This is a genomic window from Streptomyces sp. NPDC031365, from assembly GCF_055569765.1.
Genome location: NZ_JBVIIM010000003.1, coordinates 436,085 through 539,930, shown reverse-complemented (window position 1 = coordinate 539,930; position 103,846 = coordinate 436,085). Strand labels below are relative to the sequence as shown.

The window sequence follows — 103,846 nt, the reverse complement described above, 5'->3', positions numbered from 1 at the left end:
CCACCCCCCAGGTCATCCGTTCGACAGGGGGACACAGTCATGCCGGACCCGGAGGCCAGCGGCCCTCTTGCAGGACCGCGAAAAACATAACGGGGGCTACCGGATGGTGGCGCGCAACCGTCCGTTCCTGGGCCTCACCCTGCTGAACATCCCGACGGCCTTCGGATACATGGTGCTGCCCGTGGCCCTCCCGGTGTATCTCACCCGTGAACTGGACGCCCCCGTATCGCTGGTGGGCGTCCTGTACGCGGTCAACACGGTCGGTATCGCGGTGCTGCAGATCCCGGTCACCCGGGTCCTGGTCACGTACCGCAGGACGCGTGCGGTGGCGCTCGGAGCGGGCGTCTTCGCGCTGTCCTTCGTCAGCTTCGCGGTGCTCGGCAGCCTGTCGACCGGGGCCGTACTGATCGCCGGCGTGTTCGCCGCGACCGCGGCGTTCACCGCGGGTGAGCTGCTGCACGGAGCCACGGCCTCCGCGCTGGTGGCCCAGGCCGCCCCGGAGGAGACCCGTGGCCGTCACCTCGCGGTCTACCAGCTGTCCTGGGCGGTGCCCATCGCGCTCGCGCCGACCGTGTTCACGGCCCTGCTGTCGGTCTCGGCCACCGGAATGTGGCTGCTCCTCGCGGCGGCCACGGCGGGCTCCGCGCTGGGTGTGCTGCGCCTTGAACGCGGGCTGCCGCCGGAATCGGTGCATCCGGTGCTGCCGGAAGCCGATGCCGCCGCTTCCCGAACCGGCTCGACCAGAAAGGCTGCGTGACCCCATGGGGATGTCCAGTTGGCGCGTACTCGGTGAGGAGGAACCGGAGTTCGCCCTGGAGGGGGCTGCGGGACAGAGCGGTCTCGTCAGCCAGTTGCGGCCGCTGATAGCGGAGTTGAGCAAGCCCGGCGACCTGGTGTTCGATCCCTTCGCCGGCTGGGGTACCACCCTGGTGGCCTGCGCGGCCGAGCGGCGGCTCGGGATCGGCATCGAGATCAACCCGTCCCGCGCGCAGGAGGCACGGCAGCGGGTCGCGCGCTACCCGGAGCAGCGCATGCTCTGCGGTGACGCCCGCACGCCTCCGCTCGACCCGGACACCGTGGACCTGGTCCTGTGCGACCTGCCGTACTTCGGTACCGACCTGGACCTCGAAGCGCCCGATCCGGGCCAGCTGTACGCGCTGCGCGACTACGACGCCTACCTGGCGGCGCTCGACGAGGTCTTCGAGGCTGTCGCACGGGTGATGCGGCCGGGCGCGTACGCGGTTGTCGCCGTCCAGAACCGTCGTATCGCGGACCGGTTCGTCCCGCTGGCCTGGGACGCCGCGCGGGTGCTCGGCCGCCGTCTGACCCTGGGGGACGAGCGCGTCCACCTCTACGACTGGCCGGTCAAGGACGAGGGCGACCCGATGCGCACGAACCGGTCGCACGAGTACCTGCTGATGGCCCGGAAGTGAGGCCGGCCGCACCTGACGAGCACCGGCCGGCCTCGCCACCAGGTACCCGGGTGCGGCTCAGACCGTTCGCCAGGCCCGGAGTTTGTTGGGGTTGAGCACCGACCAGATCTGCTTGATCCGGTCCTCCGCGACGTCGAATGCCAGCACCGACACGGGGACATCGTCCGCCCGGGCGACCAGGCCGGGCTGACCGTTGACCGTGCTCTCCACGAGAGTCAGGCCGGTCACCGCTTCCATCCGGCCGGCGAAGAAGCGCGCGATCTGCTCGGCGCCCTCGATCGGCCGGATCACGGCCCGCACGAGTCCGCCACCGTCGCCGGTCGCCGTGGCGTCGGCGGCCAGCAGGCCGATGAGGGCCTCGATGTCCTTGGCCTCCCACGCCTCCTTGAAAGCCCTGACGAGGTCGGCGCTCCCGGCCGCCGGGGCCGCGGCGGACTGTGACCCGCGGATGCGGCGCCGGGCCGACGAGGCCAGCTGACGGCATGCCGCCGGTGTCCGGCCGACGATGTCGGCCACCTCGGCGAAGGAGTAGCGGAAGACGTCGTGCAGGATGAACGCGACCCGCTCGGCCGGTGTCATCGATTCGAGCACGACGAGGAAGGCCATGTTGATCGACTCGTCGAGGGTGACCCGGTCGGCCGGATCAGTGGTGGCGCCGCCGCTCCACCGCCCGCTGATCCACTCCGTGGCCGCGGGCAGCGGCTCAGGGACCCACTCACCCACGTAGCGCTCCCGCCTGGCCCGTGCCGAGCGGAGCAGGTCGAGACAGATGCGGCTCGCGACCGTCGTCAGCCAGCCACCGGGGGATTCGACGGCCTCCCGCTGCTCGGGCGCCATGGCGTACCAACGGGTGTAGGTCTCCTGCACGACGTCCTCGGCCTCGGTCAGCGAGCCGAGGAGCCTGTACGTGAGATTGATCAGCTGGTGCCGCTCGGTGATGATCGCGTTCAGGCCCTTGTCGAGCGGGCCGTGCCCGGACTCGGACGGGTCGGTCATGGTGTCGCCCACTCCCTCGGTCGTTGTCCCCCGTTCAGTCCGACGAGACACCGCGGCGGATTGTGAGGTGGCGGGGCGCCTCACATTGCGCAGGGCTGCGTCGTCGTAACCAACGGAACCGTATCCCGATGAAGAAGGAAGGCACCCGATGTCGGAATCCGTGAACGTCTCGATCATCTACTACAGCTCCACGGGCAACGTGCACGCCTTGGCACAGGCAGCCGTCGAGGGGGCGGAGAAGGCCGGCGCGCAGGTGCGACTGCGCAAGGTCGCGGAAACGGCCCCGCAGGAGGCGGTCGACTCCAGGGCGGAGTGGGCCCAGCACCTTCAGGACACCGCCGATGTGGCCCTGGCGAGCCACGACGACCTGGACTGGGCCGACGCGGTGCTGCTCGGCACCCCGACCCGCTTCGGCAACCCGGCCAGCCAGCTGCGGGCGTTCATCGAAACCACCGGTCCGCTGTGGGGCCAGGGCAAGCTCGCGGGCAAGGTGTACTCGGCCTTCACCGCCTCCGGTACCGCGCACGGGGGCCAGGAATCCACCCTCCTGGCGCTGGCGAACACGTTCTACCACTGGGGCGGCGTCATCGTGCCCCCCGGCTACACCGACCCGGTGATGAACCAGTTGGGCAACCCCTACGGCACCTCCCACGTGGCCGGCGAGGGTGCTCCCGGGGAGGTGCCGCTGCAGGCGGCCCGCTACCAGGCCCGCCGTGCCGTCGAGATCGCGGCCGCGCTCAAGGCCGGCCGCGCCGCCTGACCCGGCGCGCGCGACGCACGGGCCGGCCATGGGCCGGCCGCTGACGGTGGGGTGTCCGCCGCCGGCGGCGGACACCGTCACCCCGTTCGGGGGTGCGGACCGCGAGTACGTGTGCCCGGGGCGATCGAGGATGTGCGGGAACCCCGCGCCCCGTGCACGCGACTAGCTGGCCATGGATACAGAACAGCGACCGCGTTTTCCCTTCGCCTACGGCAGAGTGATCGGATTCGTCCTGGCCCTGGGGGCGCTGTGCGCCGTGTTCTACACGGTCGGGCGCACGGTGGGGCCGGTTTCACCGGAGGTGCGTCCCGGATGGCACTACCCCCGGGATGAGGCCTCGCACGTCGCGGAGCACACCCGATGAGCCCCGGATCCGGTACGGTCCCCGCGGCGTCGGCGAACACCGGGCCGGGCGAGGTGACCCACCGGGACGAGGACTCGCAGCTCACCACGGATCTCGCCGTCGGCGGGATGACGTGTGCCGCCTGTGTGGCCCGCGTGGAGAAACGGCTCAACCGCATCGAGGGCGTCACCTGCGGTGTCAACCTCGCCACCGGCCGGGCCCGAGTCGTCCACCCGGCCGCCGTACCCGTGGAGGATCTCCTCGAGGCCGTGCGGCGCGGCGGATACACGGCCGACCGGATCACGGACGAAGGCGCACCCGAGCCCCCCGTGTCCGGCTGTCATGACGAGGACTGCGTCAAGGTGGCGCTGATCGCGGTCCTGGCCCTGCCCGTCCTGCTCGTGTCCATGATCCCCGCGCTGCAGTTCCGCAACTGGCAGTGGGTCTGCTTCCTGCTGGCCACCCCAGTGGCCCTGTGGGGCGCCGAGACCTTCCACCGCCGGGCGCTGAGCACCCTGCGGCGCACTCGACCGCGACCATGGACACGTTGGTCAGTCTGGGCATCGCCGCCTCGTACCTGTGGTCGTGCTACGCACTGTTCCTGGGCACCGCCGGCACCCCGGGACTGGTCATGCCGTTCTCCCTGAGCACGGACGGCGGACACGATCACGTCTATCTGGAAGCGACCGTCGGCATACCCCTGTTCGTCCTGTGCGGCAGGCTGATGGAGGACCGGGTACGGCGCCGGACGGGCTCCGCGTTGCACGCGCTCGCCGAACTGGTGGTGAAGGACGTCTCCGTCCTCGACGACGGGCCGCCCGGCGAACCGCCGGCCGAACGACGTGTTCCCGTCGCCCGGTTGGTGCCGGGACAGCGGTTTCTCGTCAGGCCGGGGGAGCGGGTGGCCACCGACGGTGTGGTCGTCAGCGGCAGCGCCGCCCTCGACCTGTCCCTGCTGACCGGCGAGAGCGTGCCCCGCGAGGTCGGGCCGGGCGACCGGGTCACCGGAGGGACACTGAACGCCGGTGGCTCTCTCGTGGTACGGGTGACCGAGGTGGGTGCCGACACCCGGCTCGCCCGGATCACCCGGCTCGTGTGGGAGGCCCAGGCGGGCAAGGCCCGTATACAGCGGCTCGCGGACCGTGTCGCGGGGGTGTTCGTGCCCGCGGTGCTCGCCCTCGCGGCATCCGTCCTGGGCTTCTGGCTGGGCGTCGGCGCCAGTCCGCAGGGCGCCGTCACCACCGCCGTCGCCGTGCTGGTGGTGGCCTGCCCCTGCGCCCTCGGGCTCGCCACCCCCACCGCGCTGCTCGCGGCCACAGGGCGCGGCGCGCAGGTCGGCGTGTTGTTCAAGGGCCCCGAGGTGCTGGAGAGACTGAGGGCCGTCGACACCGTGGTGCTCGACAAGACCGGAACGCTCACCTCGGGCACGATGCGCCTCCTGGAGACGGTGACCACCGGCGGTTGGTCGGCCGCCGCCGTTCTGCGGCTGGCGGCGGCCGTGGAGCAGCTGTCCGAGCATCCCATCGGCCGCGCCGTCGTCGCCGCCGCACCCCCGGCGGGTCACGTTCCCGGAGCCGTCTCGGGGTTCATCTCCATGGCGGGTACCGGGGTGCGCGCGACCGTGGAGGGTCACGCCCTGTGCGTGCGGCGGATCCCTCCCGGTGCCCGGCTGCCGGATGTACTGCGGGAGGCCAGGGACCGCGCCGACGCCGCGGGCCGCACCGCGGTCCTGGTGGAGATCGACGGCGTGTGCGCGGCCGTGCTGACCCTCGGGGACGTACTGCGGCAGGGCAGCGTCGAGCTGGTGGCGCGGCTGCGGACGCTCGGCGTCGAGGTTGTGATGCTGACCGGGGACGGCCCGGGGCCCGCCCACGCGATCGCCGGCGAGCTGGGCATCGAGAAGGTGCGGCACTCCGCGTCGCCGGAGGACAAGGCCGAGTTCGTGACGCGTCTGCAGGCCGCAGGACGCGTTGCCGCGGTCGTGGGTGACGGTGTCAACGACGCGGCCGCGCTTGCGAGGTGCGAACTCGGCATGGCTGTGGGCACCGGTACGGACGTGGCCGTCGGGGCGGCGTCGGTGACGTTGATGCGGACGGACGCGCTGGCGGTCGTGGACGCCCTGGAACTGGCCAAGCGGACGTTGGGGATCGTCGGCTCCAACCTCACCTGGGCGTTCACGTACAACATTCTTCTCATCCCGATCGCCGCCGCCGGCATGCTCAACCCGATGATCGCCGCCCCGTCCGCCGCCTCCAGGCTCCAGCGCCCGCGTACGTCGTCGTAGCGCGCCGCGGTGATCTCGATGCCGTACCGCACGTGCCGCTCCACCCCGTGGTCCCGGGCGCAGGCGCGCAGGTACTCCAGTACCTCCGGCTGCCCGGGATAGCGGACCCGGCTGTCGCGGTAAGGAGCGAACGCGTACGAGTACAGGTGCGAGGGGATGTCACAGCCCGCGCCGGGATAGGTGTTGTCCCGCCAGGTGCCGCCGAGGCCGCCGGCCTTCTCGTACACCGTGAACGATTCGAAGCCCTGCCGCTTGAGCTGCACCGCGACGGCCAGGCTGGCGAAACCCGCGCCGATCACCGCTACTCGTACGGGAGGTTTCCGGCGTCCCGTCACGGCTGGACGGGACCCGTCTTGCGGTACACCGACACATGGGCCTGGCTCTCGGCGGTGAAGGCGCCGCCCTCCCAGTCCGCGTACCGGTGCTCCAGAGTGAGCCCGGCCAGCCGGGCCATCAGGTCCAGTTCGCTCGGCCACACGTAGCGGAACCGCACGGTGTGTTCCCGCTCGGTGTCCGAGTCCTTGAGGCTGTAGTGCGGGTACATGTGCTGACGGACCGGGTCGTGGCGGGCGATGCCCAGGTTGAGGCTGGTGGCGCCGGTGCGCGCCACCTCCATCTGCTGTCCGCTCTGCCGTGCCGCCTCGAAGCGCGCGGTGTCGGGCACGAAGCCCTGGAAGACGAAGGCGCCGCCGTCCAAGAGCAGGGCCGCAGCACCGGAGAGGCACCGTATCTGGTCCTCCTGGGCGGCCAGGCTGTAGAGGGTGTTGAAGACGACGTAGACCACGCCGAAGGGGCCCTGTACGTCGGGTGTCACGAAGTCGCCGTGCACCAGCGACACGGTGTTGCTGCCGGGTTTGTCGCGCAGTCCGGCCAGCATCTCCTGCGAGGCGTCGATTCCGGTGACGTCCACGCCACGGGCGGCCAGCGGCAGGGCGACGCGTCCGGTACCGACGCCGAGTTCGAGCACGCGCCGCTCCCCGGTGTCCTTCGCGACGTGTTCCGCGAGGTCGGCGAGGAAACGCACGGTGGGTTCGGTGTCCTCCTGGAGGCGGACGATCCAGTTGTCGTAGATGTCGGCGAGTTCCTCGCCGTAGCTGGTGGGGCCGTAGTTCTCCTGAGTGGTCATGCCAGGAGTCAACCTCCGAGGAGAGAAGGGGGACCAGGCTCCATCGGCCTGGCCATCAAGGGAGGGTGGAGCGGTCAGTCCGCGGGCAGGCGGACGGCGAGCCGGGCGAACGGCCGGAAGGGGAGCCGGGCGAAGGCCCGGACCGGCTCGTGTTCCACCGCGGCGCCGGCGAACTGGGGGGCCGTGGCCACGGCTCCGGTCGGCAGGGTGGCCGTCACCGAGCGGAAGTCGTAGACCACGAACCGGCCCCCGGGCCGCAGTACCCGGGCCACCTCGCCGATGGCGCCCGGGACGTCGTTCCAGTGGTGCAGGCTGAGGGTTGTGACGACCAGGTCCATCGTGCGGTCTTCCAACGGCAGGTGTGCCGCGTCGCCGAGATGCACGGTGACGCGGTCCTCCAGCCCCTGGGCGGCGGCCTTGTGCCGGGCCCGGCGCACCATCGAGGGAGCGATGTCGAGGCCGTGCAGTGCCAGGTCCGGACGTCTGCGGGCGGCGGCGAGCAGCAGGTGTCCCGGGCCGGTGCCGATGTCGAGGACGGCGCCGCCGGCGGGCACGGCCGCGGTTTCCGAGGCCGCCCGGCCGTACAGTCCGCCGAGCAGCCGTCCGGAGAGCCGGTCGTACCAGTCGCTGCTCATGCCCATCCCACCGGGTTCCCGGTGGGCGTGGCGGTGAACGGGGGCGAGGCGCATGAGGCGGTGGAGTGCCGCGTTCAGCGGACGGCGCATGTCGTGTGTCTCCGGTACGTGATGGCGGTGGGGAGAGGCCGTCGTGCGGCCCCTCCTCACCTGTGGGCAACGGTCGCTGTTCGGACAGGGGGATCAGGCGGTGGAGGGCTCGGCCCCGGTGTCCGCCTTCTCCTCGGCGGGGCCCGGTCCTATGGGCACCAGGACCAGCAGCAGGAGCAGCAGCACGGCCAGCGGCACACCCCAGACGAACACGTCCGGGATCGCTTCGGCGGTGGCGGCGGGGGATACCGGGCCGTCGCCGACCTTGCGGGCCAGCAGGTTGCCGAAGAGCGCCACGCCCACGGCCATGCCGAGTCCCCGGATGGACAGGTTGGCCGCCGTGGTCGCCGCCAGGTCGGGCGGTGCCGCCGCGTTCTGCGACACCACCACGAGGTTCTGCATCAGCAGCCCGAATCCGGCGCCGAGGACCACCATGGCCCCCGCCGCGTAGAGGTAATTCCGGTCCGGGTCGATCGTGGCCAGCAGTACGAACGCTCCGATCAGCACCGCCGCGCCGGCCAGCAGATAGGGCTTGAACCGTCCGCTCTTGCCGGCCTTGCCGCCCGCGATCGCCGACACGACGATGAACGGGATGAAGTACGGGATGAGGGCGAGCCCGGCGCGGGTGGCGCTCCAGTCGTACGCGGTCTGCAGGTAGGTCGGCATGAACACCACCGACCCGTACAGCAGCATGCCGAGGACGGCCGTTGCGGGCAGGATCAGGCGCAGCGCGGGATTGGCGAACAGCCGCATCGGCAGCAGCGGGTTGGCGGCACGCTTCTCCCACTGGACGAACGCCGTGAACAACGCGACGCACACCACGGCGAGAGCGACGATCTGGACGGAGCCCCAGTCGTACTCGCGGCCGCCCCATTCGGTGACCAGCAGCAGACTGACCACGGCGGCGACTGCCAGGACCGCTCCGGGATAGTCGACGCGGTCCGTGGCGCCGGCCCGCGGCAGCCGCAGCGCGACGGCGCACAGCACGACGGACAGCACGCCGATGGGCACGTTGATGTAGAAGATCCAGCGCCAGCCGGACCCGTCGGTGATGGCGCCGCCGACCAGCGGACCGCCGACGCTGGCGAGCGCGAAGACCGCGCCCGTGAACCCCTGGACCTTGCCGCGCAGGTGCTGCGGGTACAGCTCCGACAGGGAGATGGTGGGGATCACGAACAGCGCGCCGGCGCCGATTCCCTGCACCACACGGGCGGCGATCAGCTGTGGCATCGACTGTGCCATGCCGCACAGCAGCGAGGAGACGGTGAACAGTACGACGGCGGCGATGAACACCTCGCGCCGTCCGTACCGGTCGCTGAGCCGGCCGTAGAAGGTGCCGGTGGCCGTGGACGCCAGCACGTACGCGGTGACCACCCAGCTGAAGCTCCCGGCACCGCCGATGTCGGCGGTGATCTCCGGCAGCGCGATGGCCACGACGGTCTGGTCGAGCACGGACAGCAGCATGCCGAGGACCAGGGCGATCGAGGCGAGCGGTACGTTGCTGCGGTTGGTCCGTTCCCGGTCGGAGGTGTCACGGGTGGACTCCTCCGGTCCGGCGGGGATGCTCTCGGTCATGTGCTCTCACGCCCTCCCGAACGCGAACGGGTTGGGCAGCTTGAACTCGGCGCTGAGCAGGTCCTGGTCGATGATCGCCCCGGCCACCGTGCCGCTGGCGGCCGCCGCGATCACCGCGGCCATGGGCGCCGGCACCGTGGCGCGGCGCGCCATGTCGCCAGCGGCGTAGACGCCGGACACGCTCGTCTGCGCGAACTCGTTCACCTCGACGCTGGCGTCGGGGAACACGGCGCAGCCCAGGAGCTCGGCGAACGGGGCGCGCTGGTGCAGCACGGTCTTGATGAAGACGGCGTCCCGGTCCAGCGTCGCGCCGCCCTCGAAGGCGATGTGGCGCAGCCGGCCCGTCTCACCGACCAGCGCGGTCACCGGCTCCGTCCGTACCGTGACGTCATTGGTCTCCAGCACGTTCTGGAATATGGGCTCCAGCGGCTCGCCGCCGGTGCACAGCACCGTGTCGGCGGTGAAACGGCTCAGCTGGAGTGCCAGCCTGACCCGCTCGGGGCCGGCGCCGAGCACCGCGACGTCCTTGCCCGTGACCTCGTAGCCGTGGCAGTACGGGCAGTGAAAGGCGGACTTGCCCCACAGTTCGGCGGCGCCCGGCACGGGGGGCATCCCGTCCCGCAGCCCGGTAGCCAGAAGCAGTCGGCGGGACTCCGCCACGGTGCCGTCGGCCAGGGTCACCTCGAAGTGCTCGTCGGTCAGCCGGCGCACGGAGTCCACGGCCACGGAGCACACTTCCACGTGCGGGTAGGCGGCCAGGTTCTCCCGGCCCCGTTCACGCAGGGCGGCGGGCGAAGTGCCCTCGAGAGCAAGGAAGTTGTGCATGGCCTCGGCCGGCGCGTTGCGTCCGTCGTCGTTGTCGGCCAGCAGCACTGTGTGATGGGTCCGGCCCAGGGTCAACGCCGCCGACATCCCGGCAGGGCCTCCGCCGATAATGATGACGTCCTTCATGCTCGTGTCCATGTCCTGTGTCCGCTCCCGTCGTGTGACGTGTCTGATCGGCTTGACCTGGACCCAACTCTGCAAGTTAATGTCAACATGAAGTCAAGCGACGCGGACCTGACGATGACCATCGGCGAACTCGCCGAACGGTTCGCCCTGCGCCCCCACGTGCTGAGGCACTGGGAGGCCAGCGGGCTGCTGTCCCCCGCGGAGCGGGTCAACGGCAGGCGCCGCTACACCGAGCGCCACATCGCCCGGGTCGCGATGATCGTCCGGGGCAAGGCCGCGGGCTTCAGCCTCGAACAACTCCGTGACGTCCTCGACGCGGGGAACGCCGACGCCCGCCAGGTCCTGCTGCGCGCCCACTACGAGGAGCTGGAACGACGCATCCGGGAGATCGAGGCGTCGCGCACGCTGATCGAGCACGCGATGAGCTGCCGCGCGCACGACTTCACCGAGTGTCCCGGCTTCAGCCGGCTGGTGGAGTCGCTGAACGAGGGGACCGCGGACGCGGTGGCGTACTCGGTGGAACTGCGCGGGCACGTCCACTGACGTCGGTCGTCCGGGCGGCCGACGCGAGGGCCTCCCGCTCGTGGGCTCCCACCGGGCGCCTTCCGGTCCCCGCGGTCCGGGCCGCTGCTTCCGCGGAGACCGGGACGCCGGGCCTTACCGGACGCCCGAGAACGACACCCGCATCCGCTCCGGACCCCGGAGAATCAGGGAGACCGCGGAGGCGGCCGGCAAGACCGGGGCCCGCGTGCTGCCCGTCCAGGCCGACGTCACCGACCCTGACGCCGTCCGCGCCTTCATCGCCGCCACGGAGAAGGAACTCGGCCCGATCACCACCGTCGTGGGCTGTGCCGGCATCATCCGCGACAAGCCCCTGCTGACGATGGGTGACGACGACTGGCGAGAGGTCGTCGACACCAACCTCAACGGAACCTACAACGTCTGCCGCGCCGTCGCCTTCCCGCTGATGAAGCGCCGGGCGGGCAGCATCGTCACCCTGTCGTCCGTCAGCGGCCTGCACGGCAATGTGGGGCAGGCCAACTACGCCGCCACCAAGGCGGGGATCATCGGCTTCACCAAGTCCCTCGCCAAGGAACTCGGGCGTCACGGCATCCGCGCCAACACGGTGGCTCCCGGCTTCATCTCCACCGACATGACCGCCGCGTTGTCCGAGAGCACCGCCGAGAGCATGCGCGCCCGCATCGCGCTCGGCCGCTTCGGCGGCCCCGAGGAGGTCGCCGACCTGGTGGCCTTCCTGGTGTCCGAGCGGGCCGCGTACATCACCGGTCAGGTGTTCGCCGTCGACGGCGGCATCTCCCTGTGAGCCGGGCGGCCCCTGTTCCGGCGCCGTGTCCCGTCCCCGGCACCCGACCCCCGATCCCGCACAGCCCCGGAAGGCGAGGGCGATGACCACGAGAAAGATCTTCTACTTCTCCCTGCGCAGCCCCTACTCCTGGCTGGCCCACCGCGAGCTGACACAACGTCACCCCGAGGTCGCGGCCGCTCTGGAGTGGGTGCCCTACTGGGAGCCCGACGCGCGCAGCGAACGGCTCCTGGCCGAGACCGAGGACACCTTTGTGTACACGGCCATGTCACGCCCCAAGCACTTCTACATCCTCGCCGACGTGCGCAGGCTCGCCGCCGCCCGTGGTCTGAGGATCACCTGGCCGGTGGACCGCGACCCGGTGTGGGAGGTCCCCCACCTCGCCTACCTCGCCGCCCGGGCGCACGGTCGCGGCGCCGAGTTCGCCGACCGCGTCTACCGCGCCCGCTGGCTGGAGGGCAGGGACATCTGCGACCCCGCCACCATGGCCGCCGTCGGCAAGGAGATGGGCCTCGACCCCGGCGGACTCGCGGGCGCCGCCGACGACCCCGCACTGCGCGAGGAGGGCGCCGGGGCCCTGCGCCGCGCCGTCCGCGACGGCGTGTTCGGGGTGCCGTACTTCATCAACGGCCACGACAAGTACTGGGGACTGGACCGCCTCGACGCCTTCCTCGGCACCCTCGGCGGCCACGGAACGGACGGCGGTACGCCGGCCGGCGGGGAGCCGTTTCCCGAACCGGCGTCCGACGCGCGCGGAGGGGGTGACCTCGGCCATGGCGGGGGGTGCGGCTGACACGACGGAGCACACGCGCCCCGCCGGTTCCACGGCCGGGGCCGGGGGATGGAGCTTCGGCTGGCACCGGCGCGGTACCGGCGACGGCGACCCGGTCGTCCTGCTGCACGGGCTGCTCACCGACAGCCGGGTGTGGGAGCCCGTCACGGCGGGGCTGGCCGCCACCCGGACGACCCTCGCCGTCGATGCGCCCGGCCACGGCCTGGCGCCGCCACGCACGTCTCCGTACACCCTGGAGGAGGAGGTCGACAGGCTGGCGGACGCCTACCGCGGCGCCGTGGGGGAGCGCCCTGCCGTGTGGGTGGGCCACTCCATGGGCGGGATGAAGTGCTGGCGCATGGCCCTGCGGCACCCCGCGCTCGTTTCCGCCCTCGTCCTGGTGGACACCCGCCCCGACGAGGAACCGGAGAACACCAGGCGCCCCTTCGAGGCGATGGTGGAGGCCGTGCTGGCGGACGGCATGAGCCCCGACCTCGCGTCCATGGTCGCCCGCCTCAACTTCCGCCGCGACTTCCTCACCAGTGACACCGCGCGGTTGTGGACCGAACACTTCACCACCCTCACCGGCGACCGCATAGAGCACGCCTGCCACTCCGTCTACCGGCGCGGCGACATCACCGGCCGGCTGTCCGAGGTGGACGTCCCGGTGCTCGTGGTCCACGGCGCCGACGACGTTCCCATCCGGCTGCCCGTCGTGCGCGAGTACACCGCGCGCATGCCCGACGCGAGGCTGGTGGTGCTGCCCGCCACCGGTCACACCCCGCCGCTCGAACGTCCCGCCGAACTCCTCAACGCCATACGCGAGTTCCTCGGCGATCCGATCGTTTCCCCCCGTCCCCCGGCCGCCCAGGAGACCCCGTGACCACCCAGCGACCCGAGGTCCGTGAGACCGTCACCACCCCCCGGCCGCGCGACGTCCGGCTGCCGGACGGCGCGGGCACCCTCCTCCTGATCACCCTCGAGAACGGACTTCCGCCGATCGGCCCCGCCATGCGGCCCACCACCTTCGGCCCCGAAGGCCTCGACCGGCTGGACGCCGTGCTCGACGAGGCGGCGGCCCGGGCCCGGACCGGGGACATCGCCGCGGTAGCGGTCACCGGCACTGCGTTCATGTTCAGCACCGGCGCCGACCTCGCCCTCGCGGCCGGCGTCACCGACCGCGAGGAGGCGGTGCGTACCCTGCGCCGCGGCCACCAGGTGTTCCGCCGGCTCGGCGACCTGCCGGTGCCGAGCTTCGCGTTCCTCAACGGTGTCACGATCGGAGGCGGCCTCGAACTCGCCCTGCACTGCGGCTACCGCACGCTCTCGCGCGGCGCCCCCGCCGTCGCCCTGCCCGAGTGCTCGCTCGGACTTGTCCCGGCCTGGGGCGGTGCCTGGCTGGCCCCGCGGCTGCTCGGCCCCGACAGGACCGTCACCCTGATGCTCGAACATCCCCTGTCCGCCCGCCGCATGCTCTCTGCCGCCGAGGCCCACGACCTCGGCCTGGCCGACGTCCTGCTGGAACCCTCCAGGTTCCTCGACCGCTCGCTCGCCTGGGCCGCCGGCGTCCTGCGGGGGCAGCACACGGTGACCAGACCCGTGCCCGAAGCCTTCGCCGACCAGTGGGACGACGCGCTTGCCCGCGCCGCCGACCTGGTCGAGACGCACACGCACGGCGTCGTCCCCGCGCCCCGCCGTGCTCTGGAGCTGCTGGGACTCAGCAGGACCGCCACCCGCGACGAGGTGCTCACCGCGGCCGAGCAGACCGCCGCCGACCTGTTCGGCACCGCCGAGTTCCGCTCCAGCCTCTACGCCTTCCAGCTCACCCAGAAGCACGCCGAGACGCACCCCGCACGCCCCGACCCCCGCCGGGCCCGGCCGGTGCGGAGCGTGGGAGTGATCGGCGACGGCGAGCACGGCCTGCGGCTCGCGGGCCTGCTGCTGGAGAAGCTGCGCATACCGGTCGCCGTGTGCGTCCCGGACCCGACCGCCCTGGAGGCCGCGACCGGTGAACTACGCCGCCTCCTCGGCGAGGCCGCGGCCCTCGGCCGCATCCCGGCGGCGGACGCCGAACGGTGCGCCGGGCTCATCCGCGGCGGCACCTCGGTGGACGCCGTCGCGGACACCGACGCCGTCGTCGCGGCCCTGCCCGGGGGACGGCCCGGTGAGGACGACGCCGTGCTGCGGCAGGCCGAGGGCGTCGTCCCCGAGGCATGCGTCCTCATCGTCGCCGGCAGCCGCACGGTCGCCGATGTGGCGGCCGGGCTCAAGAACCCCGGTCGGGTGGTGGGGCTCGGCCTGCCCACCGCCGTATCCGCCGCCGGCGCCGTGGAACTGACCCGTGCCGGGGCCACCGACACCGCGTACGCCACGGCGGGTGCGCTCGCCGCCCGGCTGGGCCTGCCCTGCCTGCCCGTCGGCGACCATCCGGGATCCGTGGCGGACCGGCTGCGGACCACGTTCGCGGGCGCGCTGCTCGAGCGCGCCCGGGAGGAGGACCTCGACACGGTCTGCGCGCCGCTCGCCCTGCCGACACCGCCGAGCGTGCTGTGCCGGCGGCTGCGCCGGGCCGGCAGCCTGACCGGCCCGGCACCGTCTCCTGCGGCCACCGCCCACGACGCGCTCGACCACGCGCTGGTCGCCCTCGCCCGCGACATCGGCGCATTCGTCGCCGACGGCACGCTGGCCGGCCCCGCCGACGCCGACCTGATGCTCCTGGCGAGCGGCGAGTGGCCCCTTCACCTGGGGGGCGTCACTCCCTATCTCGACCGGTCCGGCATCGCCGCACGCGGCACAGGAAGCGTCCTTGGGGGAGGGAGGTGAGCGGTCGTCCGGAGCCGGGGCGCGCCCCCCCGCGGATGAGGGGCGTCCTGCTGTGGCGCCACCGGGCTCTCATCCTGCTCAACGGTTTCTGGCGGGCGCTGATCGCGTACGGCAGCTTCTGGATCGCCCCGGGCCACCCCGAGTACACCGCGCTCGTCCTGCGGTCCGGCGATCCCCCGCCGGGTCACCCGGAGCGCCGGGGCGCGGGGATCCCGCTGACCGCTGAGGAGCGTGTGCTCGAACGCCGCCTGTACGCCCCCTCGAGCCGCCGGACCGGCTCCGGTACGGCCCGTGAGGGCACCGGCAACAAGCGGAAACGGCTTCCGCCCGGCGATGAGCACCGACCGAGAGGAACTCCGTGACCTTCACTGACCGGCTGACCCGCGACACGCACGCGACCCGGCTGGCACTCGCGGCCCGCGACGGCGACGCGGACGCGGCGGAGCACTTCGTCCGTTCACTCCATCGCGACGTCTGGCGTTTCGTGGCCCACCTCAGCCGTGACCCGCAGGCCGCCGACGACCTGACCCAGGAGACGTTCCTGCGCGCCCTCGGCGCGCTCCGCCGCTTCCAGGGCCGCTCGTCCGCGCGGACCTGGCTGCTGACCATCGCACGGCGTGCCGTCGTCGACAGCAGCAGGTACGCGGCGGCCCGGCCGCGCCTGTACACCGTTCCCGACTGGGAGTCGGTGGCCGAGCGCTCCCAGCCGTGCGGCCTGCCCGGCTTCGACGACGGCGTCGCCCTGGGGCAACTGCTCGACAGCCTGCCCGAGGAACGCCGCGAGGCCTTCGTCCTCACCCAGTTGCTGGGTCTGCGCTATGCGGAAGCCGCGCAGGTCAGCGGGTGCCCCGTGGGAACCGTGCGGTCCCGGGTGGCGCGGGCCCGGGCAGCCCTCATCGAGAACCTGGGGGGATGACCGCATGCATCATGCGGCACTGTCCGGTGTCCCCGGCTGGCTGCTCGGGGCACTGTGCGCGGCCGTCGTCGCCTACTGTCTGTTCCGCGCCCGCACCGGGCCCCGCGCCGAGCGGGCCGAGATGACGGCCGAGGCCCTGATGGGCCTCGGCATGGCCGCGATGGCGCCGCCGTCGCTGATGGCCGTCCTGCCCAGCTGGAGTGGCACCGTGTTCGGAGCGCACTTCGCCGCCGTCGGCCTGACCGCGCTGGCGTTCCCGGGTCCGTTGCACCGGCGTCTGCACCACATCGTCGGAGCGCTCGCGATGGTCTACATGTCGCTCGCCATGTCCGCGGGCGGACACCACGCGGCCGGCGCGGGAGTGCCCGTGCTCACGGGAGTCCTGCTCGCCTACTTCACGGTCTACGTGCTGCGCACCGGAGCCACTCTCGTGGCCGCGGGCCCCGCGGACACGTCCGGGCCGCCCCCGCACCTCGACCTGCTCCTGGGCCGCGCCTGCCGTGTCGCGATGGCGGTGGCCATGCTCACGATGCTCGCGGCACTCTGACCGTTCGGCCGGCCGGGGCCGGGTGAGGCGGCGCCGGCGGGGCCGTTCCGATGCCGGGGCGTGGCCGCCCCACGTCCCGCACGGGCCCGGGACGGGGGGGCGGATCCGCGGCGCCGCTGAACACCGTCGTCCGGACGTGCGTATGACTCGTCAACCGCCCGCGGCGCGGAGAAGGGGCCGCCGGGCCGACGTGAGGACAACAGGCGATGAACGACCGAGTGACTCCCGCGATTCACGCGCTGCCCGACGGCGAGGCCGAGCTCACGCTGGTGGTGCGCCTCCCTTGGGAGGACATCGCCCGGCTCGGCCAGGAGGCGGGGCGGCTGGCGTCCCAGACGCAGCGGCCGGTGACGCTGGACGAGGCGGTGAGCCACCGGCTGCGTTCCGTCAAGGCCGCGGCGCACGCGAGGCCCGCGGGGGAGCAGCCGGCGCCCGTGCCGGCTGCCAGCGCGTCGGTGTCCTCACTGCCGTCCCGGCCGCCGGCCGAGCAGGCACGGCAGGCGATCGAGAGGATCAACGGGACGGGATGAGAGGGCTGGGCGCCGTAGGGGTGCTGGGTGCGTCGCGAGGTGCCGGTCCGTCATGGCTGGTCGCGCAGTTCCCCGCGCCCCTTTCGGGGCGCCGCACCGTACTGCCTTACAGGGTCGCCCTGATCTTTGTCGCCGCCTTGCGGGCCGCTACCTGGACCGGGTCCCAGACCGGGGAGAAGGGCGGCGCGTAGCCGAGGTCCAGGGCGGTCATCTGGTCCACGGTCATGCCGGCCGTGAGGGCGACCGCCGCGATGTCGACCCGCTTGCCCGCCCCCTCGTGGCCGACGATCTGCACGCCGAGCAGACGGCCCGTGCGCAGTTCGGCGAGCATTTTTACGGTCATGGGCGAGGCGTTCGGGTAGTAGCCCGCGCGGCTGGTCGACTCGATGGTGACCGACTCGAACCGCAGCCCCACGCGGAGGGCGTCCTTCTCCCTCAGCCCCGTGCGCGCGATCTCCAGGTCGCACACCTTGCTGACCGCCGTGCCGACCACGCCCGGGAAGGTGGCGTAGCCGCCGCCGGCGTTCGCACCGATGATCTGGCCGTGCTTGTTGGCGTGGGTGCCGAGCGGGATGTGGCGCTGCTGCCCCGAGACCAGGTCGAGCACCTCCACGCAGTCGCCGCCGGCCCAGATGTTCTCGTGCCCGCGCACCCGCATCGACCGGTCGGTGAGCAGCCCGCCGGAGGCCCCCAGGGGAAGGCCGGCCGCCCGTGCGAGGGCCGTCTCGGGCCGCACGCCGATCCCGAGGACGACGACATCGGCCGGATACTCGGCCCGCTCCGTGGCGACCGCGCGCACGTGGCCGTCGTCCCCCGTCAGCAGCCTGGTGACCTCGGCCTCGTTGACCATGGTGATGCCCATGCCCTCCATGGCCCGGTGCACCAGGCGTCCCATGTCGGGGTCGAGGGTCGCCATGGGTTCCCTGCCGCGGTTGACGACCGTCACCTCGTAGCCGCGTTTGATCATCGCCTCGGCCATCTCCACGCCGATGTACCCCGCGCCGACCACCACCGCGCGGCGGCCACGCGTACGGGCCAGTGTGTCCAACAGGGCCTGTCCGTCGTCCAGGGTCTGCACACCGTGCACCCCGGGGGCGTCCATGCCGGGCAGCTCCGGGCGGATGGGCCGCGCACCGGTCGCGATCACCAGTTTGTCGTACGACGTCCAGGACTCGGTGCCGGAATCGACGTCCCGCGCGCGTACCCGGCCCCGCTCCGGGTCGATCTCCGTGACCTCGGTGCGCAGCCGCAGATCGATGCCCCGCGCGCGGTGCTCCTCGGCGGTGCGCGCGATCAGCCGGTCCCGGCCGGGGACGTCGCCGCTCACCCAGTAGGGGATGCCGCAGGCCGAGTAGGAGGTGAAGTGGCCGCGTTCGAAGGCGACGATCTCCAGTTCGGCCGGACCTCTCAGTCGGCGGGCCTGTGACGCCGCGGACATCCCCGCGGCGTCGCCGCCGATCACGACCAGACGTTCCCTCGCACCGTGCGCGTCGCTCATATCCATGTGGCCACGCTACGGGCCAGGAGCTTCTTGGGGCCCGGGGCCGGGGCCCGGAACCGACCGCTCAGTCCTGCTGGGTCTTCTGCCCGCCGCTCGGCTGTGCAGGTGCAGGAGCAGGAGCCGCGGCCGGGGACGGCGCCGCAGTCGGATACGGAACCGGCGCCGTGGTGCCCCGGTGCCGCGACAGCAGGGGGCGTACGGCCTTCAGCCACAGCAGGACCAGCAGCACCGCCACCACCGCGAACGGCAGGACGGCGCCGACCGCGACCGCCAGCCAGCGCAGCAGCGTCAGGAACGCGCCCCAGCCGCCCGCGAGCGCGTCCACGAAGCCGGGATCCTCGTCGTCCTTCCCCTTCTTCTCCACCGGCACCTCGGACAGGGACAGGGTGATGGTCGCCAGGGTCGTACGGTCCTTCAGCGACGCCTGCTGGGCCAGCAAGGACTCCAGGTTCGCCTGGCGGGCGCTCAGTTCACCCTCCAGGGTGACCACGTCACTGAGCTTGGTCGCCCGGTCCATCAGCTCGCGGATACGGGCCACGCTTGCCCGCTGCGACGTGATCCGGCTGTCCACGTCGACCACCTGGTCGGTGACGTCCTCCGCCTTCGCGCGGCGTTCGACGAGCTTGCCCGCACCCTCGAGGTCGGCGAGGACCTCCGCGTACGTGGCGACGGGCACGCGCAGCACCACGCGCGTGTGCTCGCGTCCCTCCGCGTCGCGGCGGGTGGTCTCGTCGCCGACGTAGCCGCCCGCGTTCCCGGTTGTCGCGCGGACCTCGTCCAGTGCCTTGGGCACGTCCTTGACCCGCACGGTCAGGGAGGCGGTGCGGATGATGTGGTCCGCGGTCGCCTTCGGCGTGGCCGTCCCGGCAGCGTCGGCCGTGCCGCCCGGGGCTCCCTGCCCGGCACCCTCGTCCCGCGCGGCCTCGTCCCGCGCGGCCTCCGGCCCCTGTGCCGGCGTGGCGGCGGCCTTGTCGTCGGCTCCGGAGGCGCCCGAGTCGCTGCTCGCACCGCTGCACCCGGTGACCGCGAGCGCCGCCGCGAGCAGGACCACGGCCAGAGCGTGCGCCGGTCGAACGGATCGTCGTACGGATCGCCGTATGTACATATGGGGCTCCCCCGGGTCGTGAATCACTGACGTGCCTGACGTTCCTTCGACGCGGCGGGGGTACTGATCGTTTGCGCCGGACGGTTCCGATGTGGTCACGGTAGGGACTCGTCAGGGCCACATGGCCCTGGCGGGAGTGCCGGTGGCGTTTGAGAGGGTGGAGCCATGAGCGGATCACATGCGGGCGACGGACCGAGGGCCGTCGTGGTCGGAGCCGGGATCGCGGGGCTGGCCGCCGCGCACCGGCTGCTGGAGCGCGGGGCGCGGGTCACCGTCCTGGAGGCCTCGGACCGGGTCGGCGGCAAGCTGCTGTCCGGTGAGATCGCCGGCGCGCGCGTCGACCTCGGCGCCGAGTCGCTGCTGGCCCGCCGCCCCGAAGCGGTCGGTCTCGCCCGTGACGTGGGCCTCGCCGACCGGCTCCAGCCGCCGGCCACCGCTTCCGCCGCGCTGTGGACCCGCGGCGCCCTGCGCCCCATGCCCAGGGGCCACGTCATGGGTGTGCCCGGCACCGCCGCCGCCCTCGCCGGCGTGCTGTCCGACGAAGGGGTCGCCCGGATCGAGCGCGACGCGGACCTGCCCCGTACCGAGGTCGGCGACGACGTGGCGATCGGCGAGTACGTGGCGGCGCGCCTCGGCCGCGAGGTCGTCGACCGCCTGGTGGAGCCCCTGCTCGGCGGGGTGTACGCGGGCGACGCGTACCGCATCTCGATGCGCGCGGCGGTCCCGCAGCTCTTCGAGGCCGCCCGTACCCACACCTCGCTGACCGAGGGGGTCCGCGCGATCCAGGAGAAGGCCGCCGCGGCCCGGCAGACCGGCCCGGTGTTCATGGGCATCGCGGGCGGAGTGGGCACGCTCCCTCTTGCCGTCGCCGAGTCGGTGCGGGCGCGCGGCGCCGAGATCCTGACCGGCACGCCGGTCACGGAACTGCGCCGCGGGGTGGAGGACGGCTGGCGGGTCATCGTCGGCGACCGGGTGCTGCACGCCGACGCGGTCGTCGTCGCCGTACCCGCCCCCGCCGCCGCCGGCCTGTTGCGCGCCGAGGCCCCCGGCGCCGCCGCCGAACTCGCCGGCGTGGAGTACGCCTCCATGGCGCTGATCTCCCTCGCCTACCGCCGCGCGGAGATCGATCTGCCCGAGGGCAGTGGATTCCTCGTGCCGCCCGTCGACGGACACACCATCAAGGCGTCCACGTTCGCCTCCCGCAAGTGGGGCTGGATCGCCGAGGAGAACCCGGACCTGGTCGTCCTGCGCACCTCGGTGGGCCGCCACGGCGAGACGGAGATCCTCCGCCGCGACGACGCGGACCTCGTGGAGGTCTCCCGGCACGACCTCAAGGCGGCCATCGGCCTGGCCGCCGCTCCGGTCGCCGGCCGCGTCACCCGCTGGGACGACGGCCTGCCCCAGTACCCCGTCGGCCACCACGCGCGGGTCACCCGGGTCCGCGCGCACCTCGCGGGCCTCGCCGGGCTCGCCGTGTGCGGCGCGGCCTACGACGGCGTCGGCATCCCCGCCTGCATCGCGAGCGCGTACGCCGCCGCCGACCAGATCCACGGTGACCTGCACGGTGTGCAGGAGCTCACCGCCCACCCGGTGCAAAGCCTCCACGGAGGAGCAGGAGAATAAGGGACATGAGTGACGACGCCACCACCCCCGCCCCCGACCGGATCCCCAACAAGGGCAAGCTGGCCAAGGACCTCAACGAGGTCATCCGCTACACCCTCTGGTCGGTCTTCAAGCTGAAGGACGTCCTGCCCGAGGACCGCGCCGGGTACGCCGAAGAGGTCCAGGAGCTGTTCGACCAGCTCGCCGCCAAGGACGTCACGATCCGCGGCACCTACGACGTGTCGGGCCTGCGCGCGGACGCCGACGTCATGATCTGGTGGCACGCCGAGACCGCCGACCAGCTTCAGGAGGCGTACAACCTCTTCCGCCGCACCAGGCTGGGCCGCGCGCTGGAGCCGGTCTGGTCGAACATGGCGCTGCACCGCCCCGCCGAGTTCAACCGGTCGCACATCCCGGCGTTCCTCGCCGACGAGACGCCCCGCAACTATGTGTCCGTCTACCCCTTCGTGCGCTCCTACGAGTGGTACCTGCTGGCCGACGAGGACCGTCGCCGCATGCTCGCCGACCACGGCAAGATGGCCCGCGGCTACCCCGACGTGCGGGCCAACACGGTCGCCTCGTTCTCGCTCGGCGACTACGAGTGGCTGCTCGCCTTCGAGGCCGACGAGCTGCACCGCATCGTCGACCTCATGCGCCACCTGCGCGGCGCGGAGGCCCGGATGCACGTCCGCGAGGAGATCCCGTTCTTCACGGGCCGCCGCAAGGACGTCGCGGACCTGGTCGCAGGCCTGGCCTGACCACCGGGTTCCCTCGCGGGCCGGTCGGCGCCTACCCGACCGCCCGCCGCTCCACCGGCCGCGTCCGGGGCTCTGGCCTCGGCTCCGGGTGCGGTGCGCAGGAAGCGCGCCGCCCCGGGACGCGGCCCTCGAGCAGATACGCCTCCAGGTGCCCGTTCACACAGGCGTTGGGCCCGCCCGCGATGCCATGGCTGCCGGCGTCCCGCTCGGTGACCAGCGTCGAACCCGCCAGTCGCCGGTGCAGCTCCAGCGCACCGTCGTACGGGGCGGCCGCGTCCCGCTCGGCCGCCAGGAGCAGCGTCGGCGGCAGCTCTCCGAGCCCGACGCGCACATCCAGCGGCCGCTGCCGGGGCGACTTCCAGTAGGCACACGGCAGATTCGTCCACACATTGGCCCAGGTCTCGAAGGGCGCCCGGCGCGCGAGCCGGGTGTTGTCCCGGTCCCACACCGCCCAGTCCGTCGGCCAGGGCGCGTCGTTGCACTCCACGGCGAGATACACCGCCCGTGAGTTCTCGGCTTCCGCCGCCGCCTCCGGATAGGCCTGCACCAGTTCCACCAGCGGCGCGGGATCACCCCTCAGATACGCCGACAGCGCCCGTGCCCGGTGCGGCCAGTGGTCGTCGTAGTACGCGGCCTGCAACAGCGCCGCCTGCAACTGCTCCGGCCCGACCTTCCCGTCCGCCGGTTCCTTCGCCAGCCGCGTCCTCGCCTTCTCGTAACTCGTCTGCACCTTCCCCGCGGTGCCGCCCAGTCCGTACACGTCGTCGTACCGGGCGACCCACGCCCGGAAGTCCGCCCAGCGGTCCTCGAACGCCGCCGACTGGTCGAGGTTGTTGCGGTACCAGACCTGCTCCGGGTCCGGGTTCACCGCCGCGTCGAACACCATCCGCCGTACGTGCGAGGGGAACATCGTCGCGTACAGTGCCCCGACGTACGTGCCGTAGGACGATCCCAGGAACGTCAGCCGGTTCTCGCCGAGCGCGGCGCGCAGGACGTCCAGGTCGCGGGCGTTGTTGAGCGAGTTGTAGTGCCGCAGGGAGTCCCCTGCCCGCTCGGCGCAGCCCCCCGCGTACGCCCTGGCCTGCGCGACCCGCTTCCGCTTGTACGCCTGCGAGGGGTGGACCGGCGCTTTCGTGGGGGCCTTGTGGAACGTCCCCGGGTCCGTGCAGGACAGCGGTGCCGAACGGCCCACACCGCGCGGGGCGTAGCCGACGAGGTCGTAGGCCGCCGCGATGCGCTTCCACTCGGGAAGGGCGCCCGTCATCGGGAAGTACATGCCGGTGGCGCCCGGCCCGCCCGGGTTGTGGACCAGGGAACCCTGTCGTCGTACCTTGCGCTCGGCGTTGCCCGGGTCCTTCCCGGTGGCGCGGGAACGGCTGACGGTGAGGTCGATCTGCTTGCCGTCCGGGCGGGCGTAGTCGAGCGGGACGCGAACCGTGCCGCACCGGACGGTGCCCGGGAGCTGCTGCTCGGCGGGGCACGTCCCGAAGTCGATGCCGCGGTCGGCGGCCCGCCGCGCGGCCACGGCCGTACCGCGCACCTCGGCCGCGTAGGGGGCGGCGGGGGTTCCGGCGCCGGCCGGGGCGGCGGCCAGGGTGGTGAGGAGCATGGACCCGGCGGCCACATGGACGGCGGCGGTGGTTCTCATCGACGATCCCTTCGGTACGCAAGAGCGACAAAAGGGATGTTTCGTTCGATGCCGGTGCGAGGCAAGCACCTTCCACCGGGTGTGTCGTCAGCGCCCCTCGCGCGGATCCCGGTGCGCGAGGGCGGCGCGCAGCTCCGGTTCGCCCACCGCGCGGATGCCGCGTACCGCGACGGAGGTGAGATACGCACGGTCGTCCTCGGCGTCACCGGCGCTGCGCGGCAGGGCGCCCAACAGCCGCTGACCCGCGGGGGAGGCCCAGCGCGCGTACGGGTGGACCTCGAACCGCGCGATGGCCAGGCAGCTCAGCGTGAAGATCAACGGCAGGGCGAACCACAGGGCGACCAGATGGCGCGGCAGGTCCGAGGGGACGGGCATGAGCAGCGCCGTCGCCCCCAGTCCGGTGACGGCCACCACGGCGAGCCGCACCTGCCGCACCGCGTCCGCGACACCCCGTCCGGCGGCGTCCGGCACCGCCAGACCGGCACTGATCAGCCGCTCCGCGATCCCGCCCACGGCGTCCGCGGCCGCGGCGGCGGCCCGCACCCGTGCGATGGGCGACTGCCCCTCGGGCCCCATGGCCCCTATGACCGACCGCTCCATGTCGTCCCGTCCGCACGGATCGACCACCGTCGCCCAGCCGGTGTGGGCCAGCAGCAGCCGCCGCTGACGGGCCATCGCGACGAGCGTGACGTCGGCGACCCGGGCGGGGCCACCGGAGAGGAACGCGGCCTCGTACAGCGTCAGTCCGCGCCCCTCTCCGGTGCCGGAACCGGTGGGCGCGGCGGCGCCGTGCACGGCGGCCAGACACAGCCGCAGGCACGTCACACCGGCGACGGCCCAGGCCAGGAGCAGGAGCGGGACCCAGAACATGACCTACTTGTAGGCGACGCGGTAGCGGGAGCACCATGCCCTGTTCACTATCCGGACACAGTGTGGTGGGTATGTGACGTTCCGCTTCAACTTCTTCCGCAGCCGCGCGGCCCGGGCGGGTCAGCGCCGCAGCAACACCCGCCGCGTGGCCCGCGCCAGCCGCACCGCCGGCCTGCTCGACCGGGGCCTCGGCCCCGACCGCTCCAGCCACCACACCCGCAGTTCCCGCCGCGCCCGCGCGTCCTCCCCCCGCCGGGCGAGGAGCAGTTCCTCGACGAAGTCCATCGCATCCTGCCGGTAGCCGCCGGTCATCGGCTGCGTCTGCGCGTACGCGAGGAATGCGGGCCGGTACCCGTCCCCGAGGATCACCGGCAACTCCGGGGCGACCTTCGCGACGACATCGGCCCGCTTGGCGGCGAGTGCCCTCGCCTGCACGCCCATCCGCACCCGGTCGAATCCCTCCGGCACCGGGGTTCCGGCGACCAGCGCGGACAGTACGGCGGCCTGCGCGAGCGCGAGCCGCTGCCGCGCGGCGTCGGCGGACCCCTGCCGCGACGAGGGCCGGGCACCAGCCGGTGCGGCCGCCGGGCTCGCCTCCCGCCGCTCCGCCCCTTTCTCGACCGCACGCCGGATCGCGGCCAACTCCCGCTCCATCTCCTCGGCTTCCGGGAAGTTCTCGTCCCGCTCCAGCAGCACACCGGGCGGGGAGACCCGGGACGCGAGATCGGTGAGGACGTCCAGCACGGGCTCCGGAACGGGGTGGGCGTGACTGTCGTGCCACACGCCGTCCCGCTCGAACCCGCCCGCGACATGGACGTACGCGATGGCCTCCAGGGGCAGTCCGGCCAGCGCCTTGGCCGGCTCCTCACCCCGGTTGACGTGGTTGGTGTGCAGATTGGCGACGTCGATGAGCAGCCGTACGCCGGTGCGATCGGCCAGCTCGTACAGGAACTGCCCCTCGGTCATCTCCTCACCGGGCCACGAGATCAGCGCGGCGATGTTCTCCACGGCGAGCGGCACGGGCAGCGCGTCCTGCGCGATCCGGACGTTCTCGCACAGTACGTCCAGGGCGTCGCGGGTGCGCGGTACGGGCAGCAGGTGCCCGGCCTCGATCCGGGGGGAGGCGGTCAGCGCCCCGCCGGCCCGCACGAACGCGATGTGCTCGGTGACCAGGGGCGACCCGAGCGCCGTGACCCGTTCGGCGAGCGCGGTCAGCCGCCGCTCGTCGGGCCGCTCGGCCCCGCCGAGACCGAGGGAGACCCCGTGCGGCACGACGGTCACCCCGCGCTCCCGCAACCGCAGCAGCGACTCGGGCAGATGCCCCGGGCAGACGTTCTCGGCGACGACCTCCACCCAGTCGATCCCCGGCATGCGCTCCACCGCGTCCGCGATCTCCGGCCGCCACCCGATCCCGCTCCCCAGCCTCACACCCATCCCCGCCCCCCTGCTCCACCCGGCACTCCCGCCCGGCCCCCGAACGCCGCCCGCTTCGGACGTGCCAGGGATATGACCCCACCGCCCGCCCTCGAACCCCGGCCGGCCCACCTTCAGAGCAACATTTGAGGTTATGGGCGCCCTCCGACGGGCGCACTCGCCGTGACGTGGCAGCCGCCCTCCCGGAGCGCAGGCAGTACCTGGCACTCTCACCGGGACAGGTACCACGGCGGCCCGTACAGTACGGACGAGGCACGACGAGGGGGCACAGTGGCAAAGGTCAGTATCGGTCTCGACGCCGAACTTGTCGTGGAAGTGATGGTCCTCGCGGGGATCGGCTCGCCGCAGGACGCGATCGAGGCGGTCGTGCGGGACTACGTGGCCCGTGGCCACCGCACGGAAGCGCGCACCGGACGCACGGATCAGAACCTGCGGGAGCTCGACGTCAAGCCGCAGGAACCGCAGGGCTGAGTCCTCGGTGGTGTCCGGTACCACGGGACCCCCGCCGACCGGCGGGCCCGTTGTCAGTGACGGCTGACACGATGGTCGTCATGAGCCGGATCATTTCGTACAGCACGGCCGACCGGGCCGATGTCGTGAAGTTGCTCGGAACCGCCGGGAACCTGACGCCCGATCAGCGGCGCGTTGTCGACGCGGCGCGGGAGATGGCGCGGAGGAGCCAGCGGAGCCTCGACGACCAGAACCTCGACTGGGGTCTGACGGTCCCCGAGGCGCTCGACCACCTCCTGGCCGGTCATGCGAGTTCGACCGCGGAGTACGCGGCCGGCGCCTACTACCAGGCCCTTCAGCACATCATCGACCGCAACGCGTCCGACCCCTACGAGCTGGGCGTGTACTCGAAGCCCTCCACCTTCTTCTCCGCGGTCGACGACGAACTGCGCCGCCTCGGCGTGAGCGGGGAACTGCTGCTGCACGACCACCTGTTCTCGGGGCCACCGGAGGAGATACCCTTCCCCATCCCCTACCCCGTGGACGGTCCGCACATCGGCATGTTCCCGCTGGCCAAGGCCAAGCCGGCTGCCGACGCCTACCGCGCCGTGGTCGACCGCATGGACGAGAACCTCGCGTACGACCTCCGGGAGATCATGGAGAAGCTCGCGTACGAACACGAGGAATGGGAGTACGCGACGAAGAACATCGACTGGTACACCCAGGACACGATCTTCTTCTCCATCACCGGCTGAGCCGCGCCGGCAGGTGGGCCCCGTCGGTCAGCGCACCAGGAATGCCGGCGATGTGCCCGTGAACGGGGTGATGGTGCCGGTGAGGCTTCGGGCGTCGCCGTGGTAGACGATGCGGTAGGGGCCCGGGGGAGTGCCCGGAGGGATGTCCCAGGTGATGGTGACCCGGGAGGCGGCAATGCCGTCACGCTTCCAGTGGAAGCGGGTCGGCCAGTCGCCGTCGTCGGCGATGGTGCGCCAGGTGCCGCCGGCGTCCTGATGCTGGATCTCCAGGTAGGTGTCGCCGCGGTGCAGGTCGTTGCCCGGATGGGCGCCCGCGAAGACGGTCTCGACCCGTTCACCGGCCCGGTGGTTCTCCCGCGGCGGCACCAGCACGTCCCCGAACTTCCGGAGCAGGGGCGGCGCGTCCAGCACCACCCCCGGTTGCAGGGAGAGCGCCTTGCCGGACAGGTCCGGCGGCTTCGGGCCGAGGGGCAGGTCCGTTCCGTCGCGCAGCGCGGTGGCCAGGTCCGCCGCCGTCTGCTGGAGCGCCGGAAGCTGCCAGCGGCCGAAGAGAGTGCTGCCGCCCTCGTACTGTTGCGCGTCGTACTCCTCGGGGGTGGTCAGATAGTGGAAGTACGCGTTCGCGTACCCGGCGACCAGGACGTCGTCGAGGTCCGCGCCCACGATCCCGGCGACCGTGCGCCGCAGCCGCAGACCCGCGCAGACGGTGACCTCACCCGGGATGCCGATGAGGTAGAGGCCACCGATGCGCACCAGCATCACGGGCACCCGCTCCTGCACCCACGGGTAGACACTGTTCATCTCCCCGATGGGCACGAAGACGTCCTTGGGCGCCTGTGCCTGCTTCAACTCCGGTGACACCGTGTAGATCACGGAGTCGGAGATCGCGTCCCAGAAGGGGTTCTCCCCCTCCTCGAAGCCGGGGAAGGCCGGCCCGTCCTCCATGCTGCCCGCCGCCATGGAGGCGCCGACGCATGGCTTCGAGGTGCGGTGGGTCCGTCCGTCACCGGTGAACTCGGGGCGGACGGTGACATCGGAGAGGTCGACGTACACCAGGCGGGAGTCGACCGGGCCGGACAGTCTGGTGCCGGGCTGCCGCACCTGGGCCGCGGCGGCCTCGTACTGCTGGAGTCCGTTGGCGCGGGTCGCCGCGAAGTCCTCCGGTGTCGTGGGCGGCTGGAGGTCCAGGTTGGGGGACATGTCGCCGCTGTTGGTCTGGGCGAATGCCGAGACGAACGCCGGTGAGCCGTCGGACAGGTAGTCGACGTCGTTGACCTCGTGCTCCCAGTGGTAGGCCGCGTAGCCCTTGTTGTCCGCGCTGATGAGCCGGTTGTCCCCGGACATGCTGGTGCTGTGCACGGGGAACCAGTTGACGGCGCCGACCGTCCGGCCGGCCCGTTCCACCCGGAGCAGGGTGGTGTGCGCGTCGACGGCGTCCGGGAAGTGGTCGCGGTCGGCCTTCGGGTTACGGTCGAAGGCCGATCGGGAGCGGTTGACGCTGGCCCCGTTCAACGTGCCGTGGCTGAGCACGAGTTCGGAGGGCGCCAGATCGTCGTGGGCCCGCTGCGCAGCCTCGAACAGGCCGTCCGCCACCGCCTCGAAGGTCGTGCGGTGGAAGCCGAACGTGGTCGTGTTGTACAGCAGATGGTGCGAGTAGCCGCCGGGTCCGGCGTGGGTGTGGGTGGCGGTGATGAGCACGTTCTGCTCGGTGTAGAGACCGCCGTACGCCTCGGCGAGCCGGCGCAGCACCGCCCGGTGCACACTCTCGAAGATCATCGGTGAGTCGGCGACGATCAGCATGACCCGCCGCCCGCTCACCTCGTCGGCCACGACGAACGCCCGCGCCCGCAATCGGGTGTGCAGCCCGGCGGCCTGCTGATCGAAGCGGCCGTAGCCCATCATGCCGACCTCGGCCACCTCACCGGTGGCGTCGGCGATCCCTCGGCCGACGAGGAAACCGGTGTCACGGGCGGCAGGGGCGGCGGCGGTGGCCCGGCTCGGGGCCACCATCTGCGCACCCGTCAGTCCCAGACCGGTGAGGGCTCCCGCCCGTAGGACGGTACGACGGCTGCGTACGGGACGACGTTCCGCGGACATCTGCTGCTCCTCCGGCTCGCACGGCCCCCCGCGGGCAAAACATGAACAACAGTCAAGTTCTGCGCCACCATTGGTACACCGCGCGCCGCACACGCCGCAAGAGGTGTGCCGCACTCTCGGCCCGGCGCCCCGGGGACGCCCGGCAACTCCCGTGCCTTCATGAGTCGTTGACGCTTCACCCACCTGGTACTACCGTGCGGAGAGCGCTCTCGCCCCCCACCGGGAGCAGCCCATGACTCCTGTACGGAGATCCCTTCGGCGGCACCCTGCCGCGGTGCTCGCCCTCGCCCTGTGCGCGCTGCTGCCGCACACCGCGTCGGCCGACGGCACCGAGAACCCAGCCGCCGCGGCGAGCGTCTGCAACAAGTACTGCGACGGCAGGGACCCCGCTCTCTCCCCCGGCGACCGCACGCCCGTCACGGCATCCGTCCACTCACGGTCGGTTGCCCTGCACTTCGACGACGCCGACGCGATGGGCTGGGCCTCCCTCGCCAACGGCAGCCCCGGCGACGAGGTCTGGCTCGACCGCTCCTTCGACGGCGGCCGGACATGGAACGCGGGGAGCGGACTCGGCAACACCAGCGTGCCCGCCGGGCAGCGCGGTTGGCGCACCACGATGTTCAACGTGGACGACTGGGGCGCACACGGCGTCGGCGCGCTGCGCGCCTGCGGCAGGGCCGGTGACCGCCCGGAGATCGCCTGCACTCCCTGGGCGCGCACCACCTGGAACGCCGGCGACCGGCGCACCGCCGCGGCCACCGCGCTGATGACGTTCTACGACTACTCGACGGGCCTGTTCGACACCACCGGCTGGTGGAACTCCGCGAACGCGCTCACGGCCGTGATCGACAGCATCCGCGTCTCCGGCACGGGCAGTTACACGTACGCCATCGCCCGCACCCACGACCTGAACCTGACCGCGCAGGGCGGGCGGTTCCGCAACGACTACCTCGACGACACCGGATGGTGGGGCCTGGCCTGGGTGGCCGCCTACGACCTGACCGGCGACAGCCGCTACCTCGCCACCGCCCGCACGGACGCCGACCACATGGCCGCGTACTGGGACGCCACGTGCGGTGGCGGGGTGTGGTGGAGCACCGCGCGCACCTACAAGAACGCGATCAGCAACTCCCTGTACATCCAGCTCAACGCCGCGCTGCACAACCGGACACCGGGTGACAGGACCTACCTGGACCGGGCACGGGCCGGCTGGTCCTGGTTCCGTGGCACCGGCATGGTGAACGGCTCGCATCTGGTCAACGACGGCATCGATCTCAGCACGTGCCGCAACAACGGCGACACGGTGTGGTCGTACAACCAGGGCGTACTCCTCGGTGCCCTGACCGAGCTGTACCGGGCAACGGGTGACGGTGCCCTGCTCACCGACGCACGACGGATCGCCCACGCCGCCACCGCATCCTCCGCCCTCAACACGGCGGACGGCATCCTGCGCGAGCCGTGCGAGAGCGGCACCTGCGAGCCGGACGGACCGTCGTTCAAGGGAGCGCACGTGCGGGGCCTGGGCGAACTCGACGCGGCGCTCCCGGACCACCCGTACACCGCCTACCTCCGGCGCCAGGCCGACCGTGCCCACGCGAGCAACCGCAACGCCCTCGACCAGTACGGGCTGCGCTGGTACGGGCCGCTCGACAAGGTGGACGCGGCGCGCCAGCAGAGCGCCGTCGATCTGTTCAACGCCGTGCCCTGACACCGGCGACGAAGGGAGCGCGGGAGGCCCTCCCGTGGCCGACCGGAACTTCGGCGAACGGATCCTGCGGCCACACCCCCCGGCCAGACGGACCGGCGCACCCGGGCCAGTGCCCTCGCGGAGCCCACCGCGCGGCCGGGCCCGGGTGTCCGGTCCAACTGATCACCGGTGCGGCAGAGTTACCGCTTCCCCTCCAGCGGCTCGTGCTCGCACACGCTTCCGTGAGCGGGAACCGTGCCGTCAAGGAGATAGGCGTTGACCGTCTCCTGGACACAGCGGTTGCCGGAGTCGTACGCGCCGTGCCCCTCGCCCTTGTAGGTGAGTTCGACGCCGACGCCCTTGCCGAGCTGCTCGGCCATCCGGGCGGCACCCTCGTACGGGGTGGCGGGGTCACCGGTGTTGCCCACGAGCAGGATGGGCGGCGCGCCGGGGGCCCGGACGTCGGGGTGGTCGGCCTTGCCGGGCACCGGCCAGTCGGTGCATTCCAGCGCCCCCCACAGCATGGTGTCACCGAAGACCGGTGAGGCCTCCTCGAACGCGGGCGCCATCTCCAGGACGTCGTCCACGGTGTACCGGTCGGCGCGGTCGGCGCAGGTGATGGCGGTCTGGGCGTCCTGCTGGTCGCTGTAGCCCCCGGCGTGGCGGTCGCCCAGGGCGTCGGCGAGGTTCAGCATGGTCTCGCCCGCGTCCCGGGCGAGCAGCTCCAGGCCCACCTCGAGAGCGGGCCAGGCCGACTCCAGGTAGAGCGCCCGGATCACCGCATCGAGGAGGAGGGAACCGGTCAGCACCCTGTCCCCGTCGAGGGTCAGCGGATCGTCGTCCAGCGCCGCCTCCAGCTCGATGACCGCCGCCGCCACCTCGTCGGCGCTGTCGCCCAGCGAGCAGCCGTTGCTGACGCACCACTCGGCGAAGTGGTCGAAGGCGAGCTGGAAGCCTCCGGCCTGCGCCAGCGCCTCCTCCATCTGGTCGAGCGTGGGGTCCACGACCCCGTCCAGGACGGCACGTCCGACGTGGCGGGGGAACAGGTGGGCGTAGACACCGCCGAGTTCGGTGCCGTAGGAGATCCCGAAGTAGTGCAGCTTGCGGTCACCGAGCAGGTGCCGCATCAGGTCCATGTCGCGGGCGGCGTCCTCGGTGCCGACGTGCGGGAGCATGCGGCCGGATTCCCGCTCGCAGGCCGCCGTGTACGTCTCCTTGGCCCGCAGGACGGCCCGCACCTCGTCGTCACCGTCGTCCGGGGTGTCGTCCTGCTCGGCCATCTCCTCCATGGCCTCGGCGTCGAGGCAGGTGACCCCGTTGCTCTCGCCGACTCCCCGCGGGTCGAAGCCGACCAGGTCGTAGCGGGCGCGGAGCTTTTCGTAGTCGGCGGCGAGGGCGGGCAGGGTGGCGACTCCGGACTCCCCGGGGCCGCCGAAGTTGAACAGCAGCGAACCGATCCGGTCGGCGGCGTCGTCCGCGCTGGACCGGGCCCGGATCAGGGCGACGTCGATCGTCTCGCCGTCGGGCTTGTCCCAGTCCAGCGGGGACTTCAGGGTGGTGCACTGCCACCGCGTGCCGTCCGGCAGCGGCTCGGGGGCCTCTCCTCCACCTTGCAGGGGGGACGGGGCGGGGCAGTCCTTCCAGCTCAGGGACTGCGCCCATATGCGTCCACGGTTCTCCTCACCGGGCCCGCCTCCACCACCCGCACCGCTCTCGCCGGCCCGGCCGCAGGCGGCCAGGGAGGAGAGCAGTACGGCACCGGAGAGCAGGGCAGCAGCGGCTGTCGCAGGTCTTCTAGGCATGCGCCCAGCCTCCGGCCGCCCCACCCCCTCCGCACGGTCGCACGTCCATCCGGGCGAACGGGCGGGCCGCACCGGAGGCGACCGCGCCCGTCAACCGCGCTGTAGGGCTCACTGTTGTCGGCGGGCCGTCTCCGGTCCCCCGTGGGTGAGGCCGCGGACCTGCGGCGCCAGCAGGGTGAGGGCAGTGACGACGACGATCAGTACGGCACAGCCCGCGAGGGTCTCCCGGATGCCGGCGACGTCGGCGACGGGCCCGGCCGCGAGCAGCCCCAGCGGAGCGAAGGCCAGCGAGCCGAACCACTCGTAGGAGGCGACGCGGGACAGCGACTCCTCGGGAATCTCGCGTTGGATGGTGGTGGACCACAACACGGCGAAGACGTCGGCGGCGATGCCCGAGCCGAACATGGCCGCGGCGACGGCCCAGACGGGCGCCGAGGCGGCCAGCAGGGCGATCGGGGCGGCCGCCGGGAAAGTGGCCAGTACCGCCACCAGGACGGGTCTGCCGACCCGGACGCGGGCGGCGAGACCGGCTCCTGCGATGGTGCCCAGGGCCTGGGCGGCGACGATCACGGACCAGGCGCGGGCTCCGCCCAGCTCCTGTTCCGCGACCAGGGGGCCGAGAACCCCGGCGTTGGCGTTCAGGCATGCCACCACGACGGTGTACTGGGCGACGACGGCCCACAGCCACTGACGGGAGGCGAACTCCCGCCAGCCCTCCTTCAGATCGTCCCAACCGGACGACGTCTTCCCCGGCCGGCCGGGGACCCGCAGCCGCGCGGTGAGGAGCGCGCTGACGACGAAGGACACGGCGTTGAGCGCGAGCGCCCAGCCCGCGCCGATCCACGCGACGGTGACTCCCGACAGGGCGAGCCCGAGAAGCAGGGACGTGTTGGTGCCCACGCGCAGCAGACCGTTGGCCTGCTGCAGTCGGCCCGCCGGCACCACGAGCGGCACCAGTCCGTCCATGGCGGGGGAGAACAACGCGGTCGCGGTGCCGGCCACCACCGCCAGCGCGCACATGAGGACGAGCGGCGCATGCCCCGAAAGCACCAGAACGGCCAGACCGGCGTAGGCCACCGCGCCCACGACATCGGCGACCACGATCAGGCGAGCCCGCGACATCCGGTCGGCGATCACCCCGCCGGCCAGGATGAACGCCAACTGCGGCAGCGCCTGGCAGGCCAGTACCAGCGACAGCCGCCCCGGCGTCGCACCGGGCAGCGCCAGCACGGCGAAGGCGAGCGCCACCCGGGCGAACCCATTGCCCAGAACCGAGATGGTCCGCGCCGAAGCGAGCAGCAGAAACTGCCGGTCGCGCCAGAGCGCCGGGTGATCCGAAGCGACAGCCACGCCGCCGCACCCTACGCGGCCCCTTCGGAAGGACCGACGGAATCGGACACCGGCCGGTGAGATCGGGCCGCGGTGCGGGCGGCGAGCGGGAAGCCGTCGGCCGAGATGCGTGGCGCGACGCCGACGTTCAGGCGCCGGTGCAGCGGGCGTCATGGTTGCCCCGACGCCTTGTCAGCCGCGGCTTGAGCCACGAGTTGCCGTAGCGCTCGGGGGTTTCGCAACAGGTGAAAGCGTGCCAGGACGGTGTCGGCCGATCGGGGCCGGACGTCCAGGACGTCATAGGGTCCGAGGTCCGGGTCCAGAAATCACCGTTCGCTCCATGGCCGCCACGGTGACGCGGCGGAAGCCGGACATCAGTCCGGCACGGTGACGGCCGGGCTCACCGCAACGCCGGATGGTCCGCCACCACCGTGTACGAGCCCGGGGCGATCTCCGTGAAGCCCGCGTCGCGGACCTTGGGGAGGGTGCTGGTGATCAGGGCGGGCCAGTGGGACGGGGTGGCGGGGCGGACGGTGAGGGGGAAGTCCGTGGCATGCCAGGTCTCCCGGGCCTCGGGGGAGAGTGCCAGCCAGGCCAGTTGTGCGCCGTGGCCCGCCTGGGCCATCGCCTTGCCGGCCGACATGGTGAGGCCGGGGTTGAGCCAGAGGGTGGGGACGCCGGGGTCCGGCGGGGGGACCGGGTCGGGATCGTCGAGGTCGGTGCCGGAGACCTGGAGGCGGGCCAGGTCCTTGGGCCAGCCGTCCAGGGGGACCGGCGGGAAGACGCGGACCTCGGCGGACTTGCCGGTGACGGTGAGGCCGGGGAGCGCTTCCGCGCGGCGCCACTCCGCGCCGCGGGCCCGGCGCACCACCTTGCGGATGCGGCCGTCCTGCCAGTCGCGCATCGCCTGCGCCCACTCGCCCTCGCCCACCGAGCGCTCGTCGGCCAGCATCGTCAGCACCGCGCGGGCCGCCGTCTCCAGGGCGTCCGTGCGGGCCGGGGGTGCCATCCGTTCGATGCGGACCACGAGGGGCAGGACGAACTGGGGTGCCTGGTCACGTGCGGCCGGGTCGGGGCGGAAGGGGCTGTCGGCGGCAGAAGATCGGTCGGTGCTCACGGAGCCCAGTGTGCCAAGCCGCGCGGCCTATGCGTCAGCCCGCACAGGAGGTGCGTTCGGCCTCCCGCCATTCGCAGACCGGGCACATGGTGATGCCCCTGTACGACTCCGGGTACTCCGTCGGCTCCTGGCACAGCACGCAGTCCGCGTACGGAGGGCCGTCGGCCCTGGGGGGCCTGGAGACGTCGATCAGGCAGTAGTCGTTGTCGGTGTCGCTCATGCCCCCAGCGTAGGCCGGGCGCGTCACCGGCGGTCCGGGCACGGCGGGTTCAGCGGGCGGACCCGCCGCTCGGCCCGCCGCCGTGTGGTCCACCGCCTCGGGGCGGGCGGCGCGCGGGCTCGGCCAACGCGAGGCGGAGCGACGGGGTGTAGGTCCGGATTAATTCATCGGACGGCATGGAGGCGAAGGGTTCCAGCCGCAGGATGTAGCGGGTGACGACCAGGCCGGCGATGTGGGCGCAGAACACACCGGCGCGTCTGCGGGCGTCCGCCCCGCCGATCCGGCCGGCGATCTTGTCGATGATCTCCCGCTCCATCATCTCCCGTACCAGCCCGGTGATCGCCGGGTCCTGGGTGGCACCGGCCACCAGGACGCGCAGCGGTGCCCCGGACCGCGGGTCCTCCCACAGGGCGAGCAGATCGCGCAGGGCGCGCTGGGGGAAGGTCACCGGGTCGCCCTCCGCGGTGCGGGCCAGGGTCTCGGCGGGGTTGACGGCCAGTGCCATGGCCGCCCCGAACAGGCCCTTCTTCGAGCCGAAGTAGTAGCTGACCAGAGCCACGTCCACGCCCGCCTCGGCGGCGACGGCGCGCAGGGTGACGGCCTGGTACCCGTCCTCGAGGAAGCGGCGTCGCGCGACCTCGAGGATCTCCGCGCGTGTCTCGGGCTTCCCCGTCCTCCGGCCGCGCGACCGGGAATTCATCATGGTTGAGATCCTACGGCCGGGCGGGCGACCCTGCCGGTGTTCCCACCCCTCGGCGGGGCCGTCCCGGACCCCGCTCCTCGCGATGGAGGACCGGCGTGCTCTCTGCCCTGGCTCGTTTCTCGGTGCGGCACCGATGGTGGGTGATCGCGCTCTGGCTGCTGGCCGTGGCCGGGGCCGCCCTCGGCGCGCGGGTGGCCGGCGGCTCGTTCACCAACGACCTCACCCTCGCGGACACCGACTCCCAGGCCGCCTACGACACCCTGCGTGAGCGGTACCCGGACCTGTCCGGGGACGGTATGCAGGTGGTGATCCACAGCGACGCGGGCGTGGCCACGGCGACGATGAGGACCGCGGTCACGGACGCCGTCACCGCGGCGCGCGACGCGCGGGACGTGGCGGTGGTCCAGTCGCCGTACGGGCCCGGCCCGACGATGGTCTCCGACGACGGGCGTACCGCCCTCGCGACCGTCCAGTTCACCGAGCGGGCCAAGGACGTGCCCGAGGAGTCGGTGGAGGCCGCCCAGGAAGCGTTCGGCCCGGTACGCGACGCCGGCGCCCAGGTCGAGTACGGCGGCGCCGTGCTCCAGGGTGAGCACGGACCGTCGGGGAGCGAGGTGATCGGCCTGGCGGCCGCGGTGCTGGTCCTGCTGGTGGCCTTCGGGTCGGTGCTCGCCATGGTCGTACCGCTGTTGACCGCCCTGTTCGCCCTCGCGCTGGGAATGTCGCTCATCACCGTGGTCGCGGGCGTGACCACCATCGGCACCTCCGGTCCCGTGGTGGCGGCCATGATCGGCCTCGGTGTGGGCATCGACTACGCGCTGCTCGTGGTCACCCGGCACCGGGAGGGCATGCACGCGGGGCACACCCCCGAGGAGTCCATCCCGCTCGCCCTGGCCACCGCGGGCAGATCGGTGCTCGTGGCCGGGGCGACCGTGATCGTCGCGATCCTGAGCCTCTACCTCATCGGCATCCCCTTCGTCTCGGCCCTCGGACTGGCCAGTTCCCTCACGGTGGGGGCCACCCTGATCGCGGCGGTCACCCTGCTGCCGGCCGTCCTGGCCGTCTTCGGAACCCACCTCGACCGGTTCCGCGTACGCACGCCGCGCTTCGACCACGGCACCGGACGGGCCGGTGGCTGGCACCGCTGGACCGGCCACGTCCAGCGGCACCCCTGGCCCTACCTCCTCGTCTCCACCGTCGTCCTGATCGCCATGGCGCTCCCGCTGTTCTCCCTGCGCCTGGGCACGGCCGACGCCGGTTCGGCGCCGGAGGACACCACCGAGCGTCAGGCGTACGAACTGGTCGCACGGGACTTCGGCCAGGGGTGGACGGGACCTCTCGTGGTGACGGCACGGTTCGCCGAGGGGGAGTCGGCGGCGGAGGTGAAGCAGCAGGCCACCGAGGTGCGCACCGGGCTGGAGAACGCGGAGGGGGTACAGGAGGTGCGGCCCCCGCGGCTGGACGACACCGGCACCACCGCCCTCTACACCGTCGTGCCCGAGGGCTCGCCGGACGACGAGTCGACCGAGCGGCTGGTGCACCACCTGCGTGACGACGTGCTTCCCGGGGCCGCGCCCGGGGCCGAGGCGCACGTCGGCGGTTCCACCGCCACCGCCGTCGACCTCGCCGACCGGCTCGGCAGCCAGATGGCCTGGTTCATGTCCTTCGTCGTGGGACTCAGTTTCCTGCTGCTCATGATCGAGTTCCGGTCGCTCGTGCTTCCGCTCAAGGCGGCGGCGATGAACCTGCTGTCCGTGGGGGCCGCGTACGGCGTCGTGGTCGCGGTCTTCCAGTGGGGCTGGGGCGCCGGGCTGCTGGGCGCCGAGGCCGGGCCGGTGGAGTCGTTCGCGCCGGTCATGCTGTTCGCCGTCCTGTTCGGACTGTCCATGGACTACGAGGTGTTCCTGCTCAGCCGGGTGCAGGAGGAGTACCGGCGGTCCGCGGACGCCGGTGCCTCCGTGCGCGACGGCATTGCCGCCACCGCTCGCATCATCACGGCCGCCGCGTCGGTCATGGTCGTGGTCTTCGGCAGTTTCCAGCTGAACGACGAGCGGACCGTCAACCTCTTCGGTTTCGGTCTGGCCGTCGCCATCGCGATCGACGCCACGCTCGTACGGCTCGTCCTGGTGCCCGCCGTCATGGCGCTGCTCGGCGAGCACGCCTGGTGGATGCCGCGCACGATGAGACGGTTCCTGCCGCGTCTGCCGGGACACGCGGTGGCCCCGGCACCGCTTCCGTCCCCGGGGGCCGGGGAGGCCGGTGCCGGGTCGCCGGCGGCCGTGGACCGGGAGCGGGGCGAGCCGGCCCCACAACCACGGCGCTGAGTCCGGCAGTCGGCAGTCCTCCTGTGGTACCGGGTCACTTCCCGGTGGCGCGGGCGCCGCCCGGTTCCGCCGCGATCAGTTCGGAGACCTTCACGAAGCGGTACCCCTGGCGGCGCAGTTCGGGGACGATCGTCCGTACGGCCCGTTCCGTCGCCGGGGCCGCGCTGCGGGTGCAGTGCAGGACGACCACCGAGCCCGGTCGTACGCCGTCCAGGACCTGTCGCGCCACCGCGTCAGCGTCCGTGGCGAACGCGTCGCCGCCGACCACGTCCCACTGCACTGCCGTGACGCCGGCCGGGACCAGGGCCTTGAGCGCCTGACGGTCGTAGCAGCCGCCGGGGAAACGGAAGTACGGCATCGGATCGCGCACCCCCACCTTGCGGAACACCGCGTACGCCCGCTCCACGTCCGCCCGCATCCGGTCGGCGGCGATGGTCGGCAGGCCGTAACAGTCCCCCCTGAAGGCGTAGTGGCTGTAGGAGTGGTTGGCGACCTCGAAGAGCGGGTCCCGGCCGATGGAGCGGGCCTGGTCCGGGTACTCCTCGGCCCAGCGGCCGGTCATGAACACCGTGGACGGCACCTTCAGCGCGCGCAGGGCGGCGATGAGCTGCGGGTGGTCGAAGTGCTCGCCCGCCGCGGCTCTCGGGCCCTGGTCGGCGGTCATGTCGGCGTCGAAGGTGAGCGCGACCGTCCTGTCGCCGGTGCGCGGTCCGTGGCTGAACACCGGGGTCAGGCCGGCGGGGCCGGGGGCGAGGGTGGGCACTGACGGGACGGCGGGGGAGGCCGAGGGTGCTGGGCGGGGCGTCTCGGGAGAGGGCCGGACAGTGGCGCAGGCGGTGAGTGAGGTGGCCAGGAGGCAGACGGCGGCCATCCGATGAGTAGGTGTGATCACCGCATGACGGTATGAGGTGTTTTACAGGGATTGCTGGCGCTCGTCGGCGGGCGGGAGTGAGTGTCACCCGGTCGGCGGGGCCCGCCCCGGGTGTCAGATCTCCCGCCGCTCCAGCGGCCGCGTCGCCGGGCCCTGGATCACCTTGCCGTCCGTGTCGAAGCGGGAGCCGTGGCAGGGGCACTCCCAGGCGCGTTCGGCGGCGTTGAAGTCGACCAGGCAGCCCAGATGGGTGCAGCGGGCCGAGAGGGCGTGCAGGCTGCCGTCGTCGTCGCGGTACACCGCGAGCCGGCTGCCGTCGACGCGCACCACCGCACCCTCACCCGGGGGCAGCGCCTCCACCGGCGGTGACGGACGCAGCCGGTCGCCGACGAAATGCCTGGCGACCTGTGCCTGGTGCTTGAGGAACGACGGCGCCTCGCGCACGGCGGAGGCCAGGCGGCGCGGGTCGTACAGGCCGCTCCACTCGCGCTCCTCACCGGTGATCTGCGCGCTGAGCAGCAGGCCCGCCATCATGCCGCCGCTCAGGCCCCACCCGCCGAAACCGGTGGCCACGTAGGTGTGCCGGGCCCCCGGGTGCAGCGGACCGACCAGCGGGACGGTGTCGGTGGGGTCGTTGTCCTGGGTGGCCCAGGAGTGGGTGAGCTCCACCTCGGGGAAGTGTTCGCGGGCCCAGGCGGAGAGGCGGTCGAAGCGGGCCCGGGTGTCGCCCGTGCCCGGGGTGAAGTGCTCACCGGTGACCACGAGCAGGCGCCGGGTGCCGTCCGCGCCGTAGGGGGCCGTCCGGACCGAGCGGGTGTTCTCCTCGGTGGTGATGTACATGCCGTCGGGGTCCTGGCCGGCCGGAATCGGTCCGGCGACGACCAGCTCGCGGCGCGGAGAGAGACGGGTGAACAGCAGCGCCCGGTCGAACACCGGGTAGTGGGTCGCGACCACGACGTCGCGGGCCGTCACCAGGGCCCCGGTCGACGTGGACAGCCGGCACGGGGTGCCTTCCTCCAGGCCGAGCACGGTGGTGTCCTCGTGGAGGCGCCCGCCGCGCGCGACGATGTCCCGGGCGAGGGCCAGCAGGTACTTGCGCGGATGGAACTGGGCCTGCCCCGTCACCTCGACCGCCCCCGCCACGGGGAACGGCAGGCCGGTGTCCGTCACGAACGAGGCCGGCAGACCGGCCTCGCGTGCCGCCCGCGCCTCCGCGCGCAGCTCCTCCACCCCGCTCTCGTCACGGGCGAACGTGTACGCGCTGCGGCGCTCCCACTCGCAGTCGATGCCCAGCTCGGCCACGACATCCGCCGTGTGCTCGATCGCCTCGGACTGGGAACGCGCGTACAGCCGTGCGCCCTCGCTGCCGCGGGTGCGGCGGAGCTTGTCGTAGATCAGTGTGTGCAGGGCGGTGACCTTGGCCGAGGTGTGTCCGGTGACGCCGGCCGCGATCCGCCCGGCCTCCAGCACCGCGACGCTCTTGCCGGCCCTGGTCAGCTCCCACGCCGTGCACAGCCCCGCGATGCCCGCGCCGATCACGGCCACGTCGACCTCGAGGTCGTCGGTCAGCGCGAGATGCCGCCCGTCCTGCGCGGTCTCGAGCCAGTACGAGTCGCCGGTCCGCTGCTTCTCCGTCATGCGGGGCCGAGTACCCCGATGGGTGCGGTTCAGCGTCCGGAGTCCTCCCACTTGCGGGATGGGGGCAGCGGGACTAACGTACAACCAAATGGTTGTAGATGGGATCGCAGACGAGACCGGTGAGACGGACGAAACCGTGGACCGGCTGTTCCATGCCCTGGCCGACGCGACGCGGCGCGACATACTCCGTCGCTGTGTCCGGGGTGAGCTGTCCGTGTCACGTCTGGCCGCGGCATACCCGATGAGCTTCGCCGCGGTGCAGAAACACGTCACGGTGCTGGAACGGGCCGGTCTGGTCACCAAGGAACGACGCGGACGGGAACAGCTCGTGCGCACCGATCCCGATGCGGTGGGCCGGGCGCGGCAGGTACTCGACGCGCTGGAGTCGGCCTGGCGGGCCCGGGTGGACCGGATGTCCGGTCTGCTGGCGGAGGACGCCGACGGGACCACCGGTCCCGTGGCCCCGGCCGCCCACGACGAGAACACGACGGAAGGACCGGACAGATGACTGTCACCACCGTGGACAAGGACCTCGACCAGCTCACCCTCACCCTCGTCGCCGACTTCACCGCCCCGGTCGAGCGGGTGTGGCAGCTGTGGGCCGACCCGCGGCAGCTGGAGCGCTGGTGGGGCCCGCCGAGCTACCCGGCGACCGTCGAGGAGCACGATCTGACGCCCGGCGGCGGCGTGACGTACTACATGACCGGCCCGGAGGGCGAGAAGTTCGGCGGCTGGTGGCGGATCTCCTCGGTCACACCGCCGACCGCGATCGAGTTCACCGACGGCTTCTCCGGCGAGGACGGCAAACCGAACCCCGAGATGCCGACCACCTCGGTGCGGATGACCCTCACCGAACACGACGGCGGTACGCGGATGGAACTGCGTTCCCTGTTCGACACCCGGGAGCAGATGGAGCAGCTGGCCGAGATGGGCATGGTGGAAGGGCTGAGCCAGGCCGTCGGCCAGATGGACGCGCTGCTGGCGGGCTGAATCATCGTTCACCCCGAGCCGGGACGGAGGGCGGTGCGCCACCCTCCGTCCCGCCCCGCCTACCTGCGCCAGGGGCCCGTCACGGCGAACGTCGTTCCGGGGTCGTAGCAGTTGACGTACATGGTGCGGCCGTCCGGGGAGAAGGCGACCCCGGCGAACTCGCCCCAGTCCGGGTCCTCCTCGGTGCCCCGGTTCTGGCGGTTGCGGGCCACCTCGTAGACCTTGCCGCGCCGGGTGACGCCGTAGACGTGCTGGGCGCCTCCGCCGTCCTCGCAGACCATCAGACCTCCGCTGGGCGCGAGGCAGATGTTGTCCGGTGACTCGCCGGGCAGCTGGATGTCGGTGTCCGGGCCGAAGACGATCACCAGGGTGAGGTGGCGCCGGTCCGGGTCGTACCGCCAGATCTGACCGTGGTGGTCACCGGCCGACCCCTCGGAGCTGCGGGCGAAGGACGAGACGAAGTAGACCGACCGGCCGCCCCAGTAGCAGCCCTCGAGCTTCTGCGCGTGCGTGATGCCCTTCGGGCCGAAGTCCTGGTGGCGGATGGGGGTTTCGGCGGCCCCCGGGTCCGGTACGTCCACCCACTCGACACGGTCGAAGTGGGCACCCGTCTCCTGGATCGAGGAGAGGTCGGGCACCCCGGGCACCCGCATCGCCTGAAGCCTGCCGCCCGCACGCAGCGAACCCGTGCCGCCCAGGGGTTTCTCCGGAAGGAAGCGGTAGAAGAGGCCGAAGGGCCGTTCGAAGGCGTCCTCGGTCTCGTAGACCACGCCCCGCCTCGGGTCCACGGCGACGGCCTCGTGCTGGAAACGGCCCATCGCGGTCAGCGGTTCGGCACCGGTGCGGCGCGGGTCGGCGCCGTCGACCTCGAAGATGTAGCCGTGGTCCTTGGTGTAGCCGTTGGTGCCGGCCCTGTCCTCGGTCTCCTCACAGGTCAGCCACGTGTCCCAAGGAGTGGGGCCGCCCGCGCAGTTGACGGCGGTACCGGCGATCGCGACCTGTTCCGAGCGTACCCGGCCGCGGTGGTCCAGGGTCAGCGACGTACAGCCGCCCTTGCCCGCCGGGTCGTAGGTCAGGCCGTCGATCACCGGGACGGGGACTCTGGCGGTGGCGCGGTTCTCGTGATTGCGGACCAGGTGGACACGGCCGTGGCGGCCCGCGAACGCCGCCATGCCGTCGTGGTTGGAGGGGACGGGGCCCTCGCCGGAGCGCAGCTGGTCGCCCTCGCGGGAGAGGACCCGATAGCGGAAGCCCTTCGGCAGGTCGAGCAGTCCGTCGGGGTCGGGGACGAGGGGGCCGTAGTCGCCGTGGCCGAGGTCCTGGGCGGCGGCGGTGCCGGTGAAGAGTTCGGAGAGGGCGCCGGAGAAGGCGATGCCGATGCCTGCCGCGCCGGTGCGGGCGAGGATTTGACGGCGTGTGGTGGGGGAGTCGGTGGTATGCCCGGCTTCGGTCATGGGGGAGGGAAACCTTCCTGCTGGCGGACAGGAACTGTGACCCCGCTGTGTCTATCACCTGGTGCGGGTCCCGGGAACCACGCGTGGAGCCCGTGTCCCTGGGGCCGGGGCGCGACGGAGGGCTGTTCGGTGATTCCGCCGTGTGCGGGGGCGGCCGGGGTGGGCCGTGGGGCGTGTTCGCCCCCGCCGCCCCTTTCCGTCCCGTCCCCGGGGCTCCGTCCGGGACCCGTTCGCATGGTTCCCAGCGCGCCCCCTACCGGCCCATGCTCACAGGAGCGTCCGGTGTGCTGTGGCGTTCCGCCCAGTGCTGGAGGGCCGAGTGGCAGGCGTGGTCGACGTGGTGGAGGCCGGTGAGGTCCAGTTCCACGGGACGGTCCTGGGGGAGGGACTCCAGGGTGTCCAGGATCTTCGGCAGGCGCAGGAACGTCGCGTTGCCCGACAGGTACACCTGAATGGGTCCCGCTCCCTTGTCCATGACCTCCAGCTTCGCCTGCGAGGTCTCCCAGGCGGTCTTGGCCACGGACAGGGCCAGACCGATCAGCACACCCTCGAACATGTTCACCACCACGATCGACACCGCGGTCACCACCAGGACCAGTGCCTCACCCCGGTGCCCACGCCACAGCACGGCCAGTCCGCGCAGCGGGATCAGCTTCCAGCCCGCGTGGACCAGGATGCCCGCCAGCGCGGGCAGCGGGATCAGGGCCAGCGCGGACGGCAGCAGTGCGGCGAACAGCAGGAGCCAGACGCCGTGCAGCACCCTGGACGCCTTGGTCCTGGCGCCCGCCCGGACATTGGCCGAACTGCGCACGATGACCGCGGTCATGGGCAGGGCACCGAGGAGCCCGCAGACCGTGTTGCCCGCGCCCTGCGCCATCAGTTCCTTGTTGTACCGGGTGCGCGGGCCGGTGTGCAGCCGGTCCACCGCCGCCGCGCTGAACAGGCTCTCGGCGGAGGCGATCAGAGCGAACGCGATGATCGTGCCGAGGACGCCGACCCCCGTCAGTGCGCCGAAGGCACCCGCGTCGGGCGGCTGGACGGCGTCGAACAGACCCCGCACCTCGACCGTCGCGACGGTCATGCCGAACGCGAGGGTGACGGCCGTCGCCAGCAGGACCGCCGCGAGTGCTCCCGGCACGGCCCCGGCCGGCCCGGGCACACGGCGCCACAGCACCATCACCGCCACGGTGCCCGCGCCGACCGCGAGCGAGGTGAGCGCCTCGGCGTCGCCGAGCGCGTCCACGGCTGCCCCGGGCATCCCGAGGATCTTGCCGACGCCGGTGCCGGGCGCCTCCAGCCCGGCCGCCGCGTACACCTGGCCCGCGATGAGAACCAGGCCGATGCCGGCCAGCATGCCCTCGACGACCGAGAGCGATATCGCGCGGAACCAGTGTCCGAGCCGCAGTGCGCCCATGGCGAGCTGGAGCACTCCGGCGGTGAGCACGATCACGCCGAGGGCGGGCAGTCCGTAGGTGTCCACGGCCTCGTAGACCAGCACGGTCAGTCCGGCGGCAGGCCCGGACACCTGGAGGCTGCTGCCCGGCAGGAGTCCGGTGACCAGACCGCCCACGATGCCGGTGACCAGGCCGAGTTCGGCCGGGACACCGGAGGCGACGGCGACGCCCACACACAGCGGAAGGGCGACGAGGAACACGACGAGCGAGGCGGCGAAGTCCTGCCGGAGATGAAGGAACCTGGCCACGGTCCTGCTCACAGCGCTTCGAACGTGTCACCGGCGGGACGGTGTTCGCGTACCGCCCCGGTGTGCACCTCGTAGTACCAGCCGCGCAGCCGGAGCCGGCCGGAGGCGAGCCGCTGCTGGACGCACGGGTAGGAGCGCAGGCGCAGCAACTGCGCCAGGACATGGTGCTGCACCGCCGCCGCGCAGGCGGGGTCCGCCGTGTCGGCCGGTGCGGGAGCGCCCGCGGCCTGCGCCAGCCAGTCGCGTACGGCCGGTACGGCGTCCAGGTCGTCGCCGCGCACCAGCGCGCCGATGGCCCCGCAGTGCGAGTGGCCGCACACCACGATGTCGGTGACGCCCAGCACCTCCACGGCGTACTCGACGGTGGCCGCCTCGGCGGTGGGGCGCCCGGGGGCGTACGGCGGGACGATGTTGCCCGCGGTGCGCAGCTCGAAGAGCTCGCCGGGCCGGGCGCCCGTGATCAGGGCCGGTACGACCCTGGAGTCGGAGCAGGTGATGAACAGGACGTCGGGGGACTGCCCCTCGGCGAGGCGGGCGAACTCCTCAGGGCGCTGTCCGAACGTACGGGCGTTGTCGATGAGGGGCTGCATCGGGCGTTTCCTCCTGGCGCGCGTGGGGACGCGTCTCAAGGCCGAAGGGCTGGTATTCAGCCCTTCCGGCGCTTGAGGAGCGGGTTCTGGGGCGGAGCCCCAGGATCGGGAAGGGAAAAGGGCGGCGGGGGCGGGACACGGGCCTGTCGCGCCCGGCGGGATGATGCTGACCCGTGGCCCTTGTTTCACGGGCCGTCTATACGGATGCGAAGACCGCGAAAAGATGCCGAAAAGTGAGACGAAGGTAAAGCGACGAGGAGGGCCTGGGGTGCGGCCGCGGTCGCCCGACCTTGGAACATGCGTCCGCCTCGAGGTGGTTCACACCTATCCGGCACGCCAACGCCTGGTCAACGGTTGGTCAAGAAACACGTTAACCCCGCAACGTCCGATGCGGGGTCAACTCCATGTTCGTGGCGGAGAGCGCCTGAAAAAAAGGGGGTGTGATGGCGCGAACGCACCGTTGATCAACGCCGATTCGATCGGATGTCGCACACCCGTATTACGGGACGTCGGCGAGCCGTTTCGCGTCGCGGGCCAGCGCGGTGAGCCGCGAGATCGCCCGGAAGTACTTCTTGCGGTAGCCGCCCTTCAGCATCTCCTCGCTGAACAGCCGGTCGAACGGCAGCCCCGAGGCGAGTACGGGCACCTCGCGGTCGTAGAGCCGGTCCGCGAGGACGACGAGGCGCAGCGCCGTCGACTGGTCCGGCACCGGCCGCACACCGGTCAGGCAGACCGCGCGGAGCCCGTCGGTCAGGGCGCCGTACCGGCTGGGGTGCACCTTCGCCACATGGTCCAGCAGGTCGGTGAAGACGTCGAGCGAGGCACCCTCGGTGGTGTGCGCGGTGCGGACCACCACCTCGTCGGAGTACGGCGGCGGCGCCTCGGGCAGGCCGCGGTGGCGGTAGTCCTCACCGTCGATGCGCAGGGCGCGGAAGTGCGCCGACAGGCCCTGGATCTCGCGCAGGAAGTCCGCGGCCGCGAACCGGCCCTCGCCGAGCTTGCCCGGCAGTGTGTTCGAGGTGGCGGCGAGCGCCACACCGGCCTCGACCAGCTTGCCGAGCAGGGTGGAGACGAGCACGGTGTCGCCCGGGTCGTCCAGCTCGAACTCGTCGATGCACAGCAGCCGGTGCCCCGAGAGGGTCTTCACCGTCTGCTGGAAGCCGAGGGCGCCCACCAGGTTGGTCAGCTCCACGAAGGTGCCGAACGCCTTGAGCGAGGGCTCCGCCGGTGTGGCGTGCCACAGGGAAGCCAGCAGGTGGGTCTTGCCGACGCCGTATCCGCCGTCGAGGTAGACGCCGCGCGGCCCGGCCGGGGCCTTCTTCGGCGCCTTGCCGAAGCCGAACAGCCGACGCAGGCCCGAGTCTCCGGCCGTCGCCTCGCCGAGACCCGCCGCGAAGCCCTCGAGGACGTGTACGGCCTCGGTCTGGCTCGGCTGGTCCGGGTCCGGTATGTAGGTGCCGAAGCGGACCGAGTCGAAGCGCGGCGGCGGCACCATCTCGGCGACGAGCCGGTCCGCGGGGACGTGGGGCTCGCGGGCGCACAGGGACAGCGGAGCCACGGCGGCTGTCGGACCGGGGCGGGAGGCGGGGGAGGAGGGCGACACGGTCCCCCATGCTACGGGGCGTGGAAGACTGCGTGACATGCGACGCCTGTTCCCCGTGACCGACGTGACCGACGAAACAGCAGCTCCCGGCGGGGTGGACGGCCGTGAGTGGAGCCTGGCCGAGCTGGCCGCCGCGTACGCCTACCCCGGGCCGGGGCCCGGCGGCCGGGAGCCGTGGCTGCGTGGCAACATGGTGTCGACACTCGACGGCGCCGCCCAGCACGACGGCCGCTCCCAGCCCATCTCCTGCCCGGCGGACATGCGGATCTTCGGCGTGCTGAGGGCCCTCGCGGACGTGGTGGTCGTCGGCGCGGAGACGGTACGGCAGGAGGGCTATCGCCCGGCACGCGCGCGGGCCGACTTCGCGGCCGCCCGGGAGGCGGCCGGACAGGGACCGGCGGCCACGATCGCGGTGGTGACGGCGAGCATGGACCTGGACTTCTCGCTCCCGCTGTTCACCACCCCCCTGCTGCCCACGCTGATCCTGACCGGCGCCGGGGCCGCCCCGGACCGGGTCGCCGCCGCCGAGAAGGCCGGCGCCCGGGTGGTCGTGTCCGGGGAGGGAACCGCGGTGGACCCGGCGCGGGCGGTGCGGGCGCTCGCGGACCTCGGGCACATCCGGCTGCTGACCGAGGGCGGGCCGCGGCTGCTGGGCCAGATGGTGGCGGCGGGGGTGCTGGACGAGCTCTGTCTGACCGTCTCGCCGATGCTCACGGCGGGTGACGCTCAGCGCATCGCCGGCGGACCCTCAGTGACACTTCCGCGGCGTTTCACGCTGAAGGCGATGTTGGAAGAAGACGGATTCCTGTTCACGCGGTACCAGCGGGCCTGACCGGCCCCGCCCGGGACCGACCGGCCCTCAGAGGACGGGAGGTGCTCGACGGTGACCGTCGGTCCGACGATCGGCGGAACCGACTCGTCCGCCGCGTGCGGCGACAGGCGGGACTGATGTCCGGCCATACCCGTGCCGGTGCGGGGCAGGATGGTTTCCGCGGGCCTGGCTCGGCCCACGGATCGGAGAGGGCCCGCGGGCCCTCCGAGGAGAAGGGGCGCCTGGTGTTCACAAGCGTACTGATGATCGAGAAGGCCCTGACGTCCGCAGACGTGGAGTTCGTCACCACTCTGCACGGTGACGAGCCGGTCTCCTTCCACGTGCTGCTCCAGCCGCGCGGCGAACAGGCCGACCGGTTGCTGAGAGCCATCGACGACGTCGCGCTCGGCGAGCTCGACGAGGCCGTCCGCGAGCACGAGACCCCCGAGGGCGAGGAGGCCACGAGCATGGGGGAGCGGGCCCTCGAGGTGTCCTTGCAGGCCTTGCGGGGCACCGGCGACACGGCGGAGGGCCGGCTCATCGGAGACCACCCGCTCGACGCGCTGAAGGCCATGGTGGAGGAGGTCGGCGCGGACGAGGTGATCGTGCTGACCGACCCGCACTACGTGGAGGAGTTCTTCCACCGGGACTGGGCCTCCCGGGCCCGGCACAAGGTCGGCGTACCGGTGCTGAAACTCTTCTCCCACAGCAAGGCATAGGCTGGGGCGGCGCTCTTTCGCGAAGGGCCCCGAGGCCTTCGCGAGGGCGCGAAGACCGTCGTCCCGCTCGTCGCACCACTGGGAGTACACGCATGGCACCCGGCCTTCCCACCGCCATGGACCGACCGCACTTCATCGGCATCGGCGGCGCCGGAATGTCGGGCATCGCCAAGATCCTCGCGCAGCGCGGAGCGAAGGTGGCCGGCAGCGACGCCAAGGACTCCCCGACCGCCGACGCCCTGCGCGGGTTCGGCGTCACCGTGCACATCGGCCACGCCGCCGGGCACCTCGCCGACGACGCCAGCTGCGTGGTCGTCTCCTCCGCGATCCGCGAGGACAACCCCGAACTGGTCCGCGCGGCCGGGCTGGGCATTCCGGTGGTGCACCGCTCCGACGCCCTCGCCGCCCTGATGGACGGCCTGCGCCCGATCGCGGTGGCCGGCACCCACGGCAAGACCACCACCACCTCCATGCTGGCCGTCTCCCTCACCGAGCTGGGCCGGGAGCCGTCGTACGCGATCGGCGGCGACCTGGACGCCCCCGGCTCCAACGCGCTGCACGGCGAGGGCGAGATCTTCGTCGCCGAGGCGGACGAGTCGGACCGCAGCTTCCACACGTACGCGCCCGAGGTCGCGATCATCCTCAACGTGGAACTGGACCACCACGCCAACTACGCCTCCATGGAGGAGATCCACGAGTCCTTCGAGACGTTCGTCGGCCGGATCGTGCCCGGCGGCACCCTGGTGATCTCCGCGGACCACGAGGGCGCCCGCGAGCTGACCCGCCGGCTGGACGGCTCGGTGCGGACCGTGACGTACGGCGAGGCGGAGGACGCCGACGTACGGGTGCTGTCGGTCATCCCGCAGGGACTGAAGAGCGAGGTGACCGTCGAGTTCGACGGTGCCCCGCTCACCTTCACCGTGTCGGTCCCCGGGCGGCACTACGCGCACAACGCGGTGGCCGCGCTCGCCGCCGGGGCCGCGCTCGGCATCCCGGCCGCCGAGCTGGCCCCCGCGCTGGCCGCCTACACCGGCGTGAAGCGGCGTCTCCAGCTCAAGGGCGAGGCCGCCGGCGTCCAGGTCATCGACTCCTACGCCCATCACCCGACCGAGATGACCGCCGACCTGGAGGCCATGCGCGCCGCCGCCGGTGACGCCCGCATCCTCGTCGTCTTCCAGCCGCACCTGTTCTCCCGCACGCGGGAGCTGGGCAAGGAGATGGGCCAGTCCCTGGCCCTGGCCGGCGCGTCGGTGGTGCTGGACATCTACCCGGCCCGCGAGGACCCGATCCCGGGGGTCACCAGCGACCTGATCATCGAGGCGGCCCGGGCGGCCGGCGCGGACGTGACGGCCGTCCACGACAAGGCGGAGGTCCCCGAGGTGATCGCGGGAATGGCGAAGCCCGGTGATCTGGTTATCACCATGGGAGCGGGCGATGTCACCGACCTCGGCCCGCGCATCCTGGACCGTTTGCCGAAGTAAGGGGCTGAAAGCTCATGCCGTACGACGTCGAGAAGCCGGACGAGCAGTGGCGCGCGGAGCTGTCGCCGTCCGAGTACGCCGTTCTGCGCGAGGCAGCCACGGAACCGGCCTTCACCGGTGAGTACACCGACACCAGGACCGAGGGCGTCTACTCCTGTCGCGCCTGCGGCGCCGACCTGTTCACCTCGGACACCAAGTTCGAGTCGCACTGCGGCTGGCCGTCCTTCTACGACCCGAGGGACACCGACGCCGTGGAACTGGTCGAGGACCGCACGCACGGCATGGTGCGCACCGAGGTCCGCTGCGCCCGCTGCGGCTCGCACCTCGGGCACGTCTTCAAGGGCGAGGGCTATCCGACGCCCACGGACCAGCGGTACTGCATCAACAGCATCTCGCTGCGGATGCAGCCCGCCGCCGAGCGCTGATCCGTACCCTGCTCCTCACCACCCCGTCAGCAGCAGGTGGTTGAGGAGCAGGGCGAGGACGGCCTGCCCGGCGAGCCACGCGCGCGGGCCCGGGAGGAAGGCGCACACGGGGAACAGCCAGAACGCGAACGGCAGCCAGATGCGTTCCGTCTCCGCCTTGCTCATCCCGGACAGATCGGCGATCAGCAGCGCGAGGAGCGCGGAGAGGACGAGCAGGGCCGGACGAACGGCCGCGTCGTTCGGGACCAGGGCCGGACGTGGAGCGGCGGCACCGCGGGTGAGCAGGAAGCGGAACCCGGCCACCACGCCGCCGGCCCTGCGCAGCCCCGCCACCGTCGCCGGGCCGACGACCAGCACCGTGCACGCGAGGTTCGCCCAGATCCAGTACCCGTACGGGCGCACCCCGCCCGCCCCCTGGTAGTAGCGGGTGACCAGCAGCCGGTACGCCTCCCACCAGTCGAAGCCCAGTGCGGTGAACACGACCGGCACGACCACGAACCCGGCGGCCACGTACGGCAGGGCACGCAGCCGCCGCGTGCCCAGCAGCAGTACCGTCGCGCCGGTCACCGCGAACAGCGTGAGCCCGTACGACAGGTACATCGTCAGACCGAACAGCAGTCCGGAGCCGAAGCCGGTCCAGACCGGCCGGCGATCCGTGACGGCGAAGGCGAGCAGGGCGACGGCCCAGGCGGTGACGGCCGTGAAGAAGCCGTCGGCGGAGGCACCCACCCACACCGCGCCCGGGGCCAGCACCAGGAAGGGCACCGCGCGGCGGGCGAACGGCTCGTCGGCGAGCCGGCGCACCGTGATCAGGATCGCGGCCACGGCGGTGGTGCCGACGGTGATGACGAAGGCGCCGGCCCATCCGCCGCCGCCCAGGCCGATCCGGTCCAGCAGGACGAAGGTGAGGGTGGCGCCCGGCGGGTGCCCGGCGACGTGCGCGGGCCAGTTGTCGGGGGCATCGATCAGAATGTGCCCGTTGAAGCCGCGCAGCGCGGCGGGGATGTCACCGAAACGGTCGATGACCCGCAGGTACTCGTGCTTCTCGGTCAGCCGTCCGGCGACGCCCCGCGACCAGCCGTCCACGAGGGCGAGCGACCAGGTCCACGCCAGCGACGCCACCCACGCCGTGAGCAGCAGCGGCCGCCAGGACAGCCGGGCCGCCAGGGAGGGGCCGTACGCCACCACCCCGGCCGCGACGGCCACCGCGGCCAAGGTGCCCGGTCCGGTGTGCGGCATCCAGTCGCCCACCAGGGGCGGCCAGTTCACGTACAGCGTGCCGTGCCGGTCCTGGATACGCGTCCCGACCAGTACGGCGGCCAGCACGAGCAGCGCCGCCGCGGCGACGGCGGACAGATCACGGACGACGCCGCGGTGGGCGGTGCGGGGGAGATCGCGGTTCACGTCCACACGCTAGGCAGGTGAAGCGGCGCCGAGCGGCTGACAAGGGCGGATGTCAGCGTTTCGTCATCGTTCCCGGGCCCGTTCACGGGGTGCCGCGGACCTACGGTCGGCACATGGCTCGGTCTCTCCTCCCCACCCGCCCCGCGCGGAGCCCCTTCTCACCGGACTTCTGGCGCAGCCCGCTGCGCGGCACCTGGTTCACCTCGGTCCTCGGAGTGGTCCTTCTCGCCGGCGTCACCCTGCTGTTCGTGACGGGACTGCTGTCGTACGCGGCGTACAACCCGGACCTGTCACCGGTGAACGACAAGACGCCCGGCAAGGGGATCCTCGGCTTCTATCTGTTCTCCTGGCCCACCGATCCGCCGTGGCTGTACCGGCTGACCCAGGGCGTCCACGTCACGCTCGGCCTCGCACTCGTCCCGGTGCTGCTGGCCAAGCTGTGGTCAGTGGTGCCCAGGCTGTTCACCCTGCCGCCGGCCCGGTCGCTCACCCACGCATTGGAGCGGACCTCACTGCTGCTCCTCGTCGGCGGGGCGCTGTTCGAGTTCGTGACGGGCATTCTCAACGTCCAGCTCGACTACGTCTTCCCCGGCTCCTTCTACCCCCTGCACTTCTACGGTGCCTGGGTGTTCTTCGGCGCGTTCCTCGCCCACACGGTGCTGAAGGCGCCGCTGGCGCTGCGCAATCTGCGGCGGATGCGGGAGGGGAGCGAGGAGGCGGCGGACGAAGGGGCCGAGGAGTGGGCCGACGACCTGGTCGCCCCTCACCCCGACCGGCCGACCGTCTCGCGGCGCGGAGCGCTGGGGCTGGTCGGCGGCGGCTCGCTGCTCCTGTTCGCCACCTCCGCCGGGCGCAGCTTCGACGGACCGCTGCGCGAGACCGCCGTCCTGACCCCGCACGGCGGGCCGGAACCAGGCAGTGGACCGGCAGGCTTCCAGATCAACAAGACGGCCGCGTACGCCGGGATCCGCGCCGGGGAGACGACCGGGGAGGCGTGGCGGCTGGTCGTCACCGGGCGCTCCGGCACCGTACGGCTCAGCAGGGCCGATCTGCTCGGTCTGCCGCTGCACAGTGCCGACCTGCCCATCGCCTGTGTGGAGGGCTGGTCCACCTCCGGCCAGTCGTGGCGGGGCGTACGGCTGCGGGACCTCGCGGCGCTCGTCGGCCATGACGACCCGGTCGACGTGTTCGTGGAGTCACTGCAACGCCGCGGCGCCTTCCGGCGGGCCGCGCTGCGGGACAACCAGGTGGGCGACCCGCGTTCCCTGCTCGCCCTGTCCGTCAACGGCGCGGACCTGACCCCCGATCACGGCCACCCGGCCCGGATCATCGTCCCCGCGGCTCCCGGCGTGCTCCTCACCAAGTGGGTCGCGCGGCTGACGTTCGGTGAGCTGTGAGGAGGCTCGTTCCCGTGCGCACGCGACACCGGTTCCCCCGCCCCGTGCTCGGCAGCCCGTTCCGTCTGCTGGTACTGCTCGCCTCGTTCGCCCTCTGCGGGTACGCGGGGGCGCGGCTGCTCGACGGCGACTGGTTCCTGGTCGCGCTGTGGTTCGTGGGCGCGGCGGTGATCCATGACCTGGTGCTGCTGCCGCTGTACGCGGCGGCCGACCGTGCGCTGGTGAGGGGCGCGGGCCGGCGCAGGGCGTGGATCAACCACGTACGGGTGCCGGCCGCCCTGTCCGGGCTGCTGCTGCTCGTGTGGTTCCCGCTGATCACCGGCCGGGTGTCGGAACGCTACGCGGGCGTGGCGGGCCAGTCCGCGGACGGCTACGCGACCCGATGGCTGATCGTCACGGCCGCCCTGTTCGGCGTCTCGGCGGTGGTGTTCGCGGTGCGGCGGCGCGGACGGAGGAACCCGCCCGCTGACGGCTGACGGCTGACGGCTGACGGCTGACGGCTGTTTCGACGGTGCTCCGGGCCCGTGGTGCCGGGCCGGTGCGTTGTCGCCTTCGTTCGACCTGCTTGCCCATGGCCAGTGACCACGAGGCGTGTGGTCTCCCGGAGAGCTCACTTCCTCAGGCACTACGGGCGCGCAGTGCCACGAAGGTGCGTCCGCTCGTCGACCACTGGTCGTCCGCCCGCCAGCCCGCCGCCTTCGCGTGGCGCAGCAGCGCCGGGGTGCCGACGCGGGCCCACGGGAAGGCACCGCCGGGGGTGCCGTGCAGGCTGGTGACCTGGACGAGGGCGCGTTCGTCGACGTCCGGCTGGGGAGCCGTCTCGGCGATCAGCAGGCCTCCCGGCACCAGGAGCCGAGCCAGCCGGTGGATCAGGACGACCGGATCGCCGCCGATGCCGACGTTGCCGTCCATGAGCAGGACGGTGCCCCAGCGGCCGGTGCCGGGCAGCGGGTCGAAGACGGAGCGGAGCAGTGCCTGCCCGCCGCGCCGGACGGTGTGTGCCACCGCCGCCTCGCTGACGTCGATGCCGAGGGCACGACGCCCCTGGGTGCCGAGGGCCGCGACCAGCCGTCCCGGGCCGCAGCCCACGTCCAGCACCGTGCCCTCGCAGCGCCGCAGCACCTCCAGGTCGGCATCGTCCGCCTCGGCGCACCAGCGCTCCACGTCCAGCGGCAGCAGCCATCCGTCGGCGCGGCGCAGGAACAGCGGTCCCCGGCCGGCGCGCAGGGCGTCGGCGTAGGGGTCGGCGGACCAGGCGTGTTCAGCGGCGTCGTAGGCCCGTTGGTGTCCGAGGCGCGCCGCCGCCCGCACCCCGCTCACCGATGAGCCGCCGTCAACCGCGCCAGACGTGCGGCGAAGCGTCCGCCGGGCGCCGCACCGGCGACCACGGCGGCGTCGTACGCCGTGTCCACATCCCGCAGCCGCGGCAGTTCCCGCACCCGCAGATGCGCGAGCCGCCGCCGTTGAGCGGCCCCCGTGTCCGGGATCGACATGGGCACCCCGCGCAGCAGATCCGGGTCGGGCTCGGCCAGGCCCAGCGCCCAGAAGCCGCCGTCCTCGGCGGGGCCGAAGTACGCGTCGCAGTCGGCGAAGTCCACGGTGAGCAACTCCGGTGTCACCTGGGGCGTGTCCATGCCGATGAGCAGCGCGGGTCCGTCGCACCCGGCGAACGCCCCGGCCAGCCGCTCGTCGAGACCACCCGCGCACTGCGGTACGACCTCGACACCGGCCGGCAGCCAGGGCCCCGGCACCCCGTCCAGCACCAGCACCCGGCGCCGCGCGGGGGTGCGTGCCACCGCCTCCAGCGTGTCCGCGAGCGCGGCCTCGGCGAGTCCGGCGGCCTCCTCGGGCGTGAACGGCGGGGTCAGCCGGGTCTTCACCCGGCCCGGGCGGGGCTCCTTGGCGATGACGAGCAGGGTCACGGCGGTCGTCGGTGTCATGAGGCCACCTCCTGCCGTACCGGTGGCTCCTGGAGCACCCGGCTCATGTCCCGTACCGCCTGGAAGGTGCCGCGCCAGGTGCCGGTGACCTTGGAGGCGCCGGTGCGCGGTGCGTACGGGACGTCGTGCTCGGTGATCCGCCAGCCGGCGTCGGCGGCGCGCACCACCATCTGGAGCGGATAGCCGCTGCGCCGGTCGGTCAGGTCCAGGGCGAGCAACTCCGCGCGCCGGGCCGCCCGCAGGGGGCCGAGATCGCGCAGCCGCAGTCCGGTACGGCGCCGCAGCAGCCGGGACAGGGCGAGGTTGCCCGCGCGGGCATGGGCCGGCCAGGCGCCGCGTGCCTGCGGGCGGCGCCGGCCCAGCACCAGGTCGGCCGCGCCGGTCCGGATCTCCCGGACGAACGGCACCAGGTCCGCCGGGTCCAGCGAGGCGTCGCAGTCGCAGAAGCAGACGATGTCGGCCGTGGCGGCGGTCAGTCCGGCATGGCAGGCGGCGCCGAAGCCGCGCCGCTCCTCGCGCACGACGGTCGCGCCGAGTGCGCGGGCGAGGAGGTCGGAGCCGTCCGTGGAGCCGTTGTCCACGACAAGGGCGCGCCAGCCGGGCGGGACGCGTTCCAGCACCCACGGCAGCGCCGCGGCTTCGTCGAGACAGGGCAGGACGACGTCCACGGACGCCGGGCCCGGTTGGTCCGGGGTGGAGGGGGAGGTGGTCACGGCTCTCACCCTACGAGCACGAAACAGACATAACGGTCATCGGCTCCTTACGGAACGCGGACGTCGGTGACCGGCCCGCACCTTCGCGCGCGCGTGGTGCGAGGCTGACCGTATGGAGCAACGACCACCGCACGCCGAGGCCGGGGCCCGGGTCCTCGTCGTGGACGACGACCCCACCGTCGCCGAGATCGTCACGGGCTACCTCCACCGCGCCGGATACGTCGTCGACCGGGCCGGCGACGGCCCCGACGCGCTCGCCCGCGCGGCGGCCCACTGGCCCGACCTCGTCGTCCTCGACCTCATGCTGCCCGGCATGGACGGCCTGGAGGTGTGCCGCCGGATGCGTGGTCACGGGCCGGTGCCCGTCATCATGCTCACCGCTCGGGGCGACGAGGACGACCGCATCCTCGGCCTGGAGGTCGGCGCCGACGACTACGTCACCAAGCCGTTCAGCCCGCGCGAACTCGTCCTGCGCGTCGAGTCCGTGCTGCGCCGCACCCGCCCCGCGTCGGGCGCCGCGTCCGGCCTGCTGCGGGCCGCCTCGCTCGCCGTCGACCCCGCCGCCCGCCGGGCCACCAAGCGCGGCGTCGAACTCGCCCTCACCATCCGTGAGTTCGATCTCCTCGCCTTCCTCCTGCGTCATCCCGGGCGGGCGTACGCGCGCGAGGAGCTGATGCGGGAGGTGTGGGGCTGGGACTTCGGTGACCTGTCCACCGTGACCGTCCACGTACGGCGGCTGCGCGGCAAGGTCGAGGACGATCCGGCACGGCCCCGGCTCATCCAGACCGTGTGGGGCGTCGGCTACCGCTGCGACCCCGCCGCCGGTTCCGGGGAGACGTGAGCGATGCGGGACACACTGCTCATCGCCCTGTTCGCCTTCCTCGGCGCCGCCACGGCCGGTCTGCTCGGCGCGTGTGTGCTGCTGCTGATCCGTCGGCGGTCGCTCACCGCGCATCTCGCGGTGGTCGCCGGGGTCGGGGTGACGGCCATGCTCGCCGGCACACTGGCCGTCGCCCAGGCGATGTTCCTCTCGGCGCACGACCTGAGTGTGGTGACCACGGTCGTCGCCATGGCCGCCGTGGTCTCCACGGTCACCGCGCTGCTGCTGGGCCGCTGGGTCGTCGCCCGCAGCCGGGAACTGGCGCTCGCCGCCCGCTCCTTCGGCGACGGCGGTGACTTCGCCGCGCCCGACGGCCCGGCCACCGCCGAACTCGCCGCGCTCAGCCGCGAACTGGCGGCGACGAGCGTCAAACTCGCCGAGTCACGGGACCGCGAGCGGGCTCTGGAATCCTCACGGAGGGAACTCGTCGCCTGGATCTCCCACGATCTGCGCACCCCGCTCGCCGGACTGCGCGCGATGGCCGAGGCGCTGGAGGACGGGGTCGCCGCCGAACCCGACCGCTATCTCCGGCAGATCCGCACCGAGGTGGAACGCCTCAACGACATGGTCGGCGACCTCTTCGAGCTCTCCCGCATCCACGCGGGCGCGCTGACCCTCTCGCCCTCCCGCATCTCCCTGTACGACCTCATCGGTGACGCCCTCGCCGGAGTGGACCCGCTCGCCCGCGAGCACGGGGTACGGCTCGTCGGCGACGGGGTCGAACCGGTGCCGGTGGAGGTGGACGGGCGGGAGATGAGCCGCGTGCTGGGCAACCTGCTGGTCAACGCGATCCGCCGGACGCCGGCCGACGGCACGGTCGCCGTCGCCGCGCAGCGCTCGTCCGAGGGCGTGGTGCTGTCCGTGACCGACGGCTGCGGCGGCATCCCCGAGGAGGACCTGCCCCGCGTCTTCGACACCGGCTGGCGCGGCACCCACGCCCGCACCCCGCCGGCCGGCGCGGGCCTCGGTCTCGCCATCGTCCGCGGCATCGTCGAGGCCCACCGCGGCAGCACCACGGTCCGCAACGTCACCGGCGGCTGCCGCTTCGAGGTGACCCTCCCGGCGACACAGGGCTGAGCCGGCCCCGGCGGCTCAGTCGCCCCGCAGACCCGCGGCCGCGAACTCCCGCATGCCCTCCTCGAAGCCGGTCGCCGGCTTCCAGCCCAGCTCGGTGCGCAGGCGGGCGGAGTCGGCCGTGATGTGGCGGACGTCCCCCAGGCGGTACTCGCCGGTGACGACCGGGTCCGGGCCGCCGTACGCCACGGCCAGGGCGCGGGCCATCTCGCCGACCGTGTGGGGCGTACCGCTGCCCGTGTTGTACGCGGTGAACACCCCGGCGGCCGGCTCCGCCTCCAGCGCGGCGACGTTCGCCTCCGCCACGTCCCGCACATGGACGAAGTCCCGGCGCTGGCCGCCGTCCTCGAAGACGCGCGGGGCCTCGCCGCGGGCCAGCGCGGAGCGGAAGAAGGAGGCGACGCCCGCGTACGGGGTGTCGCGAGGCATGCCGGGGCCGTAGACGTTGTGGTAGCGCAGCGACACCGTCGAGCCGCCCGTCGACCGGGCCCAGGCGGCGGCCAGGTGTTCCTGGGCCAGCTTGGTCGCGGCGTACACATTGCGCGGATCGGCCGGGGCGTCCTCGCCGACCAGGCCGGGTTCGAGGTCCGAGCCGCACACCGTGCACGTGGGCTCGAACCGCCCTGCCGCCAGGTCGGTGACCGTCCGCGGCCCCGGCCGCACCACGCCGTGCCGGGCACAGACGTAACGGCCCTCGCCGTACACGACCATCGAACCGGCCAGCACCAGCCGCGCCACCCCTGCGTCGGCCATCGCCGCGAGCAGCACCGCCGTACCCAGGTCGTTGCGGGAGACGTATTCCGGCGCGTCGGCGAAGGAGGTGCCGAGGCCGACCATCGCCGCCTGGTGGCAGACCGCGTCCATGCCGGACAGGGCCTCGCGCACCGCTCCGGGGGCGCGCACGTCCGCCGTCGGATCGGTGCGGACGTCGAAGACGACGGGCTCGTGCCCACGGGCCCGCAGCGCCTCGACGACATGGGACCCGATGAACCCGGCACCGCCGGTGACCAGTACACGCATGCGCCCACGCTAGGCCCGCGCCCCACCCGGAAGCGGGGCCGCGCCCGGCATGTCACCGGTCCGTAAGACCGGCTCCGTCCAGCGGCAGCCGTACCGTGAACACGGTGGCCCCGGGCTCGCCGTTCAGCTCGATGTCGCCGCCGTGTGCCCGGATCAGCGAGCGGGCGACCGCGAGGCCCAGCCCGCTGCCGCCACGGTCGCGGCTGCGGGCCTTGTCGACCCGGTAGAACCGGTCGAACACCCGCTCCCGGTCCTCCGCCGGGACACCGGGGCCCGCGTCGGCCACCCGCACCAGCGCGGACTCCGGATCACCGGCCACGGACACCGCCACCGACACCGGGGTGCCGGCCGGGGTGTGCACGGCGGCGTTGGTGAGCAGATTGTCCAGGACCTGCCGGATGCGCTGCGGGTCCAGGCGAAGGATCAGCGGGCCGGCACCGGCCGCCACCGTCAGCGGATGTCCCGGATGACCCGCCCGGAACGCGTCGGCGGCCTGCTGCACCAGCTCCACCAGATCCGTGTCCGCGGTCCGCAGCGGTGCCTCCACCTCCGCGGCGTCCAGCCGGGCGAGCAGCAGCAGATCGTCGAGCAGCACCCCCATCCGTGCGGCCTCCGCCCGCAACCGGGCCAGATGCCGTCCGCGTTCGGCCGGCTCGTTGGCGGCGGCGTACTGGAACAGGTCCGCGTAGCCGCGTACCGACATCAGCGGGGTGCGCAGTTCGTGCGAGGCGTCCGCGACGAAGCGACGCAGCCGCAGCTCCGCCTCCGCGCGCACCGCGAGGGAGTCGTCGATGTGCTCCAGCATCGTGTTGAAGGCGGTGCGCAGCTCCGCCACCTCGAGACCGCCGTCCCGCCCGTCCGCGCGCAGCGGCAGCCGTGCCGCGGACTCGCTCAGGTCGTGCGAGGCGATGCCGTGCGCGGTGTGCGCCATGTCGCTCAGCGGCTTCAGCCCGCGCCGCAGCATCCGCCGCCCGGACACCACCAGGGCGAGCAGCGCCAGCGCGAACACCACGACCTGCACCGTGATCAGCTGCTCGACGGTCTGCTCGACGTCCTTCACGGGAGCCGCGCTCACCAGCACCACACCGGGTTCCACCTCGCAGCCGCGCAGCCGGTAGGTGCCCTCCCCGTCGATCCGCGCGGTGCGCGTCAGTTCGGTGTCGGAGTGCGCCATCGCCCGGGCGAGATCCGCCATCGCCCGGGTGTCCCCCGGCACGTCGGACGGCGTGCGCAGCGTGACCGCGTCGCCGGAGGCGGAGACGTCGTACACCGCCGTGTACCACCCGTAGTACGGCTTCCGCTTCACCGTGCCGTGCGCCGCCGCGTCCTTGGCCTGCACGGTCTGGATCAGCTTCAGCTGGTCGCCCAGCTGCCGCTCCAGATAGTCGTGCATGTACGTGGTGAGGGCCGTCCCGACGACCGCGAACACCGCGAGCGACAGCACCCCGAGGCCCAGTGTCAGCCGGGTGCCGAGGCGCATCCGCCGGTAGGTGTCCCGCAGCCGCCGGAGGTACGCGGTCACTCGGGCGCCTGCCGGATCACGTACCCGAAGCCCCGCACCGTCTGGATCAGCGGCGCACCGGTGTCGTCCAGCTTGCGCCGCAGCCGGCTGACCACCAGTTCCACCACGTTGGAGCGGCCCCCGAAGCCGTACTCCCACACGTGGTCCAGGATCTGCGCCTTGGTCAGCACGGTCGGTGAGCGGCGCATCAGATAGCGCAGCACCTCGTACTCGGTCGGTGTCAGCGACAGCAGCCGTTCCCCGCGCCGCACCTCACGGGTGTCCTCGTCCATCGTCAGGTCCGCCACCCGCAGCACCGACCGCTGGAACCCCGGCCCCGCGCTGCGCCGCAGCACGGTGCGCAGCCGCGCCATCAGCTCCTCCACGGCGAAGGGCTTGACCAGATAGTCGTCGCCGCCCCGGGTCAGCCCCGCCACCCGGTCGGCGACCCCGTCCCGCGCGGTGAGGAACACCACCGGCACCATCGTCCCGGAGCGCCTCAGCCGGTCCAGGACGCCGAAGCCGTCGACGTCCGGCAGCATCAGGTCCAGCACCACGATGTCCGGGCGGAACTCGGCCGCGCGGCGCAGCGCCTCCTCACCGGAGTTGGCGGTGACCGCGTCCCAGCCCTCGTACCGGGCGACCGTCGCCACCAGGTCGGCTATCGGCGGGTCGTCGTCCACGACGAGGAGGCGTACTTTTTCCACCCGCCCATACTGCGGCACCCGCCCGGCTCTGCGCCGTAGTCCGCCTCGCCGACGGCGCGGTCGCCACCTCCGCACGCTATGAACGTGGCGACCACATCGTCGACGGACGCACCGGCCGCCCCGCCACCGCACTGCTGAGCCTGACCGTCGTCGCCCCCACCCTGACCGAGGCGGACGCGGTCGCCACGGCGGCCTTCGCGCTGGGACGCGAGGGGATCGCGTGGGCTGCCGCGCGCCCCGGCTGCGAGGTGTTCGCCGTGACGGCGGACCGGCGGGTGCGGCGGACCCCGGGGTTTCCCGCGGTCGGATCCGGGCAGGTGGCGGCCTAACCCGAGGCCGTTGTGACCCGGGTGCGGGGTTCCGGGGTTCTGTCAGTGGTGCCGTTTACACTCACCGGCGACAGTGCGTGCGACCCCGGTCAGAAACTTCCGCCACCGAAGGGCATTCGGCGTCTTGATACGGATCGATTCAGTCACGAAACGGTACCCGGACGGCACGGTGGCGGTCGACCGGCTGTCGCTGGAGATTCCCGACCGCTCGATCACCGTCCTCGTCGGACCCTCGGGGTGCGGCAAGACGACCACCCTCCGCATGATCAACCGGATGGTCGAACCCACCGAGGGAACGATCCTGCTGGACGGCGTGGACAGCCGGCGCCAACCGGTCACCGTCCTGCGCCGGTCCATGGGATACGTCATCCAGAACGCCGGTCTCTTCCAGCACCGCACGATCGTCGACAACATCGCCACCGTCCCCCGCATGCTCGGCTGGGGCCGGCAGCGGGCCCGGGAGCGGGCGGCGGAGCTGATGGAGCGGGTGGGCCTGGACACCTCGCTGGCCAAGCGGTACCCGTACCAGCTCTCCGGCGGGCAGCAGCAGCGCGTCGGGGTGGCGCGGGCACTCGCCGCGGACCCGCCGGTGCTGCTGATGGACGAGCCGTTCTCGGCCGTCGACCCCGTGGTGCGCAAAGGGCTGCAGGACGAACTGCTGCGCATCCAGGACGAGCTGGGCAAGACCATCGTCTTCGTCACCCACGACATCGACGAGGCGATCAAACTCGGCACCATGGTCGCCGTCCTGCGCGAGGGCGGCAGGCTGGCCCAGTACGCGCCGCCCGCGGAGCTGCTGTCCGCTCCCGCGGACGGCTTCGTGGAGGACTTCCTGGGCGCCGACCGCGGTATCCGCCGACTGTCCTTCTTCCCTTCGGCCGGACTGGAGCTGACGACCGACGCCGTGATCCCGGCCGACGCGACGACCGGACGGATCGCCGCCGTCAAGGCCCCGTACCTCTTGGTCACCGACACCAACGGCCGCCCGCTCGGCTGGGCCGCCCGCGACGAGCTGACCGCCGGGGACATCAGGACCGACCGGCTGCTGCCGTACGGGCGGCCGTTCGTGCCCGCCGCCGACTCCCTGCGGGCCGCCCTGGACTGCGCCGTGCTCTCGCCCACCGGCTGGGCGGTCGCCGTGGACGACGACGGCCGGGTGACCGGCGTCGTCTCCCAGCAGACCATCGGCGAGGCGATCCGCGCCGCCCACACGGCCGGCCACACCGCCGCCCCCACGGCCGGCCGGGCCGAGGACGAGAAGGTCACGAAGTGAGCGGCTTCTTCGACATTCCCAGCGACCTCCAGCACAGCTGGTCCGGCCTGATCGGGCTGCACCTGCGCGAGGCCCTGCTGCCGGTGGCCGCCGGACTCTCCCTCGCGCTGCCGCTCGCGCTGTTGTGCGGGCGCTTCCGCTGGCTGTACCCGCCCGTGCTCGGTGTGACGACCGTGCTGTACGCCATCCCGTCCCTGGCGTTCTTCGTCGTCCTCATCGACTACACCGGCCAGACCGAACTCACCGTGATGATCCCGCTGGCCCTCTACAGCCTCGTGGTCCTCGTCCCGGCGATCGTCGACGGCGTGCGCTCGGTGCCGGACGAGACGCTCGCCGCGGCCACCGCCATGGGCTTCGGGCCCGTACGGCGCTACCTCCAGGTGCAGTTGCCGATCGCCGCGCCCGCCATCATCGCCGGGCTCCGGGTCGCCACCGCGTCCAGCATCTCCCTGGTCAGCGTCGGCGCCCTGATCGGCAACCAGGGCGCCCTCGGCAATCTGCTCGCGGCCGCGCAGAAGTACGACCGGCCCGAGCTCGCGGTGAACGCCGTGCTCACGATGGCCGCACTGGCGATCGCGTGCGACGCCCTGCTGGTCCTGCTGCGGATGCTGCTGACCCCGTGGATGCCGCGCGGCGGCACCCGTCCGAAACCCGCCGCGCGGCGGGCGGAGATCACCCCGGAGGGCGCGGTCCGGTGAACGTCCTCAACTTCGTCAGCGCCTTCTTCGGCGACAGCGCCCACTGGCAGGGCTATGACGGCATCCCGCAGCGCTTCTGGGAGCACGTCCAGTACTCGTTGCTGGCCCTCGCGATCGCCGCCGCCGTCGGCCTGCCCGTCGGTCTGCTGACCGGGCACACCGGACGCGGTGGGAACGCGCTCGCCTTCATCGCCAACGCCGCCCGCGCGCTGCCCAGTTTCGGCCTGCTGGTGCTGGCCGTCCTGCTCATCGGCTTCGGTCTGCTGCCCGTGATGATCCCGCTGGTCGTCCTGGCCGTCCCGCCGATCCTGGTGACCACCTACGAGGCGGTCCGCTCCGTCGATCCCGCGCCGGTGGACGCCGCGAGGGGGATGGGCATGCACGAGTCGCGGATCCTGTTCCAGGTCGAAGTACCGGTGGCGCTCCCGCTGATCCTGAGCGGCCTGCGGTCCGCCGCCATCCAGATCGTGTCGACGGCCACCATCGCCGCGTACGTCAGTCTCGGCGGTCTCGGCCGGTACATCATCGACGGGCTCTACCAGCGCGACTACGAGAAGGTGGTCGGCGGCGCCACGCTGGTGGCGGTCCTGGCACTCGCCACCCTCGCGCTGTTCTGGGCCGCGGGACGGCTGGCGGTGTCGCCCGGCGTACGCAGGCGCTGACGTCCGGCCCCCACCCCTGAGACAAACCGTGACCACCATGTTCTTGACTGACCGTAAAACGGCTGGATTGGATCGGCGAATGACTTCTACCGCGAAAAGCAGCAGGCCCAGAACGAGGCACACCGGCGCGGCCGCCGTCGCGCTCACCGCCGCGGCGGCCCTGCTCGCGGGCTGTTCCTCCGACGACACCTCCGACAACCCCCTGGAGGGGGAGAAGGCCGAGACGGGCACCGTCGTCGTCGGCTCGAACAACTTCGCCGAGAGCACCCTGCTCGCCGACATCTACGGCGAGGCGCTCCGCGCCAAGGGGCTCAAGGTCAGCTACAAGCACAACATCGGCAGCCGTGAGACAACGTACGGCCTGATGAAGAACGGCTCCATCACGGTCCTGCCGGAGTACAACGGCTCCCTCCTCGCCTACCTCGACCCCGAGGCCGGGCAGGAGTCGACGGAGGCGGTGAACGAGGCCGTCAAGGCGAAGCTGGACCAGAAGCTGACGCTGCTGGAACCGTCACCCGCGGAGGACAAGGACTCGGTGAGTGTCAACGCCGAGACCGCCAAGAAGTACGGCCTCACCGCCGAGTCGACCCTCGCCGACCTCAAGGACATCGCACCGGACCTGGTGATCGGAGGCTCGCCCGAGTTCCAGACCCGGCAGCAGGGATTGAAGGGCCTGGAGGCCGTCTACGGGCTGAAGTTCAAGTCGTTCAAGGCACTTGACGCGGGCGGCCCGCTGACCCAGGCGGCGCTCACCACGAACGAGGTCCAGGCCGCGGACATCTTCACCACGGACCCGACCATCGTGAAGGAGGGGTTCGTCGTCCTGAAGGACCCGGAGAACCTCTTCGGATTCGCCAACGTGACCCCACTGGTCCACAAGGACGCGCTCCCCCGGGAGGGCGTCGACGCGCTCAACGCCGTGTCGGCGAAACTGGACACCGAGACGCTCCTCGACCTCGACGCCCAGATCCAGCTGGACAAGAAGGACCCGCTGGACGTGGCCAAGGCCTGGCTGAAGTCGGCCGGCCTGGACTGACCGCCGACGGGGTGCGGCCGACCGGCCGCACCCCACGGGCCGTTCACCCCGCCGGGGCCGCCTGCGCGATCAGCCGGTCGACCAGCGCGATCAGCACATCCCGGCTCGATTCCCGCTCGCGCGCGTCGCACAGCAGCACCGGAACGCCCTCCGGCAGCGTCAGCGCATCCCGGATGTCCTCCACCGGGTACGGATGCTCACCGTGGAAGCCGTTGACGGCGATCACGAACGGTATGCCCCGGCGCTCGAAGAAGTCGATCGCGGCGAAACTGGACTTGGGACGGCGCACGTCCACCAGGACCACCGCGCCCAGCGCGCCGAGGGCCAGGTCGTTCCACATGAACCAGAACCGCTGCTGCCCCGGCGTGCCGAAGAGATACAGCACGAGATCGTCCGAGACGGTGATCCGGCCGAAGTCCAGGGCGACCGTGGTGGCACGTTTCTCCTCGACGCCGTTCAGGTCGTCGACGTCGAGTCCCGCCATGGTCAGAGGTTCCTCGGTGCGCAGCGGGACGATCTCGCTGACCGAGCCGACCATGGTGGTCTTGCCCACGCCGAAGCCACCGGCGATCAGGATCTTGACCGTGTCGGGTGCCGGACGGTCGGCGGAAGCCTGAGCGGTGGTGTCAGAGCCGGCCAAGGCCCTCCCTCACTTTCTGCAGCAGGTCCAGATCCGGGGTGGTACGGGTGACGGGGTGCGGCGGGTGGGCGGTGATGCGGCCCGCCTCCAGCAGATCGCAGAGCATGATGACGACCACGCTCACCGGGAGGTCCAGACGCGCGGCGAGCTCGGCGACCGCGACCGGCCTGTCGCACAGCCGCAGGATCCGCAGGTGCTCCGGCTGCGGCCGGGCCGCGCTCCCGGGCTGCGGATCCGCCGCCGTCACCGTGGTGATGAGCGTGAAGTCCGCGCGGCTGGGTCGGGTCCGGCCACCGGTCAGGGTGAACGGCCGGACCAGCCGGCCGGCCGAGTCGCTACCGCCCACCTCACACGCCGGGATCGGCTGCGGGCCCGGCGGCCTCTCGCGGCGCCGCGCTGAGGTGCTCGCCGATCTTCTTCACCAGCATGTTCATCTGGTACGCCACCACGCCGACGTCCGCGTTCGGACCGGTCAGCACCACCAGGTGGGCACCGGGACCGGCCGAGGTGAGGATCAGGTAGCTGTGGGCCATCTCGATGAGCGCCTGGCGCACCGGGCCGCCGCGGAAGTCCATGCTGACGCCCTTGCTGAGGCTCATCAGACCGGAGGCGGTCGCCGCGAGGCGCTCCGCGTCGTCGCGCAGGAAGCCGGTGGACTTGCTGACCACCAGACCGTCCTCGGAGAGCACCACGGCCTGGTTCACGTCGGCGACCCGTTCCACGAGTCCGGTCAGCAGCTGGTCCAGCTGGGTGTGGGTGGCGGGGGTGGGGCGTGTCATGACGGTGTTCCTTCGTGAGCGGTCGGCGGTCGGCGGTCGGCGGGCGGATCCGGGAACCCGGCGGAAGCGGCGGGCGCGTGTGCCGGTACGGCCTCGTCGGTGTCGCCGGTCCCGTCGTCCCGTGCCTGGCTCGTGCCGCGCTGGAAGCCCGAGAGGGAGGAGGCGGCGCGTTCCGCCGTGAAGTCCTCGCCGGTCTCCTCCCCGGCGTCCGGCGCGCTCTCCTCGCGCAGTTCGGCGGCCAGGCTGGTCTGCGGCACCCGGCGGGGGAGCGGGGTGAGACCGCCCGGGCGGGGGGCGGACGCCGAGGCGGCCGCCGGCACGCCGGCGGTCCGGGTGGCGGCGGTCCGGGTGGCGGCGGGCCGGGCCGCCGCGGCCCGCGTGCCCGCGTCCGTCCGGGTGCCGGGGGCGGCCTCCCCGCGTCCACCGTCCACCGTGTCCCGCGCGGCCCCGGTGTCCGCCGCGGTCCGGTGGTCGTTGCCGCGCGGCTCGTCCCGCACCACGATCTCGTGCGGGATCAGCACGATCGCTGTCGTCCCGCCGTACGGCGACGGCCGCAGGGTGACGGCGATGCCGTGCCGGTGCGCGAGCTGCGAGATCACGAACATGCCGAGCCGGAGGTCGTCGGCGAGCGCCACCACGTCGAATTGCGGGGGCTTGGCCAACTGGGCGTTCAGGGAGGCGTAGTCCTCCTCCGCCATGCCGAGGCCCCGGTCCTCGATCTCGACGGCGAGGCCCTTGGCGACCATGGTCGCCCGCACCCCGACGGGGCTGGGCGCCGGCGAGTACACCGTCGCGTTGTCGATCAGCTCGGCCAGCAGGTGGATCACGTCGGCCACCGCCGGCGGGGCGAGCGACACCTCCTCCTCGGTGAGGACCTCCACCCGCTGGTACTCGGCGACTTCCCCGACTGCGCTGCGTACGATGTCGATCAGCGCGACCGGCTCGCTCCAGGAACGGCCGGGACGCTCCCCGCTGATGATGACCAGGTTCTCCTCGTAGCGGCGCAACTGGCTGGCTGTGGAATCCAGTTCGTACAGGCCCTTGAGGACCTCGGGGTCGGTGTGCCGGCGTTCCAGCGCATCGAGCTTGCTGAGCTGGAGGTTGACCAGGTTCTGACTCTGCCGGGCGATGCCGAGGATGACCTTCTGGAACCCGCGCCGGGCGTCGGCCAGTTCGACCGCGGTGTGCACGGCTGTGTGCTGTGCGGTGTTGAACGCGTTCGCGACCTGCCCCAGTTCGTCGTCACCGTAGTCCAGCGGGGTCGTGGCCGACTCCGCGTCGACCTTCTCGCCGCGCTCCAGCCGGGCCACCACGTCGGGCAGCCGCTCCTCCGCCAGCCCCAGCGTGGCCACCCGCAGACCGCGCAGCCGGCGGGACAGCGAGCGGGTGATACGCCAGGACAGCCCGAAGCACAGCAGGAGCGCGAGCAGTCCCGCGGCACTCAGGGAGGCGGCCGTCACCAGCAGGCTGCGGGCCTCGTCGGCACTGCGGTTGAGCAGTGCGTCGGTCTGCTGCCGGATCATCGTGGCGTACTGCGGGGAGACCTTGTCCATGGCCTCGTCCCACCGCGCCCGCAGGTCCGGCAGGTCGACCGTGCGGTCCTCGCCCTCCGGCGCGGTGGCGAGCACCTGGTCCTCGACCGCCTGCAGGGCACGCCACTCGGGGCTCTGCAGGATCCGCTCGGTCTGCGTCTTGGTGCTGCCGCTCAGGGACGGCACGATCTGGTCCTCGATCAGCCAGCGACGGGTGTGGACCAGCTCCGCGAACTCGCCCCAGCTCTCCGCGTCGAGGCGCCCCGAGGGCCAGGCGAGGGTGAGGCGGGCGTCCTCCTCGGAGACCAGCTCGGCCGCGTGCTCCAGCGCGATCAGCGGCTGGGCCTGCGAGGTCAGATCCCCGTCGTCGACCTGGGAGAGCTCCTGGAAGGCGTGGATCTGGTCGTCGATGATCGAGGTGTACTGGTTGAGCGCCTCCTCGGCGGTGATGTCGCTGGGGTTGTCCACCTGGTCCCGGTAGTACTCGAGGCTGCCCACCGAGCCGAGCACCGAGTACAGCCGGTCCGAGACGCGGGCCGGTGCCTCGGCGATCACGCCCGCCTGCCCGGCCAGCTTCGCGACCGCCGCGTCCGTCTTCCCGCGCTGTGTGTCGAGGGCGGACCGTGAGCTCCCCGGAGCCGCCAGCCACGAGGCGGTCAGCCGGCGTTCCCTCTGCAGCGCGAGCGTGGCGTGCGTGCCCATCGCACCGGTGGACCGGCTCAGTTCCGTCTGCGAACGCAGCTCCAGGCCTTCGGAGAACATCTGGATCGTCGTCAGACCCCACATGCCGGCGAGGCTGACGCTGGGAACCAGCGCGAGGAGGAACAGCGAGAGACGAATGGTGCCGAGACGGCGCCGCGCACCTGTCCGTGGAGACATTGTGCTCCTACAGCGGTCGGGTGAGGGGAGGAGTACGCACGGGCCGGCCCGTCAACGGGTTCCGCCGGCGGCGAACCCGGCGACCGCGTCCGCGTTGGCCCTCGTGACGAACGCCGGACCGGTCAGCACCGGCGCGACCCCGCCGCCGCTGATGTTGCCGTTGGTCCGGTACAGCCACAACGCGTCCACGGCGAGATAGCCCTGCAGGTAGGGCTGCTGGTCGACGGCGAACTGCACGTTGCCGCCGCGTACGGCGTCCACCAGTTCCTTGCTGAGGTCGAAGGTGGCGACACCGGCGTCGCTGCCCGCTTCGGCGGCCGCCTCGACCGCGGTGAGCGCGAAGTCCGCGCCGAGGGTGACGACTTCGTCGATGGACGGGTCCTGGCGCAGCCGGGCGGTGAGGATGCCGGAGACGGCGCTCGGGTCGGTGCCGTCCACGTAGAGGTTCTCCGTCCTCCCGCCGAAGGTCTTCTTCACCCCGGCGCAGCGGGCCTCCAGGCCGACGTTGCCCCGCTCGTGGACGACACACAGGGCGTGCTTGGCCTTCAGCCCGTTCAGCTTCTCGCCGACGGCCCGGCCCGCGACGCTCTCGTCCTGGCCGAAGAACTCCAGCAGCCCCGTCGGCTTCCAGGCGTCGATACCCGAGTTGAGCCCCACCACGGGGATGTCCGCGGCCCGTGCCTCGTTCACCGGGCCCTTCATGGCCTGCGGCTTGGCCAGTGTCAGCGCGATGCCGTCGACGTCGTCGCCGACCGCCTCGCGGACCAGTTCGGCCTGCCCCGCCGGGTCCGGGTCGCTCACATACGTCAGCTCGATGCCGTCCTTGGCCGCCGCCGCCTCGGCACCCTTCTTCACCCGGTCCCAGAAGGCGTCGCCCTCACTGCCATGGGTGACCAGTGTGACCTTCATCCGTCCCGAGCCGGGCCCGGCCGCGTCCTGCGGGTCCGAGGAGTCGTCGGCCGCGCCGAACGCGGAGCAACCGGTCACCAGCAGACCGACGGCGGCTGCCAGGGCCGCCATGCGGTGTCCGGTGAAGCGGCGTGACGGGAAGGACTTGTTCATGAGGAGTGCGGAACCTCGCTGTGCGGCCGAGCAAGAGCAGGGGCGAGTACGGAGGGCAGCCGCTGGGGCGTCCGCCGACCGCGTGACTTTCGCTGGCCCGGAGCCAACCCTGTGCGACCACTGGTCGTCAAGTGAAAGACCACGTGAAGTGAGGTGATGCTGCCGCATCGTGATGAACGGTGAGGGACGGGGGCGCCGCGCGTGGCGTCCGAACCGAACAGCCGGTACGGGCTGTGCCCCCGACTCCCGGAAGTGGCGGGGCGGGTTCAGCGCCGGCGCAGCCGCAGGGCGAGCGCGGCACCTCCCGTGAGCACCAGGACGGCGAGGGCGCCGCCCGCGAGCAGCGGGGCGGAAGGGCCGGTGGGGGCGGCGGAGGCGGTCCGGGCGGCGGGGGCGCTCGAGGGCTCCGAGGGGCGGGCCGCCGGGGTGCTCGCGGCGGGGGCGCTCGGGGTCCGGGGGCGCGGTGCCGGAGGCGCCGCGGTCTTCCCGGCGTCCGTCCGCGCCTCGTCCCGCCGCCTGGCCGCCGTCTTCCCGGCCGCCGGTTCCTCCTGATCCGGAAACACCACGTCCGAACACGAGTAGTACGTGTCCGGCGTGCCGCTGTTCTGCCAGACCGTGTACAGCACATGACGTCCCGACCGGTCCGGGGGCAGGTTCACCCGGAATCGGTAGGCGCCGTCCGTCAGAGTCGGGTCCGTCACCTCGGCCAACGGCCGCTCGGGCAGGGCGGACCAGGTGAGCGGCTTCGCCGGATCGTAGCCGGGCTTCGTCAGATACACGCGGAACGTTCCGGCGTGCGGGATCGTCGAGACGTACGTCATCGGCAGCACCGCACCGGGTCTCACCCGGGTCGCCGGCCAGTCGGCGCGGGCGAGGTCGAGTCCCCGGTAGGCGGGCAGACCCCCGCCGCACAGCTGTCCGTCGGGGATCCGCTGCCGGTCCCGGCCGCCGACGTCCGGCACCCTCAGGTTGTCCCACGCCGTGAACGGCGCACCGTTGGCTGCGACGGCGGCACGGCACGCCGCCGTGGCCGCGCGCGCCCCGCCCTCGGGCGAGCAGGCCACCACGCGGCTCACCGGCTCCGTCGGCGCTCCGTGTGCCCGGGCCGGCGCTGCCACCCACAGCGGCAGCAGCAGCGGGGTCACGAGGGCCGCCGCGAGCGCGGTGCGGTGTGCGGTCGTCGTCCGGGACATCCGGAACGCCTCCTTCGGCGGAGCGGGATCGCGCTGGGTCCTTGCGTGCAGTACGGATGAACCGGCCGGTGCGTTCAGCTCTCTGACGATGCGGGGCATCGCGTCCCGTTCCTGGTCAACCGCAGTTCGTCAAGGGTGGGTTGCCTGCCGGGCCGAGGGTTTCCCCCGTAGTCCGGCGGCCCGCGCGCTGCCTGTCGTTCGAGCGCTGCCGGCCCCCGGGCGCGCCCCCCGAAAGGGCCTCCGCTCGCCCCCGGCCGACGACCGCTCTGCCGCACGTCGATTCACCCTCCGCTCACCTCTCCGCTTCGAGGACGAGGCGAATCGGTCCCTCCCCCCGCACTCCGCGCCGCCCGGGGTCCCGACAGGAAAGGCACCCCCTTGCGCACCGCCCCGAGCTCTTCCCAAGGCTCTTCCTCGAGAGGGAAGCCGATATCCGTAGCGGCGCTCTCCGTCGCCCTGCTGACGGCCGCCTCCGTCCGGGCCGCGCCCGTCGGAGCGCCGGCCGTCCCAGCGGCCCGTACCGCGGCCGCTGCGGGCATCCCGGCCGAGCGGCTCATCGCCGGGTGCGGTTCCGGTGCCGCGGTGGCCATGTTGTTCAGGGCCGCCGCCTGCGCCGCCGCAACGGGCGGGAGGGCCGGCGGCGGGAACGCCGGCTTCCCGTACGGCCTCGGTGCCGGTAGCCGCCCTCGTCGACCCGGACGGGCGGAGCCCGGGACGGCTGACCTACTGAGCCGGCCTCACAGGCAGGCGGGCCGGCCGGTGTGGATGGATGGGGCACCGGTCGGCCCGCCGTTTTCTTTTGTGGCGTCACCTGACACACTTAGATACCGGACGCGCTGTTTTCTTTCGAAGGGTGCGTTTGTTTTGCCGCATACGTCCAAGTGTGCCGGTGTGTATGCCTGGTTGATGTTGGCGCAGGGTGAGTTATCGTGTACCCGGCGTTAAAACAAACGGCATGACCCGTTCCTTTTCGGCACAGGAGTTCAGGCGATGGCGAGGCAGGTACGCGCCGAGCAGACCCGCGCGACGATCATCACGGCCGCCGCCGACCTGTTCGACCGGCAGGGCTACGAATCGACCAGTCTCAGTGACATCGTCGAACACGCCCATGTCACCAAGGGAGCCCTCTACTTCCACTTCGCCGCGAAGGAGGACCTCGCCCACGCCATTCTGGAACTCCAGTCCGAGACCTGCCGCCGACTGGCCAGGGAGACCGGGGTCCGGGGCCACACCTCCCTGGAGGCGCTGATGCGCCTCACCTTCTGCATAGCCAGGATGTCCGCCGAGGACCCCGTCCTGCGGGCCGGCCTGCGGCTCGCCACCGGCGGCACCCGCCCGCGCCCTCCGCTCAGCCACCCCTTCACCGAGTGGCTGGACATCGTCACCGCCCGGCTCCTCGGCGCCGTCAAGGAGGCCGACGTCCACCCCGATGTCGACATCGACGTCGTGGCCCACTCCCTCGTCTGCTTCTTCGTCGGCACCCGCGTCGTCGGCCGCTCCCGGGAATCCGTCGCCCGCCAGCCGCGCCGCACGGCCGAAATGTGGCAGATCCTCATCCGCGGTCTGGTCCCCGTGACCCGGCGCGCGCGCTATCTCAGCCTGGCCGCACGGCTGGAACGGGAGATCGCGCCGGTGTGACATCCGGCGCGCGACGACGGGCGCGCGTTACGGTGAGCCGCATGTCCGACACCCCCACCGCGCCCGTGATCGTCGCCGACGAGCCCGGTACGTTCCCGCACGGCGTGCTGGCCGAGCGGCACCCCGCGATCATCCGGCAGGTGCGCGGGGCCCTCCCGTACGGTCCCGCGCAGCACGGCGCGCTCGACGCCCTGCTGGCCAACTGCACCGCGGGCACCGTCGAACCCCTCCCCGCCGGCACGCACGACCGGGAGCGCTGGCAGGCCTGGGGGATGGACACCTACGCCGGGCGCTCCTGGTACGACGTGCCATGGCTGTGGTCCGAAAGCTGGTTCTACCGCCGACTGCTGGACGCGGTGGGCTACTTCGGCCCCGGTCCCTGGCAGGGCATCGACCCGTTCCGCCCCTCCAAACTCGCCGAACTCGACTCGCCCGCCACGGACGAGGAACTGGCCGCGCTCGACGACCTCACCGGCCGCCCGGAGGGCGAACGGGCGGGCGCCCTGCTGCACGGCTCCCTGTGGGGCAACCGTGCCGACCTGGGCTTCCGGCTGTCCGCCGAGGGGGCCGGGGACACCACCGCCGTCCCCGCCCTGGTGGCCGACGACAGCGAGCGGCTGTGGACGCTGCTCGGCACTTCCGGTACGGGCACCCTGTGCCTGGTCGCCGACAACGCCGGCCGCGAACTCGTCCCGGACCTTCTGCTGATCGCCCACCTGCTCGCCCACGGCCGCATCGGTCGCGCGGTACTGCACGTCAAGCCGTACCCGTACTACGTCTCCGACGCCACCACCGCCGACGTCGTCGACGCGGTGCGCCGGCTCACGGACGCCAGGGGGGCGGCGGCCGCATACGGGCGCGGTCTGTGGGCCGCCCTCTCCGACGGCCGGCTCGCCCTGCGCGCGCATCCCTTCTCCTGCTCACCGCTGCCCTACGAGGAGATGCCGGACGACCTGCGCGCCGACTTCGCCGCCGCCGCGGTCACCGTCGTCAAGGGCGACCTCAACTACCGTCGTCTCGTCGGCGACCGGTACTGGCCCCCCACCACACCGTTCGCCGACGTCACGCGGTACTTCCCGGGACCGGTCGCGGCCCTGCGCACCCTGAAATCCGATGTGATCACCGGACTGACCGCCGACGTCGAAGCGGCGCTGACGGCCGCCGAGGAGCAGCGCTGGCGCACCGGCGGCACCCACGCGCTGATCCAGGTACGGACCTGAGGGCCGCGACTCCCGTTCGGCCGAGGGTTCACGCGATGGTGTGATCACGTCCCGGCCGGCGGATGCCGCCACCGGGCCACGGGTAGCCCCCGGCCATGACGCAGCCGTTCGCACTCCCGCACTTCTACCTGCCGCACCCCGCGCGGCTCAACCCGCATGTCGATCAGGCCCGCGCCCATTCGACCGCGTGGGCGCGGGAGATGGGCATGCTGGAGGGAAGTGGGGTCTGGGAGCAGTCCGATCTCGACGCGCACGACTACGGCCTGCTCTGCGCGTACACCCACCCCGACTGCGACGGCCCCGCCCTCTCGCTCATCACCGACTGGTACGTGTGGGTCTTCTTCTTCGACGACCACTTCCTGGAGATGTTCAAACGCAGCCAGGACCGCGCAGCCGGAAAGACCCACCTGGACCGGCTGCCCCTGTTCATGCCGCTGGACCCGCACGCCCCGGTCCCCGCGCCGGAGAACCCGGTCGAGGCAGGCCTCGCCGACCTGTGGGCGCGCACCGTGCCGGTGATGTCCGAGGACTGGCGAGGCCGGTTCGCCGTCGCCACCGAGCACCTCCTCAACGAGTCGCTGTGGGAGCTGTCCAACATCAACGAGGGGCGGATCGCCAACCCCGTCGAGTACATCGAGATGCGCCGCAAGGTGGGCGGCGCCCCCTGGTCGGCCGGGCTCGTGGAGTACGCGACCGCCGAGGTGCCCGCCGCCGTCGCCGGCACGCGGCCGCTGAGGGTGCTCATGGAGACGTTCTCCGACGCCGTGCACCTGCGCAACGACCTGTTCTCCTACCAGCGGGAGGTCGAGGACGAGGGAGAACTCAGCAACGGCGTCCTCGTCCTGGAGACCTTCTTCGGCTGCACCACCCAGGAGGCCGCCGACCTGGTCAACGACGTGCTCACCTCACGACTCCAGCAGTTCGAGCACACCGCGTTCACCGAAGTCCCCGCCGTCGCACTGGAGAACGGGCTCACCCCGGACCGGGTCGCGGCCGTGGCGGCGTACACGAAGGGCCTCCAGGACTGGCAGTCCGGAGGACATGAATGGCATCTGCGCTCCAGCCGGTACATGAACGAGGGCGCGCGTTCCGGCGCCCCCTGGCAGTCGCCGTCCGGCCCGGGGACCTCCGCCGCCGACATCGGCGCGCTGCTCGCCACCGCCGGGGCCGGGCGGTCGCGCGCCTACACGCAGGTGTCGTTCCCGAAGGTCGGCCCATCCGTCATTCCCGAGATCGACATGCCCTTCCCGCTCCGGCTCAGCCCCGCGCTCGACGGATCGCGGCGGCACCTGCTGGAGTGGTCGCGGCGGATGGGCATCCTCGGTGAGGGAGTCTGGGACGAGGACAAGCTCGCCGGCTGCGACCTGCCACTGTGCGCGGCGGGCCTCGACCCGGACGCCACCCAGGAGCAACTCGACCTCGCCTCCGACTGGCTGGCCTTCGGCACCTACGGCGACGACTACTACCCGCTGGTGTACGGCCACCGCCGCGACCTGGCCGCCGCCCGGCTGACCACGGCACGCCTCGCGGCCTGCATGCCCCTCGACGACGGGCCGGTCCCGCCGCCCGCAAACGCCATGGAACGCTCCCTGACCGACCTGTGGGCCCGCACGACGGCAGGGATGACACCCGGCCGGCGCCGCCCCTTGAGGGCGGCGGTCGAGACGATGACCGAGGCCTGGGTGTGGGAGCTGTCCAACCAGATCCAGAACCGCGTTCCGGACCCGGTGGACTACCTGGAGATGCGGCGCGCCACCTTCGGCTCCGATCTCACCCTGGGACTCTGCCGCGCCGGACACGGACCGGCGGTACCGCCCGAGGTCTACCGCAGCGGTCCCGTGCGCTCCCTGGAGAACGCGGCGATCGACTACGCCTGCCTGCTCAACGACGTCTTCTCCTACCAGAAGGAGATCGAGTTCGAGGGGGAGATCCACAACGCGGTGCTCGTCGTGCAGAACTTCTTCGGGGTCGAATATCCGACCGCGCTGCCCGTGGTGCAGGACCTGATGAACCAGCGCATGCGCCAGTTCCAGCATGTCGTGGCGCACGAACTGCCCGCCGTCTGCGACGACTTCCAGCTCTCGCAAGAGGCGAGGGAGATCATGCGGGGGTATGTGACGGACTTGGAGAACTGGATGGCGGGCATTCTCAACTGGCACCGGAACGTGCCGCGGTACAAGGACGAGTATCTGTCCGGCCGGGTCCACGGCTTCCTCCCGTACCGCGCGCCGGCACCGCCGGTTCTCGTCTGACGGCTTGGCACTTCTGTCGGAGGCGACCCATGGAACGACCCGCGTTGCGGCCCAGACCGATGCCCGGGGACAGGGGCGGGGGCGGATCGGCGGACCGTCCCGAGTCCGCCCGGCCCACGGCGCAGCATGCCGGGCGACGGCGCGGGCGGCGGCTGGTGTCCGCGGTGCTCGGAGCGTTGGCCGGTGTGGCGCTGGTGCTGTCCGGGGTGGGGCTGGGAGCGATGGGTGCGACGATCGCCGGCGCGGGCGGACTCCCCGAGCTGAAGTGGCAGGCGGGGACGGCTTCCCCTTCCGGCCCGCCCGTGGCGTCGGGTACGGGCGCGCCCTCGGCACCGGCGCGGGCGCCCGCCGTCGTCCGGCTCGGGGTGGAGGTGGCCGACGACCGGAGACCGGGGGCCCGGGTCGTCGGTGTGCACATTCCCGGTCCCGGGTTCTCGGCCGGTCTGGTACGGGGGGACGTACTCCTCGCCTTCGGCGGCACACGTGTCGACTCGGCTGCCGACCTGGCACGCCTCGTCGCCCGGGCCCGCCCGGGCGACGAGGTGAAACTGACGGTGCGCCGTCGCAGCGGCGGCTACCAGCAGCTGACAGCGGTCCCCGGCATCGTCACATGACCGCCCGGAAGTGGCTGGTGAGCCGGCCCTCGTCGTCCAGGACATGGAAGGCGAACCCGACCGGGGCGTCCCGGTCGGCGATCTGCTCGCCCTCCCAGGGCAGCCGCAGTGTCCAGGTCACGCCCGGTCCCACCAGCACCGGGCGGCCCGCGAACGTGGTGGCGGCCGGGGTGTGGGCGTGACCGGTGATCAGCCCGGCGACCTGGGGCCGGCGCGCCAGCAGGGCGGCCAGCCACCCGGGGTCGCGCAGCGGGCAGGAGTCGGGCAGGGGGTGGTGCAGCGGTACCGGGGGGTGATGGAAGGCGAGCAGCACCGGCAGACCGTCGTCGAGTCCGTCGAGCGTCGACTCGATCCAGGCGCGGGTCTCCGCGTCCAGTTCCCCGTCGTCGTGGCCCGGGATGCTCGAGTCGCACATCAGCACGGCGCCGCCGGCCAGCACATGCGCGCTGTTCACCGGTCCGTCGGCGGCCGGTCGCCCCAGCAGGGCCTTGCGGTACGGCGCCCGGCTGTCGTGGTTGCCGGGGCAGGTCAGCACCGGGAACGGGGCGTCCCCGTCGCGCAGCCCCAGCAGGCGGGCGGCCTCCTCGTACTCGGCCTCCGTGCCGTGGTCCGCGATGTCCCCGGTGACCAGCAGCGCGTCCGGACGCCGCGGCAGCTCCCACAGCCGGTCGCGCACCCGCCGGGCGCGCTCGGTGGCCCGCGCGGTGCCGTCCAGATGCAGATCGCTGATGTGTGCGAGTACGAGCACGGTCGAAGGCCTCCTCATTTGTACCTGTCAACGAATGAGTGTGATCCAATCATTAGATCTAATGGTTGGACAATGTCCTTCCATTAGTTGCGGTGGGTCGTGGGGCGAACACCGCGAACCGGCTCGCGTCGCCCCCGCCCGCCGGGCAGGATGCTGCCCGTAGCCCTGATGACCGCCCTGGGAGGCCCTCGGATGACCGGCACCACGCCCGCGTCCTTCACCGCCGACGACTACGAGGCCCGTATCGAACGGGCGGCGCGACAGGCCGCCGAGGCCGGGCTCGCGGGACTGCTCGTGGCACCCGGACCCGACCTGGTGTGGCTCACCGGTTACACCCCCACCGCGGTCACCGAGCGGCTCACCCTCCTGGTCCTGGCCGCCGGCCGGGACCCCGTGCTCGTCGTCCCCACCCTGGAGGCCCCGGACGCCGAGCGCGCCCCCGGTGCCTCCGCTCTCACCCTGCGGGACTGGACCGACGGCAAGGACCCCTACGCCGCCACCGCCGCCCTGCTGGACACCGACGGACGGTTCGGCATCAGCGACAACACCTGGGCCATGCACCTGCTGGGCCTGCAGAAGGCGCTGCCCGGCACCTCGTACGCCTCCCTCACCGAGGCCCTGCCGATGCTGCGTGCCGTCAAGGACGCCGCGGAACTGCGCCTCCTGGCCGCCGCCGGCGCCGCCGCCGACGCGGCCTTCGAGGAAATCCGGGCCGTCCCCTTCGCCGGCCGCAGGGAGTCCGACGTGGCCTTTGACCTCGCCGCCCTGCTGCGCCGGTCCGGGCACTCCCAGGTCGACTTCACGATCGTCGCCTCCGGCCCCAACGGGGCGAACCCGCACCATGAGATCGGTGATCGCGTCATCGAACGCGGCGACATGGTCGTCCTCGACTTCGGCGGACTCAAGGACGGCTACGGCTCCGACACCTCCCGCACCGTCCACGTCGGCGAACCCACCGACGAGGAACGCCGGGTGCACGACCTCGTGCGGGAGGCCCAGGAGGCGGGCTTCCGCGCGGTGCGGCCCGGGGCCGCCTGCCAGGAGGTCGACCGGGCGGCCCGCGCGGTCATCGCCGACGCCGGGTACGGGGAGTACTTCATCCACCGCACCGGGCACGGCATCGGCGTCACCACGCACGAACCGCCGTACATGATCGAGGGGGAGGAACAGCCCCTCGTCCCCGGCATGTGCTTCTCCATCGAACCCGGCATCTACCTCCCCGGCCGGTTCGGGGTGCGCATCGAGGACATCGTGACCGTGACCGAGGACGGCGGGCGGCGGCTGAACAACACCGCGCGAGAGCTGGTCATAGTGGACTGAACAGCCCCTTCCGTCCCCTCCCTGCCTCCCCGAACGGCAATGGCGCGACCATGACCCAGGCACCGACACCCACCGCGGACACCGTCCGCCGACTGGCCCGCTCCCTGCTGAGGGACGGCCGCGGAGGCAGCGGCGCGGCGCCCGCCGCCGGACCCGACGTCCGGCCCGTCACCGAGGACGCCGCGCCCGCCACATGGTGGGTCGGCACCCGCCATGTCCTGCGCCTCGCCCCGGACCGTGAGGCGAGCGCCCGCCGGCGCCGCGAACCGCGGCTGCGCGACCTCGTCCGGCCGCATGTCCCGGTCGCCCTGCCGTCCGGAGTCGCGCAGGGCGAGTGGGCACCCGGTCTGCTCTGTACCCTCGACACCCGGCTGCCCGGCGGAACGGCGGAGGAGCACGCCGTGTCCGCCGTCGGCGAGACCGATCTCGCCGGGCTGCTCACGGGGCTGCGCGAGGTGCCGGCGCGGCAGGCGGAGACGCTCGGCGTGCCGCGGGTGTCCCCGCGGTCCCTGGAGGCCCTGCGCCGGGCCGCCGGAGAGGCCGCCGAACGGCTCGCCGCGGCCGACGAGTTCGACCCCGCCCGGCTGAAGCAGCTCACCCCGCCCGCCGCCGCCCAGCTCGCTGCCCAGCCCGGCACGGCGGTCCTCGTCCATCACGCCCTCACCGGCGGGCACCTCGTGGTCAGCGCCGACGGCCGGGTGCGCGGGGTCCTCGGCTGGGACGGGGCGGTGGTCGGCGACCCGGCCGAGGACATCGCGGGCCTCGCGCTCGCCGTCGGAGCCCCGGCCGCCGTCCGCGCCGCCACCCTCGCCGGCTACGGCGCCCGGCCCTGTCTGCGCGGCCTGTGGCTGGCCCGCTGCGACGCCCTCCTCCACCTCGCCGAGGTGCTCACCGGCCGCCCCGCCACCCCACCGCCGGCCCTCCTGCGCACCCGGCTGCGGCGCGCCTGGGAGCCGATCATGCTGGAGCGTGTGACGGGCCTCAGGGACGGCGACGAGGTGCCGTAGCCCGGCCGCTCACGCCTGCAGCAGGACCACCGCCGACTCGCCGGGCAGATGCAGCACCCCGTCCGCACCCGGCACCTCCACGGGCTCCCACGCGGCGAGGACGCGGGCATCGGGAACGCCGAGGGGGATGGCCGCCGGCCGCTCGCCGAGGTTCACCGCCACCCGGACGTCGCCGCGCCGGAAGGCCAGCCAGCGGTGCTCCTCGTCGTAGGCCACCTTGGTGTCGCCGAGGTCGGGGTCGGTGAGGTCCGGCTGCGCGTGGCGCACGGCGACGAGCAGCCGGTACCAGGCCAGCATCCGCGCGTGCGGTTCGCGTTCCGGTTCCGACCAGTCCAGGCAGGAGCGGTCGCGGGTGGCGGGGTCCTGCGGGTCGGGCACGTCGTCCTTCGCCCAGCCGTGCGCCGCGAACTCCCGTCGTCTGCCCTCGCTCACCGCCTCGGCGAGCTCCGGATCGGTGTGGTCGGTGAAGAACTGCCAGGGCGTGCCCGCCGCCCACTCCTCACCCATGAACAGCATCGGCGTGAAGGGAGCGGTCAGTGTCAGGGCCGCCGCGCAGGCCAGCAGCCCGGGGGAGACCAGCGTGGCCAGACGGTCCCCCCGGGCGCGGTTGCCCACCTGGTCGTGGGTCTGGCTGTACCCCAGGAGCCGGTGCCCGGCCACTCGGTTGCGGTCCAGCGGGCGGCCGTGGTGCCGGCCCCGGAAACTGGAGTACGTGCCGTCGTGGAAGAAGCCACCGGTGAGCGTCTTGGCCAGGGCCGCGAACGGGGCACGCGCGAAGTCGGCGTAGTAGCCCCGCGACTCGCCCGTCAGCGCGGTGTGCAGGGCATGGTGGAAGTCGTCGTTCCACTGCGCGTGCATCCCGAAGCCGCCGTCCTCGCGCGGCGTGACGACCCGGGGGTCGTTCAGATCCGACTCGGCGATCAGGAACAGCGGCCGGCCCGTGTCGGCGGCCAGGGCGTCCACCGCGCGGGACAGCTCCTCCAGGAAGTGGCACGCGCGTGTGTCCACCAGCGCGTGCACCGCGTCCAGCCGCAGCCCGTCGATCCGGTAGTCCCGCAGCCACGCCAGCGCGCTGTCCACGAGATACGCCCGCACCTCGTCGGAGCCGGGCGCGTCCAGATTGACCGCCGCGCCCCACGGGGTGTGATGGGTGTCCGTGAAGTACGGGCCGAACCGCGGCAGGTAGTTCCCGGACGGCCCCAGATGGTTGTGCACGACGTCCAGGACGACGCCAAGACCCAGCGCGTGCGCCCGGTCGACGAACCGTTTCAGCCCCTCGGGTCCGCCGTACGGCTCGTGCACCGCCCACAGCGACACCCCCTCGTACCCCCACCCGTGCCGGCCCGGGAAGGGGCACACCGGCATCAGCTCCACGTGCGTCACGCCCAGGTCCACGAGATGACCGAGCCGCTCGGCGGCGGCGTCGAAGGTGCCCTCGCGCGTGTACGTGCCCACGTGCAGCTCGTACAGCACCGCGCCGGGCAGCGGACGCCCGGCCCACGGTGCGCCCCAGGCGAAGCGGTCGTGGTCGACGACGGCACTCGGTCCGTCCGGTCCGTCGGGCTGGCGGCGCGAGCGCGGATCCGGCAGGACGGGACCGTCGTCCAACGCGAAGCCGTACCGGGAGCCGTCGTGCGCCCCGGCCTCCCCCCGCCACCACCCCTCGCGCTCGGGATCACGCTGCAACGCGCGCGTGGCGCCGTCGCACTGGAGCGTCACTCTGCCGGCCTGCGGTGCCCACACCTCGAACTGCACGGACGGTTCCCCTTCGTCTGCTCACCGTGATGTAGCGCCTCCATCGTGCGCCATCGGAGATCAATTCGCCGGGGGATTCCCCCTTTCGCGAAGGGTGTCGCCGAGTACGCCGCGCGTCGGCCGTTTCCCCGGTTTCTGGACAGCCCGGCCGTCGCTGACCGACAATCAACAGCGTGACGTCGTCCTTCGAGTTCCCCACGTATCCCGCGCGGCTGTCCGACGCGGAGCGCGACAAGGCGCTGAGCGTGCTGCGGGACGGTGTCGCCATGGGCCGCCTCTCCCACGACACATTCGTCCGGCGCATGGAACTCGCCCTCGTCGCGCGGCGTTCCGACGAACTCGCCGCGCTCACCGCCGACCTCCCCACGGAAGGCCGCCTCTCCCGGCTGGTGTTCGGCACCGTGGAGGCGGTCTCCGGTTTCACCGTGCGGCTGCGCCGGGCCTGGCAGGCCGAGAAGCTGCCCAAGCTGCTGCTGCCGCATCCGGCGGCCGGCCACCCGCTGCGCATAGGGCGTGATCCGGCCAGCGGACTGAGGATCAGTCACGAGACGGTCTCCCGCGTGCACGCCGAACTCCGCCACCAGGGCGGCCTGTGGGTGCTGCGGGACCTCGGATCGGCCAACGGCACGACGGTGAACGGGCGTCGGGTGGTCGGCGCGGCCGTCGTCCGCGAAGGGGACCAGATCGGCTTCGGGCAGATCAGCTACCGGCTCGCCGCGAACTGACCGCGCGGGATCGGCGCCCCCGCCACATACCCGTCTCCGTCGCGGTGTTGACGTACCCCCGATGTCGTGACTCACTGTGTGTACGTCATGCACTCCGGGTGAAACGACGGCGTCACTTCGTGGAGGTGTGCCCTGCCGCCCCTCCTGCACTACCCGACCGTCGACGAACTGGGCGCCCGAGCCGCCGCCCTCGTGGCCCGGCATCCCCGCGACGCCAGGCTGCGCCGCGTCGGCGCCTCCCGCGCGGGTCTCCCCCTGTGGCTGCTCAGCGTCGGCCACGGCGGCCGCCAGGCCCTCGTCGTCGCCGGACCGCACGCCAACGAGCCCGTGGGCGGCGAGACCGTGCTGCGCCTGGCCGAGCGTGCGCTGGCCGACCCCCGGCTCACCGAGGGCGCCGACACCACCTGGAACCTGCTGCTCTGCCTCGACCCCGACGGGCTGCGCCGCAACGAGCGCTGGCTGACCGGCCCGTACACCCTCGGCCACCACTACCGGAACTTCTTCCGGCCCGGCTTCCTCGAACAGCCCGAATGGCTGCCCGACGGCGCCGCGGCCGCCGCACTGCCCGAGACCCGCGCCCTGCTCGCCCTCCAGGACGAACTGCGGCCCTTCCTCCAGTGCTCCCTGCACGGCGTCGACGTCGGCGGCGGCTTCGTCGAACTCACCCGTGACCTGCCCGGCCTCGACCGGCGGGTCGCGGGCATCGCCGCCCGCCTCGGCGTCCCGCGTGAGCTCGGCGCCTACGACGCCCTCTACTGGCCCGGGCTCGGCCCCGCCGTCTACCGGATCCCACCGCCGCGCCGCCGTGACCTCGCAGCCGCCATCACCGAGGCCGCCGTCGAATCCACGTGGTTCCACCCGCACCGGTACGGGACCGTCACCGCGGTCGTCGAGGCGCCCATGTGGGGTGTGGCGGCCGTCGCGGACGGTTCCTCGCTCGCCGCCGCGGACGTGGAGACGGAGCTGCGCTCGGTCAGCCGTACGCTGCGTCAGGACACGCTGCTGCTGCGTGCCCTGACGGGCCGGATCCGGCCGTACGTCGCCGGCGTGGCCGACTCCGCGCGTCTGTTCGCCCCGGTCGACGACTATCTACTGGTCTGCCCCGGACTCGCCGACGCGTGGGACCCCGACTGCGGGAACGATTCTGCTCACCCGCTGCCGCTCATGACCACCGCCCGTCTCACCGCCCTGCGCCTCGCCGGCCGTCGGCTGGCCCTGCGCACCGCCGGGCTGCTGCACCAGCTGGTGACCCGCGCCGGGCGCGATCCGGCAGGGGCGTTGCCGGAGCTGGACCGGCTGATCGACGCACGGTGCGCCGACTGCCGGGACGTCCTCGGGGCGCGCTGGATCACGATCGCGCGCCAGGCCGAGTACCAGACGCGGGTCGTGCTCGCCGCGTTCGCAGGGGCCGTACGGCACGCACCCGCACTCTCCCGTTCGGGTGAGCCGGGGTGGGGTTCGGGGGCCGCCGTGCCGATGCACCGGGAATGACGCACACCTCAGTGAAAGCCGCACGGGCGGGACTGTTCGCCGCCCTCGTCCTGCTCGCCTGTGCGGCACCCGCACGGGCCGCTGCCGGTCACCACCCCGGCCCGGACAGCTGGCTGCTGCTCACGGTCAGCCACGGAGAGAACCCGTCCACCACGGGTGGCGGCACCATGCTGCGGTGCGACCCGCCCGAGGGGCACCGGCGTGCCGCGGACGCCTGCGCGGAGCTGGAGGCGGCGGACGGGCGGATCTCCGCCATCCCGGCGAAGGACGTCATCTGCCCGATGGTCTACGCACCGGTGACGGCGCACGCGACGGGGACATGGCGCGGGCAGCCGGTTGCCTACACCGAGACCTTCTCGAACACCTGCGTGCTGACCGCCCGCACAGGCTCGGTCTTCGCCCTCAACACCCCCTGACCACCCCGTCCGCCGCGTCCGCGCGTCCGCCCCGACTCCCCGACCCCACCCCGACTCCCCGACCCCACCCCGCTTCCGCGGCTCCCCTCCGCCTTCGTGTGGCCCCGCGTCCGCGGTTCTCCTCCGGCTTCGCGGGCAGTCGTGCCGCTGGGGCGGCACGGGTGGGCGCGACGGCACCCCGTCGGCGCCGGGCTGCGCAACCTCCCCCCGACCAGCTGCGGTACCCCACTGGATACGCAGGAGCGGCAGTTCGCAGTGGCGCCGGCACGGCTGTCCTCCGCTACGGGGTCTGTTCGCGGGCGTGGTGGGCGGCTGCCAGCACCGTGCGGGACTGGTGCTCGACCTGGTGCGCCACAGGAACCCAGCGGGCGCGAAAACGCGCGGCGAACGCGTCGCTCCAGTGCGCCACCATGCGCTCGAGCCGCGCCGCCGCCCCCGCATCCGTCCCGCTCAGCGCCCGCCGCAGCATCGCCGCCGCCCTGAGCGGCACCCGCCGCGCGAACGCGTCCACACTCCCCACATACGCCCGTGTGCCGTCGGCGGGCGGTGTGCGCACCAGGTCGGCCGCCAGCCCCGGTACCAGTTCCAGCCCCCAGGTGGCCGCCCGCAGCAGCGGGCCGGCGGCCTCCCCGTACCCCGGCCGCGCGTCCTCCAGAACCCGACGCACCTCGCCCGCGTCCTGCAGCAGCCGGTCCGCCAGCCGGTGCATCGCCGCGTCCGGCGCCGGATGCAAAGCCGGGTCGTCCACCAGGTCGCTCGCCCACATCGGCACCTCGATCACCGCGCTCATACCGCCGTACCGGTGGACGTGGTACCAGGTGCTGTGCCGGGCGTCGTCGGTCAGGCTCGGATAGGCCGGCGCGGCCTCCGGCGCCGGCATGACGTGCACCCCCGGACCGGACGCAGGCCAGCCCGCCGCGTCCGAGGCGCCCGTCTCCACCGGGATGTGCAGCTGCGCCGCCGACTTGGCGAACGGCTCGGCCAGCCCACGCACGTCCCGCGTCAACTGCACCCAACTGCCGCCCAGCTCCGTACCGTGCAGGGACACCTGCAGAAAGGGCCGCAGCTCGTCGATGACCCCGGTCAGGGCGCGGGTCTCGGGCGGCAGCCGGTCGGGCGGCAGCACCGACGGCGCCCACTCCGGTTGCTCCGGCCCCGCAGGGCGGAAGAATCCCAGGTGGTATTCGTACAGACTGCGCGGTGCCGGTGCCACATGAAGGCTCGCGCCGTCGGGGTCCGCGCAGAGCAGGAAGTGCCACGACATGCCGTCGCGCAGGTCACGCTCCTGAAGGGCCCGCCGGGCCAGCGCGAGCAGCGTTCCCCCGCCGGCCGGTTCGTTGGCGTGCGCGCCCGCCACCACCAGCACGGCCCGCCGGGCGCGTCCCACGGACAGCAGGTGCAGCGGCCGGCCCGCGCGGGAGACGCCAACCTGCCGCAGCACGCACAGGCCGGGCCATCGCACGGCCAGCGCGCGGGCGGAGAGGACCAGTTCGGCCACCGTCGGATAGCGCGACTCCCGCAAGCGGACTCACCCCCCGTCACCACGGAATCCGCTCTGCACAGCGCAGTACCCCACGGCCGGGAGACGGTGTCAAGAGCGCGACGGGGGAGTGCCCAGGGGGCGCCCTGAGGCACGTCGGGACCGGACACCGCGCGTGCCTCCCCGCTGGTGCCGCCCGCGTCCCGCCGACGCCGGGAACGCCTCTCCGACCGCCTGGGGGAGCGCCGGATACCGGTGGACGCGCCGGGCCACGCCGGACGGTTTCGGCGCCGTGGCCGGCGATCGGCCGACCCCCGCGAACATCTCCGGCACCCGTGCACCCTGCACCCGTGCACCCGGCACCCGTGGACCCGCGCCCCCGGTGGTCAGCCGCACGGCGTCGACCCCGGCCCGCACCGCCGGCGCGCGCGTCCGGCAGCGCGTCCGGCAGCGCGGGCGTCAGCGCGGGCGTCAGTCCGCGACCCGCTCCAGCAGGGCCACCGGCAGTCGTTCGAACAGTTCCGCCACGAGCGCGTCCCCGCCGAACTCCCTTGCCGGCTCCAGCACATCGGCCCACCGCCCCGGCGGCAGCGGCAGCCGTGTGCCGCGCCAGCCGCCCTCCTCCATCAGCCGCAACGACAGGCGGGTCACGGCGGTGAGCACCTCGCCGGAGCGCACGAACGCCACGCAGTGCGCCGCCGCGGGCCCCCCGGCCGGCAGCGGGTCGTACGACGCCGTGTCACCGAAGACGTCCGGCCGCCGCGCCCGCAGCCGCAGCGCCGCCCGCGTCACCGCCTCCTTGTCGCTCCCGTCGCCGGCGAACCGCACGGTCCGCCGGTTGTCCGGGTCGACCAGGGCCCGGTACTCGTGCTCCGTGCCCTGGTAGAGATCGGGCACTCCCGGCATCGTCAGATGGACCAGGGCGGCGCCCAGCACATTCGCCCGGACGTGCGGCTCCAGCGACGCGCGGAACGCCGCCACCCGCTCACCCGGCACCCCGCACGGCCCCGCCGCCACGAACCGCGCCACCGCCTCCTCGTACGCCGGCTCCTGCTCCGTCCAGCTGGTGTACAGGCCCGCCTCACGCACGTGTTTCAGCAGCGCCCCCCGCACCCGCTCCTCCTCCGCCGGCCCCAGCCCGAACACCGTCTGCCAGGCCGCCCACGCCAGCTGCGCGTCCGGCACGCCCTCGCCGCTGCGCGTCACCTCCGCGAGGACGTCCGCCCACCGCCCGGGGCACTCGGTGAGCACGTGCAGCGCCGCCCGCACATCGGCACTGCGCTTCGCGTCGTGCGTCGACAGGACCGTCCCGGTGGCCGGCCAGTCACGCTGCACGCGCGCGCAGTACGCGTGGAACTCCTCCGGGGACACCACCGGGCTGCCCGGCTCGCCGCCCACCTCGGTCGCCGACAGCAGCGGCACATAGCGGTAGAACGCCGTGTCCTCGACGGACTTGGCCCGCAGCGCCGACGCCGTCTGCGCGAACCGCGTACGGAACTCCACGTACGCCGGCCCGTCGCCGTACCGCCCGAGCACCAGATCCCGTATGACGTCCACCGCCCCGGCCTCCTCGGGGACGGCGAAGGCGAGCCGGGCCTCGGCCGCGGCCTCCTCGGTGACCACCGCGGCCGCGTCCACGGAGGCATAGGGGCGGTAGACCTCCAGCCGGACCAGCAGTTCCTGGAGCGCCGTGCGCAGCGCCCACGGCGCGCGGTCGCGCAGCCGGGTCCGGGCAGCGGTCGCGCACAGCCGGTTCGTCAGCCGGGTCAGCCGGTCCACCTCGGTGGCCAGCTCGTGCGTCAGCACCTTGTACGCGGCCCGCCGCACCGTGGCCTCCCAGTCGCCGCCCCGGTCCGTCTGCGGGGCCGCGAACCGCCGGTACTGGCCGAGCAGCTCCCCGAACCCGGACGGGTCGGTGAACAGACCGTCCACGTGCCGCAGCGCGTCGTAGCCGGTGGTGCCCGCGACCGGCCAGGAGGCGGGCAGCGATTCGCCGTCGGCGAGGATCTTCTCCACCACCGTCCACCGGCCGCCCGTGGCCTCGTGCAGCCGCCGCAGGTAGCCGTCGGGGTCGGCGAGCCCGTCGGGGTGGTCGACACGCAGCCCGTCGATCACACCCTCCCGCAGCAGCGCCAGGATCGTGGCGTGGGTCGCCTCGAACACCTCCGGGTCCTCCACCCGCACCCCGATCAGCTCGGAGATGCTGAAGAACCGCCGGTAGTTCAGCTCGGTACGGGCCAGACGCCACCACACGGGCCGGTACCACTGCGCGTCCAGCAGTTGCGGCAGCGGCATCCCCGCGGTGCCCTCCCGCAACGGGAACGCGTGGTCGTAGTAGCGCAGGACGTCGCCGTCGGCCTCGAGCCGGTCCTTCACCTCGTCCAGCGGCCCCCCGAGCACCGGCAGCAGCACCTGCCCGTCCTGCGCCTCCCAGTCGATGTCGAACCACCGCGCGTAGGGCGAGGCGGGTCCCTCGCGGAGCACCTCCCACAGCGCGTGGTTGTGGCGCGGGGACATCGCCATGTGGTTCGGGACGATGTCCACGATCAGCCCGAGCCCGTGCTCCCGCGCGGTGCGCGCCAGCTCCCGCAGCCCCGCCTCACCGCCGAGTTCCTCGCGCACGCGCGCGTGGTCCACCACGTCGTAGCCGTGCGGCGAGCCGGGCACGGCCTCCAGGACGGGCGACAGATGCAGATGGGACACGCCGAGCGAGGCCACGTACGGCACGGCGTCCGCCGCCGCTCCGAACGGGAAGCCGGGCTGCAGCTGCAGCCGGTAGGTGGCCGTGGGCACCGCCGGGTCAGGTCGCTCAGGGGTCATGCGAACCTACGTACCCGCGTGGCCGCCTTTCGTGTCATCGCTCGCCCCACCGGCTCACCCGTCGCCCGGACGGGTGAGCGCGGATGGCGCCGCCACGGCCGCTACACCGGCCGTTGCAGCACGGTCATGCTGCGGTCGGTCAGGGTCAGCCGGGTGCCGGCCGCCACCTTCGGGCCGGTGCCCGGCGGTACGCCGTCCGCGCGGGCGGTGTCGACCACCACCTGCCACTGCCGGCCGTGGTCGACCGGTACCACGAAGTCCAGCGGCTTGGGGGAGGCGTTGAACATCAGCAGGAACGAGTCGTCGGTGATGCGTTCACCGCGCTGCCCGGGTTCGGAGATCGCGTTGCCGTTGAGGAACACCGTCAGTGCCGACGCCCGCGCGGAGTCCCAGTCCCGCTGGGTCATCTCCGCACCCTCGGGAGTGAACCAGGCGATGTCGGACAGATCGTCGTGGGTGCCCTCCACGGGGCGGCCGTGGAAGAAGCGGCGCCGGCGGAAGACCGGGTGGTCCTTGCGCAGCCACACCATCGCGCGGGTGAACTCCAGCAGCCGCTGCCGCACATCCTCCTCGCCGTCCACTTCCTTCCCGGGCACGGGCCAGTCGAGCCAGGCCAGCTCGTTGTCCTGGCAGTAGGCGTTGTTGTTGCCGCGCTGGGTGCGGGCCACCTCGTCGCCGTGGCTGATCATCGGAACGCCCTGCGAGAGCATCAGCGTCGCGATGAAGTTGCGCATCTGCCGGACCCGCAGCCGCAGCACGTCCGCTTCATCGGTGTCGCCCTCGGCCCCGCAGTTCCAGGACCGGTTGTGGCTCTCGCCGTCCCGGTTGTCCTCGCCGTTGGCGTGGTTGTGCTTGTCGTTGTACGACACCAGGTCGTGCAGGGTGAAGCCGTCGTGGCAGGTGACGAAGTTGATCGAGGCCAGCGGGCGCCGCCCGTCGTCCTGGTACAGGTCGGAGGATCCGGTCAGCCGGGAGGCGAACTCCGCGAGCGCGCGCGGCTCGCCACGCCACAGGTCCCGCACGGTGTCGCGGTACTTGCCGTTCCACTCGGTCCACAGCGGCGGGAAGTTGCCCACCTGATAGCCGCCCTCGCCCACGTCCCAGGGTTCGGCGATCAGCTTCACCTGGGAGACCACCGGGTCCTGCTGGACCAGGTCGAAGAACGACGACAGCCGGTCCACCTCGTGGAACTGCCGCGCGAGGGTCGCCGCGAGGTCGAAGCGGAAGCCGTCGACATGCATCTCGGTGACCCAGTACCGCAGCGAGTCCATGATCATCTGCAGAACGTGCGGGGACCGCATGAGCAGGGAGTTCCCGGTGCCCGTCGTGTCCATGTAATAGCGGGGGTCGTCGGTGAGCCGGTAGTACGAGGGATTGTCGAGCCCCTTGAAGGACAGCGTCGGGCCCAGGTGGTTGCCCTCGGCGGTGTGGTTGTAGACCACATCGAGGATCACCTCGATCCCGGCCTCGTGCAGTGCCTTCACCGCCGACTTGAACTCCAGCACCTGCTGGCCCCGGTCGCCCCAGGACGCGTAGGCGTTGTGCGGGGCGAAGAAGCCGATGGTGTTGTAGCCCCAGTAGTTGTTCAGGCCCATGTCCACCAACCGGTGGTCGTTGACGAACTGGTGCACCGGCATCAGCTCCAGTGCCGTCACCCCCAGCTCGGTCAGGTGCTCGATCACCGCCGGGTGCGCCAAGCCCGCGTAGGTGCCACGCAGCTCCTCCGGCAGCCCCGGATGGCGCATGGTGAGGCCCTTGACATGGGCCTCGTAGATCACCGTGTGGTGGTACTCCGTACGGGGGCGGCGGTCGTCGCCCCAGTCGAAGTACGGGTTGACCACGACCGACGTCATGGTGTGCGGCGCCGAGTCGAGGTCGTTGCGCCGGTCGCGGTCGTCGAAGTGGTAGCCGTACACCTCCTCACCCCACTGCACGGACCCGCTGATCGCACGTGCGTACGGGTCGAGCAGCAGCTTCGCGGAATTGCAGCGCAGCCCCCGCTCGGGGGCGTACGGCCCGTGCGCACGGAAGCCGTACCGCTGCCCGGGCATGATCCCGGGCAGGTACGCGTGCCGCACGAACGCGTCGCTCTCGCGCAGTTCGATCGCCGTCTCGGAGCCGTCGTCGTGCAGCAGACACAGCTCTACTCGGTCCGCGGCCTCCGTGAAGACCGCGAAGTTCGTTCCGGCGCCGTCGTACGTGGCACCGAGCGGATACGCCTCGCCAGGCCAGACCTGCATGGATAGGACTCTTTCAGGTGTACGGCGCCGGTGGGGCGCCTTGGCTCCGAGTGTTCCCGTGTCTCCCCGAAAGGCGGGACCCACCTTCTACCCATGCCCGCCCGGCCGGCGACCCGTGCATCCGCGCCGAACGCTATGAAACCGCTCACTTCGGGGAAGCGGGCGGTCGGAACCCGCGCATGGACGGGGGAAGTTGAGCAACGACCCTGTCCATCGGGCTGCACCGTGTGCCACTGGCGGAGTACTCTCCTTGATCGTTGGGACGGGAGTGCTCGGGGGAGCGGAAGGCGGTGCGCGGGTGGGCTCGGGAGGGCTGGAACTGCCCCCTGGTGGCGAGGGTCACGAGGGGAGCGGTTCCAAGGACGTCCCGCCCGGTGCGGTGTCCCTGGCACGGCCGATGGACGCGGGCTCGATCGGGCCGGAGCTGGACTGGGGCGCGGACGCCTGGCGCGAGGTGCGCACCCGCGCCCAGCGGGCCGGCCGCGCCTACATCTGGCTGAACCTGGTCGAACAGCGGCTGCGCGCCGTCGTGGCCGCCGTCCTGCGCCCCATCTACGAGCCGGTGCACGGCGACGACTGGGTGGTGGCCGCCGCCGGACCCGCCGGGCAGGAGTGGGTGCAGCGCGCGGTCGCGGTGCGCGAGGTCAGCCGCCGCAAGGGATATCTGCTCGACCCGGCCGACGACAACGTGCTGTCCTTCCTCACGCTGCCGCAGCTGCGGGAGCTGATGGTCCAGCACTGGCCCTGTTTCGAGCCGTACTTCGACGACCGCCGGGACGTCGAACTCGCCCTCGACGAACTGGAGGTCACCCGCAACGTCGTCTCCCGCAACCGCGCGCTGTCCGAGGCGGTGCTGAACCAGGCCGAGCGGGCCTCCGCGCGGCTGCTGGAGATGCTCGGCACCGGCGGCGACGTGCCGTCCGCGCGCCGGCTGCCCGTCGACGCGGTCGAGGACCTGGTCGGCGACCGCTACGCCGATGTCGTCGCCGTCCACCCGGACCGGGTGCGGCTGCTGCGCCAGTTCCCGGCCGAGGACATCTTCGGCGGGGCCCGTCGTCTGGACGCCCTGGGCATCGGGCTCAACCTGCTGGTGCAGAACTTCTCCGGACGCCGTCTGGTGCGGCTCGCGGAGTCCGGCTGCCGGGTGCGGCTGCTGTTCCTGAACCCGGCCTCCAGCGCGGTCAAGCGGCGCGAGCGCGAACTGGGCATCAAGCGCGGCGAACTCGGTCGCGCCGTGGAGATGAACATCCTCCACATGCGCCGCGTCCGGTCCCGGCTGCGCGACCCTGGTGCCTTCGAGATCCAGGTCTACGACGAGACGCCCCGCTGCACGGCCTACCTCGTGGACGGCGACGGATCCGACGGGGTCGCCGTCGTGCAGAACCATCTGCGGCGGGCCCGGGGGATGGAGGCGCCCGTACTGGTCCTGCGCAACGGGGCCAAAGTGGTCAAGCCGGGCGAAGTCGAGGACGGCGGGCTGTTCCCCACCTACCGCGAGGAGTTCGAGCTGATGTGGGCGGATTCGCGTCCGGTGTCGTGAACGCCCCCTTCTGGCGCTGATGTTCGGGGAGTCGTCCCGGCCGGTAAGCGGAACGCCATCCTCTGATTGTCAGTGGCGCGTGGCAGGGTGGAGATCACTGGGGGAACGCACCACACAGAAGGGGGGCAGCCCATGGGCTGGCACCGGGAGCCGCTGATCGGCTTCGACCTGGAGACGACGGGCACGGACCCGCGCGAGGCGCGGATCGTCACGGGCGCCGTGATAGAGGTCAGGGCGGGGGAATCGACGGGGCGCCGCGAGTGGCTGGCCGACCCGGGCGTGCCGATCCCCGCGGACGCGGTGGCGGTGCACGGCATCAGCACCGAGCGGGCAACCGCCGAGGGCCGTCCCGCCGACCAGGTCGCCGACGCCATCGCCGACGTCCTCACCGCCTACTGGAAAGCGGGCGTCCCGGTCGTCGCCTACAACGCCGCCTTCGACCTCACCCTGCTCTCCGCCGAACTGCGGCGGTACGGGCTGCCGTCGCTGCGGGACCGTCTGGGCGGTATCGATCCCGCGCCGGTCATCGACCCGTACACCATCGATCGCGCCGTCGACCGTTTCCGGCGGGGCAAGCGGAACCTCGAAGCGGTCTGCTCGGAGTACGGAGTCGTTCTTGACTCGGCGCACGACGCGACCGCCGACGCTCTCGCCGCGGCCCGGCTGGCCTGCGCGATAGCCGTCCGCCACCCCAAGGTCGCGGCCCTCGGACCGGCGGAACTGCACCGTCGGCAGATCGAGTGGTACGCCGAGTGGGCGGCGGACTTCCAGAACTTCCTGCGCCGCAAGGGCGACACCGCCGCGGTGATCGACGGCAACTGGCCGCTGCGGGAATTGGCGGACGAGCGGGTCTGAGCCGCCGGGCGGCGCGGTGTCAGAACGGGTACCAGCGCACCGTCTCGTCCCCGTCCCGCAGGGACGCCACCCGGCGTTCGAACTCGGCCAGGGCCCTGGGGTTGTCCGGCGCGTGCTGGGACACCCAGGCGCAGCTGGCGGTCTCCCGCGCACCGCGCAGCACCGAGCAGCCCTCCCACGCGCGCACATCCCACCCGTAGGTTTCGGTGAACGACGCGTATGCCCCGTCCGGCAGCCCGTAGCGGTCGTGGGAGAGCGCCATCACCACCAGGTCGTGCTCGCGTAGATCGGCCGAGAACGTCTCCAGGTCGGTCAGGACCGGTCCGTCCGGCCCGATGTGCACGTTACGGGGCAGCGCGTCCCCGTGGATGGGTCCGGGCGGGAGCTCGGGCGTCAGCGCCGCGGCGGCCGCCGCGAACCCGTCGCGCCGCTCGCGCAGATATGCCGCGTCCGCCGGGTCGATAAAGTCGCCCGCGAGGCGCAGCCAGCGCTCCACACCGCCCAGCAGCTCGCGGGGCGGCAGCCCGAAGGGGGGAGTGGGCAACATGTGGACCAGCCGCAGCAGTTCGGCCAGATCCCGGGGTTCGGCCGGCCGCACCGCCTCCGGCAGCCGGTGCCACACGGTCACCGGGTGTCCCTCGACCAACAGCGCCTCGGGCCGGGCCGCCCGCACCGCGGGCACGCCCTCCGCCGCCAGCCACCCCGCGATGTTCAGCTCCCGGCGTGCCCGCTCCAGCAGCTCGGCGTCGCGGCCCACCTTGACGGCCAGGTCACCGGCGGCGAACACCGCGTTCTCGCCGAGGGCGAGCAGCCGCGCGTCCCGTGCCGCACCAGACAGCACTCCGGCCGCCGCGAGCACGTCCCGCGCCCGTGCCTCGTCCATCCGTCCCCTCCACGTCCGTCCGCGTCGGACCGCCGGGTTGTGGCCATCCGTCGGCCAGTGTCGCATTCGTACAGGTCGGGCGGTGTGCGCGGTGCCTTGACGAGGCAGACCGCCTTCACGACCATGACCGGGCCCACCCGCACCGCGCAAAGGGGCTGACTCCGTGACATCGGTGACCGAGGCGAGGAGATCCGCTCCCCGCGTGCCCGACCCGGGACGTACACCGGGCCACGCCGCCGGTCACGGTCCGTGGTTCCTGGTGCTGCCCGCGCTGATCCCGATCCTCGTCCTGAGCGTGGGGCCGCTGCTCTACGGAATTCTGCTGGCCTTCACCGACGCCCAGTCCGGCCGCACCGAACCGACGCGCTGGATCGGCACCCTCAACTTCCAGGACCTGCTGCACGACACACTGTTCTGGGAGTCGTTCCGGATCGGCCTGGTCTGGGCGGTCGGGGTGACGGTGCCGCAGTTCCTGCTGGCGCTCGGCCTCGCCCTGCTGCTCAGTCAGGACCTGAAACTGCGCTGGCTCGCCCGCGCCCTGGCGATCGTCCCCTGGGCGATGCCCGAGGTCGTCGTCGGCATCATGTGGCGGATCGTCTACAACCCGGACGCCGGCATCCTCAACGAGACGCTGCGTGACGTCGGCCTGGGAGACGGGCGGGACTGGCTCAGCGGGCTCGCCACCGCCCTGCCCGCGGTGATCGTCGTGGGCGTGTGGGCGGGAATGCCCCAGACCACGGTCGCGCTCCTCGCGGGGCTGCAGAACACCCCGCGCGAGCTGCACGAGGCGGCGGCCGTGGACGGCGCCGGCGCCTGGCGCCGTTTCCGCACGGTCACCTGGCCGGCCATCCGTCCCATCGCCCTCGCCATCACGGCGCTCAACCTGATCTGGAACTTCAACTCCTTCGCCCTGGTCTACGTGCTGACCAACGGCGGCCCCGGCGGCCGCACCCGGCTGCCCATGCTCTTCGCCTACGAAGAGGCATTTCGCTACGGGCAGTTCGGCTACGCGGCGGCGATGGGCTGTGTCATGGTCGCCGCCATCTCGATCGCGCTGGCCGTCTTCCTCACCGGCCGGCTCCGGGGAGGTGACCGGGCATGAGGACCTCCGCCGGTGCCCGCGCCGGGCAATACGCCGCGCTGCTCGCGTATCTCGTCTTCCTCGCCTTCCCGTTCCTCTGGCTGGTCTCCACCGCGTTCAAGCCCTCGGCGGAGCTGGCCAGTCTGCACCCGACCTGGATCCCACGGGACCCCACCCTCGCCAACTTCCGTCAGGCCTTCGACGAGCAGCCACTGCTGCGGGCCGCCCTCAACTCCCTGCTGGCCGCGCTGGCGGCGGCCGTCGTCGCCGTCGTCATCGCCACCCCGATGGCGTATGTGATGGCCCGTCACCGCACCGCACTCGCCCGGGCCGCCACCGGCTGGGTGGTGGTCAGCCAGGCGTTCCCGTTCGTCCTGCTGATCATCCCGCTGTTCCTGGTGCTGAAGAACCTGCGACTGATCAACTCCGTGCCCGGCCTGGTGCTGGTCTACGTGGTCTGGGCACTGCCCTTCGCCCTGTGGATGCTCACCGGATACGTCCGCGCCGTGCCGGCCGAGCTGGAGGAGGCGGCGGCCGTCGACGGGGCCGGGCGGCTGCGGATCCTGGTGTCGGTGACCGCGCCGCTCCTCGCGCCGGGGATCGTGGCGACCGCGCTGTTCGCCTTCATCACCGCGTGGAACGAGTTCTTCTTCGCCCTCGTCCTGCTCAAGACACCGGAGAAACAGACCCTGCCGGTCGTCCTGACCCACTTCATCGGGGCCGAGGGCGTCGCCGACCTCGGCCCACTGGCGGCCGCCGCGTTCCTCGCGACGCTGCCGTCCCTGGTCGTCTTCGGGATCATCCAGCGGCGGATCACGGGCGGCATGCTCGCCGGGGCGGTGAAGGGCTGATGCGGACCAGAATCCTCGTGACGGCCCTCGCACTCACCCTGCTCCTGGCGGGCTGCTCCTCCGGCGGCACCCGCGACGACGGCCGGATCACCCTGCGCTTCCAGTCACTGGCCTGGCAGGAGGAGTCGGTCGAGGCCAACAAGGAGCTGGTCGAGGAGTGGAACGCCACCCACCCGGACGTCCGGGTGGAGTACGTCCAGGGCAGCTGGGACAGCGTCCACGACCAACTGCTCACCTCCTTCGAGGGCGGCGAGGCACCCGACATCATCCACGACGCCTCCGACGACCTCGCGGACTTCGCGTACGGCGGCTACCTGGCGGATCTGAGGGACCTACTGCCCGATCGGCTGAAGTCCGACATCCCCCGGCGCAGTTGGGAGACCGTCACCTTCAAGGGCGGCGTCTACGGCATCCCGTTCCTTCAGGAACCGCGTGTGCTCATCGCCAACGCGACCCGGCTGAAGGAGTCCGGGGTCCGCGTACCGACCCCGGAACACCCGTGGAGCTGGGCCGAGTTCCGTCAGGTGACGAAGCGGCTCAGCGGCGAGGGGAAGTACGGTGTGGCGTGGCCGCTCAAGGAGCCCGTGTCCGCCACGCTCAACCTCTCCCTCTCCGCCGGGGGCCGGCTCTTCCACCGGGGTACCGACGGCAGGGTCACCGTGCGCTTCGAGGAGGGCGACGAGGTCGTCCCGCACACCATCCACGAGCAGGTGAACACCGACCACAGCGCCTCGCCCACCACGCTCGGCAGCGGCGGCTCCGACACCCTGCCCGGTCTCTTCGCCGGCACGTACGCGATGGTGCCGGCCGGCTTCTCCTACCGCCAGCAGATCGTCCAGCAGGCGCCGGAGGGCTTCGACTGGCAGGTGCTGCCCGCCCCGGCCGGAACCGGCGGACTCACCCAGGGCGTCAGCCCGCAGACGCTCTCCGTCGCCGAGGACTGTCCGCACAGGGAGGAGGCCGTCGCCTTCCTCGACTTCCTGCTCCGGCCGGAGAACATGGTCCGGCTCGCCCTCGGCGACTGGATGCTGCCCACCGGCAGCCAGGCACTCACCGACCCCGCGCTGCGCACCGCCGAGCACGGCTGGGCCACCGGCACCGCCCTCGCCGCCCGTCTGCGCCCGGCCCCCGCACAGACCGTACGGGGCTACCCCGAGTGGAAGGACAAGGTCGCCACCCCGGCGCTCCAGGAGTACTACAGCGGTGTGATCGGCCTCGACGCGTTGCGCGAGCGACTGGAGGAGGACGGCAACCTCGTGCTCGCCCGGTATCAGCGCTGAGCGTGCACACGGAGAGTCCGTCGCGGGCGGCCCGGCCGCCGGGGCCGGCGCCCGGTGCCGCGGGAGGGGCTCGAGCGCGACCCGTCAGCGACGGTGGCGGGCGTGGAGCCGGGCGGCCTGGCGCGTCAGGTGGTCGCGTTCGGCGAGGTTGGGTGCCCTGTGGGCCGCCTCGGCGTAGAGACGTGCCGCCGTCGCCGGGTCACCGCCGCGCTCGTGGAGATACGCCGCCACCGCGGCGTGGCGGGGCAGTGAGTCGTCCAGCTCCGCGAGCGCGGCCAGGCCGGCGTGCGGTCCGTCGGCCTCGCCGACGGCGACCGCGCGGTTGAGCCGGACGACGGGACTGTCGGTCAGGCGCGTGAGTTCGTCGTACCACTCGACGATCTGCACCCAGTCGGTCTCCTCGGCGGTGGGCGCATCGGCGTGGAGTGCCGCGACGGCGGCCTGCGCCTGGAACTCGCCCAGCCGGTCGCGGGCGAGGGCCGACTGGAGGATCGTGACGCCCTCGGCGATCGCCCTGGTGTCCCACCGGTCGCGGTCCTGTTCCGCGAGCGGCACCAGACTGCCGTCGGGCGCGGTCCGGGCGGCGCGCCGGGCGTGATGGAGCAGCATGAGGGCGAGCAGCCCCGCCACCTCGGGGTGGTCGACCTGGGCCGCGAGCTGCCGGGTGAGCCGGATGGCCTCGGCGACGAGGTCGACGTCGCCGGAGTAGCCCTCGTTGAAGACCAGGTAGAGGACGCGCAGCACGGTGGCGACATCGCCGGGCCGGTCGAACCGCACGCCGGATACGGTGCGCTTGGCCCGGCTGATCCGCTGCGCCATGGTCGCCTCGGGCACCAGATAGGCCTCGGCGATCTGGCGGGTGGTCAGCCCGCCGACGGCGCGCAGCGTGAGCGCGACCGCCGAGGCCGGGGTGAGCGACGGGTGAGCGCACAGGAAGTAGAGCTGGAGCGTGTCGTCCACCGCGGGCGCCGGCCCGGGGGCCGGCTCCTCCTCGACGTGGTCCTCACGCCGACGGCGGGCGACGTCGGTGCGCCTCGCGTCGAGGAATTTGCGCCAGGCCACGGTGATCAGCCAGCCCTTCGCGTCCCGAGGAGGGCCGGTCGGCCAGACCCGGAGCGCCTCGAGCAGGGCGTCCTGCACGGCGTCCTCGGCCGCCGCGAAGTCGGCTCCGCGGCGGACGAGGACGGTGAGCACGCGCGGCGTGAGGCTCCTGAGCAGAACCTCGTCCATCGGTGACGTCACTCCGTGATGGTGGGCGGCGCGGCCAGGAACGGACGCACCTCCAGCCACTCGTGGATCGGCCTGCCACCCGCCCCGGGGGCCGCCGACAGCTCCCCGGCCAGCTCGACGGCGCGGTCGTAGCCGTCGACGTCGATGATCATCCATCCGGCGATGAGGTCCTTGGTCTCCGCGAACGGCCCGTCGGTGACCGGCGGACGCCCTTCCCCGTCGTAGCGGACCCACGCTCCCTCGGGGGCGAGGGCCTGGCCGTCGACGAACTCGCCGGTCTTCTCGAGCCGGGCCGCGAAATCGTTCATGAACTGGATGTGGGCCGAGATCTCCTCCTCACTCCACCGGTCCATCGGCACGTCGTTGACCGAGGCCGGGGCGCCGCGGTAGTGCTTCAGCAGCAGGTACTTGGCCATCGTGGTTCTCCTTGGTGCTGGTGCGGCCCATTGTGGTCGCGTTCACCCCTGGGACGGAGCAGGACGCGGGTTCTCGACATCGCCCGCCGATTTTTTTGTGGAACGCAGGCCCGGGCGACCGGGGCCGCTGCCGCGCGACCCCGGCCGCCACGGGCCTCGCCCGCCTGATCCACAACCCGGCGGGGCGACGCCTCGGGCTCAGTGGTGCGCGGGGGCTGATTCCTCCCGGGCGATCCGTTCGGCACGCACGGGCGGAGCGCCGCGCATGGCGCTGAAACCGGCCTGAGGGCTGAGGTCGAGGCGCCGAAGCAGCTGGGCGTTCATCGCCACCACGACGGTGGACAGCGACATCAGCAGCGCACCCACGGCCATGGGCATGACGAAACCGACCGGGGCGAGCACGCCGACGGCCAGCGGCACGGAGATGAGGTTGTATCCGGCGGCCCACCACAGGTTCTGCTTCATCTTGCGGTACGAGGCGCGGGAGAGCTGAATGACCGACAGCACGGACCGCGGGTCGTCGGAGGCGAGGACGACCCCCGCGGAGGCGATCGCGACATCCGTGCCGGCACCGATGGCGATGCCGACGTCGGCCTGGGCCAGTGCTGGTGCGTCGTTGACGCCGTCACCGACCATGGCCACGACCCGGCCCCGGCGCTGGAGCTCGGCGACCTTCTCGCTCTTGTGCTCGGGCCGGACCTGGGCGAAGACCTGGTCGATGCCGAGCTGGTCGGCCACGGTGCGGGCGACCGGTTCGGCGTCGCCGGTGATCATCACCACGTGCGCGCCGAGCTGGTGGAGGGCGTCGACGGCCTCGCGGGACTCGGGCCGGATCTCGTCGTCCAGGGCCAGTGCGCCGACGACGTCGCCGTCGACGAGAACGTGCAGCACCGTGGCGCCGCGCAAGGACCATTCCCCGGTGGCCGGCAGCAAGTCCCGGCCGGACTCGGTCAGCAGGGCAGGGCCGCCCACGGCGACGGTGCGGCCGTCGACCGTGGCGCGCACGCCGACGGCGGCCGAGGCGTGGAAGTCCGTGGCCGGCGGGACGGTGAGACCTCGCTCGGCTGCGGCCTCGCGGATGGCCCGGGCGAGCGGGTGCTCGCTGTCGGACTCGGCGGCGGCGGCCAGGGCCAGCAGTTCGTCCTCGCCACGGGTGCCGGTCGTGGTGATGCCGGTGAGGGACGGCCGGCCGGCGGTCAGGGTGCCGGTCTTGTCGAAGAGGACGGCGTCGACGGTGCGCATCTGCTCCAGCGCCATGCGGTCCTTGACCAGCACCCCGCCCTTGGCGGCGCGCTCCGTGGCGATGGAGACCACCAGCGGGATCGCCAGGCCCAGTGCGTGGGGGCAGGCGATGACCAGCACCGTGATCACGCGGATCCAGGCCTGCTCGGGCGTACCCAGCAACAGCCAGGAGAGCAGGGCGATCACGGCGGCACCCAGGGCGAACCAGAACAGCCAGCCGGCAGCCTTGTCGGCCAGGCGCTGGGCGCGGGTGGAGGAGGACTGCGCCTGGGTGACCAGGCGCTGGATGCCCGCGAGTGCGGTGTCCTCCCCGACGGCGGAGATCCGCACCCGCAGCGCGTTGTCCGTCGCGACCGTGCCGGCGACGACCTGGTCACCGGCCTCGCGCCGCACCGGTTTGGACTCACCGGTGATCATCGACTCGTCGACGTCGGCCACGCCGTCGACCACCTCGCCGTCGGCCGGGACACGGCCCCCGGGGCGGACGATGACGACGTCACCGAACCGGAGCTCCGACGGGTCGACGGTGACGACGGTGTCACCGTCGACCCGCTCCGCCTCGTCGGGCAGGAGCGCGGCGAGGGAGTCCAGCGCGGAAGAGGTCTGGGCGAGGGAGCGCATCTCGATCCAGTGACCGAGCAGCATGATCACGACCAGGAGGGCGAGCTCCCACCAGAACTCGAGCTCGTGGGACAGCACACCGAGCGTGGCGCCCCAGGATGCGAGGAAGGCCACGGTGATGGCCATGCCAATCAGCAGCATCATCCCGGGACCGCGGGCCTTGAGCTCACTGACGGCGCCGGTCAGGAACGGCCGGCCGCCCCAGACGTAGATCACGGTGCCCAGGAACGGCGAGACCCACGTGAGCCCGGCAACGTCCGGCAGCTCATAGCCCACGATCATCGCGAACATCGGGCTGAGCAGCACAGTGGGAACCGTGAGCACGAGCATGATCCAGAAAAGTCGGCGGAACTGCCCGATGTGGTCACCGTGACCGGCGTGACCGGCGTGACCTGTGAGGGACATGCCGTGCCCGGCGTGCGGTTCCTGGCCCCCGTGTCCGCCGTGGGCGGGCTCACGCAGGGCATCGGTGTCGACTCCACCGTGCCGGTCATGCTCGGGCGCCGGGCCGTGCGCGGCCTTTCGGGCGTGACCCTGCCCTTCGCCCCGCATACCCGGGTGTGCTCCGTGCTCGTGATGGGGCGTGCTCATCGCTTCCTCTCCGGGCGACCTGCTCTGGTGGGGCGCCCTGACTGATACCCTAGGGGGGTATCAGTCACAGCCGCGAGTGGATCGTCGGTATTCCCGTCCGGCCCCCGGTGAAGCCTCGCCGCCCCGGCGCCCGGACATCGATCCGCACCGGTCCACCACCCTCCGTCACTCGCGTGGACGCGAGAAAAGGCATCGGATGCGAGTCGGCAGGCGGCGGCAGCGCATCGCAGACCGTCGCGAGCTCGTATCCCGTGCGATGGGCGGCGCTTGGGGTGCAGCGGCATCCCTGCCTGTTTCTCGCCGGAGCGAGTCACGGACTTCCCCCATCCCAGGGAACTGGACAACGAGCTCCGGGGCCAGTTGGGCGACGTGCGCCGCTGGGAAGCGGTCGACCCCGCGCAGTACAGCACGTACGCGGATGATCTGGGTGAGCTCTCCCTGGGTGACCTCTCCACCGCCCCCGGCTGGAAGACCGGCGGCTGGATCAGCTGGGGCGACATCGACCCCGATTGCACGAGACGTATCGTCTCGTTTAAGGTCCTGGTATGACCACTCCCGCGCACATCGCCATGTTCGCCATAGCCGCCCACGGGCATGTGAACCCGAGCCTCGAGGTGATCCGGGAGCTCGTCGCGCGCGGGCACCGGGTGACCTACGCGATCCCGCCGCTCTTCGCCGAGAAGGTCGCCGCGACGGGCGCCGAACCCAAGCTGTGGAACAGCACGCTGCCGGGCCCCGACGACGACCCGGAGGCCTGGGGCACCACCCTGCTGGACAACGTGGAGCCGTTCCTGAACGACGCCGTCCAGGCGCTACCGCAGCTCAGCGCGGCGTACGAGGGGGACACCCCCGACCTGGTGCTGCACGACATCGCCTCCTACCCGGCGCGCGTGCTGGCCCACCGCTGGGGTGTTCCCGCGGTCTCCCTCTCGCCGACCCTCGTCGCCTGGGACGGGTACGAGGAGGAGGTCGCCGAGCCGATGTGGGAGGAGCCGCTGAAGACCGAGCGGGGGCAGGCGTACCACGCCCGGTTCCGCAGCTGGCTGGAGGAGAACGGCATCACCCGGTCCCCGGAGGACTTCGGCGGCCGCCCGGCCCGTTCGATCGTCCTGATCCCCAAGGCGCTCCAGCCGAACGCCGACCGGGTGGACGAGAGCGTGCACTCCTTCGTGGGCGCCTGCCAGGGTGACCGCGGTGCCGAAGGGGACTGGCAGCGGCCGGAGGACGCGGAGAAGGTCGTGCTGGTGTCGCTCGGCTCGGCCTTCACCAAGCGGCCGGCCTTCTACCGGGAGTGCGTCAAGGCGTTCGCCGGCCTGCCCGGCTGGCATTTGGTGCTCCAGGCCGGCAAGCATGTCGACGCCGCCGAGCTGGGCGCCGTACCGGAGAACGTCGAGGTGCGCTCATGGGTGCCGCAGCTCGCGATCCTGAGGCAGGCCGACCTCTTCGTCACCCACGCGGGGGCCGGCGGCAGCCAGGAAGGGCTGGCGACGGCCACGCCGATGATCGCCGTACCCCAGGCCGCGGACCAGTTCGGCAACGCGGACATGCTTCAGGGGCTCGGCGTGGCTCGGCACGTTCCGGCCGACGAGGCGACCGCCGGGACGCTGCGGGCCGCGGCCCTCGCCCTCGTGGACGACCCGGAGGTGGCCCGCCGGCTGAAGGACATCCAGTCCGGCATGGCGGAGGAGGGCGGCACCCGGAGGGCGGCCGACCTGATCGAGGCGGAGCTGGGGGCGAAGGGCTGACGCGGGTGCCCACGTGCTGCTGACGCGGGTGTGGGCGGAGTCGCCATCGTGGCTGACGCGGGTGCGGGCGGGGCGGGTCGCGCTGCCCGGCGTTCGCCAGGTGCCTTCCGGGCCCTTGACGCACTGGGGGAGGCACGACCGCCGCAGTGAGGTGGGGGTCGGTGGCCCGGCTGCCCGCAGTGGGGGGGGGGGGGGGGGGGGGGGGGGGGGGGGGGGGGGGACGGGCCCCCCCCCCCCCCCCCCCCCCCCCCCCCCCCCCCCCCCCCCCCCTCCCT

Annotated in this window: 92 protein-coding genes and 3 pseudogenes; 50 read left to right on the top strand and 45 right to left on the bottom strand. The window is 72.6% G+C overall.

Annotation, left to right across the window (positions count from 1 at the left end):
* The first annotated feature begins 103 nt into the window (after positions 1-103).
* Positions 104-757: an MFS transporter gene (locus ACZ5C2_RS07760; RefSeq protein WP_468787662.1), complete on the top strand. Its 654-nt coding sequence runs from the start codon at positions 104-106 to the stop codon at positions 755-757.
* Between the two features lie 10 nt (positions 758-767).
* Positions 768-1,433, top strand: a complete 666-nt coding sequence (locus ACZ5C2_RS07755; protein WP_468787660.1) for a TRM11 family SAM-dependent methyltransferase — start codon at positions 768-770, stop codon at positions 1,431-1,433.
* A 57-nt stretch (positions 1,434-1,490) separates the two neighbouring features.
* On the opposite strand, the gene sigJ is transcribed toward ACZ5C2_RS07755, so the two are convergent.
* On the bottom strand, positions 1,491-2,429 hold the full coding sequence (gene sigJ, locus ACZ5C2_RS07750; RefSeq protein ID WP_468787658.1) for an RNA polymerase sigma factor SigJ: 939 nt from the start codon (positions 2,427-2,429) through the stop codon (positions 1,491-1,493).
* Between the two features lie 148 nt (positions 2,430-2,577).
* Here sigJ and wrbA point away from each other — a divergent pair, with 148 nt between their 5' ends.
* Positions 2,578-3,189, top strand: a complete 612-nt coding sequence (gene wrbA, locus ACZ5C2_RS07745; protein WP_468787656.1) for an NAD(P)H:quinone oxidoreductase — start codon at positions 2,578-2,580, stop codon at positions 3,187-3,189.
* A 471-nt stretch (positions 3,190-3,660) separates the two neighbouring features.
* Positions 3,661-5,816, top strand: a pseudogene (locus ACZ5C2_RS07740) (heavy metal translocating P-type ATPase).
* A 152-nt stretch (positions 5,817-5,968) separates the two neighbouring features.
* On the opposite strand, the pseudogene ACZ5C2_RS07735 reads toward ACZ5C2_RS07740, so the two are convergent.
* The 5 genes and pseudogenes from ACZ5C2_RS07735 to ACZ5C2_RS07715 all read right to left on the bottom strand — a co-directional run.
* A pseudogene (locus tag ACZ5C2_RS07735) lies at positions 5,969-6,115 on the bottom strand (NAD(P)-binding protein); the annotation flags it as partial.
* A 32-nt stretch (positions 6,116-6,147) separates the two neighbouring features.
* The gene (locus ACZ5C2_RS07730) at positions 6,148-6,942 is read right to left on the bottom strand and encodes a class I SAM-dependent DNA methyltransferase (protein ID WP_468787654.1); all 795 of its coding nucleotides are present in this window, start codon (positions 6,940-6,942) and stop codon (positions 6,148-6,150) included.
* A gap of 74 nt (positions 6,943-7,016) precedes the next feature.
* Positions 7,017-7,577: a class I SAM-dependent methyltransferase gene (locus ACZ5C2_RS07725; RefSeq protein ID WP_468787652.1), complete on the bottom strand. Its 561-nt coding sequence runs from the start codon at positions 7,575-7,577 to the stop codon at positions 7,017-7,019.
* A 183-nt stretch (positions 7,578-7,760) separates the two neighbouring features.
* Positions 7,761-9,242 carry an MDR family MFS transporter gene (locus ACZ5C2_RS07720; RefSeq protein WP_468787650.1) on the bottom strand — a complete coding sequence of 494 codons (1,482 nt, stop codon included), beginning with the start codon at positions 9,240-9,242 and terminating at the stop codon, positions 7,761-7,763.
* A 6-nt stretch (positions 9,243-9,248) separates the two neighbouring features.
* Positions 9,249-10,205, bottom strand: a complete 957-nt coding sequence (locus ACZ5C2_RS07715; protein WP_468787648.1) for an NAD(P)/FAD-dependent oxidoreductase — start codon at positions 10,203-10,205, stop codon at positions 9,249-9,251.
* Positions 10,206-10,280: 75 nt separating this feature from the next.
* On the opposite strand from ACZ5C2_RS07715, the gene ACZ5C2_RS07710 reads away from it, so the two are divergent.
* The 9 genes from ACZ5C2_RS07710 (at position 10,281) to ACZ5C2_RS07670 (ending at position 17,105) form a co-directional block, all read left to right on the top strand.
* A complete protein-coding gene (locus tag ACZ5C2_RS07710) occupies positions 10,281-10,736 on the top strand; it encodes a helix-turn-helix domain-containing protein (RefSeq protein ID WP_468787646.1) in 456 nt (151 codons plus the stop codon).
* 40 nt (positions 10,737-10,776) lie between these two features.
* Positions 10,777-11,517: a 3-oxoacyl-ACP reductase FabG gene (gene fabG, locus ACZ5C2_RS07705; RefSeq protein WP_468787644.1), complete on the top strand. Its 741-nt coding sequence runs from the start codon at positions 10,777-10,779 to the stop codon at positions 11,515-11,517.
* Positions 11,518-11,599: 82 nt separating this feature from the next.
* Complete coding sequence (locus ACZ5C2_RS07700; RefSeq protein WP_468787642.1) at positions 11,600-12,310, top strand: DsbA family protein; 711 nt, start codon at positions 11,600-11,602, stop codon at positions 12,308-12,310.
* Positions 12,291-13,172, top strand: a complete 882-nt coding sequence (locus tag ACZ5C2_RS07695; protein ID WP_468787640.1) for an alpha/beta fold hydrolase — start codon at positions 12,291-12,293, stop codon at positions 13,170-13,172. Before ACZ5C2_RS07700 ends, ACZ5C2_RS07695 begins: the two co-directional genes overlap by 20 nt.
* Positions 13,169-15,112 carry an enoyl-CoA hydratase-related protein gene (locus tag ACZ5C2_RS07690; RefSeq protein ID WP_468787638.1) on the top strand — a complete coding sequence of 648 codons (1,944 nt, stop codon included), beginning with the start codon at positions 13,169-13,171 and terminating at the stop codon, positions 15,110-15,112. Before ACZ5C2_RS07695 ends, ACZ5C2_RS07690 begins: the two co-directional genes overlap by 4 nt.
* Complete coding sequence (locus ACZ5C2_RS07685) at positions 15,109-15,474, top strand: DUF6059 family protein (protein WP_468787636.1); 366 nt, start codon at positions 15,109-15,111, stop codon at positions 15,472-15,474. The genes ACZ5C2_RS07690 and ACZ5C2_RS07685 overlap by 4 nt, the downstream gene beginning before the upstream one ends.
* Entirely contained in the window at positions 15,471-16,028 is a 558-nt protein-coding gene (locus ACZ5C2_RS07680; RefSeq protein ID WP_468787634.1) for a sigma-70 family RNA polymerase sigma factor, read from the top strand. Before ACZ5C2_RS07685 ends, ACZ5C2_RS07680 begins: the two co-directional genes overlap by 4 nt.
* A 4-nt stretch (positions 16,029-16,032) precedes the next feature.
* Positions 16,033-16,575: a DUF5134 domain-containing protein gene (locus tag ACZ5C2_RS07675; protein WP_468787632.1), complete on the top strand. Its 543-nt coding sequence runs from the start codon at positions 16,033-16,035 to the stop codon at positions 16,573-16,575.
* 206 nt (positions 16,576-16,781) lie between these two features.
* The gene (locus ACZ5C2_RS07670; RefSeq protein WP_468787630.1) at positions 16,782-17,105 is read left to right on the top strand and encodes a hypothetical protein; all 324 of its coding nucleotides are present in this window, start codon (positions 16,782-16,784) and stop codon (positions 17,103-17,105) included.
* A 106-nt stretch (positions 17,106-17,211) separates the two neighbouring features.
* On the opposite strand, the gene ACZ5C2_RS07665 is transcribed toward ACZ5C2_RS07670, so the two are convergent.
* A complete protein-coding gene (locus ACZ5C2_RS07665) occupies positions 17,212-18,609 on the bottom strand; it encodes an FAD-dependent oxidoreductase (RefSeq protein ID WP_468787628.1) in 1,398 nt (465 codons plus the stop codon).
* 61 nt (positions 18,610-18,670) lie between these two features.
* The gene (locus ACZ5C2_RS07660) at positions 18,671-19,711 is read right to left on the bottom strand and encodes a DUF4349 domain-containing protein (RefSeq protein WP_468787626.1); all 1,041 of its coding nucleotides are present in this window, start codon (positions 19,709-19,711) and stop codon (positions 18,671-18,673) included.
* A 165-nt stretch (positions 19,712-19,876) separates the two neighbouring features.
* Here ACZ5C2_RS07660 and hemG point away from each other — a divergent pair, with 165 nt between their 5' ends.
* Both hemG and hemQ read left to right on the top strand, forming a co-directional pair.
* On the top strand, positions 19,877-21,334 hold the full coding sequence (gene hemG / locus ACZ5C2_RS07655; protein ID WP_468787624.1) for a protoporphyrinogen oxidase: 1,458 nt from the start codon (positions 19,877-19,879) through the stop codon (positions 21,332-21,334).
* A gap of 5 nt (positions 21,335-21,339) precedes the next feature.
* Entirely contained in the window at positions 21,340-22,071 is a 732-nt protein-coding gene (hemQ, locus tag ACZ5C2_RS07650) for a hydrogen peroxide-dependent heme synthase (RefSeq protein WP_468787622.1), read from the top strand.
* Between the two features lie 31 nt (positions 22,072-22,102).
* On the opposite strand, the gene ACZ5C2_RS07645 is transcribed toward hemQ, so the two are convergent.
* The 3 genes from ACZ5C2_RS07645 to ACZ5C2_RS07635 all read right to left on the bottom strand — a co-directional run bounded on the left by ACZ5C2_RS07645 (position 22,103) and on the right by ACZ5C2_RS07635 (position 26,023).
* A complete protein-coding gene (locus ACZ5C2_RS07645; RefSeq protein ID WP_468787620.1) occupies positions 22,103-23,719 on the bottom strand; it encodes an alpha/beta hydrolase in 1,617 nt (538 codons plus the stop codon).
* Positions 23,720-23,806: 87 nt separating this feature from the next.
* Positions 23,807-24,589, bottom strand: a complete 783-nt coding sequence (locus ACZ5C2_RS07640; protein WP_468787618.1) for a TIGR04222 domain-containing membrane protein — start codon at positions 24,587-24,589, stop codon at positions 23,807-23,809.
* A gap of 120 nt (positions 24,590-24,709) precedes the next feature.
* Positions 24,710-26,023, bottom strand: coding sequence for an MbnB/TglH/ChrH family RiPP precursor modification enzyme (locus ACZ5C2_RS07635; RefSeq protein WP_468787616.1), 1,314 nt, complete (start codon positions 26,021-26,023; stop codon positions 24,710-24,712).
* A gap of 270 nt (positions 26,024-26,293) precedes the next feature.
* Between ACZ5C2_RS07635 and ACZ5C2_RS07630 the strand changes: the two genes are divergently transcribed.
* Positions 26,294-26,494, top strand: a complete 201-nt coding sequence (locus ACZ5C2_RS07630; RefSeq protein WP_468787614.1) for a DUF2191 domain-containing protein — start codon at positions 26,294-26,296, stop codon at positions 26,492-26,494.
* Between the two features lie 80 nt (positions 26,495-26,574).
* The gene (locus ACZ5C2_RS07625; protein WP_468787612.1) at positions 26,575-27,228 is read left to right on the top strand and encodes a DUF7691 family protein; all 654 of its coding nucleotides are present in this window, start codon (positions 26,575-26,577) and stop codon (positions 27,226-27,228) included.
* A 27-nt stretch (positions 27,229-27,255) separates the two neighbouring features.
* Here the strand turns inward: ACZ5C2_RS07625 and ACZ5C2_RS07620 are convergent, their stop codons facing one another.
* Complete coding sequence (locus tag ACZ5C2_RS07620; protein WP_468787610.1) at positions 27,256-29,325, bottom strand: neutral/alkaline ceramidase; 2,070 nt, start codon at positions 29,323-29,325, stop codon at positions 27,256-27,258.
* 232 nt (positions 29,326-29,557) lie between these two features.
* Here ACZ5C2_RS07620 and ACZ5C2_RS07615 point away from each other — a divergent pair, with 232 nt between their 5' ends.
* Positions 29,558-31,033, top strand: coding sequence for a glycoside hydrolase family 76 protein (locus ACZ5C2_RS07615; RefSeq protein ID WP_468787608.1), 1,476 nt, complete (start codon positions 29,558-29,560; stop codon positions 31,031-31,033).
* A gap of 179 nt (positions 31,034-31,212) precedes the next feature.
* On the opposite strand, the gene ACZ5C2_RS07610 is transcribed toward ACZ5C2_RS07615, so the two are convergent.
* The 5 genes from ACZ5C2_RS07610 to ACZ5C2_RS07590 form a co-directional block, all read right to left on the bottom strand.
* Positions 31,213-32,814, bottom strand: a complete 1,602-nt coding sequence (locus tag ACZ5C2_RS07610) for an alpha/beta hydrolase (protein WP_468787606.1) — start codon at positions 32,812-32,814, stop codon at positions 31,213-31,215.
* 108 nt (positions 32,815-32,922) lie between these two features.
* Positions 32,923-34,164: an MFS transporter gene (locus ACZ5C2_RS07605; protein ID WP_468787604.1), complete on the bottom strand. Its 1,242-nt coding sequence runs from the start codon at positions 34,162-34,164 to the stop codon at positions 32,923-32,925.
* 379 nt (positions 34,165-34,543) lie between these two features.
* Entirely contained in the window at positions 34,544-35,260 is a 717-nt protein-coding gene (locus tag ACZ5C2_RS07600; protein ID WP_468787602.1) for a peptidyl-tRNA hydrolase, read from the bottom strand.
* 34 nt (positions 35,261-35,294) lie between these two features.
* Complete coding sequence (locus ACZ5C2_RS07595) at positions 35,295-35,480, bottom strand: hypothetical protein (RefSeq protein ID WP_468787600.1); 186 nt, start codon at positions 35,478-35,480, stop codon at positions 35,295-35,297.
* Between the two features lie 49 nt (positions 35,481-35,529).
* Positions 35,530-36,183 (bottom strand): TetR/AcrR family transcriptional regulator, encoded by a 654-nt coding sequence (locus ACZ5C2_RS07590; RefSeq protein ID WP_468787598.1) that lies wholly within the window; start codon positions 36,181-36,183, stop codon positions 35,530-35,532.
* A 95-nt stretch (positions 36,184-36,278) separates the two neighbouring features.
* On the opposite strand from ACZ5C2_RS07590, the gene ACZ5C2_RS07585 reads away from it, so the two are divergent.
* Positions 36,279-38,507: an MMPL family transporter gene (locus ACZ5C2_RS07585; RefSeq protein WP_468787596.1), complete on the top strand. Its 2,229-nt coding sequence runs from the start codon at positions 36,279-36,281 to the stop codon at positions 38,505-38,507.
* Between the two features lie 34 nt (positions 38,508-38,541).
* On the opposite strand, the gene ACZ5C2_RS07580 is transcribed toward ACZ5C2_RS07585, so the two are convergent.
* The gene (locus ACZ5C2_RS07580; RefSeq protein ID WP_468787706.1) at positions 38,542-39,378 is read right to left on the bottom strand and encodes a polysaccharide deacetylase family protein; all 837 of its coding nucleotides are present in this window, start codon (positions 39,376-39,378) and stop codon (positions 38,542-38,544) included.
* 114 nt (positions 39,379-39,492) lie between these two features.
* Complete coding sequence (locus ACZ5C2_RS07575; RefSeq protein ID WP_468787594.1) at positions 39,493-41,016, bottom strand: FAD-dependent oxidoreductase; 1,524 nt, start codon at positions 41,014-41,016, stop codon at positions 39,493-39,495.
* An 88-nt stretch (positions 41,017-41,104) separates the two neighbouring features.
* Between ACZ5C2_RS07575 and ACZ5C2_RS07570 the strand changes: the two genes are divergently transcribed.
* Both ACZ5C2_RS07570 and ACZ5C2_RS07565 read left to right on the top strand, forming a co-directional pair.
* Positions 41,105-41,524: an ArsR/SmtB family transcription factor gene (locus ACZ5C2_RS07570; protein ID WP_468787592.1), complete on the top strand. Its 420-nt coding sequence runs from the start codon at positions 41,105-41,107 to the stop codon at positions 41,522-41,524.
* Positions 41,521-42,006 carry an SRPBCC family protein gene (locus tag ACZ5C2_RS07565; RefSeq protein WP_468787590.1) on the top strand — a complete coding sequence of 162 codons (486 nt, stop codon included), beginning with the start codon at positions 41,521-41,523 and terminating at the stop codon, positions 42,004-42,006. Before ACZ5C2_RS07570 ends, ACZ5C2_RS07565 begins: the two co-directional genes overlap by 4 nt.
* A 59-nt stretch (positions 42,007-42,065) precedes the next feature.
* Here the strand turns inward: ACZ5C2_RS07565 and ACZ5C2_RS07560 are convergent, their stop codons facing one another.
* The 4 genes from ACZ5C2_RS07560 to zapE all read right to left on the bottom strand — a co-directional run bounded on the left by ACZ5C2_RS07560 (position 42,066) and on the right by zapE (position 47,355).
* Positions 42,066-43,460, bottom strand: coding sequence for an alkaline phosphatase PhoX (locus ACZ5C2_RS07560; RefSeq protein ID WP_468787588.1), 1,395 nt, complete (start codon positions 43,458-43,460; stop codon positions 42,066-42,068).
* 253 nt (positions 43,461-43,713) lie between these two features.
* A complete protein-coding gene (locus ACZ5C2_RS07555; RefSeq protein WP_468787586.1) occupies positions 43,714-45,162 on the bottom strand; it encodes a SulP family inorganic anion transporter in 1,449 nt (482 codons plus the stop codon).
* 8 nt (positions 45,163-45,170) lie between these two features.
* The gene (locus ACZ5C2_RS07550; RefSeq protein WP_468787584.1) at positions 45,171-45,752 is read right to left on the bottom strand and encodes a carbonic anhydrase; all 582 of its coding nucleotides are present in this window, start codon (positions 45,750-45,752) and stop codon (positions 45,171-45,173) included.
* A gap of 499 nt (positions 45,753-46,251) precedes the next feature.
* Positions 46,252-47,355: a cell division protein ZapE gene (gene zapE / locus ACZ5C2_RS07545; RefSeq protein ID WP_468787582.1), complete on the bottom strand. Its 1,104-nt coding sequence runs from the start codon at positions 47,353-47,355 to the stop codon at positions 46,252-46,254.
* Positions 47,356-47,392: 37 nt separating this feature from the next.
* Here zapE and ACZ5C2_RS07540 point away from each other — a divergent pair, with 37 nt between their 5' ends.
* The 4 genes from ACZ5C2_RS07540 (at position 47,393) to msrB (ending at position 50,791) form a co-directional block, all read left to right on the top strand.
* Complete coding sequence (locus ACZ5C2_RS07540) at positions 47,393-48,187, top strand: pyrimidine reductase family protein (RefSeq protein ID WP_468787580.1); 795 nt, start codon at positions 47,393-47,395, stop codon at positions 48,185-48,187.
* 224 nt (positions 48,188-48,411) lie between these two features.
* Entirely contained in the window at positions 48,412-48,885 is a 474-nt protein-coding gene (locus ACZ5C2_RS07535) for an indole-3-glycerol phosphate synthase (protein ID WP_468787578.1), read from the top strand.
* Positions 48,886-48,977: 92 nt separating this feature from the next.
* Positions 48,978-50,366, top strand: a complete 1,389-nt coding sequence (murC, locus tag ACZ5C2_RS07530) for a UDP-N-acetylmuramate--L-alanine ligase (RefSeq protein WP_468787576.1) — start codon at positions 48,978-48,980, stop codon at positions 50,364-50,366.
* 14 nt (positions 50,367-50,380) lie between these two features.
* Positions 50,381-50,791 (top strand): peptide-methionine (R)-S-oxide reductase MsrB, encoded by a 411-nt coding sequence (msrB, locus tag ACZ5C2_RS07525; RefSeq protein WP_468787574.1) that lies wholly within the window; start codon positions 50,381-50,383, stop codon positions 50,789-50,791.
* A gap of 15 nt (positions 50,792-50,806) precedes the next feature.
* Here msrB and ACZ5C2_RS07520 read toward each other — a convergent pair whose 3' ends face one another.
* The gene (locus tag ACZ5C2_RS07520; RefSeq protein WP_468787572.1) at positions 50,807-52,195 is read right to left on the bottom strand and encodes a hypothetical protein; all 1,389 of its coding nucleotides are present in this window, start codon (positions 52,193-52,195) and stop codon (positions 50,807-50,809) included.
* A gap of 113 nt (positions 52,196-52,308) precedes the next feature.
* On the opposite strand from ACZ5C2_RS07520, the gene ACZ5C2_RS07515 reads away from it, so the two are divergent.
* Complete coding sequence (locus ACZ5C2_RS07515; RefSeq protein ID WP_468787570.1) at positions 52,309-53,592, top strand: molybdopterin-dependent oxidoreductase; 1,284 nt, start codon at positions 52,309-52,311, stop codon at positions 53,590-53,592.
* Positions 53,593-53,606: 14 nt separating this feature from the next.
* Positions 53,607-54,068, top strand: a complete 462-nt coding sequence (locus tag ACZ5C2_RS07510; RefSeq protein WP_468787568.1) for a hypothetical protein — start codon at positions 53,607-53,609, stop codon at positions 54,066-54,068.
* Between the two features lie 142 nt (positions 54,069-54,210).
* On the opposite strand, the gene ACZ5C2_RS07505 is transcribed toward ACZ5C2_RS07510, so the two are convergent.
* From ACZ5C2_RS07505 to ACZ5C2_RS07495, 3 genes are read right to left on the bottom strand one after another with little or no spacing between them, the layout of a single operon-like run.
* The gene (locus ACZ5C2_RS07505; RefSeq protein ID WP_468787566.1) at positions 54,211-54,912 is read right to left on the bottom strand and encodes a class I SAM-dependent methyltransferase; all 702 of its coding nucleotides are present in this window, start codon (positions 54,910-54,912) and stop codon (positions 54,211-54,213) included.
* The gene (locus ACZ5C2_RS07500; protein WP_468787564.1) at positions 54,909-55,532 is read right to left on the bottom strand and encodes a TIGR04282 family arsenosugar biosynthesis glycosyltransferase; all 624 of its coding nucleotides are present in this window, start codon (positions 55,530-55,532) and stop codon (positions 54,909-54,911) included. Before ACZ5C2_RS07500 ends, ACZ5C2_RS07505 begins: the two co-directional genes overlap by 4 nt.
* Positions 55,529-56,254, bottom strand: a complete 726-nt coding sequence (locus tag ACZ5C2_RS07495) for a glycosyltransferase family 2 protein (protein ID WP_468787562.1) — start codon at positions 56,252-56,254, stop codon at positions 55,529-55,531. Before ACZ5C2_RS07495 ends, ACZ5C2_RS07500 begins: the two co-directional genes overlap by 4 nt.
* Before the next feature lie 103 nt (positions 56,255-56,357).
* Here ACZ5C2_RS07495 and ACZ5C2_RS07490 point away from each other — a divergent pair, with 103 nt between their 5' ends.
* On the top strand, positions 56,358-57,086 hold the full coding sequence (locus ACZ5C2_RS07490; protein ID WP_468787560.1) for a response regulator transcription factor: 729 nt from the start codon (positions 56,358-56,360) through the stop codon (positions 57,084-57,086).
* A 3-nt stretch (positions 57,087-57,089) separates the two neighbouring features.
* Positions 57,090-58,202, top strand: a complete 1,113-nt coding sequence (locus ACZ5C2_RS07485) for a sensor histidine kinase (RefSeq protein WP_468787558.1) — start codon at positions 57,090-57,092, stop codon at positions 58,200-58,202.
* Between the two features lie 15 nt (positions 58,203-58,217).
* On the opposite strand, the gene ACZ5C2_RS07480 is transcribed toward ACZ5C2_RS07485, so the two are convergent.
* Genes ACZ5C2_RS07480 through ACZ5C2_RS07470 form a run of 3 tightly spaced genes read right to left on the bottom strand, consistent with a single transcriptional unit; the run spans position 58,218 to position 61,427 of the window.
* On the bottom strand, positions 58,218-59,219 hold the full coding sequence (locus ACZ5C2_RS07480; RefSeq protein WP_468787556.1) for an NAD-dependent epimerase/dehydratase family protein: 1,002 nt from the start codon (positions 59,217-59,219) through the stop codon (positions 58,218-58,220).
* 52 nt (positions 59,220-59,271) lie between these two features.
* Positions 59,272-60,699, bottom strand: a complete 1,428-nt coding sequence (locus ACZ5C2_RS07475) for a sensor histidine kinase (protein WP_468787704.1) — start codon at positions 60,697-60,699, stop codon at positions 59,272-59,274.
* 38 nt (positions 60,700-60,737) lie between these two features.
* Complete coding sequence (locus ACZ5C2_RS07470) at positions 60,738-61,427, bottom strand: response regulator transcription factor (protein ID WP_468787554.1); 690 nt, start codon at positions 61,425-61,427, stop codon at positions 60,738-60,740.
* On the opposite strand from ACZ5C2_RS07470, the pseudogene ACZ5C2_RS07465 reads away from it, so the two are divergent.
* The 5 genes and pseudogenes from ACZ5C2_RS07465 to ACZ5C2_RS07445 form a co-directional block, all read left to right on the top strand.
* Positions 61,376-61,756 (top strand): annotated as a pseudogene (locus ACZ5C2_RS07465) (FAD:protein FMN transferase); the annotation flags it as partial. The gene ACZ5C2_RS07470 and the pseudogene ACZ5C2_RS07465 overlap by 52 nt on opposite strands.
* 124 nt (positions 61,757-61,880) lie before the next feature.
* On the top strand, positions 61,881-63,029 hold the full coding sequence (locus ACZ5C2_RS07460; protein ID WP_468787553.1) for an ABC transporter ATP-binding protein: 1,149 nt from the start codon (positions 61,881-61,883) through the stop codon (positions 63,027-63,029).
* Positions 63,026-63,727 (top strand): ABC transporter permease, encoded by a 702-nt coding sequence (locus tag ACZ5C2_RS07455; protein WP_468787551.1) that lies wholly within the window; start codon positions 63,026-63,028, stop codon positions 63,725-63,727. Before ACZ5C2_RS07460 ends, ACZ5C2_RS07455 begins: the two co-directional genes overlap by 4 nt.
* Entirely contained in the window at positions 63,724-64,389 is a 666-nt protein-coding gene (locus ACZ5C2_RS07450) for an ABC transporter permease (RefSeq protein ID WP_468787549.1), read from the top strand. Before ACZ5C2_RS07455 ends, ACZ5C2_RS07450 begins: the two co-directional genes overlap by 4 nt.
* A 79-nt stretch (positions 64,390-64,468) precedes the next feature.
* Complete coding sequence (locus tag ACZ5C2_RS07445; protein ID WP_468787547.1) at positions 64,469-65,425, top strand: ABC transporter substrate-binding protein; 957 nt, start codon at positions 64,469-64,471, stop codon at positions 65,423-65,425.
* 43 nt (positions 65,426-65,468) lie between these two features.
* Here the strand turns inward: ACZ5C2_RS07445 and ACZ5C2_RS07440 are convergent, their stop codons facing one another.
* The 6 genes from ACZ5C2_RS07440 to ACZ5C2_RS07415 form a co-directional block, all read right to left on the bottom strand.
* Complete coding sequence (locus ACZ5C2_RS07440) at positions 65,469-66,065, bottom strand: GTP-binding protein (RefSeq protein WP_468787545.1); 597 nt, start codon at positions 66,063-66,065, stop codon at positions 65,469-65,471.
* Positions 66,052-66,411 (bottom strand): DUF742 domain-containing protein, encoded by a 360-nt coding sequence (locus tag ACZ5C2_RS07435; RefSeq protein WP_468787543.1) that lies wholly within the window; start codon positions 66,409-66,411, stop codon positions 66,052-66,054. The genes ACZ5C2_RS07440 and ACZ5C2_RS07435 overlap by 14 nt, the downstream gene beginning before the upstream one ends.
* A gap of 1 nt (position 66,412) precedes the next feature.
* Positions 66,413-66,844: a roadblock/LC7 domain-containing protein gene (locus tag ACZ5C2_RS07430; RefSeq protein WP_468787541.1), complete on the bottom strand. Its 432-nt coding sequence runs from the start codon at positions 66,842-66,844 to the stop codon at positions 66,413-66,415.
* Positions 66,841-69,255: a sensor histidine kinase gene (locus ACZ5C2_RS07425; protein ID WP_468787539.1), complete on the bottom strand. Its 2,415-nt coding sequence runs from the start codon at positions 69,253-69,255 to the stop codon at positions 66,841-66,843. Before ACZ5C2_RS07425 ends, ACZ5C2_RS07430 begins: the two co-directional genes overlap by 4 nt.
* Before the next feature lie 51 nt (positions 69,256-69,306).
* Positions 69,307-70,317 carry a substrate-binding domain-containing protein gene (locus ACZ5C2_RS07420; RefSeq protein WP_468787537.1) on the bottom strand — a complete coding sequence of 337 codons (1,011 nt, stop codon included), beginning with the start codon at positions 70,315-70,317 and terminating at the stop codon, positions 69,307-69,309.
* Between the two features lie 266 nt (positions 70,318-70,583).
* Positions 70,584-71,510 carry a lytic polysaccharide monooxygenase auxiliary activity family 9 protein gene (locus tag ACZ5C2_RS07415; RefSeq protein ID WP_468787535.1) on the bottom strand — a complete coding sequence of 309 codons (927 nt, stop codon included), beginning with the start codon at positions 71,508-71,510 and terminating at the stop codon, positions 70,584-70,586.
* Positions 71,511-72,500: 990 nt separating this feature from the next.
* On the opposite strand from ACZ5C2_RS07415, the gene ACZ5C2_RS07410 reads away from it, so the two are divergent.
* The 4 genes from ACZ5C2_RS07410 to ACZ5C2_RS07395 all read left to right on the top strand — a co-directional run bounded on the left by ACZ5C2_RS07410 (position 72,501) and on the right by ACZ5C2_RS07395 (position 77,234).
* The gene (locus ACZ5C2_RS07410) at positions 72,501-73,148 is read left to right on the top strand and encodes a ScbR family autoregulator-binding transcription factor (RefSeq protein ID WP_468787533.1); all 648 of its coding nucleotides are present in this window, start codon (positions 72,501-72,503) and stop codon (positions 73,146-73,148) included.
* 41 nt (positions 73,149-73,189) lie between these two features.
* Positions 73,190-74,368: a damage-control phosphatase ARMT1 family protein gene (locus ACZ5C2_RS07405; RefSeq protein WP_468787531.1), complete on the top strand. Its 1,179-nt coding sequence runs from the start codon at positions 73,190-73,192 to the stop codon at positions 74,366-74,368.
* A 95-nt stretch (positions 74,369-74,463) separates the two neighbouring features.
* A complete protein-coding gene (cyc2, locus tag ACZ5C2_RS07400; protein ID WP_468787529.1) occupies positions 74,464-76,620 on the top strand; it encodes a germacradienol/geosmin synthase Cyc2 in 2,157 nt (718 codons plus the stop codon).
* A gap of 164 nt (positions 76,621-76,784) precedes the next feature.
* Positions 76,785-77,234 carry a PDZ domain-containing protein gene (locus ACZ5C2_RS07395; protein WP_468787527.1) on the top strand — a complete coding sequence of 150 codons (450 nt, stop codon included), beginning with the start codon at positions 76,785-76,787 and terminating at the stop codon, positions 77,232-77,234.
* Here the strand turns inward: ACZ5C2_RS07395 and ACZ5C2_RS07390 are convergent.
* Positions 77,227-77,982, bottom strand: a complete 756-nt coding sequence (locus tag ACZ5C2_RS07390) for a metallophosphoesterase (protein WP_468787525.1) — start codon at positions 77,980-77,982, stop codon at positions 77,227-77,229. The two genes, ACZ5C2_RS07395 and ACZ5C2_RS07390, sit on opposite strands and share 8 nt — an antisense overlap.
* Before the next feature lie 192 nt (positions 77,983-78,174).
* Between ACZ5C2_RS07390 and ACZ5C2_RS07385 the strand changes: the two genes are divergently transcribed.
* Complete coding sequence (locus ACZ5C2_RS07385; protein ID WP_468787523.1) at positions 78,175-79,302, top strand: aminopeptidase P family protein; 1,128 nt, start codon at positions 78,175-78,177, stop codon at positions 79,300-79,302.
* Positions 79,303-79,352: 50 nt separating this feature from the next.
* Entirely contained in the window at positions 79,353-80,309 is a 957-nt protein-coding gene (locus tag ACZ5C2_RS07380) for an aminoglycoside phosphotransferase family protein (RefSeq protein ID WP_468787521.1), read from the top strand.
* A gap of 9 nt (positions 80,310-80,318) precedes the next feature.
* On the opposite strand, the gene treZ is transcribed toward ACZ5C2_RS07380, so the two are convergent.
* The gene (gene treZ, locus ACZ5C2_RS07375; RefSeq protein ID WP_468787519.1) at positions 80,319-82,064 is read right to left on the bottom strand and encodes a malto-oligosyltrehalose trehalohydrolase; all 1,746 of its coding nucleotides are present in this window, start codon (positions 82,062-82,064) and stop codon (positions 80,319-80,321) included.
* 173 nt (positions 82,065-82,237) lie between these two features.
* Here treZ and ACZ5C2_RS07370 point away from each other — a divergent pair, with 173 nt between their 5' ends.
* The 3 genes from ACZ5C2_RS07370 to ACZ5C2_RS07360 all read left to right on the top strand — a co-directional run bounded on the left by ACZ5C2_RS07370 (position 82,238) and on the right by ACZ5C2_RS07360 (position 84,696).
* On the top strand, positions 82,238-82,789 hold the full coding sequence (locus ACZ5C2_RS07370) for an FHA domain-containing protein (protein WP_468787517.1): 552 nt from the start codon (positions 82,238-82,240) through the stop codon (positions 82,787-82,789).
* 132 nt (positions 82,790-82,921) lie between these two features.
* The gene (locus ACZ5C2_RS07365) at positions 82,922-84,280 is read left to right on the top strand and encodes a M14 family zinc carboxypeptidase (protein ID WP_468787702.1); all 1,359 of its coding nucleotides are present in this window, start codon (positions 82,922-82,924) and stop codon (positions 84,278-84,280) included.
* Entirely contained in the window at positions 84,277-84,696 is a 420-nt protein-coding gene (locus ACZ5C2_RS07360; protein WP_468787515.1) for an SSI family serine proteinase inhibitor, read from the top strand. Before ACZ5C2_RS07365 ends, ACZ5C2_RS07360 begins: the two co-directional genes overlap by 4 nt.
* Before the next feature lie 280 nt (positions 84,697-84,976).
* On the opposite strand, the gene ACZ5C2_RS07355 is transcribed toward ACZ5C2_RS07360, so the two are convergent.
* From ACZ5C2_RS07355 to glgX, 3 genes are all read right to left on the bottom strand, one after another.
* Positions 84,977-86,218: a M14 family zinc carboxypeptidase gene (locus ACZ5C2_RS07355; protein ID WP_468787513.1), complete on the bottom strand. Its 1,242-nt coding sequence runs from the start codon at positions 86,216-86,218 to the stop codon at positions 84,977-84,979.
* 429 nt (positions 86,219-86,647) lie between these two features.
* Positions 86,648-88,996: a malto-oligosyltrehalose synthase gene (gene treY / locus ACZ5C2_RS07350; protein WP_468787511.1), complete on the bottom strand. Its 2,349-nt coding sequence runs from the start codon at positions 88,994-88,996 to the stop codon at positions 86,648-86,650.
* Between the two features lie 101 nt (positions 88,997-89,097).
* A complete protein-coding gene (glgX, locus tag ACZ5C2_RS07345; protein ID WP_468787509.1) occupies positions 89,098-91,236 on the bottom strand; it encodes a glycogen debranching protein GlgX in 2,139 nt (712 codons plus the stop codon).
* A 268-nt stretch (positions 91,237-91,504) separates the two neighbouring features.
* On the opposite strand from glgX, the gene ACZ5C2_RS07340 reads away from it, so the two are divergent.
* On the top strand, positions 91,505-92,776 hold the full coding sequence (locus tag ACZ5C2_RS07340; protein WP_468787700.1) for an SAV2148 family HEPN domain-containing protein: 1,272 nt from the start codon (positions 91,505-91,507) through the stop codon (positions 92,774-92,776).
* A gap of 132 nt (positions 92,777-92,908) precedes the next feature.
* On the top strand, positions 92,909-93,631 hold the full coding sequence (locus tag ACZ5C2_RS07335; protein WP_468787507.1) for an exonuclease domain-containing protein: 723 nt from the start codon (positions 92,909-92,911) through the stop codon (positions 93,629-93,631).
* 19 nt (positions 93,632-93,650) lie between these two features.
* Here ACZ5C2_RS07335 and ACZ5C2_RS07330 read toward each other — a convergent pair whose 3' ends face one another.
* Positions 93,651-94,514 (bottom strand): phosphotransferase, encoded by an 864-nt coding sequence (locus ACZ5C2_RS07330; RefSeq protein WP_468787505.1) that lies wholly within the window; start codon positions 94,512-94,514, stop codon positions 93,651-93,653.
* Positions 94,515-94,677: 163 nt separating this feature from the next.
* On the opposite strand from ACZ5C2_RS07330, the gene ACZ5C2_RS07325 reads away from it, so the two are divergent.
* The 3 genes from ACZ5C2_RS07325 to ACZ5C2_RS07315 are packed head-to-tail and all read left to right on the top strand — an operon-like array spanning position 94,678 to position 97,726.
* Positions 94,678-95,616, top strand: a complete 939-nt coding sequence (locus tag ACZ5C2_RS07325) for a carbohydrate ABC transporter permease (RefSeq protein ID WP_468787503.1) — start codon at positions 94,678-94,680, stop codon at positions 95,614-95,616.
* The gene (locus tag ACZ5C2_RS07320) at positions 95,613-96,446 is read left to right on the top strand and encodes a carbohydrate ABC transporter permease (protein ID WP_468787501.1); all 834 of its coding nucleotides are present in this window, start codon (positions 95,613-95,615) and stop codon (positions 96,444-96,446) included. The genes ACZ5C2_RS07325 and ACZ5C2_RS07320 overlap by 4 nt, the downstream gene beginning before the upstream one ends.
* On the top strand, positions 96,446-97,726 hold the full coding sequence (locus tag ACZ5C2_RS07315) for an ABC transporter substrate-binding protein (RefSeq protein ID WP_468787499.1): 1,281 nt from the start codon (positions 96,446-96,448) through the stop codon (positions 97,724-97,726). Before ACZ5C2_RS07320 ends, ACZ5C2_RS07315 begins: the two co-directional genes overlap by 1 nt.
* 84 nt (positions 97,727-97,810) lie before the next feature.
* Here the strand turns inward: ACZ5C2_RS07315 and ACZ5C2_RS07310 are convergent, their stop codons facing one another.
* The 3 genes from ACZ5C2_RS07310 to ACZ5C2_RS07300 form a co-directional block, all read right to left on the bottom strand.
* Positions 97,811-98,956 (bottom strand): RNA polymerase sigma factor, encoded by a 1,146-nt coding sequence (locus ACZ5C2_RS07310; protein ID WP_468787497.1) that lies wholly within the window; start codon positions 98,954-98,956, stop codon positions 97,811-97,813.
* 8 nt (positions 98,957-98,964) lie between these two features.
* Complete coding sequence (locus ACZ5C2_RS07305) at positions 98,965-99,372, bottom strand: YciI family protein (protein WP_468787495.1); 408 nt, start codon at positions 99,370-99,372, stop codon at positions 98,965-98,967.
* Positions 99,373-99,570: 198 nt separating this feature from the next.
* Complete coding sequence (locus tag ACZ5C2_RS07300; RefSeq protein ID WP_468787493.1) at positions 99,571-101,826, bottom strand: heavy metal translocating P-type ATPase; 2,256 nt, start codon at positions 101,824-101,826, stop codon at positions 99,571-99,573.
* Between the two features lie 267 nt (positions 101,827-102,093).
* On the opposite strand from ACZ5C2_RS07300, the gene ACZ5C2_RS07295 reads away from it, so the two are divergent.
* The gene (locus tag ACZ5C2_RS07295) at positions 102,094-102,375 is read left to right on the top strand and encodes a hypothetical protein (protein ID WP_468787491.1); all 282 of its coding nucleotides are present in this window, start codon (positions 102,094-102,096) and stop codon (positions 102,373-102,375) included.
* A complete protein-coding gene (gene mgt / locus ACZ5C2_RS07290) occupies positions 102,372-103,571 on the top strand; it encodes a macrolide-inactivating glycosyltransferase (RefSeq protein ID WP_468787489.1) in 1,200 nt (399 codons plus the stop codon). The genes ACZ5C2_RS07295 and mgt overlap by 4 nt, the downstream gene beginning before the upstream one ends.
* Positions 103,572-103,846 lie beyond the last annotated feature (275 nt).

Excerpts from the sequence above, each read along its gene's own strand:
- ACZ5C2_RS07760 (WP_468787662.1), top strand. The coding sequence starts at position 104 with ATGGTGGCGCGCAACCGTCCGTTCCTGGGCCTCACCCTGCTGAACATC.
- ACZ5C2_RS07755 (WP_468787660.1), top strand. The coding sequence starts at position 768 with ATGTCCAGTTGGCGCGTACTCGGTGAGGAGGAACCGGAGTTCGCCCTG.
- sigJ (WP_468787658.1), bottom strand. The coding sequence starts at position 2,429 with ATGACCGACCCGTCCGAGTCCGGGCACGGCCCGCTCGACAAGGGCCTG.
- wrbA (WP_468787656.1), top strand. The coding sequence starts at position 2,578 with ATGTCGGAATCCGTGAACGTCTCGATCATCTACTACAGCTCCACGGGC.
- ACZ5C2_RS07730 (WP_468787654.1), bottom strand. The coding sequence starts at position 6,942 with ATGACCACTCAGGAGAACTACGGCCCCACCAGCTACGGCGAGGAACTC.
- ACZ5C2_RS07725 (WP_468787652.1), bottom strand. The coding sequence starts at position 7,577 with ATGAGCAGCGACTGGTACGACCGGCTCTCCGGACGGCTGCTCGGCGGA.
- ACZ5C2_RS07720 (WP_468787650.1), bottom strand. The coding sequence starts at position 9,242 with ATGACCGAGAGCATCCCCGCCGGACCGGAGGAGTCCACCCGTGACACC.
- ACZ5C2_RS07715 (WP_468787648.1), bottom strand. The coding sequence starts at position 10,205 with ATGGACACGAGCATGAAGGACGTCATCATTATCGGCGGAGGCCCTGCC.
- ACZ5C2_RS07710 (WP_468787646.1), top strand. The coding sequence starts at position 10,281 with ATGAAGTCAAGCGACGCGGACCTGACGATGACCATCGGCGAACTCGCC.
- ACZ5C2_RS07700 (WP_468787642.1), top strand. The coding sequence starts at position 11,600 with ATGACCACGAGAAAGATCTTCTACTTCTCCCTGCGCAGCCCCTACTCC.
- ACZ5C2_RS07695 (WP_468787640.1), top strand. The coding sequence starts at position 12,291 with ATGGCGGGGGGTGCGGCTGACACGACGGAGCACACGCGCCCCGCCGGT.
- ACZ5C2_RS07675 (WP_468787632.1), top strand. The coding sequence starts at position 16,033 with ATGCATCATGCGGCACTGTCCGGTGTCCCCGGCTGGCTGCTCGGGGCA.
- ACZ5C2_RS07670 (WP_468787630.1), top strand. The coding sequence starts at position 16,782 with ATGAACGACCGAGTGACTCCCGCGATTCACGCGCTGCCCGACGGCGAG.
- ACZ5C2_RS07665 (WP_468787628.1), bottom strand. The coding sequence starts at position 18,609 with ATGGATATGAGCGACGCGCACGGTGCGAGGGAACGTCTGGTCGTGATC.
- ACZ5C2_RS07660 (WP_468787626.1), bottom strand. The coding sequence starts at position 19,711 with ATGTACATACGGCGATCCGTACGACGATCCGTTCGACCGGCGCACGCT.
- hemG (WP_468787624.1), top strand. The coding sequence starts at position 19,877 with ATGAGCGGATCACATGCGGGCGACGGACCGAGGGCCGTCGTGGTCGGA.
- hemQ (WP_468787622.1), top strand. The coding sequence starts at position 21,340 with ATGAGTGACGACGCCACCACCCCCGCCCCCGACCGGATCCCCAACAAG.
- ACZ5C2_RS07645 (WP_468787620.1), bottom strand. The coding sequence starts at position 23,719 with ATGAGAACCACCGCCGCCGTCCATGTGGCCGCCGGGTCCATGCTCCTC.
- ACZ5C2_RS07640 (WP_468787618.1), bottom strand. The coding sequence starts at position 24,589 with ATGTTCTGGGTCCCGCTCCTGCTCCTGGCCTGGGCCGTCGCCGGTGTG.
- ACZ5C2_RS07635 (WP_468787616.1), bottom strand. The coding sequence starts at position 26,023 with ATGGGTGTGAGGCTGGGGAGCGGGATCGGGTGGCGGCCGGAGATCGCG.
- ACZ5C2_RS07625 (WP_468787612.1), top strand. The coding sequence starts at position 26,575 with ATGAGCCGGATCATTTCGTACAGCACGGCCGACCGGGCCGATGTCGTG.
- ACZ5C2_RS07620 (WP_468787610.1), bottom strand. The coding sequence starts at position 29,325 with ATGTCCGCGGAACGTCGTCCCGTACGCAGCCGTCGTACCGTCCTACGG.
- ACZ5C2_RS07615 (WP_468787608.1), top strand. The coding sequence starts at position 29,558 with ATGACTCCTGTACGGAGATCCCTTCGGCGGCACCCTGCCGCGGTGCTC.
- ACZ5C2_RS07610 (WP_468787606.1), bottom strand. The coding sequence starts at position 32,814 with ATGCCTAGAAGACCTGCGACAGCCGCTGCTGCCCTGCTCTCCGGTGCC.
- ACZ5C2_RS07595 (WP_468787600.1), bottom strand. The coding sequence starts at position 35,480 with ATGAGCGACACCGACAACGACTACTGCCTGATCGACGTCTCCAGGCCC.
- ACZ5C2_RS07590 (WP_468787598.1), bottom strand. The coding sequence starts at position 36,183 with ATGATGAATTCCCGGTCGCGCGGCCGGAGGACGGGGAAGCCCGAGACA.
- ACZ5C2_RS07580 (WP_468787706.1), bottom strand. The coding sequence starts at position 39,378 with ATGGCCGCCGTCTGCCTCCTGGCCACCTCACTCACCGCCTGCGCCACT.
- ACZ5C2_RS07575 (WP_468787594.1), bottom strand. The coding sequence starts at position 41,016 with ATGACGGAGAAGCAGCGGACCGGCGACTCGTACTGGCTCGAGACCGCG.
- ACZ5C2_RS07570 (WP_468787592.1), top strand. The coding sequence starts at position 41,105 with ATGGTTGTAGATGGGATCGCAGACGAGACCGGTGAGACGGACGAAACC.
- ACZ5C2_RS07565 (WP_468787590.1), top strand. The coding sequence starts at position 41,521 with ATGACTGTCACCACCGTGGACAAGGACCTCGACCAGCTCACCCTCACC.
- ACZ5C2_RS07560 (WP_468787588.1), bottom strand. The coding sequence starts at position 43,460 with ATGACCGAAGCCGGGCATACCACCGACTCCCCCACCACACGCCGTCAA.
- ACZ5C2_RS07550 (WP_468787584.1), bottom strand. The coding sequence starts at position 45,752 with ATGCAGCCCCTCATCGACAACGCCCGTACGTTCGGACAGCGCCCTGAG.
- ACZ5C2_RS07540 (WP_468787580.1), top strand. The coding sequence starts at position 47,393 with ATGCGACGCCTGTTCCCCGTGACCGACGTGACCGACGAAACAGCAGCT.
- murC (WP_468787576.1), top strand. The coding sequence starts at position 48,978 with ATGGCACCCGGCCTTCCCACCGCCATGGACCGACCGCACTTCATCGGC.
- msrB (WP_468787574.1), top strand. The coding sequence starts at position 50,381 with ATGCCGTACGACGTCGAGAAGCCGGACGAGCAGTGGCGCGCGGAGCTG.
- ACZ5C2_RS07515 (WP_468787570.1), top strand. The coding sequence starts at position 52,309 with ATGGCTCGGTCTCTCCTCCCCACCCGCCCCGCGCGGAGCCCCTTCTCA.
- ACZ5C2_RS07500 (WP_468787564.1), bottom strand. The coding sequence starts at position 55,532 with ATGACACCGACGACCGCCGTGACCCTGCTCGTCATCGCCAAGGAGCCC.
- ACZ5C2_RS07490 (WP_468787560.1), top strand. The coding sequence starts at position 56,358 with ATGGAGCAACGACCACCGCACGCCGAGGCCGGGGCCCGGGTCCTCGTC.
- ACZ5C2_RS07485 (WP_468787558.1), top strand. The coding sequence starts at position 57,090 with ATGCGGGACACACTGCTCATCGCCCTGTTCGCCTTCCTCGGCGCCGCC.
- ACZ5C2_RS07480 (WP_468787556.1), bottom strand. The coding sequence starts at position 59,219 with ATGCGTGTACTGGTCACCGGCGGTGCCGGGTTCATCGGGTCCCATGTC.
- ACZ5C2_RS07475 (WP_468787704.1), bottom strand. The coding sequence starts at position 60,699 with ATGCGCCTCGGCACCCGGCTGACACTGGGCCTCGGGGTGCTGTCGCTC.
- ACZ5C2_RS07445 (WP_468787547.1), top strand. The coding sequence starts at position 64,469 with ATGACTTCTACCGCGAAAAGCAGCAGGCCCAGAACGAGGCACACCGGC.
- ACZ5C2_RS07430 (WP_468787541.1), bottom strand. The coding sequence starts at position 66,844 with ATGACACGCCCCACCCCCGCCACCCACACCCAGCTGGACCAGCTGCTG.
- ACZ5C2_RS07425 (WP_468787539.1), bottom strand. The coding sequence starts at position 69,255 with ATGTCTCCACGGACAGGTGCGCGGCGCCGTCTCGGCACCATTCGTCTC.
- ACZ5C2_RS07420 (WP_468787537.1), bottom strand. The coding sequence starts at position 70,317 with ATGAACAAGTCCTTCCCGTCACGCCGCTTCACCGGACACCGCATGGCG.
- ACZ5C2_RS07415 (WP_468787535.1), bottom strand. The coding sequence starts at position 71,510 with ATGTCCCGGACGACGACCGCACACCGCACCGCGCTCGCGGCGGCCCTC.
- ACZ5C2_RS07410 (WP_468787533.1), top strand. The coding sequence starts at position 72,501 with ATGGCGAGGCAGGTACGCGCCGAGCAGACCCGCGCGACGATCATCACG.
- ACZ5C2_RS07405 (WP_468787531.1), top strand. The coding sequence starts at position 73,190 with ATGTCCGACACCCCCACCGCGCCCGTGATCGTCGCCGACGAGCCCGGT.
- cyc2 (WP_468787529.1), top strand. The coding sequence starts at position 74,464 with ATGACGCAGCCGTTCGCACTCCCGCACTTCTACCTGCCGCACCCCGCG.
- ACZ5C2_RS07385 (WP_468787523.1), top strand. The coding sequence starts at position 78,175 with ATGACCGGCACCACGCCCGCGTCCTTCACCGCCGACGACTACGAGGCC.
- ACZ5C2_RS07380 (WP_468787521.1), top strand. The coding sequence starts at position 79,353 with ATGACCCAGGCACCGACACCCACCGCGGACACCGTCCGCCGACTGGCC.
- ACZ5C2_RS07360 (WP_468787515.1), top strand. The coding sequence starts at position 84,277 with ATGACGCACACCTCAGTGAAAGCCGCACGGGCGGGACTGTTCGCCGCC.
- treY (WP_468787511.1), bottom strand. The coding sequence starts at position 88,996 with ATGACCCCTGAGCGACCTGACCCGGCGGTGCCCACGGCCACCTACCGG.
- glgX (WP_468787509.1), bottom strand. The coding sequence starts at position 91,236 with ATGCAGGTCTGGCCTGGCGAGGCGTATCCGCTCGGTGCCACGTACGAC.
- ACZ5C2_RS07335 (WP_468787507.1), top strand. The coding sequence starts at position 92,909 with ATGGGCTGGCACCGGGAGCCGCTGATCGGCTTCGACCTGGAGACGACG.
- ACZ5C2_RS07330 (WP_468787505.1), bottom strand. The coding sequence starts at position 94,514 with ATGGACGAGGCACGGGCGCGGGACGTGCTCGCGGCGGCCGGAGTGCTG.
- ACZ5C2_RS07320 (WP_468787501.1), top strand. The coding sequence starts at position 95,613 with ATGAGGACCTCCGCCGGTGCCCGCGCCGGGCAATACGCCGCGCTGCTC.
- ACZ5C2_RS07315 (WP_468787499.1), top strand. The coding sequence starts at position 96,446 with ATGCGGACCAGAATCCTCGTGACGGCCCTCGCACTCACCCTGCTCCTG.
- ACZ5C2_RS07310 (WP_468787497.1), bottom strand. The coding sequence starts at position 98,956 with ATGGACGAGGTTCTGCTCAGGAGCCTCACGCCGCGCGTGCTCACCGTC.
- ACZ5C2_RS07305 (WP_468787495.1), bottom strand. The coding sequence starts at position 99,372 with ATGGCCAAGTACCTGCTGCTGAAGCACTACCGCGGCGCCCCGGCCTCG.
- ACZ5C2_RS07300 (WP_468787493.1), bottom strand. The coding sequence starts at position 101,826 with ATGAGCACGCCCCATCACGAGCACGGAGCACACCCGGGTATGCGGGGC.
- mgt (WP_468787489.1), top strand. The coding sequence starts at position 102,372 with ATGACCACTCCCGCGCACATCGCCATGTTCGCCATAGCCGCCCACGGG.